Source organism: Bacillus suaedaesalsae (assembly GCF_016890225.1).
GTDB lineage: Bacteria > Bacillota > Bacilli > Bacillales > SA4 > Bacillus_BS > Bacillus_BS suaedaesalsae.
Map to the genome: position 1 here is coordinate 1 of NZ_JAFELM010000019.1, position 115,343 is coordinate 115,343.

Sequence of the window (115,343 nt, forward strand, 5' to 3'; positions counted from 1 at the left end):
AGCCTCCTGATATGAACGAAACTGTCAAGGCTCCCACTCTTCACCAGGTTTGGATTGTCTTTTGACCAACTCTAAGAAGAGAAGCTATTTACGGCTTCTTTTCTTGATTTTGTTAGTTAGCAAGCCATTCTGGCTAGAATAGCTCCTTCTTTAGCTTACTGACCACTTCTCACTTCTTTGTATGTCTGTCAAGTGGTCTCCTTGACTGTCATACAAAGAAGTGAGAGACTCCATTAAGCTATAGAAGGAATCTGTTCCTTTCTCCTTTTTTTGACTTGAATAGAAGTTAAGAACACGGCACGAAGGCAAAAATCTCTACTGCGGTTTACGCTCTGATATCCGTGGGTTTTCACATTTTATCTTTCCGTATAAAGGACTAATCCACTAACTCGGCACGTGCGTTAATCTATTTAGATATAGCACAGAGGAGGCCACGTGGGTTTTCCTTTCCGGTTTTTTTCTTTGCCTTCGAGCCCTGTTCTCAATCATCTATCTTTCTTCGTAAATTATTCGTGTGAAATTAAAGCCATACATAAAAAATGGATCAATAATACCTATATCACCGTAACATGACAACTTGTAAGATCAAAAACTAGCGTTTTTTACTTCTTCTACCTCTTGTGTAATAGCCCAAATAAAACCAGCTAATTCTCTGGCAACTGCAGTAATTGCTTTTCCACTTTCTTTTCCTCTTGATAATAATCGGTAATACTTTTTATGAAGTCGGTTTTGTGCTTTCCAGGATATCGCTTGAATAGTGGGGGACTGTCCATTTTGTCGTCTCATCAATTCTCCTTTAACTGACGGTTGATAACGATAACTCCATGCAGCTTCTACTAATAAGCGTCGTACATGACGATTCCCTGTTTTTGTGATGCTCCCTTGTATTCTTCTTTCACCACTTGAGTATTCACTTGGTATTAAACCAATATAGGCCATTAATTGTGTTGGTGATGAGAAACGTTTGAAAGAACCTATCTCCGCTACAAGACTAGTCGCAGTAATAAGAGCTACACCTCTTAGTGATTGTAAGGCTTGAATGGTTGGGGCGTGTACGCCCTCCGTTGCCTGAACTCTAATTTCTTCCTCTAGTCTTAAAATTCGTTGTTCTAGCTCTTTCAATTGATGATAATATTCTTGAAAGACCACACGTAGTTTGGAGCTTTCAAATTTTAATGCATCCAGCCATCTACGATATTTGACCGTCCATTTGTTCACACCTGACGGTGGCTTAATGTTATTACGAAGCAAAAATTTACTCAAACGGTGCCTTGCCCTAAGTTCATCTTCTTTTGCATCTTCACGACATCTTACAAGATCACGGAGAGCTTCATCCTCTTCGTTTGGAACATAGATGTTAGTTAATTCTCCTGCTCGATATAACTGAGCCAGTCGAATAGAGTCTCTACGATCTGTCTTAATACGTTCACCTGGTCTTTTAGGTATGAGAGATGGGGCTATCACATCACAATGAACACCTAGGGAAAGTAATAATCTATATAGTGGGTATCCAGTTGGACCGGCTTCATAACAGACTCGAAGAGTCTCGGTGTTTCCAAGTTTATTTATTAATTTCCTAACTGCTTCTGGTGTGTGAGGAATTACTCCCCAGTATCTCGGCTCTTCTCGCCCCTCATCCGCGATCGCAACTGCAATTTTTTCTTTTGATACGTCTAAACCTACATATTTTATGGTATCCTTCATAATAACTAGCTCCTTCCGTAATGTAGCTCTGATTTGGTTTGTTTTTACCAGTAAACATTCTAACCAAATTAACCTACGATGTTACGAGTAAGGAGCTAGTTTCGTTCATGATAACTCAGCTACGCCTGCGGGGTCTCAGCCTTTCCTCTACTTCCCGCAGGAGTCGATTGTCTTCCGCTCCATTCCACTAGTGCTTATAAATAGTATGCCAAACAAATCTAAAGCAACAAATAGACCCGAACTATTAGGTTTAAGATTCATTAAAAAATCGCCTAATAGTTCGGGTTTATCATTGGCTGAAATTCTTATGTCACAGCCTCTTTAATCTTACTGAAATTGTTGGAGTGATACATGAACTTGATTCACAACACTATCGTCATTCGCACTTCTTTCATAAATCTGTGCTGTGATGGTGCCATTTTTAGGTAGTTTATTTTTTGGTATGGATATTTTCAATTCAAAGTGAGACCAGCTCGGTGCTCCTTCATTTGCGTGTACAACTGTTTCTGGTATTATAACTTCGTGTCCATCTTCTACTGAATAAAAGAAAGTAGCTTCAAATACACGTGCTTCACCTGTTATTGTGTATTCACCATTTTCACCAGTTACGTTTATATTTCGAAATGCTGTATTTTCTTTCTCCTCTGCTTGCGAGGTATTTGCTCCTTCTACCTTTTCAACCGTAAATGTTGTTTCAGCTTGGAAGGTATTTGCATCCACGGTCTTTTCGTTTATTTCTTTAGGGATCATTGTTACAGTTGCCTTATACTCTCCAGGTGGAACTTTCTCACCATTCACCATATAATCCCATTCATCGGTGAGTTCGAGCTTTTCACCGGGAGCAAGCCTAATAGTTTCGAGAGCCATTGTAAACATCTTGCCAATTGAATATCGATACACTTCTTCTTTGTTTTCATTTTCTACAACAAGTTCAAATTTCTGACCAGAAGAGAACATAACATCGGCATCCTCTTCTCCCTCGTTAGAGAAACTAATAGAAAAAGTTGCTTTCTCATCTGTTTGCTCTACATTTAGTGTTGTTTCAAAATCCGCTAAATCTATTGAAGGTGTAGTAGCTTCTTTAGAATTTTCGTCTGAATCACCGTTAGCGTTTTGATCAACTGTCCCACACCCAGCCATTACGAGTATAATACCCAATGATAAAATGAACTGTTTCATCTTATTCCTCCTATTATCTTTCGTTTCTAATTTATTTGTCGTGTTGTTCAACTAAAAGGTTACGTTTCTCTACGGAAAAATCCGAAGACACCTGTTGATTGTACAATGTTAGTAAATGCATTAGGGTCAACTTCTTTTATAATTTTTTCAAGTTCGTACATTTCATATCTTGTGATGACAATCATAAACATATCTTTTGTTTCATTTGTAAATGCTCCTTTTGCTGGAACAATTGTAATACCACGAACAAGTCTTGCGTGTATTGCCTCCTTTAATTCATCACCTTTTCTTGTGATAATCATGGCAGTTAGTTTTTCATGACGAGTATGAATAGCGTCAATGACACGTGTCGAGGCGTATAAAGCAACTAAAGTATATAAAGCCTTTTCCCATCCGTATAACATCCCTGCAGCTGTAATAATAATTCCATTTAAGATAAAGATATAAGGACCAACAGGCTTGTCTTTCATTCTAGACAAGACCATCGCAATGATATCTATACCACCTGTTGATGCCCCATATTTCAGCGTAAACCCAATACCTATTGCTGAGATGACACCGCCAAAAACTGCATTTAATAAAATGTCTGGAGAAACTGAATGAATAGGTATAAGCTCAAGGAATAATGTTGTTAGTGCTACACTCAAAAAACTATAGAAGGTAAATGATTTTCCTACCTTTAACCACCCTAAAATAGTGACAGGTATGTTTAAAAGGAAAAGTAAAATTCCCAATGAAATTGAAAAAGGTGTGTAATCTTGTAAGAGACTAGAAATTAACTGTGCAATTCCTGTAAACCCACTTGCATACACATTCGCTGGAATGAGAAACAAATTAAGGCCAATCGCATTCAGAAGAGCACCCAATATGACAACAATCACCTTTTTACTCTCTGTCAAAACCATGAAAATCCCCCTTATTATGCCTATACATTTAATATTGCCTTTAAAATTCAATTGTACCCGTAAAAATGTTGAGTTTTCCTTATAAAATCTATAAACTTAAAATTATACATAGTAAATTATAGACAAGCGTAATGTGTCTTTTTGTTTTATGGATAATATTTAAAAATTAGAGGGTGATATTCATGTCAATTCAATTATTGACTGACAGTGCATGTGATTTACCAAGAGAAATTCTTCAAGAGCAAAATATTATAATGTTTCCATTAGTTGTTCATTTAGACGATACAGATTATTACGATACTGAAACGATTGATTCTTCAAAAGTGTATGAGGCAATGAGAATGGAAAAGGTGCCAAAAACATCTCAAGTACCACCTACTCGCTTCCAAGACACATTTACTCGCTTAGCAGAGGAAAAGAAAGAAGCTATCTATATATCGTTTTCTTCTGAGTTATCTGGTACTTATCAAACAGCAATGTTAATGGCAGAACAAGTAAGAGAACAATATCCTGATTTCAAGTTAACCATTATTAACACAAAATGTGCTTCTCTTGGAATGGGCTTGGTTGTTTTAAAGGCTGCGGAATATGCAAAAAGAGGTTACTCTTATGACGAGCTTGTAACTAGAACCCAAGTTCATGCTAATCATATGGAACATATTTTTACTGTTGATAATTTAGATTATCTCGCTCGTGGGGGACGTGTTTCAAAAGCTTCTGCCTTTGTAGGGGGTCTTCTAAACATAAAACCATTGCTTCATGTTGAAGACGGAAAACTAATTCCACTTGAAAAAATTCGTGGACGTAAGAAAGTACTTCAAAGAATGCTTGAGGTTATGAAGGAACGTGGTACAAACTTTGCTGGACAAACAATTGGTATCAGTCATGGTGAAGATGAGGAAACAGCACTTTATTTACAAGAAAAAATAAAAGAACAGCTTGGTTGTGAAACATTTTTCATCTCTAAAATCGGTTCTGCAGTGGGAGCACATGCAGGTCCAGGAACAATTGCACTTTTCTTCTTAAATAAAGAATTAGACTAGATTTTTAAAGACTAAACAATGTAGTATTCATTCGTTTAGTCTTTTTTCTATCTGCATTCGAAATCATTTATAAAAATACTGAGCGTCTTCAATAGATCTAGACTTGATTTTACGTAAGTCTGTTTTCGCATACTTTGTTGCTATTTTTACAAAAAAAGAATTTATTTTAGGTCCGTTGATTTCCGCTTCAGGCACACTCTTTCCGCGGGGAGGAAGCTGATGGTTATTTTCACTATCGTGAAAAAACCTACCTCCTCGGCTTCGCCTGCGGGGTCTCACGATTCCCTCTATCTCCCGCAGGAGTCGAGTGCCTTCCGCTCCAATCAACTCAATGTTTTAACAGAGCTATCCAAATAACAACAATCTTTACGAAAAGAGCCATACGAAAACAGCCCTTTTCTGTTACATAATAATGTGAACTTTGAGATAGCCTATAGGAGAATCTAATATTTGAAAGGAGCGATCCTTATGTCTAGAACTAGTGACAACGATAAAAAAGCTCGTGATAATAACGCGAAACGAGCAGAAAAGAATTTAGAACGGGAACAAAACCGTGAAAAAGGAAAAAACCAATATTCTAAGAAAACAGATCATTTGTAAGCTTGGCTATGCAGCCAAGTTTTTTTGCATTTTATGGAATAAAGCTCATGAATTAATACTAGTAGCAAAAAAGAAGCTAGTCTAAATACTATGCTTCTTTAAGCTGGAAGGTCAGCCGTACATTGTGGACACTTTTTTGCCTTCGCGGCAATCTTTGTAATACAGAAAGGACATTCCTTTGTATCAGGTGTAGTCGGTTTAACCTCTTCTTTTCTCTTTAATCGATTTATTTGACGTATTATCAAGAAAATAACAAACGCCATGATTACAAATTGAATGACATTATTAATAAATTGTCCATAATTTATCGTAGCAGCACCTACTTCTTGTGCATCTGCTAAGGTTTTATACTCTTCTGGACCTAATGTAATAAATAAATTTGCAAAATCAACTTTTCCAATCAGCATCCCAATCGGTGGCATAATCATATCATCAACTAAAGAAGATACAATCTTATTAAATGCACCACCAATAATTACCCCGACAGCAAGGTCAATCACATTACCCTTTACTGCAAATTCTTTAAACTCTTTTATTAAACCCAAACTATCCCTCCTCCTTACTACTTTATGCAAAATAAGACAACTTATAAGTTTTCTATGTATTTTTCATGCTCCCTATACTGTAACAAATTATTACATGACAAACAAAGGTCAGCTTATAGAAGCTGACCTTTACTTAGTTAGTTCATCTTAAATTGTGATAGCACTTCATTTAGTTCATCCGTAAGCTTTCTCATGTTTGTTACTTTTGTAGAGAGCTTTTCAAACGCATGTAATTGCTCTGTAGTCGAAGCAGATATTTCTTCGCTTCCAGCAGCAGATTCCTCTATTACTGCGCTTATGTTTCCAACTGATTCTAATACTTGTTCTCCAAGTGTTTTAGAGTTGATTATGCCCTTTACAAGCTCTTCGATGTCTGAAGTAATGCCTTGTACTTTTTGACCAATGTTTTCAAACGCCTCAGTCGTGACAACCATTGATTTTTCTTGTTTCGATGCAATTTGTACACCTTTACCAACAGATTGTAACACTTCAGTTAGTCCATTTTGAATATGATCGACCATTTCAAAAATTTGCTTTGTAGCTCTAGTCGAGTCTTCTGCAAGCTTTCTTACTTCATCTGCAACAACAGCAAATCCTTTACCTGCTTCTCCTGCACGTGCTGCTTCTATAGCTGCATTAAGAGCTAAAAGGTTCGTTTGATCAGCAATCGATGAAACGGACTTTGCCATCTCCTCTATCTTACTAGCATAACCAGAGAAGTCCTTTGTCGCAGTTTCAATCATTCTTGTTGATTCAATATTTTCTGTTAACAATTGTTTTTGTTCTTGTATTGCCTGTCTACCTGAAGAAATAGATAGTTCTGCCTCTACACTATATTCTGCAGTTTGCGCAGAACGGCTGACATTCTTTTCGAATTCTTGATACATCTGTTCAACTAGATATACAGAGTTCTGTAAGTCCTCAGATATTACCTGAGAACCTGAAGATAACTCATCTGTTGAAACAGCAACTTGATTACTGATTTCAATTAAGCCGCGGTTTTCGTTTTCAATTTCACGTGAAAACTGTTCTACATTCTTGCTTACCGATTCAATTGAACCGATTAAGCTACGTAATTGTTGTACCATGACCGTGAATGATTGATTCAGTTCACCAATTTCATCGTTTTTATTATAGATTACTTCTTCCACAACAAGATCTCCACTTGCAATTTTTCTCGCATTATTGCTTAAGTGCTGTAGTGGCTTTGTAATAGATAATGTTAAACGATAACTTAACAGAATAGATGCGACGATCAATATAGCAGATCCAATTAAAGCTACTACAATAGTTGTAGTGATTTTCTTCTTTAATGTTTCTTGAATATATTCATAGTGTTTACTTGCATATAAGTCTAATAAATATAGGTCATTAAGTATTCCGTTTGTACGAATTGATTGCTTTTTAACTTCTGATGCATCAGAAGCCTGAAGAGACTTCTGCGCTTCAAACAGTAATGTTTCATACTTTTCAAATGACTTAGCAATTAATTTTTTAGACTCTGGAAGTGTATTTTGCTTCTTTACTTTTTCAAAACTTTCACGTGTTGTAATTAATTGCTCCATTGCTTCAGCTTTGTTACCTTCTGTCATATTAAATGAAAAGTTGTTTAAGCTCTGCTTTGTAATCTTCATTTGAGAATTCAATTCATGTACAGCTAATAAATAGGGAACATAATTTGTATTTGATTTTTCGATTTCTATCATTTTAACAACGATATATCCAATCATCACAATCGCTAACACTAGTGCAACCATGGATTGAAGCATAAGTTTCTTTTTAAGATTCATTTCTACAGCACCTCCTTAATTTGAAATCGTAATTTTACCGCTGATGATATCTTGCTTATGATCGGTAATCGTTTTTAACTGTTGTTGAGTAAATGGAATTACTCTAATCGGTGCTAAATCAACACCGTCTTCCTTTAATCCAAGCTGGACGTTACCTTTTGGTAACTCTTTATTTTTTACATAGTCTGAAATAACTTGATATAATGCAACATCAACTTTCTTTAACATAGAGGTCATTACGGCTTTTTCCGCATAGAAGAACTGATCACTATCAACTCCTATTGCATATACACCTTTAACTTGTGCCTCTTGCAAGACCCCAACTCCTGTGAATCCAGCAGCTGCATAAAGTACATCTGCTCCTTGGTCAATCATCTTTATAGCTATGTCTTTTCCAAGCTTGTCATTTCCGAAGTCACCTGCATATTCTACAAATACTTCTATACTTGGATTAATCGTTTTTGCTCCTTGTTCAAAGCCTCTAGCAAATTTATTAATAAGAGGAACGTCTGCTCCGCCAACAAAGCCTAGTTTATTAGATTTTGTAGCTAATGCAGCAGCCACCCCAGCTAAAAAGCTTCCCTCATCTTCTTTAAACGTAATCGATGTGATGTTTGGTAGCTCAGAAACAGAATCAATTAGAATGAACTTTTGCTTCGGATATTTTTTTGCAACCTTTTCAATATCCTCCTGAACCATAAATCCAAGACCAACAACCACGTCGTTTCCATCTTCGACTAGTTCTGTCAGTCCCTTTTCATACGTTTCTGAATCTTTTAACTCACGGTAATCAAATAATATGCCAATCTCTTCTCTCGCCTTAATTAAGCCATCAAATGCAGAATCAGAAAATGACTGATCTCCTAAACCTACGTCTGACAACATAATTCCAACTTTAATTTTATCTGTTGTTTCAGAACTGTTTGTTGCAGTAGAAGAACAACCAACAAGAAGAGCAATGATGATGAATAGTAAAGATATCTTTTGTATCATTGAGTTCGCTCCTTTTTTTTAGTATCACACTTGTTATCGACAGAATTCGACTAATGTTAACTCATTTAAAGATGTTATAATTTTTACCAAATTCAAAAAAAAGCATTATAAAAACAAAGATTATCTTTTGAAAACAAAATAAAAAGACTGCTCAAAACTTTAGCAGTCTTCATCCCACTTATTATTTTCGAGAAGAGAAGTATGTCCAACCTTCTTCCTGATATACTTTTCCTTCTTTCATTAACTTACCTAAAGCACGTTTGAATCCAGCTTTGCTCATTTCAAATTGTTCTTGAATATCTTCTGGAGCACTCTTATCCCAAAAAGGCATTGCTCCTCCTCTGCTTTCCATATACTCATAAATGACTTTTGAGTCTATATCCATTCCTTCATGTCCTCTTGGTAACAAGGATGCATTGACGGTTCCATCTTCTTTAACATCGATTACTCTCGCTTCTATTTCTTCACCTAAGCGTGGTTCTTGTCTACGTTGTGATTCGTGAATAAAACCAATAAAGCCTTCTTCTGTAAAAATATAAGATCCTACTTTTACTGTTCGGTAAATTCTACCTTTTACATTTATATTATAGGCTGACCTTGTAGCTGGTGTTGCCATTTCCTTCATCACTGGATCTGGAGCAAGCTTTCCTAAAAGACGACCATTTTTATCACATTTTAATGAACAGTATAGCTTGTCTCCTACCTGTGGCCATACTTCTTCAAATAATGGTAAGTCGTCACTAGAAATTAATATATCTTTTGATATCCCAATATTAATAAACACTCCAAGACCAGGATTGACTCCAACTACGTCTACCCAATCATATGTATCCACTGTAATGGTAGGAGTTTTCATCGTTGAAATCCATCTACCTTCATGATCGTGATAGATAAATACCTCAACTTCTTGATCAAGTTGAATCTCACCGATTATCTCTTTTTTAGGTAATAAGACTTCTTCAACCTCATCACTCACATAGTAACCGAAATCTACTTGTCTATATACTTGCAATGTTTGCACTTTACCTGCTTCAATCATTATGTATGACTACCCTCTTTCAATGATACTACTATCATTCTTTCCATTTCGAATCATTATATCACTTATTTTCTCAAGATGTGCCAAAAATCACACAACATTTGTACATGTATCGGATAATTTTGTACAATAAGTAAAACTAGAGTTATTAATGGAGGTAGATTACATGTCAAAGGAAAGCTCATTTGATATTGTTTCAAAGGTAGAATTACCAGAAGTAACAAACGCAATTAGTATAGCATTAAAGGAAGTTCAAACACGATACGATTTTAAAGGTAGCAAAAGTGATATTTCTCTAGAAAAAGAAGAAATTGTATTAGTTTCAGATGATGATTACAAAATGGAACAACTAAAGGATGTACTCATTTCAAAGCTAATCAAACGTGGAGTACCCATTAAAAACCTAGATTATGGAAAGCTTGAGAATGCTTCCGGGGGAACGGTCCGCCAACGTGCCAAACTTGTTCAGGGTATTGATAAAGAAAATGCCAAAAAAATTAACACAATTATTAAAAACTCCGGCCTGAAAGTAAAAAGTCAAATTCAAGATGACCAAATTCGTGTTACTGGGAAAAATAGAGATGATTTACAAGGTATCATTGCTGCTATTCGTAGTGCAGACTTACCAATTGAGGTTCAGTTTATCAACTATCGCTAAACAAAGAGGCTGGGACATAACTAAATAAATCATCCTCAAAGGCTATTAATAGCTAAATTATTCTACCTATTAAATATATTACTTTTTTCGTATGCTTTGTTATTTATTAATCAGTTAAGTTGGAAGAACGAGTTCGTTCCATTGCGCTGCAGACACTAGTTTTTAAAAATAGTATGTAAAATCAAACAAATCAATTGAACACAACAAAGAAAGACCCGAACTATTAGGTGAAAGATTTCGCCTAATAGTTCGGGTTTATCATTTGCTGAAATACTTATGTCCGAGCCTCCTTTCTTACGTACAGTAAAGTGGTATATATTATCTGTTGCCATTCTTTCATACTTTCCTCTTATTTTCACATACTAGCTTTTAGTAAGAGGAAAGGAGTCGATCATGAACAATCAAGTAAATCAAACGTTACCTCCCCAGCATCAAGACAAACAGCCAGGTGTTGAGTCTCAAATGAATCCCAGACCAATATCGATTGACAAAAACTATACAGGTAGTGGGAAGTTAAAGAATAAAGTAGCCATCATTACAGGTGGGGATAGTGGTATCGGGAAATCTGTTGCCATTTATTTTGCTAAAGAAGGAGCTCATGTTGTCATCGTCTATTTGAATGAACATGAAGATGCTAAGGAAACCGAGAAACTCGTTAACGCTGAAGGAGTGACATGCTTGCTTCTATCTGGAGACGTTGGAGAAGAGAAATTTTGCAAAGAAGTTATTTCAAAAACAATTGAAACATTTAGTCGAGTTGATGTTGTTGTGAATAATGCAGCCGAACAACATCCTCAAACTTCAATTTTGGATATCAGTGCTGAACAATTACATAAAACGTTCAAAACAAATGTGTACTCCTACTTTTACTTAACAAAAGCAGCCTTACCCCATTTGAAAAGTGGAAGTTCAATTATTAATACTGCTTCTATTACAGCATACCAAGGAAACGAGAAACTTTTAGATTATTCTTCAACTAAAGGAGCGATTGTTTCCTTCACCCGCTCCCTATCGAAACAATTAGTTGGCAAAGGCATAAGAGTTAACGGGGTAGCCCCAGGGCCAATCTGGACCCCTCTCATTCCTTCCACGTTTACAAGTGATGATGTCTCTACGTTCGGTTCGAATAGCCCGATGAAGCGACCAGGACAACCATATGAACTAGCTCCTAGCTATGTATATTTAGCAAGTGATAATTCTTCCTATATGACAGGTCAAATGCTGCATATTAATGGTGGTACGATCATAAACGGATAAAAAAAGAGGAGGCTTTTAAGCCTCCTCTAATTGTAATGTCTTTTGGTGACATGATTGTCTTTTCATAATTTGATGTGGAACGATAATACGTTTCACATGTTCTGTAGGGTTTTCTATCTTTTCTATTAAACATTTGCAAGCCATGCAACCTAATTCGAAGATATTAATGTCAACAGATGTGAGTGGAGGTTTTGATACTTCAGATAGCATTAAGTTATTGAAGCTTATAACGGACATATCTGTTGGAACATTTACTCCCATTTCATCTAACGTGTTTAATACTCCCCATGCCATAAGATCATCGGCTACAACTAACGCGCTTGGAGGTTCCTTCAGGGCAAGTAACTCTTTAACAGCCTCTTGTCCACCTTCTTGCAAGAATTCTTCGTGGATAATGTACTCGTCTCGATAAACTATACCCGAATTTGATAATGCTTTTTCGTAACCTAGTAATCTATCAAGAGTTACGACTAAATGTGAATTACCACCGACAAATCCAATACGATCATGACCTAGACCTATTAAGTATTCAGTCACTTCTTTTGCTGCTTTATAATTATCATTATCGACATGAGTAATAGATTCTGCTTCTTTAAATGGTTTTCCAATTAACGTGAAGGGAAATTCTCTATCTTGAAGATAATCGATAATTTCATCGTCTACTTTAGATGATAAAAGAACGATTCCATCAACTCTCTTACCTTGAACCATCTTCATCACATCTTGGAATATCTCATCCTCTGTTTCACCTGTAGACATATAAAGTGCATAGTCTTTTTCATGGGCAAATGTACTGATCCCTCTTAAAACTTCAGGAAAGAATGGATTTTGAAACACTTTATTTGCTGAACTTGGCATAATTAACCCTATTGCTTGTGTGGTCTGATTAGCTAAGCTACGTGCGTTAAAATTAGGATGATAACCTAATTCCTCCATTGCTTCACGTACACGTTCCTTTGTTAATTTACTAATTCTTGGACTATCTGCAATTACTCTTGAAACAGTGGACGGTGCAACGTTTGCTAGCTTTGCAACATCTTTTATTGTAACCGCCATTGTAAGTCTCCCTCTCCCAAGTGTTTACATACTATTTTATATCTTTTTCAAGTATTTGTATGTGCCCGTTTGTTACCAATTTTATCTTGCTTTATTTTTGTCTTTTTGCACGTCTCTTAACGAATACAATAAACAATCCAAATACAATCCAAACACCTATTATGGCAGCGATAAACTTCCAGTTTAATCCGGTTTTTTCATGTACTTCAAAGATGTTTGATGTTTCTCGGTCCATTGAAATATTGTATGATTCTTGAGTGGTTCTTATAAGCTCATCATTCAATAGGGCTCTTAACTCTTTCCCTTCCCCAATTTTATCCGATTGTATATTCGCTGTCATCGTTGATGAGGAGTTATTAATGGCTAAGATGGTTGTCTCATCTTTGTAAGTTCTCTTGAATACAGCCATACCTTTTTCTTCAAATAAAATCTCAAAATCACCTTTTTGAAGGGAAGGGTATTGTTTGCGAATCTCTGCTAATTTCGAGATATAATCAATGATCACTTTATCTGCACGGAAGCTCATCATTCTACGGTTATCAGGATCATTTCCACCGTCAAGGGCAATTTCAGTACCGTAGTAGACAATCGGTATACCAGGAGCACCGTATAAATAGGTTAGTGCTAATTTTAATCGTGTCTCAGGGTTTTGTCTTTCTTGAATGATTTCTCTCGTAAATCGAATATTATCATGATTATCTAGGAACGTACCTAATAGGTAAGGGTTTTCATAAAATGCCTGATTTCTTAGCCAGATTTTGTGTAACCAGTCTAAACGTTTATCAGGCTCTTTGAATGTGTCTACCAGCTTTTCATAAAGTGGATAATCAACAAACGCATCAATTCCAGTTTCTCCATATGCCGCAACATACCTCGGATCGTTGTGCCAAACCTCTCCAATTAAAAAGAAGTCTTCCTTTACACTTTTCACTTCTTTCGAAAACTTTTCCCAGAATGACTTCGGAACATGTTTCACCGTATCTAAACGATATCCATCAATATCTGTCTCTGTAATCCACCATTTCGCCATATCAAGTAGATATTTTTCGACGTCTGGATTTTCATGTGCCAAGTCCGGTAGTCCTAATAGTTGACCATTTTCAACATCTTCTTGGTTTTCCCAGTTTGTAATATCTTTTCGTTCATGAAACCAATCTTGCTTATCCGTTTCTACTAACCACGGATGGTTATATCCCGTATGATTCACTACTAAGTCTAGAATAACTTTAATGTCACGCTTATGAGCTTCATCTACTAGTGTTTTAAATTCTTCAATCGTTCCAAAGTGCTCTTCAACATCGTAGAAGTCTTCAGTCCAGTATCCGTGATAGCCTTTTTCTTCATTTTTCACAATTGGTGTTAACCAAATTGCTGTGAACCCCATATCATCAATGTACTCCAATTGATCGATAATTCCCTTAAAGTCTCCACCATGATACGCATAAGGATCATTAGGGTTCACCTCATAGTCATTGGACGTATCTCCATTGTTAAAACGGTCTACCATAATAAAGTAAATCATTTCATCTTGCCAACTCTGTTCTTCTTTTTCATCAGCTTGAACTTGAAAGCTGTAAAAAAGAAGAAACGGGATAAGCAATAGAAAAATCTTTCTGCTCAATCTCCGTTCCTCCTTTAACCATTTTCTATTAACCTTTTGTACCACCTGCAGTTAGTCCTGATACAAAGTACTTTTGGAACGATAAAAATAACATCGCAATCGGAATCGCAATTAATACTGAACCGGCAGCAAACTTCGTAAATTCATTACCAAACTGATTACTGATAAGATCATATAATCCTACTGCAAGAGTAAAGTTTTCTTCACTTCTTAAGATGATACGAGCTAGAATAAAGTCGGTGAATGGAGCGATAAATGTGAATAAGGCAACAACCGATATAATCGGCTTCGCTAATGGCATAACAATTTGCCAGAAAATACGGAAATGACCTGCTCCATCCATACGAGCTGATTCATCAAGCTCTTTTGGAATTGTATCTAAATACCCCTTCATTAACCATGTGTTCATCGGAATCGCACCACCGACGTAAATTAAGATTAATGCTAAATGAGTATCTAATAATTTTGTAACTAATGCAAGTACAAAAATTGCAATTAACGCTGCAAAGTTAGGAATCATCTGTAGAATTAAGAACGTTAGTAGCCCATTTTTTCTCCCAATAAAACGGTATCTCGAAAATGCATAAGCAGTTAAGCTGATTAACATTACAGAGAACAACATCGTTAAAAACGAAATCTTAACGGAATTCCAATACCAAATTAAATAATCACTCTGTTCTTTATCGAATAAATATTTGTAATGGTCTAGCGTCGCATTCTTCGGGATAATACTTGAACCCGATAAACTGTTACCTGGATTAAAGGATGAACCGATAATCCATATAATTGGGTAAAGAATGACTGCTGTCATAAATAAAACAACTAAATACGAAAGGGTTAATCGAACAAACTTTGCTTGTTTACTGGTCATATTACATCATATCCTCTTCTTGGAATGATTTTGTACGCTTAAACTGCCAGATCGCAACTGTAATGACAATTACCGATAGCAACAATGTAATTGCGGCAGCTTTACTATATTGTAGTGATGTCATCGTTAAGTTATAGATCCATGAGATTAGTATATCTGTTCCGCCTGCATTTTGTCCTGAAACAGCAGGTCCACCACCGTTAAATAGGAAGATAACGTTAAAGTTATTAAAGTTAAACGTGTATTGCGTAATAATAATTGGTGCTGTAGCGAACAGAACTAAAGGTAATGTAATGTTCTTAAATTGCTGCCACTTTGAAGCTCCATCTACTGTTGCAGCTTCATATAATTCATTAGGAATAGATTGAAGAACACCTGTTACCATTGCAAATACGAATGGAAATCCTAACCAAGACTGAATTAGAATTAAGGCAAAGCGTGTCCACCAAACTTCTGTCATCCAAGGAATCGGTCCGATACCTAATGGTTCAAGTATATCACGATTAATTGCACCAAATGATTCATTAAACATTCCGGAGAATACGAGAATTGATACGAATGCAGGTACAGCCCAAGGTAGGATGAATATTGTACGAATAATCGCTTTTCCTTTTAAATCCTTTTGGTTTACTAAAATTGCAAGGAAAATACCAAGACCAACTTGTAGTGTTGTTGCCCCGAAAGTCCAAATTAACGTCCAAGATAAAACGCTAACAAATGTCTTTCTCCAAAGTTCTAATCTAAAAATATCAATAAAGTTCTGTATTCCAACCCAATCCACTAACTTAGCTGGTGGGGAATGATAAAGATCATAGTTCGTAAAGGCTAGAAGGACTAAAAATAAAATGGGGAAAATGACGACGAATATTAACAATAATAATCCTGGAGAAATAATTAAATAAGGGAAACCTACATCAACAAGATTTCGATATTGCTCACGTAACGTAGGCAGTTTAAAGCCTAAATCACGCTTTTGCCCGTTCTTATAAGCATCTCTCAGGTTAAAAATATAAAAACCAATACCTAAGATTAAAATGATTAATGCAAGGATACCGTAAATAAGCAAAAAGATTGAGTTATCGCGTGGAAGTTTCTCTCCAAGTGTAACTAAACCCCATAATCCCAAATTTAAGATGTCCTTAAAAACAACTATAAAAGCAATCGTTAAGATTAGGAATGAGATTCCTTTAAGTGTTTGACGATTATATAATTGGCCAAGTCCTGGAATGATGGATAAGGCTGTTGCAGTCTTTCTATGGTTTGATTGATATGATTCAAGAGTCGGTTCCATAATGAAAATGGTATCCCCTTTCTATTACACACTCACTAAAATTAATGTAAGCAAGGACATTTAAGCACAATTTTCTAAATTTAGTAACGATAAAAAGCGAGTAGCAGTACCTCCCTTAAAGGAAAGTACCGCTATCGTTTTTTATTGTATGCTTATTTATTGCTATGGTTTGCTTCAATGTTTGTGTTAATTGTCTTAACAGCTTCATCTAAAGCAGCTTTAGGCTCAGCCTTTTGGTTTGCAACTGTTTGCAGGGCAGTAGCCATTGGTCCCCAAACTTCTCCCATTTCTGGAATGTTTGGCATTGGAACAGCACGCTCTGATTGAACAGCAACAGCTTTTGCACCTTCGTTTTCAGCAATTACTGGATCTTCAATTAATTTCTTAACTGGTGGAATCTCAGCAGTTTGTTCAAAACGAATCTTTGCATTGTCATAGTTTGTAATCCATTCAACTAGCTTAGTTGACCACTCTGGATGCTGAGAATAAGAAGTTACATGCCATCCTTTAACACCCATGAATGTTTGTGGATATTCACCATTTGGTAATTTCGGAAGTGGAGCAGCACCATATTCAATTCCAGCATCTCTCATAGCTTGGAATGCCCATGGACCATTCATAACAGAAGCAGCTTTTCCTTCATTGAAAAGTCCGTCCATTGTTGAACCGCCGTTCTCACCAATGATTCCTTTAGGGAATACATCTGTATACCACTTCTTAATGTATGAAGCACCTTCAACTGCACCTTCGTTACTTAAACCAAGGTCTTGTGCATCAAGAGCACCATTGTTGTTCTTGAATACATAACCACCCATTCCACCCATGATACCGTAAGCGAAATAGAAATTATCCCATAATGCTAAGAAACCGTATTGATCTTTTCCAAGACCTTTTGAATAATCATAAAGCTCGTCAAATGTTTCTGGAGCTTTTTCCATTAATGCTTTGTTATAAATGAAAATTGGTGTTTCAGTTGCTTTTGGAAGACCGTAAAGCTTTCCGTCAAACATTTGAGCTGATACTGAAGCTTCTGTAAATGTATCCAGAACTTCTTGATCAACTTTTATTTCAGTAATTTGTCCCGAAACAACATTTTGACCAATTTGATCATGTGGAAGAGTTACTACGTCTGGACCAGTACCAGCAGGACCATCAAGTGGTAATTGCTCACGAATTTCATCAGCCATACCTAATTCTTTGAATTCTACTTCAATACCATACTCTTCTGTGAAGCTATCTAAAGCTGGTTGAAGTGCAATACCTTTATCAGTGTCTTCCCAAACTACAAGTTTCTCTGGCTTTTCTGGCATCTCACCAGTTGCTGCTTGATTATCATCTCCGCCTTTTGCTGGTTCTTCAGCATCCTCTTGAGGACCGCACGCTGCAAGAACGCCAAAAGCAAGGATCATAATCATAAAAATTGAAAATAACTTTTTCATTTTGACCCCTCCATTTTAATTAATTGATAACGTCTACTATTTGACAAACGTTTGCACAATATGTAAAAAAATATTTTATGAAAACGATTGCACCAAGTAGTTACATCTTCATTATACAGTCTAATTTCTGTTTGACAACATTTTTTTATCAAACTCGTTTTTATAGTATCCTGCTTAAAAAAAAACATTCATTATCTGTTATTTATTGACTTTCTATCTTTGTTCTACTAACCTAAAAAAATAAAAGCAAACGCTTGCATAATATGAAAATTGAGGTGATTCATTTTGCTAAAAGAGGCTATTTATCATAGACCTAAAAATAATTACGCTTATGCGTACGATGAAGAAACTTTACATATCCGTTTACGAACAAAAAAAAATGACGTGGAACATGTAAATCTAATTTGTGGCGATCCGTATGATTGGAAAAATGGACAATTCCAAACACACCAATTACCAATGCTAATTAGCGGTTCAGACGAATTATTTGATTATTGGTTTGTTGAAATTAAGCCACCATATCGTAGATTGCGCTATGGATTTGAGTTAACAAATGACTCAGAAAAACTGATTTATACAGAAAAAGGGTTTTATACCGAAAAGCCACTCGATGACACTGCTTATTACTTTTGTTTTCCTTTTATTAACGAAATTGATGTCTTTCATGCACCAAAATGGGTAAAGGATACAGTATGGTATCAAATCTTCCCAGAACGATTTGCAAATGGGGACAAATCAATCAATCCTCCTGGTACCCTTCCATGGGGAAGTGCTGAACCGGAGTATAATAATTTCTTTGGTGGTGACTTTCAAGGAATCATTGATCATATTGACCATTTAGTAGAACTAGGAATTACCGGTTTATACCTCACACCGATATTTAAGGCAAAGTCTAATCATAAGTATGACACGATTGACTATATGGAAATTGACCCACAATTTGGGGATAAGGATACTTTTAAACACCTCGTACAAACGTGCCATAATAATGGAATAAAAGTAATGTTAGATGCTGTATTTAACCATAGTGGGTATTACTTCCCTCAGTTCCAGGACGTTTTAGAGAATGGAGAAAACTCTATCTATAAAAATTGGTTCCACCTCCGTGAATTTCCAATTATTACAGAGCCAATGCCAAACTATGATACGTTCGCTTTTGTAAAAGATATGCCAAAGCTGAATACTGAAAACCCAGAAGTAAAGGAATACTTATTAGAAGTTGGGCGTTACTGGGTGAGAGAATTCAACATTGATGGTTGGCGACTAGATGTTGCGAACGAAGTGGATCATCAATTTTGGAGAGAATTCAGACAAGCTGTTAAATCAATTAAACCTGACGTATATATATTAGGTGAAATTTGGCATGACTCGATGCCATGGTTACAAGGTGACCAATTTGATGCCGTGATGAATTATCCATTCACAAATGGTGCATTGCAGTATTTTGCCAAAGATGCAGTAAAAGCTACTCACTTTGCTAACATTATTTCAGGAGTACTTCACTCATATCCAAATAATGTGAATGAAGTTCAATTTAATTTATTGGATAGTCACGATACACCTAGAATCTTGACTATTTGCGACAATAATAAAGATAAGATGAAACTGCTATATTTATTCCAGTTATCATTTACAGGTACTCCATGTATTTATTACGGTGATGAAGTCGGTATGACTGGAGGTCAAGATCCTGGTTGTAGAAGATGCATGATTTGGGATAAAGATAAGCAAGATTTAGAGCTATTTAACTTTGTTAAAAAATTGATAAGCTTGCGTCAAACTGAACCGGCATTTGGTAACCAAGGTTCTTTCCAGTTTATCGAGGCAAACGATGAATCAAATCATATCATTTATAAAAAGACTTTCGAAAACGAATCACTCTTATTTGTTATGAACAATTCAAATACTAACATTGAAGTAAAAGCACCAATAACTTCTGATGCCATTGACATATTATCAGGTGAACAAGTTAAACCAGGAACGATTCGACTTGATTCCTATGGATTTAAAGTTTTTAAATTGATTCGTTAGCACGATTTATCCTATAAGAAGCAAAACCGTATAGAGCCATTTCTATGCGGTTTTTTCACTCGATGTCCTCTTCAGTACGATGCACAATTCTTCTGTATTCCCCTGGTGACATTCCTTCCATCTTCCGAAACAGTTTAGAAAAGTAACCTTGATCTTCAATTCCTACATCTTTACAGACAGAAGAAATTTTGTCATTCGTTGTCGCTAACCGACTTTTCGCCTTTACTATTCGATATTGATTTAAATATTGGGATGGACTTGTTCCTATCGTTTTTTGAACACATCTTGTAATGTAATCTGGATTAAAATGCAAATTTGCTGAGATATCAGCCATTTTTATCGGCTTTTGATAATTTCCTCTAATATATTTCAATACTTCTTCACTAACCTTTTCTGTTGCGGATGGAATTTGAAGTGCCTGCTTCTGCAGTAATAATAAGATATCTTGAAAAATAATTTGTTGGCGTAGCTTATGATCTGGTGATTGCTCACTCTCAAGAACTGTTAATTGTTTTAATAGTTGCTCTAATAATTCTCGCTGAGTAATGGAATTATATTGTGGAATATAAAAATTAAATCGTGCAGCTTCCTCGAAATCCCCCTCTCTTATCGATAACTTCGTCCAGTCTAATGGTTGCTTTGGAACGACATCATATTGATGTTCAATGTTAAAGTGGAGCCAAACATAACGAGTTTCCCCCTCACACCCTTTATGTCCGTAATGTTCTAATCCAGGCACTAATATGACATATTGCCCCTCTTGTACTGTAAATCGGGATTCATGTTCTGTAATATGTATTTCCCCTTCTAAAACGTACAATAAATCAAAAACGGTATATGTTCTGCGTATATGTTTATTCCCTTTTGTGAAAACCGCTTCTCCCCCTTTAATAAATGTTGGAAATGGGGGTAAATAAAATGAAATATAGGACAAATCCTTCACCTCTTTAGGTCGAAATTTTACCAATGTTATCGTTATATTCTCTATCTATTGTATGTTAATCAGATTAAACTATAGAGTATTGTTCAACTGATGTAAATAAAATAGTTACTCTAATTTATACAATCATTCGACTATTCAAACATCGTTATTTTACCTAATGCTTGGTTTATAGATTAAATTTTGTTAGGTTCATTAGAGTTTCTTTTACTTCCAAGGATAAGCCAACTTTTAGAGAGGTGATAAAATGGCTAGAAAAATCAATAAAAAAGATATTGGTAAAATGTCTTTATTTGCGTTAACTTGGCCACTCTTTATTGAAATCCTGTTACATATGTTAATGGGAAATGCAGATACATTAATGTTAAGTCAATATTCCGATAATTCAGTTGCGGCAGTTGGAGTTTCTAATCAAATATTATCGATTGTCATTGTTATGTTTGGTTTTATTGCAACAGGTACTGCTATATTAATAGCCCAGCACTTAGGGGCAAAAGAACAGAGAGAGGCAAAAGAAGTTGCGGTTGTTTCTATATTAGGAAATTTATTATTTGGTTTAGTACTTAGTTTAGTTCTTTATTTTTACGGAAGAATGTTTCTACAATTGATGGGTATTCCCGCTGAATTGATGGAGGATGCTTATATTTATCTAGTAATTGTTGGCGGATTTTCTTTTGTGCAGGCTATCGTTATGACAGTAGGAGCTATCATCAGGAGCTATGGGTTCACGAAGGATTCAATGTATGTCACGATAGGAATGAACCTTTTAAATGTATTAGGTAACTATCTATTTATTTTTGGAGCATTTGGATTCCCTGAACTTGGAGTGAAAGGTGTTGCCATCTCTACAATTGTCAGTAGAGTGATTGGATTAGGTTTTCTTATTTGGTTAATGCTTCGAAGAGTTGAAGGAACATTTCCTTTCAAACGAGTATTTACTTTACCGTTTCAACATACGAAAAACCTGTTAACAATTGGTATACCTTCAGCAGGTGAGCATTTGGCATATAATACGTCACAGTTTTTCATTACGTATTTTATTACTAAAATAGGTACCGAAGCCTTAACAGCTAAAGTGTATACTCAGAATATCATGATGTTCGTTATGCTGTTTAGTATTGCGATCAGTCAAGGTACGCAAATACTAATTGGCCATATGATTGGCGCTAGAAAATATGAAGATGCTTATCGCAGGTGTCTAAATAGCTTAAAGCCAGCCATTATTATTTCATTAGGAGCTGCCATTGTGGTGAGTATTTTTTCCAAACAACTTCTTGGTATTTTTACTGATAATCAAGCTATTCTATCAGTAAGTACGACACTTATTTTTCTTACTATTTTACTTGAGCCAGGACGATCCATTAACTTAGTCGTCATCAACTCGTTACGTGCGGCTGGTGATGTAAGGTTCCCAGTTTATATGGGAATTCTCTCAATGTGGGGAGTTAGTGTAACAATATCTTATGTACTTGGAATTCACTATGGACTCGGGTTAATTGGGGTATGGATTTCCTTCATTGCAGATGAATGGTTGCGAGGTATTATAATGCTATTCCGCTGGAAATCAAGAGTATGGATGAATAAGACATTTATGAAACAGGAAGAGCAACCTGCATAATGGAATGTTAGACTGTAGACTAACTATGAGAACTTGGTTGGTCTTCAGTCTTTTTTTATGAATTCTGTAAAACTTAAGTGAGTTCCCCTCCATGCTACTTGTTACCTTTAATATAAGTCGTTTTTGAAAAATATAATGAATTCATTTCATACACTATTTGTTTCAATTTAAGACCTATACTAACATATTGGTCCTTTTTTCTGTTATCGTAATTGTTTTTCAAGTTTGTGGCAAATTAAATTCAAACTAGAACGAATAAAAGGAGAACAACATGAACCAGAAAACAAAAGCTATTTCAGATAAAAAAATAATCGGCATTGCAGGGCTTGCTTGGATGTTTGACGCAATGGATGTTGGTCTTTTATCGTTTTTACTCGTAGCCTTACAAAAGGATTGGAATTTAACGACAGAAGAAATGAGTTGGATCGGTAGCATTAATTCTATTGGTATGGTTGTAGGTGCATTCATTTTTGGAGTAATGGCAGATAAGATTGGTCGAAAAAGTGTCTTTATAATTACTCTTTTATTGTTTTCAATTGGAAGCGGAATATCTGCATTTGTCTCCTCTTTAGCTATTTTTCTATTGCTCCGTTTTCTTATCGGTATGGGACTTGGTGGAGAGCTTCCTGTTGCTTCGACGTTAGTGTCAGAGATGGTTTCTTCTGAGAAACGTGGAAGAGTTGTTGTTTTACTGGAAAGCTTTTGGGCTGCTGGTTGGATTCTTTCTGCACTCATTGCATACTTTATTATTCCTGAATGGGGTTGGAGAACAGCGTTGTTATTAAGTGCACTACCGGCATTTTATACACTTTACCTCCGCTTTCACCTACCAGACTCACCAAAATATCATCAAGCGAAACAAGTTCAAAAGCCATCTATCCTAGATAACATGAAAGGAGTTTGGTCTGCAGAACATAAAAGACAAACCTTTGTATTATGGATTTTGTGGTTTAGTGTTGTCTTTTCGTATTATGGCATGTTTTTATGGCTACCGAGTGTAATGGTGATGAAAGGCTTTAGTTTAATTCGAAGCTTTGAATATGTTTTAATTATGACACTTGCTCAATTACCAGGTTATTTTACTGCCGCTTACTTTATCGAGAAAATCGGTAGAAAGTTTGTGTTAGTCGTTTATTTGATTGGTACTGCTGCTAGCGCTTATGTCTTTGGTAATTCAGATTCAACTACCCTTTTATTAACTAGTGGAATCTTCCTCTCCTTCTTTAACTTAGGGGCTTGGGGGGCATTATATGCTTACACTCCTGAACAATATCCAACCTCAATACGAGGGACAGGTTCTGGTATGGCTTCCGCTTTCGGCAGAATCGGTGGGGTGTTAGGACCACTAGTAGTTGGTTACCTAGTTGCAGATGATATTCCTATTAGTGTGATATTCACCATCTTTACGGTTTCCATATTAATTGGGGTAGTTGTCGTTCAAATATGGGGAAAAGAAACGAAACAAACGGTATTACAAGATTAGACATCAAAAAGAATGGTGCCTTTTACAAGATGGCACCATTCTTTTTTAATTATTCTTTTATGTCAATTCCGTATTTTTCAAACCACACGTGAATTTGAGCTAAATGAGCAAGTAGTTGTGGCCCTGTCATAAGCTGACCAAACCACGGAATTTTAAATGCTTCTCCTTCTGATTTGACAATTTCCTTGAGTTTTTCGGCCTCAAAGAAATGATATAACGCAGAAGATTTATTTGCTAAAATCTCTTCTAACCAACCTTTTACCGCTTTTGTATACTGAGGGTTATGAGTTTTCGGATAAGGGCTCTTCTTACGATATAATACATCCTCTGGTAAAATTCCTTCTAATGCTTTTCGTAAAATTCCCTTTTCCCGATTTCCATGCATTTTCATTTCCCACGGGATGTTCCAAACATATTCTACTAATCTATGATCAGCAAATGGAACACGTACCTCGAGACTAGCTCCCATACTCATACGGTCTTTTCGATCTAGTAGAGTTGTCATAAACCAGATGATATTTAAATAGAATAACTCTCGACGTCTTGCTTCTTCTGGTGATTCCCCTTCGAGAATTGGTGTTTCTCTGACTGTTTCGTTGTATTTATCTTGAACATATTGAGTGAGGTTTAATTTCTTTTGCCAGTGTGGTTGTAACAAGTCTACTCGCAGCTCTGTTGATCTCATCCACGGAAAGGCTTTTGCAGCAAGGTCATCAGGGCGATGAAACCATGGATACCCACCAAATATTTCATCCGCACATTCTCCAGAAAGTCCTACTACAAAGTCCTTCTTTATTTCCCTGCAAAACCAAAGTAGAGAAGAATCTATATCAGCCATACCAGGAAGATCTCTCATTAACACTGCATCACTTAAATCCTCTACTAGCTGGTCAGTTTTAATAATAGAGCTATGGTGTTTTGTATTGAATGTTTTCGACATTAATTGGATCCAATATTGGTCAGAGTTTGGTTGAAATTCATTTGCTTCAAAGTATTTATCATTATCTTCATAATCAATAGAATACGTATGAAGAGGTCCTTTTCCTTCCTTTTCGAAGGCATTAGATGCTATTGCAGTAATGGCGCTGGAATCAACTCCACCAGATAAAAATGTACATACCGGAACATCTGAAACTAGCTGTCTCGTAACGGCATCTGTAAATAATTCTCTTACTCTCTCAGCTGTTTCTTCTACGTTTTCAGTATGCTTTTTACTTTCTACATTCCAATAACGCCATATTTTCAATCCTTGTCGTGAAAAGGTTAAGGCATGTGCAGGTCTTAACTCCTTAACACCTCTAAATACACCGTGACCTGGTGAGCGTGAAGGGCCAAGTCCGAATACTTCTGCCAAACCATCTAATCCAATTTCCGGCTTAATCTCTGGGTGAGCTAACAATGCCTTTAGCTCCGAACCAAACATAAGGTTCCCCTCTTGTTCCACGTAGAATAAAGGCTTTACTCCTAAACGATCTCGACCGATAAAGAGAGACTCATTTGTTTCATCCCATACTGCAAAAGCAAAAATTCCATTTAAGTATTCAACACACTTTTCCTTCCACTCTATATAAGCTGTTAATAATACTTCTGTATCAGAATGTGATTGAAAACGATAGCCTTTTGCTAAAAGTTCCTTACGTATATCTTCTGTATTGTACAATTCACCGTTATAGCAAATCGTGAAATTATGTTCCCCACGCTGTCTTGTCATTGGCTGCTTTCCACCCTGTGGATCAACCACGACTAATCTCTTGTGACCAAACGCGGCATGTTTTTTTACCCAAATATTTGTATCATCTGGCCCACGAAACGAAAGTGTTTCTGCCATTTTTTCAATTGTTTTAGACTCAGTTTCTAATGCTCTTTTATAAGACACCCATCCTGTAATACCACACATGTTGTCATCATCCTTTCTCCGCTAAAGATAGGCGGATACAAAACACTGCTTCATTGTATGCAAAGGTTAGAAAAACGATTCATTTGAAAGCGTATCCAATTTTTTGGCTGTGATTTTTTTTGTATTTAGATAGGTTTTGTTGGTTTTTGGGACAGTTCTAATCAAAGTAATCCAAAGTGAAGTAGTTCATTTTGAACCTTTTTTCGGCGATGTGAGATGAATATCAGCGAAATTATGGTATATCATCGAGATTTCTAGTTTTATCGGCGATTCTCTATCTTTTATCTGCGAATTTTCACTTCGTATCGGCGATTTCATCTCCTTGTCAGCGAGTAGATGATTATATCGGCGAACTCATAGCCTTTTTCAGATATCTATACAAAGATGGAGCCTCATTAATCAATTACCCCGTACCTCCCCACCATCGTATAATTTCCTCCTTTTCTGTCAAGAAAGAAAATAAAACAACTTCTCACAGGAGGAACAGTATGAACATAAGTGAGCGTCTTAATCAGCTTCCACCTCAGGATCGAGCCCATATAATCGGTACGATTGAATATATTCAGGAACAATGGGTCCTCTTTGATGAGCATGACGAACCAAATGATTTCATGGAGTTTAGTGGACAGCCTTTTGACATTTGGATTCACTCCAATTGGGTGCCCTTTCACGAATTTGACGAGGGAATGGCCTATGGGAAAACGACATATACGATAAAAAACGGTGATAAAGTAAGAATTTCAAAGCCGTTACCGTTCGTATATCAAGAATGGCTAAACGAATTGACTGATGATACGCTAGAAAAATTTGCGAGAACTCTTAATGATACAGGCTACTCTATTTACGATTGTATATACTGCCATAATTTTTTATTTTTCCAAATAGCAAAAAAAGGCGCTAAAGGTGTGAATTTTTTAATGTTTGATAACGATGATCAAGTTTGTAATATTCAGCATTTTTTTGAGCGTATAGGAAAACAATCAGACAGATTTGAGATTACTTTAAATAACGGTAATAGAAAACTACTCACTACATTATGAACTTCTTTTCTAATCTAAAAAGACAACGACTATTCCCCAAACGTAACAAAAAAAGACTGAGTGAGAATTTCCCACTCAGTCTTTTCACGATTACCCTAATACAACATATCCGAAATAGAATACAAGTACTAGTGCAATAATTAATTGAATCCAGAATATTTTTGTTGGCTTTCCTTTGCCTGCTCTCGTTAAAATAAACTCAAAGCAGAAGATAACCCATAAACCAATGATCCCTTTAATTAGTGCAGCACCCTGGAATTGATAATATGCAGCTAATAAATGCAATCCTGTTCCGAGTACGATTAAATAAAATAAACGTAAAACCATTTGAAGTATTTTAACTGGCTTTTGTTTGTTTGCTTTTTGTAAATAGATTGCAACAAAGAACAATACTAATGTGACAAACCAAGCTGTTACGTGAAAATGAATCATGCTTCTCTCTCCCTTCTATGTAAAAGTTATCCTATCTATAATAGCACGGATCACATTGAAAAAAGAAGAAAACAGAGGGAATGTTAGACAAATTTGTGACGAATACTGTTATAATGGTTAGGACTAATATAAGCGCTTGCAAATAATTGAAACGGAGGATTACTTATGTCAAAAACAAATGAAATCATCTCAGTTACTGAAAAATACGGTGCGAAAAACTATCATCCACTACCAATCGTTGTATCCAAAGCTGAAGGAGTATGGGTAGAAGATCCTGAAGGCAACAAATACATGGACATGTTAAGTGCATATTCTGCTGTTAACCAAGGACATCGTCATCCTAAAATTATAGAAGCTTTAAAGAATCAGGCTGATAAAATTACGTTAACTTCAAGAGCATTTCATAATGACCAGCTTGGACCTTGGTATGAGAAAGTAGCAAAGCTAACTGGTATGGAAATGGTTCTTCCTATGAACACTGGAGCTGAAGCAGTTGAAACAGCCGTAAAGGCTGCTCGTCGCTGGGCATATGATGTGAAGGGTGTAGAAGCTGACCGTGCTGAAATTATTGTGGCAGAAGATAATTTCCATGGTCGTACGATGACAGCAGTTTCGATGTCTTCAAATGAAGAATATAAGCGTGGATTTGGTCCAATGCTTCCTGGAATTAAAGTAATTCCTTACGGAGACACTGAAGCATTAAAAGCTGCGATTACTCCTAATACTGCTGCTTTTATCTTTGAACCAATTCAAGGAGAAGCTGGTATTATTATTCCTAGAGACGGTTTCTTAAAAGAAGCATACGATATTTGTAAAGAAAACAACGTATTATACATAGCTGATGAAATTCAAGCTGGTCTTGGACGTTCTGGTAAGTTATTTGCAGTTGATTGGGAAAATGTAAAGCCTGATATGTTTATATTAGGAAAGGCACTTGGTGGCGGTGTATTCCCTATCTCTTGCGTTGCAGCAAATCGTGATGTCCTAGGTGTTTTTGAGCCAGGTTCACATGGTTCAACGTTTGGTGGTAATCCGCTTGCTTGTGCTGTATCAATCGCTGCTCTTGACGTTCTTGTTGATGAGGATTTAGCTGGACGATCTGAAAGACTAGGATCATATTTAATTGAGAAATTAAAAGAAGTTAAAAATCCTGTTATTAAAGAAGTGCGTGGTAGAGGCTTGTTTGTCGGTGTTGAATTACATGAACCTGCTCGTTCATACTGTGAGCGTTTGAAGGAAAAAGGACTATTATGTAAAGAAACGCATGAAAACGTGATTCGTTTTGCTCCACCTTTAGTGATTTCACAAGAAGACTTAGATTGGGCAATTGATCGTATTAAGGAAGTTTTATCATAATTACAAAAAGCATGAGGATTTGAGCCTCATGCTTTTTCATTTTATATTGTGATTATATTTTCTTCTCTAGTATCAGCAAAATGACCATTCAACCATCCCTCAATTAACTCAACTAACTCTGTATGAAGAGGTAACGACGCTTCTGCGATGATATCTTTCTTTGCGGATAACATGTTTGACGTTTTTGCTTGATATTTTAAGGAATGCCCCATATTTTCTACGATATGATATTCTGAGTCACCTTTTACGTAATTTGGCAACTGCTTGAGAACTTCTGGATTAGCTTGAATGTCTCTTGCACCCGTTATAGCTAAAACTGGGCATGTTACTTTTGTAAGGTCTTCACGAATATTGTGCGTGAAATGCTCTCGCATCCACTTCGCATTGATAGGTTGGAATTGTACCTTGATTACATCTTCTGTCGATTCCATTACTTTTTTTGTATATTTTTGAGCTTGTTTCTCGATTTTGTTAGGGACACCTAGTAAACGTAAATACCAACCTAAAAACCCTTTGAATTCAAGGATATCTTGCGCAGCAAGTTCACGCTGACGTTTCGTGGCTTCATCTAGTGTTTCTACAGCACCCGCTAGTAGTATAAGACCCGCAATTGGTTCTCTTACTGCTGCAGCCGTACCGAGCATGCTACCTTCACTATGTCCCAAAATTATTACTTTCTCGGAATCTACCTCTGGTCTATTCTTTAAGAAACGAACAGCTTCTTGGACGTCACTAACTAAGTCCCACATACCAGTACGATTAAAGTCTCCTTCACTTTCACCAATTCCTCGTTTGTCATAGCGAAGTGTGACATATCCCATTTCTGTTAATTTTTCTGCAAGCTGCCTGTATAATTGTAAATCAAGTTTTTTATTTACTCTTCCGTTCCGATCAAGCTTTCCTGTACCAGGAACTATTACTATTGCTGGATTCTTCTCTTTATCTGTTGTTGGGATTGACAGTGAACCCTTTAATTGAACACCACTTTGAATTGTTACTTGAACTTCCTTCATCACTTTCACTCCTTCTCTCCCGCTTCTGGAATTATCATATTAGCAACTATTCTCTTTCTCCTTTCAGCGGATGGTTTGTTTTGTAATACTTTTGCATACACTGCTCTTAATTCATTAATAAACTCACTAAATTCTGCATCCGATAGGTACATTGTAGCTTGCCTTAAAGATACACCATCTTTCTCAAAGTCTACTGAATCCTGTGAAACGTACCGTTCATATTCTCCGAGCAGATTGGCCATATACTTCATAAATAGCTCCATATATTGTTCCTTCGAATAGCTCCGTATTTCATCGTTTGTAATATCTGCTTCTTTTGGGGTGATCGAGTATAACTTCTCAACAGTTCCTCTCACTTGCTGTTCTTGAACAACAAAGATTACTCCTGCTTCAAATAATTTGTTCAAATGCCGATATAATGTCGCTTGGGGAATATCAGGTAATCGTTCTTTCATTTGCTGAACGGTTAAATTTTCTGATACTAATGATTGAAGGATTCTCATTCGAACGGGATGTAATAGAATGTCTACTTTAGATTCAGTCATATTATATATTCAGCCTCTCATTATTATCATTATTGATAATGATAATGTAACTGTATAAAAAAGTAAATAGCCATGTTAAATATTTCATAAGAATTTAACATGGCTCTAGTTACTTATTCATAAACTCTTGTTTATTGATGGCATAAACAAGATGATCCGTCCACATATCGTTTTCAAATATGAACCCTTTTCTTACACATTCAAACACTAAGCCAACCCTTTCGGCTAGTTTTATAGATGCCTCGTTATCAAGATTAATATGAGCTTCAATACGGTTATAGTGCAATGATGTAAAAGCAAGGTGTATTGCTGCTTTTACAGCTTCACTTCCATACCCTTTTCTCCAAAATTGATTATGAATCGTGTAGCCAAATCGTGCCCATTGGTACTCGTCTCTCATAATTGTTGAAAAATCAATGGAGCCTAGATTACTTCCATCTGACCTTCGAAAAATACCGAATACATAGATGTGATCCTCTAGCGCCATTTGCTGATGTTTTTGTATTAACTGATCAAACCATTCTCGTGTGCATATACTCATATCGATTTTTCCATCGTCATATTGATGCTGTGAAGGAAGTCTATTGTTAAACATCGTTAACCAATTATTATAATCATTCTTTTCATATGGTCTTACTATTAATCTAGCAGTTTCTATATTATCATCAAAATTTTTCAACTAGACACCTCGTTTCCTTCATTAATCATGAATTGGCTCTGTTAAACTTTTCTCACCTAATCAGCTGATCATCGACCGACTGGCATATGTCGCTAACCTAAGCATGGGATCATTCACACCTTCCACTACTATTAACTAATTAGACAACCCAGTCTTCATTTTAAACAAGTTTCCAATAATACGAAACCCATACTGTTAAAAATAGGATAAACATAAAGTTTGCGAAATAACTAGTAAAAAAGTTAGAATACCTAGTAGATGAAAAAGGAAGGATGAATGAACATGAACATCACAAACGAAGCTCGTGATTTCTTAAAAGAAATGTTTAAAGAGCACAATTCTACTAGTGTTAGACTTTTCTTCGCAGGCTATGGCTGAGGAAGTCCTAAAATAGGAATGGCTCTGGATGAGTCAGAAGAAAGCGATGAGATTGTTATCATTAACGAAATTAAAGTTGCGATTGACCCAATGATAAAAGAAAATGTTGAAGGTTTAACGCTAGATATTAGCGGAGATGGACAAGGTTTATCTTTACTTGGTGATACAGGTAATTGTTGTTAAAAAATACATAGAAGGGGCCTCCAAAGAGGCTCCTTCTATTATTTTTCTAACTTATTTACGAGCGTACCTATTCCTTCCACTGTAACTTCCATAACATCTCCTGGCCTTAGAAACTTCGGTGGCTTAAAGCCTTTTCCTACCCCCGCTGGCGTTCCAGTTGCGATAATGTCACCTGGCTCTAACGTAATCCCTTGTGACAAGATAGATATAATTTTTTCGATAGAGAAGATACAGTTTTTTGTATTGGAGTCTTGTCTTACCTCTCCATTAATCTTCGTTGTGATATTTAAGTTGTTCGCATCTTGAATTCCAGAATGATGAACAATCCAAGGTCCCATTGGACATGTTGTATCTAAGCTTTTTCCAATGAAGAATTGTTTATGCTTTGCTTGAAGATCTCTTGCTGTAATATCGTTAATAATGGTGTAACCAAAAATGTAGGAACTTGCCTCATCTTCTGAAATCCCTCTTCCCTTTTTTCCAATCACAACGGCAAGCTCGCCTTCATAATCAAGTTGCTCCGTTAAAGGACGATGATTCAATACTGTCCCTTCATGGCCAAGTACAGTCGTTGGTGCCTTTGTGAACACAATAATGTCCTCTGGAATATCCGCTTCACTTCCCATTTCAATTGCATGATCAACGTAATTTTTCCCTACACAAAAAATGTTTTTACGCGGTGTTGGAATAGGTGCTTCTAGTGTTACATCATCTAGTTGATAACTGCACTTCGTAATTTTACTCCCTATGTTTTCTAGTAATTTATTTAACAATTCTATAGAGGAAGGTTGGTCAATTACTTGTTGCATACAATTAGGGAAAGAAGACTCACCATTGTACAGCTCTTCAGCTTTCTTTATGTGAATAATTTTATCACCAAGTATGACACCAACAAACTGTTCACCATTTAATAATTTTGCAGTAGCTAATTTCATTGTTCTCCTCCTTCTATGTATTCAAAGTAAACATTCCACTTACAAGAAAAAATCCCTTCTTTCTCCATTAATATCTCAAATGTCGAAATGTAGATTCTTGTATATTTTTGTAATTTTTTAACTAGTTTTATCGAAAGTATTACTTTTCTGCTTACAATAGGTATAATAATTTTTGTACTACAGAGGAAGTATTTATACATAGTACCTCTGACATATTTAATAGCAAGGGAAGAGCAAAATGTTAGAATTAATGATTGAAGAAACAAGAGAAAAAATGATTGAATTAGCTATGGAACTTGGACTTACTGCAAAAGAAACCGTAAATTGCAGCCAACAACTAGATGTTCTTATTAATTTAAAATTAGCTTCAACTTGTCAATATGAACAAACATCTAATTATATGATGCAAGAAGCGCATATGTTCATTTAGACCTGCATATTAATGCAGGTTATTTTTATTGAGTTGAACTTATTTCGTGTACAAAGAAAAAGACGCCAAGCATTGGCGCCCCTATCAACCTACTTTTTCTCATCAACTTCAACGATACGATCAATTTTCATTTGCCCCCATGGTGCAATCTTCACATACACTTCTACATTACCACTACTGTTTTCTATTTCCTTCCCAGTGTTTTCAGGAATGTAGTATTGTTCGATACCATATTCAACAAATAACGCGGAAGTGTCTACTTCATACAAATACCTCCCAGATAGTAACACTTCCCCTTCTCCTACTTCTAGTTTCTCCAGACTAGCAGCAACAACTTTGTGATACGTTTCGCCCTTGTCTACTAGTACGTAAACGCGGTCTCCATAATCAGGTAACTCTTCGCTTAACCAAAGCTTTTTAGGAACATTTGATATTTCATACTGAAGTGTTACATAGTCACCGTAAAATAGATCTCTCGGATCGATGGGGATCGTTTTCAAGCGAATTTCTTGGCCTACTTTATCAATTGCAAAGTAGCTTCCTGCCATACCGAGTAAAAAGAGAACTTGTAAAAGGATTACACCGTAAAATAATAAACGTTTATTCATTTATTTTTCTCCTTTCACAAGCTTTCTTCTATTTTTTTCAAGAAACCAGCTTAGAATGAATAGTATAATTCCACCTAGTAAGAAAAATAAAGATTTCGGCATAAAATCCCAGGCAATTTGAATATAACCGACAAAAGCACTTAACAGAAACAGCACTGTTCCAAAGGTTGCTTTTTCTGTATGATGATTTTGATACCCGATTATAAGTAAACAAATCGAATAAATAAAGAGTATTAGTAAATACAACACTCCCGCTATCTCTTCTATATAAAAGAGCGGTAAAAATAGTAATCCATCTACCAGGTCAAGCGATTTTCGTCTTATTACATAGAATAGAACGAATAATAATGCAATGACAATGGCATACAGGATAGAGCCCCTTTCCTCTACTATTTCTGAATCAATCCAAAATACGTTAAAAATCGTAACAGCAATAGCAGCAATTAACGCTGTATTTTTCACTGTTGTTTTGATTGCATGCTCTTTTATAAGATTACTAATTAAATACAGTACTAGAGCAAAAGCAAATAAGTATTGGTAATTCAGTTCAAAATGAATGATGAATAGTATAGCATGGATCAAATAAGAAATTGAAAAACTGACACTCGTTGCCATAGTAGAACGATGATAAGCAAAGTGGCTAACTCCAAATAGTAATAACAACGCTAATACATAACTAAAGGAGGAATAGCTAAGGAAACTATACAATTGACCAACTGTAATAATAACGATTGAAAGTAAGAGTAAATACTTACTTTCCCATAACTGAACAACTAATAGGGATGCTACAGCCCATATGATAAAGGCTCTTGCATCATACGATTGAAAATGGAACATTTGACCAAGAAGAATAATACCCGCACCAAATGTAATAACCCCTATACCAATTAATGCATCTCCAACTGTTGAATTTCCTTTCTTATGAAAAATCCCCCCTGAAACGTAAAAGGAAGTCATCCCGATAACAATAATAAAGACCCGAACTATATGATGGATACCATCCCAGTTAGAAGCGATAAACGTTAAAATACTTAAGCCTATTAAAATACTAGCAAGAATCGGAAGTAAATTTGATTTCTTCTCAATATCATAGCGATTAATAATTGTATGATATTGCTCTTCAGTTATAATCCCTTCCTTCATCCATTGCTTCCCTTCTCGGGATATGAGATTTCTCATGAATGTAACTCCCTTCTTAGTGGCTGAAATTTACCATATGTTAAACTTCTCCATCCCCATTCCATCGGACCGTAGTTAAAGTATTTTAACCAGAAGTAGCTCATGATTATTTGTAAAATATAGATACCAAATGTTAATAATAAGCCTTCAACATGTGAAAATTGCCCATAATATCCCAGGCCATAGCTATAAAAAATCAGTGTACATACAATAGATTGTAATAAATAGTTTGTTAAGGAAAGTCTACCTACATAGGAAAAGGGTTGAAGAATCCTCCTCCAAAGTTTCTTTTCTACTAATAGAACGATAGATGTTCCATAAAACAGCGCCATAGCTGGTCCGCCAATAGAATCTTGTAAAAACTCTGACCCTAAGTTTTCAGTTATGAAAAAAGGAAGAAGCTTTACAGGAACTGCAACGACTAATGAAATTGCCCACATGATGAGGATCGACTTTTTATGAAGACTAACATGACTAAACCATTTTTCCTTCGCTACATACGCGCCTAGTAAAAACAACGGCAATATGGATGTAATAAGGAAGAATGCATTTTCTAAATTATTGACACTGTACCAATCTTCAATTCTTTGTTTTGTTATGTCGAGATATGTTCCGGAGCTATAAATTTCAATGGATTGATTATACATTTCAGTGTCTCTTGGTATCACTGTATCTGGACTAACTAGAGTAGCAATAAACAGTAATGCACTTAAAAGAATCGCTGGAATAAATAAAATAAATAGTCCTGAAGTTAGTAGTGTTTTAGATTTAGCTTTATAAAACAACAAAACAATAAATCCTATAATTCCATAGGTGATTAAAATGTCACCATGCCAAATTAAAAATGCGTGCAACATACCGATGACGAGCAGGACAATTAGTCGTCTAATGAATAACGTATTATACTTTAATTCTTTTTCCTTTGCACGATCTAAAAAAATGACCATACCATAGCCGAATAAAAATGAAAAAAGAGTGTAGAAGCTCGCTTGGGCAAAGAAATCAATGGAATTAATGATTACTTGATCAATTCCCCCTACCTTCTCAAATAGTCCTTTGTATAACTCAGGTGAATGAAAGGATGACATATTTACTAAAAAAATCCCTAATAATGCAAAACCACGAATAACATCAAGAGAGTGAATTCGTTCTTTTTCAGAAATGGGTGTATGGTTTGTATTCATCATATTCTCCCAAAAAGTATTTACTACTATTATATCGCTTCATTCTATAATTTGGTAATTACATTTAAAATGAACGTTTTTAGGCTTTTATCATACTATACTGAATGAATACGATAACAAAGGGTGTTTTTTATGCCTGCCATAGTCGGCGCAGTGAAAGTAAATAGTATCGGTTCTTCAAGCGTTTTTAACATAGGAGATGTCTTTATGATTACTCCAAATTCCACGGCGAAAACCTTTTCAGGAGCAGGTTCCTTTAATACAGGTGATGGATTGCGCATTGTTAACAACGCGAGTAGTACAAATACTCAAGATAATGATGTAGTCGATCAACCGATTGTAGATTTAGCATAGGAGGAGTTATGATGAATTTTTACATTTGCCAAACGATAAATATTCAGCAACTTAAGGTTGGGAGTATTTCTAACTCCTCTGTTTTTCAAATTGGAAGCGCTGGAATGATTAAACCGCTCTCTAACTTATATAATACAGGTGGATTTAAAGGACCAGCACCACAGGCAGGTAGTGGCGCTGTTGGTAGTGGTGGAATTGAAGGTCCTGCAGTTCCATTTTCTTCAGGAATAAGGGATTAGAGCTTATAGGCATTCACCCATTTTACGATTTTCACATACACTACAGTATCGACGAGACGAATAGGTGTATACTATAAATTTATTTTAAAAAGGGTGATACCATGTACTATCAGAATTTTGACCTCACAAACTATATTTATCAACTACAACAGCAAATTCAATCTCAACAAATTGAAATTCAAAAAATGCAAACCTCACTTGCCTCTGTTCAATCAGAAATTAAGGAACTAAAAAAGAAGCCAAGTACGACTATTGAAAAAATTGAATATAAATTTGATCAGCTAAAGGTTGAAACATTAGAGGGTACGTTAAATATTGGACTTAATCCTTATAATGAGGAACAAATTGAAGATTTTGACGTTACACAAGGAAAACTCAAAGTACCTGGTGCTACGGCTTTTTCTCCTGATATCCAATCTACAATACGAAATTCCATTTTGAACTATTTAGATCATGAAGGGTTTGCTGCTATACAGTCCTTGGAAAAACGATCAGGTGCAAAATTGAATGAAGCACACTATGAGTTTATGATTCAAGATGTTAAAAGACAGCTTGATACGAGAATCATGTATTATCTAGAGCAAACAACTCCTCAGCAGTGGGAGAATGAGAATCGCACCCTGGAAACAACTAATCAAATACTAGAGAAAATGAAGGAAGATATAAATGGAGCATTTTTAGCCTTCATTCAACATCTACCTCAAAATTGGGAAGGATGAATTACAATGAATTTTACAGTTGTAAATAAAGGAATTCAAGTTGGGGATGTAAAGGTTGTCGGGGTTGCGTCTTCTTCAATTTTTTTAATTGGGGATTCGGAAACAATTTGTCTTTCGTCTACATTTGACACTCCTCCTGAATCATTAATAATTGGACCTTTTGTCCCGCTAGTATAGGAGGTTAGACAATGCATCATAGAGTCTCAATCGTACCATTTGTAAATGCAAATTCATTCTCTTTTAGCTCAATCTTCGAGATAGGAGATAGTCATGGTATTAATCTTACTTCGAGGGCGATTGCTGTTCAGAGAGAATATCCTCTTTTTGTAGAAGATGAAGCAAACTTTAGCTCTTACCGTATTTTTTCTGAGGTCATTCCTACACCAATTATCGAGGAAAAAGTTCGAACAACGTTTATTCATGAAAACCCTATTATTAAGGTAGCCTCTGTTACTCTAACTGGTGCTTCAAACTCTGCTGTATTGCAGATTGGTTCAACTAACACAATTAGAGCCGAAGCACGGGTTAAACACATTCGACAACTATTGTCAGATTGAAGGAATAGCATAAATGAATAATACTCTGAACAATTCCATAAATCAGGCATACGTTAAAGTATACTGATTTATAGAAAAGGGTGTTCACCATGCCATCCATAGTTGGACCGATTTGGATTAATAGTGTTGGCGGAGGCGTTGTTAACTTCGGTGACTCCTTAAATGTTTCGCCAACTAGCTCTTCAAAAACTTCTTCAGGCTCGGGCTCCTTTAACACAGGAGATTTTATATGCACAAATAACTGGGTGAGTGCAACAAACTCCATTGACCCAGATGTAAGTGATCAAAAAACTACGACTACGAATGTCACTTAGATCAGAATGCCAAGAATTTGATCGAAAAATAAAGACTTAACCTAATGTTATCGTGTAATGCCTGATTTAACATTAGTTAAGTCTTTTTTGTTTATCGACCTTTTCGTGTCCGTTCTTTTGATTTTCTAATTTTCATTAACTTCCCTGGAGGCTGTTTTCGAATCCACTTAATAAAGCTAGATAGCTTTTCATCTCGGTTCAAATCCTCAATCGTCGCTAACCGGGCAGCAATTTCATCATTTGTGTACAACGCGTGGATTTGCTTATGACAAGGAATACATAACAAAGCCGTCGCCCCAAACGTTCCCCCCTTCTCCTTTGGAACCAAATGATGCACCGTGGTCTCCAAATCGTTTCGATTACACAACTCACAAGTACCCATCTCATCCCCTCCATAATACAATAATTCCCGATTAGATATTATTGCACTCTAACTTAAACAAAAAAACTAATCGTACTCCTTCCTAGACAGGAGTATGATTAGTTTTTTTGTTATTACTATTTAACTTTAAAATTCATTACTTCTTCATTTAGAGTTCTAGACATTTCTTCTAATTCAAAAGCTAAATGGTTCAATTGCTCCATCGAAGCTGTTGTTTCCTCTATTGAAGCTGAAACTTCTTCTGTTCCAGCAGCGGAATCTTGACTTATAGATGTTAATTCCCTTGCGTTTTCTAGTATCATATTTTTAGCATCAACCATTTCCATTATTAAAGATGTGATATCTTGAATAAGTGCTCGACTATTATGAATAGAATTTGAAATGGATGTAAATGAATCTTCGGTTTCATCTACAGCTTGTCCTTGTTTTAACATAGATTCATTTGTTTGTGTAATAAAGCTAACTGTCTTTTTTGTATCTTCTTGCATCGTTCCTATAATCATTGAAATATCTTTAAGAGAGTGTTCCGTTTGCTCAGCTAATTTTCGTACTTCATCAGCAACAACAGCAAATCCTTTCCCAGCCTCTCCAGCACGCGCTGCTTCAATAGCCGCGTTCAATGCCAGTAAGTTTGTTTGGGAAGCAATTTGGGATATCGTTTTTACAATTTCACTAATAGAAGTAGAGTTTTTATCTAATGAATTTACTGATTGTACCATTTCATTTGCTAAGTTACTAGTCTCATTAAATTGCTCTTTTAAAAGTTGTACACGATGCATTCCATCCTTTGATGAGGACGTCATTGACTCTGAATTTAAATACAAATTGTGAGATTGTTCTTCAATCACCTTAATTTTCTCTGCCAAAGATTCAATCGTATCATTGTTCTTTTCCAATAACTCAACTTGCGTTGATGCACCTGATGCAATTTGTTCCATTGTTGTTGACACTTCATTTGAGGCTGCTGTATTTTCCTCAGAAGTTGCAACTAGAGTTTGTGCACTATCTGCAACATTATTTGAGATATGAAACACTTTATTAATCGTTGAGTTTAACTGATTGACCATTAAATTAAAGCTATTAGATAGTTTGCCAATTTCATTCTCACTATTTATAGTGATTTGTACAGTTAAATCTCCTTCTTCCATTCTTTTTAAACTACTTTGTAGTATTTGTATCGGCTTCGTAATTCGACGTGAGGAAACAACTGAAATCAAGACGGAAACTGCGATAATCAAAATTAGTGTAATAACTAATGGCAGAATAATTCCTTTCCCCTTGGATGACAGTTCTGATTTATAAATGGTTCCAGCCATTTTCCACCCAGTAGTTGGACTCTCATAAAAGGCTAGTAATTTCTCTACACCTTCTGATTTATAATGTACGATGCCCTCTTCTTTTAGTTCTTGCATTTCTGCAAAGAAGCTTTCCTTTGACACATCCTTTCCAATCAATTCTTGCTCTGGATGTGCTAAATACTTTCCTGTATTATCAATAAGCATTGCATGACCTGTTTCACCAATTTTCACTTGATCAACTAGCCCTACAAGCGTATCAATCGAAATATCTACTGCCATTACACCAATTACAGTTTGACCGTCATAGACAACCTTGGCAGCACTAACTATAGACTTTTTAGATGCAGTATCAATATAAGGCTCAGTCCATATTACTTTATTCGGATTTTTCAATGCATCTGTGTACCATGGCCTTGTTCTTGGATCATAATCTCCTGGCAATTCCTGAGATGGGTATAGAAGCATATCACCCTTTGCAGAGCCAAAATAAATATTCGTTAGTGATGAATCTACAGTTGCAGTTTCCTGGAACGATTGCAACAAGCTTTCCTTATCGTTCAAATGATTTACCACTTCTTCACTAGTGGAAAATCTCTCGATTATCTTCTCATTATTCCTAAAGAAAAGCTCAAAGGAATCATTTAAGCTTGACATCTTATCTTGTACAGTAATTTCTAGTTCTTCTGTTACAATTTTAACATTTTGAAAAAAAGCAATAGAAGATAGCGCTACGATCGAAATAATAATTAGTGATAAAAATGGTATTAAAATCTGTCGCTGTAGTGAACTGTTGAAGAAGTTACCGTTTGCTTTCTTCATTTTGACTTTCTTCATAGTATCCCCCTTCTCCTCTTTCATTTATATTCTACAAAATAATACAATTTTCGACAATGTCTTTTTTTGTGAATTCTGAATATTGTTATTCTTATATAGAATTTTTTCATATTAGAATCAAAAAAATACTGACTTATAAGGGATTAACCCTAACGCAAGTCAGTACTTTGTTATTTTAAAATTATTAAATTATTACAAGATGGCTACCATCAAAGAAGTATAAGTACTTTTCATTTAAAGTTTTTTTGTATATATGCTCGACAGCTTTACTGTATAGCTCTAGTTGAACGGCATAACGATTTTTTAATGCTTTGTTTATCGTTTGCTCGCTTCCTTGAACTTTACCTGTTACTTTATCTGTTTTAAAGTCAACTAAAACAATTCCCTGTTCGTCTTCGAAAAGTAAATCAATAACACCTTGGAGAAGAATTGTTTCGTTTTCCCCTACCCAATTTGGATATACTTCGTCTGCTTGTAAACCAACACTGAAAGGGAGCTCTCTCATCACGTTTGGAGAGTTCAATATTCTCTTTCCCAGCTCTGTTTCAAAAAATTGAACTATGCCAGCAATATTAATATAGCTTTCTTGCTCTTTTGTTAACAGTTCATTTAGTACCATTCTCGCAATTTTTTCTTTTACTATTTCTTTGGTGACCGGTTGATCAAGTGAAATATGCTGCATGACCATATGCATTGCTGTTCCAATTTCAGCCGCTGTTAATTGTTGTTCTTGCATAAATCTTGGTCTATCTGCAATTGACTTACGAGTCACATTTACTAAAGTAGTATCACTATAAACGTGCTCCTCCCTCATTCTCTTGATCTCAGAAACCGATTGTTTGGATCGGTGTTCTGTTGCCGTCTTATAGCCATATTCCCAGAGTAAACGGTCTTGGACTGCCAACTTGAACGTGCTTTCTAATGGAACTTGTTCACCCTTCTTAATCTTTTCAAGAATCTCTACTTCCATCTCTAGCTTAGCTGCATCAACCTGCTCTAACTGACTTGGATCCACGATTGATACTGACCACTTTGAAGGATGAGCTAATATAGCTCGAGGTACTTCGGTCGCATCCTCTCCATCTCGTAACACAGCAGCATCATCATGCCTTATAACTGAAGGGGCAACCCAATCCATATAGCATTTTGCTTTTGAACGTTCAAAATTTGGCAATAGCCATTCTTTATTCCACAGCTGCTCTCTCCAACTATTTAACTTCTTTTCTAGCTTCTTAACCGTACCTACTAAGTACAGTTTCTCCTTAGCACGAGTAAGCGCAACGTATAATACACGCATCTCTTCCGCTAAAAGCTCATTTTTCATCTGTTGCTTAATTGCAAGCAGGGGCAATGTCGGATAACTAATCCGTAATACTGGATCAATATATTTCGATCCAAAGCCTAAATCTTTATGCAATAAAAATGTGTTACTTAAATCACGTACGTTGAACGGCTTTGATAACCCAGCTACAAACACAACCGGAAACTCCAGTCCTTTACTTTTATGAATGGTCATCATCCGAACTACGTCTTCCTGCTCACCCAGTGCTCTCGCTGTTCCTAAGTCATCTCCACGATCCTGCATTCTTTCAATAAAACGAAGGAAACGGAACAGTCCCCTAAAGGATGTAGATTCATATTGTCTAGCTCGATCATACAGTGCGCGAAGATTCGCTTGTCGTTGTTTTCCTCCAGGCATTCCACCGACAAAATCGTAATAGCCTGTCTTTTGATAAATACGCCAAATTAACTCAGATAGCGAACCTTGACGAGCATATGCTCTCCATTTTTGTAGCATCAAGTGGAAATCCATCAGTTTCTCAAAAGTTTTCGCATAACGTCCTTCTTCAATACCTTGCTCTAACACAGCTTTCACTGCTTCATAATAATTACCTTTTTTCTGCTTCATCCGAATAAACGCTAGTTCTTCTGCCTTTAACCCAACAATCGGTGAACGCAAAACAGCAGCTAAAGGTATGTCTTGATATGGGTTATCAATTACTTTTAATAGCGACATCATTATTGATACTTCAGTCGCCTCAAAATAACCTGAAGAAAGCTCTGCATATACAGGTATTCCTTGTTCCTTGAATTCCTCCATAATTTGTGGTGCCCAAGGCATTGAACGAAGCAAAATCACGATATCACGATACGTAATATTACGATTCGCATCTAGTTTACGATCATAAATTTGAAATGGCTTTTGAATCAGTTCTTTAATTTTCTGTGCCATTAGACGTGCTTCAAGCTGTACCGTCTCAAGTTCAGCCGCATCAAACTGTGGTGAATCATTCTCACTGTCTTCAACATCTGATTCAGTGTCTTCACCATCAGAATTTATAATTAGTAATTCAGCTTTTGTCTCCATACTTTCAGGATAAAAAGCACCAATTTTCAACTCAGCTTGTTCATCATAATTTATCTCTCCGACTTGCTCATCCATTACTTGTTTAAAAATATAGTTTGTGCCATTTAACACTTCACTTCTACTTCGAAAGTTTTGAGAAAGGTCGATTCTAAGCCCAAATTCATTCCCCTCTGGAGAAAAGCGCTTATACTTACTTAGGAACAGGCCAGCCTCAGCTAAGCGAAAACGGTAGATGGATTGCTTAACGTCTCCAACCATGAATAAGTTACCGCCATCTTCACCACTTTTACATACAGCCTGAACGATGGATTCTTGTACAAAGTTTGTATCTTGGTACTCATCTAATAACACTTCATGAAAATGACGCTTATAATAAAGTGCAGCCTCTGATAGCACTTGTACTCCATCTTCATTCGTTGTTCTTAAAATTTGTAAGGTATAATGTTCAAGGTCCCCAAAGTCAACAAGTCCTTTTTCTCTTTTAACCTGCTGATAGCGTACCTTAAACTCTTTTACTAACGTAATCAAAGTCGAAACAGAACCTTCCATCTTCACCAGGTCCTGTAAATACGAGTCAGGTCTTCTTTGAAAATACGTTTCTTGCAAAAGCTTAATTTGCTTTTTCGCCTTCTCTCTTAAGTCCTTAACAGAATCAACAAGTTCTTGATCGTAGACATCACCCTTACACGTTTTAAGCGTGCTAAAATGAAGGTTTTGCATTCTTTCATACATCGAAGACCAGCCTTTATGGAGAAGCATCTCTAACTCAGTAATTTGCTGCAAATCCTCTTGAATATTCGCAGCACGAGGAGCTGGCCCTAGCGGACGATTTGTGATTTCCAATGCTTGAGTCAAAATAGAGCGCATACCATCCAGCTGAAGTGCAATTTCCTTGAAAAGCGAAGAAATAAACGGTAATTCATCAATTGAAGTGTCAGGGTTTAATCGGTAACCCTCCACTAATTTGTCTAACCACACATCAGGATTCGGATGTGCTTGTGATTCATCATAAAGCTTCTTTACCATGAGCTGAAGATCACTGTCATTACGGTCTCCCGTGTAACGGTCCACTAACTCAAAAAATGCTTCATTTCCTTCTTTTCCGTATTCCTCCTCAAACAACTCCTCCATTACTTCTTCTCTTAAAAGCTCAGATTCTGTTGTTTCTGCAATACGAAAAGACGGATCAATATCAATTAAAAAGTAATACTTTCGTATCACTTCCAAACAGAATGAGTGAAGTGTTGAAATGGATGCTCTATTTAGTAAACTTAACTGCTTACGTAAATGTAACGAGGTTGGATTTTCAGAAATAGCTTTTTCTAATGCCTCACCAATTCTATGTCTCATTTCAGCAGCTGCAGCATTCGTAAACGTAACAATAAGAAGTCTATCTACATCAATCGGAGTATCCTTATCCATTACTTTACGAATAATACGTTCTACTAATACAGCTGTCTTCCCTGAACCAGCTGCGGCTGCAACTAGTATATCAGAACCCTTTGCCGAAATTGCCTTCCACTGATCATCCGTCCATTGCACACCTTCAGGCTTTGGTTGTATAGATAGTTTCATTCTTTTCCACCTCCTCTTTTAATCGAGTTAGAATTGTTTTATCATCAGAATGCTCTAATGTTACAAATGTATTCTCTTCAAGTGATTCATCAAATTGACAAACTGGTTTAAAGCTACAAAATTTACACGGTTTTCTATCCTTTAGTTGATATGGAGCGATATCCACTTTCCCGCTTACCATTTCATCACCGATATTTTTAAATGTACGTCTAACGTGCTTTCGCAGTACATCGAACTCATCTTCACTAGCAATCTGCGAGTATGGATAAAAACCACCAGACTTCTTTAAACCAGCAGATACAATTTTCGAGTGACCACTATCAATTGTCGTATCCATTAGCCTCACTGCTTCTTCATCCCCTAGCAGTAAACCTTTCATTTTAAAGCTTTTTAATAATTCATCTTCAATATCTTCTATTGCTAACTCTTGCTTTGCTTTGATCATTGGATTGTGAACATGGAAATACAACACACCAGCTGGTAGTGCTTCTTGCCCTAGCCATGCTTTCGAATTAGATAAAACAATATCCAGGTAGGTTAGCATTTGTAAGGACAGTCCGTAATACACCTCTGCTAAATTCAATGACTTTTGACTTGATTTATAGTCAACAATTCGCAAATAGGAACCTTTCGAACTAGAAGCGACGTCAACACGGTCTATTCTTCCGACCAGCTCCATCTTTGTACCATTTTTCAACGTAAACTCAATTGCAGGTAATTGACCATTTCTGCCAAAGCCTAGTTCCAGTCCTACTGGTGCAAATCCACTAGCCTTTGCATGTTCACTTAAAATGAGTGATGCTCGTCCAATTACATCAGTGAGCTTTCGTTTTAAATAGTGATATCTGTTGGAGCTTAGTAAAATCTCCTTTTGAATACGAGGTGCAAGTTCATTTACAACTTCATGTGCTAAATCCATACACTGTTTCTTTGATAACTGCGTCCAACTTAAGTTTTGCTTATGAAGCTCGTCTGCCATCATTTTTAAGGCAGCATGGAAAAACTGTCCGATGTCAGGTGCCTCTAAGCGGTATATTTGTCTTTCTTGCAATCCTAAACCATAGGAAGAAAAGTGTGAAAATGGACAGCCTTGGAATAGCTCCATTCTTGATACACTAGCAGTTAAACTATCTCCATATAAGCTGTCGCTCACGTCAGTTGGAAGTGTTTGCTCGCGATTTTGATAAAATAAACTACCTAACACACGGTCACGCAAAGTCTTCCATTCTCGTTTTTGGTCAAACGTATTGTATACATCCCACCAAACAGTAGAGATTGGATAATGTCGTTTCCATTGCTGAAGCTGCGAAGCTAAGTAAGATACCGTTTTGATTGGCGTTGTAATATATTCAAGTTGCTCTTCTTCAGTCAAATCAGTTGGGTCTTGTACAAGTAATTCTTCACGAAGTGTCGGATACAAGTCTTTTATACGTTTTATAAATATAGACGGCACTAACGACTTTCCTTCTTCATTCGCTAATGAATAAGACAACCATAATTGATTGGACGCTGAACTAACCGCAAGATACAATAAAAACTGCTCATCTAATAGCTGTTGCTTCCCTCCAGGAGCTAGCTGCAAGCCGTGATGTGATAATTGCTCTCTTTCATCTTCATTTAATACGCCATGTTCACTTGGTATCGCTGGAATAACTCCATCATTTATACCAAGAATGAACGTTGCCTTGAGATGTGAAAAACGAGAGTGTTCAAAATCCCCCACTACAACTTGGTCAATCGCAGGTGGAACTAGTGCAAAACGTAGCGCCTCAAGCCCAGCTTCCATTGTTTGTTGAAATATCGAAAAAGGTATTTCTTCTTTCCCCATTAGCTCAACAAATTGATCTAACAAATCGACAACGGCACTCCAAACTTGCCCGTGCTCTTTTGCTTTGCTAACTTCACCCGATTGTTCTGTTTGCAATCGCCATTTTTCAAGCTTTCCAGGTACGTTAATCTCTTCTAACAAAAGATATAACGCTTCAGCAAATTGAACACCCGTTTTAGCCTTTTTTAATCGTTCTTCGAATTGAAGTAATGGATTGGAGATGAGTATCCGAAGGTCATGAATCTTTTGCTCCATTTCTTCTTCAGCAGATGTTTTCGCTAATCCTTGATCGTCAATACCTATAATTCTACGATATTGCCATTTCTTTGTTGTATCTTTCCACCTATAGCCTTGAATTCCATAAGCTAAAACGTAATTCTCTAATAAGTCGAAGTCTTCGCGTAAGCTCATTTCATCTTCATCGACTGGGAATAAAAGGTCCGTTTTTACTGCTCTGAAAACTGATTCATACCTAAAACCACTACTGACAATTTCAAGTGCAGAACGAATAAACTCGATTAACGGGTGATGAAGCATCGAGCGCTTTTGATCGATAAATACAGGAATTTCGTATTCAGTAAACACGGTTTCTAGTAAGTCATGATACAGACTTGTATTTCGAAGAATGATTGCCATATCTCTATAGCGATAATTTTGCTCACGAACTAATCGTAAAATTTCCTTCGCTACACCTTCTACTTCTGCACGTCTGTTTACAGCACCACGTAATAAAACTCCTTCACTACTTTTCGATTGTACAGTTGGTCTTGACTCATAATGCTGTTCAATGTGAGCCAAAGATGAAGTTGTTGATCTTTTGTTATGCTGTAAGACTTGTACTTCCACCTTCTGTCCAACTCTATCTGCTATTTCATTCAACTGGAAATAGGTTTTACCAGTCATATGAAATAAATGAAGCTCATGTGGTTGATGCGTAAGTGGCTTGTCCAATGTTAATGCAATTTTCACAGATTGACATGTATCAATGAGCTTTTCTAAAACAACAAGCTCTTGTGGTGTAAAGCTGTGAAATCCATCAATTAAAATAGTCGCTTCTTTTAAATAAGTGGATGATGGGATCTTTTCCGCTAGTAAACGTAAGTAATCCTCTGAATCTACATATTTATCAAAAAGCTGCTTTTCAAATTCATTATAAATAATTGAAAAGTCATGTAGTTTATGAAGCAAGGTAATATCACGTTGTTCCGATTTCTCAAGTTCTTCTACTTGATGACGCATTCCCTCAGATGTAATGCAATAACGTTTACACTCGTGAATCATATTTTCGATTTGATCAATAAAGCCAGCTTTCTCGGCTGCCTTTCCGTATAAAAGAAAATCATGTTTTCTGTTTTCAATGATTTTTCTAATTAACATATTTGTTCCGACATTATCTAAATGTAGTCTACTCATTCCACCTGTTTCTTGAAGAACACGCCAAGCAAGTCTAGTAAAGCTAAATACTTGTGCTCGCAATATCCCGCCAAGTCCTGGTGTTTGGACTAAATCGTACTCAATTTGAAAGGTCATTTGATCAGGTACTAAATACACCATTGGCGATCCAATTGGTGCTTTTAAAAGGTCTTGACGTACTTCTTCTAAAAGCTGATACGTTTTTCCACTTCCTGATCTTCCGACTACTATTTGAAGGGTCATCTTTTAACATCTCCCCTATTTTAAGTGGCTGCGTTAAACATCATTGCTTAACATAGCTATAAGTAATAAAATCTCTAGCTTTATTCTACTGTAACTCCAGCCTATATATCAATGAACTACCACTTGGAAAGACTTTGAAACCGATTTGCGGCTAATTGCATATTGTGTAACATAGTTGACTGTCACGGGTGGTGATTTCATGTTCATATCTAAAGCAAAAGCAAAAAGTATAGCTTGGTTACTTATTATTGCCGGAATGTTTGTTGCTTGTAACATTTATACACTTATTCCAATTTACACAGTGATTTCTAGCGAGTGGGAAGTCACAACTTCCTCACTAACTTGGGCTAGTACGTCGTTCACCCTTTTATATGCAGTTGGGTTATTAATCTTTGGACCACTTTCTGATAAACTTGGCCGCAAGGAAATTATCGTACCCGGCATGTTCTTATTCTCCATTTCAAGTCTACTCGTTTCCTTTTCACAATCACCTAGCGAACTCATTTTATTTCGGGGATTTCAGGGGTTTGCAGGCGGAAGCTTTGCGCCTGTTGCATTTGCATATACGTTTGATTTGTTTCAAGGGAAGTTCCGTATATTTGTTCTTTCCTTAATCAATACAGGCTTTTTAGTTGCTGGTATACTTGGTCAAATCATTAGTGCAGGGCTAACCGAGCTGATCGAATGGCGTACCGTGTACCAATTCTTTAGCATAAGCTACTTTGTTTTTTTTATTTTTTTCATCATTCTTTTACCGAGAATGAAAGCTTTAACAACCACTGAAAAAATGATTCCTGTTAAACTGTTATGCTCGTTATTTATTTCAAAAAAGTTATTTTATTGCTACGCCATTACTTTTAGTTTATTACTTACGACAGTGTCTTTTTACGATGCTGTTAGTCAGTATCTTTCCAGTTCGTTTACCGTTTCTGAAATGTTTATTGTTCGTGGAATTGGTTTATTTGGAGCAATTCTTTCCTTGTGGGGTGGGGCCATTCAAGTAAGATATGGTGATAAAGGTAGCTTGGTGATCGGGTTCGCTTTATTGCTAGTAGGTTTATCTTTTATGATGATTTTTCCTTCATACTTAGTTATTATGTTTTCTTCCATTTTATTAATTGCAGCAATTAGTATACTCATCCCGACGATTATTTCAGTAATTGGAACAATTGGAATAGAAAACAGAGGTAGTACAATTGCTTTATATTCGTTTACGTTGCTTGTTGGAGCTAGCTTCGGCTCGTTACTAACAGCAGTTTTTGATTTCCGAGGAGTGTTATTTTTTTTATTTGTGTACGGAATTATAAATTTAATTCTCACTTTTCAAATTTCTTATCCTAATTCTTCCGATTAACTAGTAAAATAGTAGTGTGTATAATTTAGTCAAAGCGGGATATCATGCTAAAAGTACTAGTACTTATTCATGTTTTATCTGCAATTATTGGAGTCGGACCAACTTTTTTCGGGCATGTATTGTATCGAAAAAAACAAAACGCCGAGGATTTACGTCATTCTATGAAATTATCTAATTTTCTTAATTTCTTTCCCAAAATCGGTGGAACTCTTGCTGTAGTAACTGGTATTATCCTTGTTGTTGTAGGAAATTACGGCTCATTTTTCACGACGTTATGGCTTATTGGCTCATTAGTCATTTATATTCTCATTCAAATTGTTGTCATTGCCATTATTGATCCAAAAGCGAAAAAGCTGGCTGCTGGGTTTTTGCTGAAGGAAACAAAACAGCTACAGACTTACCTACAGAACAAACGAACCAACTCCTTTCTATTAATAAGCTATTCTACGTTGCAACTACATTAGGAACTTTATTGTTTATTTTTATGATTTGGAAACCTTATTAATTTAGAAAAGAGACTGGGACATAACTAAATAAATCATCCTCAAAGGAGAATAATATCTAAATTATTCTACCTATTAAATCGTATTCTTTTTTCGTAGACTTTGTTATTTATTCATCGGTTAAGCAGGAAGAATAAGTTCGTTCCATTGCGCTGCAGACACTCGCTTTCCCCGGGGAGGAAGCTGAGCCTCCTCGGCTACGCCTGCGGGGTCTCAGCCTTTCCTCTACTTCCCGCAGGAGTCGAGTGTCTTCCGCTCCATTCCACTTGTAGTAAAAAATAGTATGCACAATTAAACAAATCTATTGAACACAACAAATAAAGACCCGAACGATTAGGTGGAAGATTCATTAAAATCTCTCCTAATCGTTCGGGATTATCATTGGCTGAAATACTTATGTCCCAGCCTCTTTTACGTTATAAAGCTAGATATTCATCACGAAGAACTCCGTAAAGAAGCATGTCATATCGTAGATTATCTCTTTCTAAAAATGATCGATATGTACCTTCCTTTTGAAAGCCTAGAGATTCGTATAAGGCAATCGCCCGTGTATTGTATTCAAACACAGTTAACTGTAGGCGGTAAAGATTAAATTCATGAAAAGCAAGGTCCATGGCTAAACGTAATGCCTCCTTGCCAATCCCCTTCTTACGGTTGTTATTACCGATACCGATTGAAACCCAAGCTGTACGATGGTTCCACAATATTCCGTCCAAACCTACAACTCCAACAATTTCATTTGTTCCATTTAAACGAACTGCAAATAAATAATCCTTCTCTGAATCCAGCTCTACCATTTTTTGAATATCTCTTTCTCGTTTCGGTATCGCAAGGAGTGCATCCATATTACGAGTGAACTCCTCTTCTTGATACCAACTCGTGATGGCAGGAACGTCCTCTTCCTTTAAACGATCTAAATAAACATTATCTCCCTTTAATAACGAAAATCGAATCATCTGGTATCCCCCTCTATATATCTTCTTTTATTGTATAAGAGGGAACGTTCTTTTGGAATAATTAACTAATTAAACACTCATATTTTGTTTGTAAATGTTTTTTATCGATTTTTCCAACGTGTGTTTTCGGTAGTTCTACCATAATCCAAAAGTATTTTGGAACTTTATAGCTACCTAGTTCTTTTAAACAAAAATCCTTCAACTCCTGTTCTGTTACAGAATGTCCTGGGAATAAGGATACAAATGCTGATACAACTTCTCCCCATTTCGAATGAGGCAATCCAACTACCGCTACTTCAGATACAGACGGATGATTTTGCAAGCATTGCTCAACTTCAAGTGGGTATACATTCTCTCCACCCGTAATAATCATTTCTTTTTTACGTCCCACAATATAATAGTAGCCTTCCTCATCATATTTTGCTAAATCGCCTGTATGTAGCCAACCATTTTTAAGTGCTTCATTTGTTGCAACTGGATTGTTCCAATAATGATCAAAGACATGATTACCATACAGTAGAAGCTCTCCAACCTCATTCATCTTCGCTTCGGTTCCATCTTGTTTTAAGATTTTTGCTTTATTGAACATCATCGGCATTCCGATGGAACCTTTCTTTTTCATAGCGAGTTTTGGGTCAATGTAAAAATTATTAGGTCCAGCTTCCGTGAGTCCATAACCTTCTTTAAATGCAACACCTTTTTTCATAAACGCTTCATATATCGTTAAAGGACAAGGTGCCCCTCCTGACAAAAACGTTCTCATGCTTTCAAATTTCGCACGCTTAAAGGATTCTGTTAGAGTAATCAAATGATACATTGTAGGAACCATTAGTAAAATCGTACACTTTTCTTTTTCAATTAATTGTATTGTATGTTCCGGATCAAAGTCTCTAGCTATCAGAACACTTCCACCCATTATCAAAATTGGGAGAGTGAGTGCGTTTAAGCCACCTGTATGAAATAATGGCAAGTACGTCAACGTAACATCTGATTCTGTTAAGTTCCAGCTAACAATTGTATTAATAGCATTCCATTTAATATTCGAATGAGTAAGTACAACACCTTTTGATTTTCCCGTTGTTCCTCCAGTATAAATAATCGTAAGTGGATCACTCTCTGTTAACGACGAGTCCGTTTCTACAGGTGTATTGATTGAAAAAATCAAATCATATTGTTCGCTGTCAACTTTGATTGTGTCATTTATGGACGGAAGTAAATGCTTGAAGCGAGAATGGTAGCCAATAAAGTTTGGTTTACAGTCCTCTTGAATGGCTTGAATTTCTGCTTTGGATAATCTCCAATTGATCGGAACAAAAATTGCCCCTATTTTCATACAAGCAAATAAAAAGTCAAAATAACATATATCATTAGGACAAAGGAGTGCAACACGATCACCCTTTTTAATCCCCTTGTTTAATAAAAAATTTGCAAAAGAATGAGCGCGATTGCCCAAATCTTTGTACGTATACCGGCTATTATTTTCTCCATCGATGATGGCAACCTTATCTGGCGTCAGCTGTGAACGCTTCTCAACCCAGTCCAAATCCCATCTCACAGCACTCTCTCCTTTTTCACACGTTTTCATATGACTTACTATAAGGAAGAGTAGTTGCAAATGAGTTACATGACGAGTGACCGTGGTTTATGCTTCGATTTCCCTCTAAAATTCTTCAAATTTGGAATATATGCTTCAAAAATTTCTCATATATGCATCACTTTTACTATTTATGCGCCTAAATGCTATTCAAAAAAAAATATAAAGTTCAACTATATAGTTGAACTTTATAATTGAGGTATGTATAATAATATTAAGTTCAACTGTATAGTCGAACTGTATAAGGAGGTTAACGAGTATGAAACACAAGCTTTTACCGCTATCTGAAACGATGCATTATATTTTACTTGCACTTAGAGAACCTCTACATGGTTATGCAATTATGCAGAAAGTAGAGGAAATGAGTGAAGGAAAAGTAATATTAGCAGCAGGAACACTATATGGAGCTATCGATAATTTAAGCAAACATAATTGGATCTCACCCGTAGAAGGGGAAACCGGAAGAAGAAAAGTATATGTAATTACTCAACAAGGTGAAGATGTGCTTGCCTTTGAAAAATCAAGATTAGCACATATTTTATCTCTGTACGAAATGGGGGGAAGGTAAATGAAAAAGTTTAAATGGTTTGCAAATGTACTCAAGGAGAAGCAATGGATAAATCATATTTTGGATAAAGGATACATGTGTACTGAAATCAATTTCCTTGGAGTGTACTCCTTTGTTCCCACAAGCAATTCTTATGTAATTCAGCTTGATTTTCAAGATTATATGAGCAAAGATAAATTTGAAGAATACAAAGCCATGTATGAGGACTTTGGGTGGGAGCTTATTAAGGGGTCTCGTTTCGGTGGTATCCAATATTGGCAAAAAGCAGCAGATGGTAAAGATGAAATATTCTCGGATATTCCTTCTCAAATTACTTATTATAAGCGATTGAAGAATTACTCTTCTACGTTTGCTATTTTGTCTTTCTTATATGTGGTCACCATTTATGATGGAGAATGGCTTTCTGGATTATTTAATATAAAAGCGAGTTACTTGACACAAGGGTTATGGGAGATGGAAGGTTCATTATTTTGGAAGGCATTTATATTTGAAACACCTTTTGCTATGTTACGTTTTCTTTTACCATGGTTTTTTGTTATTTCGGCTGTAATGTTCATTTATTCGTATTTACAATACGAAAAGAAGAGAAAAGAATTTCAATCTTAAACTTTAGTTATTAAAAAGCAGGAGTCAGATGATTCTCCTGCTTTTACTATTATCCTATTTCTTTACACTCTTTCTAAAAACACAGCTGCTCCCATTCCACCACCAACACATAAGGAAGCAATACCTTTATTCAATTCCCTGCGATGAAGTTCATGCACAAGACTTGTTACAATTCTGGCTCCTGTACAACCAATTGGATGCCCTAAGCTGATACCGCTACCGTTAACATTTACAATTTCACGGTTCAATCCAAGTTCTTTTTCAACAGCTAAGTATTGTGCAGCAAACGCTTCATTAACTTCGATTAGGTCAGCATCTTCTAACGACCAGCCTACTCTCTCTAGTCCTCGCTGAATACTTGGAACTGGCCCTCTTCCCATTACCTTCGGATCGACTCCTGAGACTTGGAAGCCTACAATTCTAGCTAAAGGCTGGATTCCTTTTTGCTTTGCTGTTTCTTCATCCATTAATACTAAAGCAGCTGCTCCATCATTTAATCCTGAAGCATTACCAGCAGTTACCGTACCGTCTTTACGGAAAACTGTTTTAAGTTTGACTAAGTCTTCTTTCGTAAGTGTTGGACGTGGATGCTCATCCTTCGTTATCACTGTTTCCCCTTTACGAGACATCAACGTAATCGGTACAATTTGTGAATCAAAGTAGCCATGGGAGATTGCATTGACTGCTCGTTGATGACTAAGTAAAGCTATTTCGTCTTGCTCTTCACGTGTAATATTGTGTATGTCAGCTAAATTTTCAGCTGTCTCTCCCATCATAATATGATGAATAGGGTCCTCTAATATCTCCCATACTGTATCCGTTACTTGGCTATGCTGCATTCTCGCTCCCCATCGATGCTGTTTTAACAAATATGGACTTGAGCTCATCGCCTCAACTCCACCCGCCACAACTACATCTGATAAGCCTGATTGAATTTGCAAAGCAGCAGATATAACAGCCTGCATTCCTGAAGCACATTGACGCTGGATTGTATAACCTGTCGTTTCATCAGAAAGGCCGGCAAGTAATGCAGCCGTTCTAGCTGTATTGGGCTGGTCCGTTCTTTGAATACAGTGACCTAAAATAACCTCATTTACCTCATCATTTCCAAGTTTACTTCTCGATACTGCCTCCTTTAATACTGGCACAATTAAATCTGTTGGTAGTAAGTCTTTAAACACACCACCGAAATCTCCAATTGGTGAACGTACTGCTGAAGTAATGACTACATTTCTCATCTAATAATCCTCCTTGATAAATAGACAGCTTTTCTTACATCATAATTCCGCCGTCTACGTGTAATACAGTTCCTGTTACATAATTTGAATCGTCTGAAGCTAAGTATAAATACGCTTTTGCAATATCCTCTGGTTTTCCTAAGCGCTGAAGTGGAATTGTAGCAACCAGTTGCTGGATTACCTTTTCTGGCACAGTTTGAACCATCGCTGTATCTGTAAATCCTGGAGCAACGGCATTAACATTAATTCCTTTACGTCCTAATTCCTTCGCCCATGATTTTACCATTCCGATTACACCTGCTTTTGCGGCAGCGTAGTTTGTTTGACCAACATTTCCATAAACACCTGAAACGGAAGAAGTTACAACAATCTTTCCTTTTCTGTTTTCAACCATATATGGAACAACAGCTTGTGTGCAATGGAAAACTCCTGTTAAGTTAACATCAATCACTTGTTTAAAATTTTCTTGTGTCATTTTCGTAAGCATTGCATCACGTGTAATTCCGGCGTTATTAATTAATATGTCAATTTTTCCGTACATATTAACTGTCTTCGCTACCATGTTATCAACACTTTCACGATCTGCTACGTTTACTTGAACAAATAAAGCGTCTGCTCCATTCGCTCGAAGATCGTCAGCTTGTTTAGCACCTTGCTCTTCATCATAGTCAGCTAATACGACCTTTGCTCCTTCTTTAGCAAAAAGTTTCGCAGCCTCTAGTCCGATTCCGTTTGCTCCTCCAGTAATAATCGCAACTTTATTTTCTAGTCTCAATTCGTTTCCCCTACTTTCTTTCCTAAAAATGATGTCACAACATCTACTAGTTGGCTAAGGTCATCTACTAATGCTGAATGACCACAACCTTTGAGCTCAACAGCCGTTACGATTGATTCATTTAAGTCTACAGCAATTTCATCTGTCATTGACTTTAGAACAACCTTATCATTTTCTCCGTTTAACACTAACGTTGGAATCGTGATTTTATCTACTAGATTTGTTCCTTCGGTGACACCATTATGATGTTTACTAAGATTAAACGTATTTAACGCATGATACACTTCGGCTAAGTTACGCTGAGTTAGCATATCATCAATATATTCCTCATACTTCTCTGCTGTCGGTTGGTTTTGATCATAAATAGATGCATTCCATATCATACGCAATAATTCACGATTACCTGAGTTATAAGCTTCTTGAATAGGGATTGTTCGAATTGGGTCCTGCTTAATTTCGTCTAATGTACGATAGCGCTTAGTAAAATCAATTTGCCCTTGTTCATTTACACCATAAAACGGATAACCTCTTGTTGAAACTGAAGCTAGCAAAATGAGTTCAGTGGCATATCCTGGATAGTCAGCTTGGAATTGCATGACCACTCCACCACCTGTTGACCAGCCCATCATTGCAAAATCTTTTAATCCAAATGCATCTACAAAGAGCTTTACATCATCTGTGAAATCTTTAATACTAGTAATCGGCTTTTTGTAAGTTGATTCACCAAATCCGCGAAGATCAACAGCTATAATATGATATTCCTTTGGTAATGCTTCAATTAATAAATCCCAATGTTTAGAGGACGTCATATTTCCATGAACTAAAAGTAACGTTTTTTCTCCACCTTCACGTTCGCGGTAACACAATGTTTCACCATTGGTTAATCCTACTTTGTTTATTTGGATACTCATCAACTACATTCCTCCTTTTTAAGTAAGCGCATTCAAAATATTTACTTACTTACCCCATCGAATAGTTGTTGCCCCCCAAGCATAGCCGATTCCTGCACTGACAAGCACAACAATATCACCGCTTTTCAACTTGCCCTCCTGCTGTGCTAATTGAAGAGATAAAATCTGATCGATTTGACCGATATGTCCATAGTTTTCTAGATATATAGATTGATCCTCACGCAATCCAAGTTCATCTAATACATAATCGTGTGCTGACTTCTTCATATGTAGAATGCCAATGAAGTCAATATCCCGCTCTGTTAGCCTGCTTTTTTCTAAAGATTTCCGGATGACCTTAAGGAAGTTTACCATTGATTTCTCTTCTAAACGCTGTTTCATACTTTCAGGATCTGTAACATCTAGCATATTCCGTTTATGTTGAATGGCTTCTGGTGTAATCGGCTCCTTCGTTCCACCTGCTACTACGACTACATCCAAAGAGAAGGAACCGTCTGTCATAATATGACTATCTAGCAATTCATTCTCTTCATACCCCTTTTGCAGGATAATCGCTCCACCACCTGCCGATAAGTTATACATAAACCTTGTTCTAGGATTCTCATAATCTATAAAATCAACATTTCGATATCCACCAGCTAGTAACACTGTATTGATAGAGTCATCGGCTTTCATCATGTCCTTTGCCACTTTAAGAGCCATCACTGTCGTTCCACATCTAAGTGCTACGTCATACGCCCAAGCATTGAGTGCTCCTACTTCTTGTTGCAGCTTAATACCCGCAGTCCAAAGGGGATACTCTTTATGTTCTTCGCCAATATAGATGACTAAATCAATATCAAGTGGATCAATTCCCGCTTTATCTATCGCTTCCTTTGCAGCGAGTATACCCATTTGACAAGTATGATCGTCTGGTCCTGGTATTGGCTTTTGCTTAATACCAAGTTTACTTTCTACTATTTCTTTAGGAATACCCGATTTTCCTGCTAATTCTTCGCTAGTCATAACTGTTTTTGGTAAATAGATGCCCGTACTCCTAATCCCAACTAAAACCACATCATTCACTCCCCAAGTACTCTTTTCATATAAACCATCATATCGTCAAGGCTTTGAACGGCGATTTCTTCCTCTCCTTGAACATGCTTTACTTTAATTCTCCACACTTTTTCTCCTGTAATTTCTTGCACATCAACACATGTACAACGTATAACAAACGAAGTGATCGGTTGAAAGGTATCTTCCATGCCCATATTCTCCTTCCTACCCAGCAACATCCGCTTTTTGCTCTGTTCCTTGCTTTTCTTTTACTCGAGCATATTTTCGTTTTTCGAACCAATGCATGGTTGTTCCAACGATTCCTTTTGGGAAGAACATAACTGAGAGGATATAAACGATCCCAAATAAAATAATCCATCTCTCGAATATCCAATGTACTTTTGCAAGGCCAGTTAACCAGTGGTGAGCAAATTCAATAATACCAGCACCTAAAATTGCTCCCGTTAATGTTCCAACTCCACCAATAATCGTCATTAATAATGCATCCAATGTGATATCCATCGTGAAAACAGACGTATTGACGAAACGAAGTGTAAGTACATAAAAGGATCCGGCAAAACTTGCTATCACACCAGCTATTACACTAGCAATTACTTTGTAATGAAGAATATGAAATCCAAGAGATTCTGTTCTAGATTCATTTTCCCTTATCGCTTGCAACACCTTTCCAACTGGTGAGGATGTAAAACGTCTTAATCCAAAGAATACTAGGATCATAAGTAGTAGAGATGTGAAATAAAGTACTTCCCTGTCTTTAAATGCATCTGGAATACTGAACGTAAATCCGTCATTTCCGTGTGTAACGGAACGCCATTTTTGTGCTAATACTAAAAACAACCCAGCAAAGGCCATTGTTAGCATTGCGTAAAAGTGGCTTTTCAATCGTAAAGAGAGAACGCCTACGATAAAGCTCACGATTGCTGAAAGTACAGCTCCAATAAGTAAACCTGTTACTAAGGCAAGAATCGACCCATCCATTCGGTCTAGAAATATTCCTGTCGAGTATGCCCCGATTCCAAAGAACATCGCATGACCAAATGATACAATTCCGGTATATCCAAGTAATAAATCATAGCTCATGGCTAGAACCGCAAATATAAAAATTTGAGTAAATAATATGAGCATTGCCCGTTCATCATTTATAAAAGGGAAAAGGACTAACAGTAACCCAATTATGATGTAATAAAACAATGGTTTTTGAAAATTTATTCGTAATTTATTCAATCCTCTCACCCCTTTTTCAATTGAAATAACCCTTGAGGTCTAAATATCAATACGATCATCATTAACATCATGTTGACGGCAAGAGATAATTCAGGTACGAAATATGCCATTAAAGAACCAGTGACTCCAACTAAAATCGCTGCCATAACTGAACCCGTTATACTTCCCATTCCTCCGATTACTACAACGATGAAGGCAAGGATCGCAAATTCCATCCCCATTTCTGCATAAATCACACCAGAATACGGTCCCAGTAATACTCCACCAAGTGCTGCCATCGCGGAACCAATCATAAACACATACATAAAAACTCGTTTAATGTTTATTCCTAACGCTTGAACCATCTCTTTGTCCATAACACCTGCTCTTACCACTAAACCGAGCTTAGTTTTGGTTAGTAAAAGATGAATTGCCACAAACACTAAAAACCCAACAATTATGATAAATAAACGATATTTAATAAGGATAATTTCTCCCCATTCCCAGCTTCCTGTTAACCACTCAGGTGTTTTTGCGCTTAACTGGTTTGGTCCCCAAACTACCTTTAACATCTCCCCTAACACGAGCATAACTCCAAGAGTGATTAAAATTTGTTGCACATGATTCCCGTAAACTGGCCCAATAATAAACTTCTCCATTAACAAGCCTAAAATAAGTCCTACAGCGAGTGCACATATAATACCGACTACGAAACTATCCGTAACGCCATACGACCATACCCCGGCATACGCTCCCCATGCAAACAAGCCACCGTGTGCAAAATTTAAGACATCCATTAATCCGAAAATAAGCGTTAACCCTGCTGCAAGTAAGAAAATTAACATCCCAGTCGCTAAACCATTTATGAGCAAATTAATTAATACTTCCACTAAACTTCCTCCCTTCTTACGCAATCCCTAAATATTTTTTACGTAGTATTTCATCCTGCTTCAATAAGTCCATTTCTCCATCTAGTACTGTTCTTCCATCATCGACAATGTAAAAGTAATCGCCAATGTTACTTGCCATCATGAAATTTTGTTCAACTAAAATAATCGTTGCTTCCTTTTTTAATTCTTGAATAGCATTCATTACACTCTCTACGACGATCGGCGCGAGGCCCTTACTCGGCTCATCAATTAACATCAACTCATTATTTCCGATAAACGCTCTTGAGATGGAGAGCATTTGCTTTTGACCTCCGCTCAGTGTTCCACCTGCCTTTTTCCAAAACTTCTTTAAATCTGGAAACAATTCTAAGATCCAATCAAGTCGTTTCATTGTTTCGCCATCTTGTTTTCGAATGGCTACCTTCATATTTTCTTCTACAGTTAAATCGGCAAATATCCCTTGGTTTTCTGGTACATAGCCAATTCCTAGTTTTGCAATTTCGTAGGTTGGAAGGTTTTGAATCTCTTTTTCTTTAAAGATAATCTTTCCTTTTGCTGCAGAATTAAGCCCCATTATTGAACGAAGTGTTGTCGTTTTCCCAGCTCCGTTTCTACCCAGTAGAACTGTAACTTCCCCCTTTTTGGCAACGATAGAAACTCCCTGTAAAATATGATATTGCTCGATGTACGTTTCAATATGTTCCACCTTAAGAAGCATCGTATAAGCCCCCTAAATATGCTTTTTGTACTGTTTCGTTATCCATAATTTCTTTTGGTGTTCCATCTGCTAACAAGCCGCCATTAAATAGAACTGTAACTGAGTCAGATAAGTCTAGAATCATATCCATCTTGTGTTCAATTAGAATGATTGTTCTTGAACCTTCATCTTTTATTTGTTTAATTACTTCAAGAATGGTCGGAACTTCTTCAATCGACATTCCAGCTGTTGGTTCATCAAGAAGAATCACTTCTGTTTCTAACGCTAACAACATCGCAATTTCCAGCTTTCTTTTTTCACCGTGAGCTAAATTTTTTGCGAGTGAATGTGCTTTAGAATCAAGTAGTACTTTCCGAAGTAACTCATAGGATTCTTCTTCATGTCCCCGAAAGCTTTGAAAATGAGATAGAAAATTATAACGAACTCCATGCTTTGACTGTACCGCGAGTCTAACATTTTCAAGTACCGTTAAATTTGGAAACACATTTGTAATCTGAAAGGAACGACCAATTCCCCTGCGTGTGCGTTCTGTTGGAGATAGCTTCGTAATGTTTTCTCCTTTAAAAAGAACTTCACCTTTTGTCGGTGACAATTGCCCACTTAATAGGTTGAAAAATGTTGTTTTCCCTGCACCGTTTGGACCAATGATTGATTTAAAATGCTTCGATGGCACAGAAAAATTCACATGATCAACAGCTGTATGTGCACCGAATGCAATTGTTAAATCTTTCGTTTCAATAATGTTGCTCATTCTCTATCACCTTCTTATTTAGAATGAAAAGGAACTTAGGGCTATACCATAAGTTCCTCTTAGTTTTACAAATTACTTATTTCGAATTGGCGGAGCTGTTTCTTCTGGTGTTAGCTCACGGATTAACACAGGAACTGGATAGTCAACTCCGTCTTTCTTTTCTAGGCGAATTGCATATAGTGATTGCAGTGCTTGGTGATCTTCTGCTCTAAATGTCATTTTTCCTTTAGGTGTTTCGAAGCTCATTCCTTCCATTGCTTCAATTAATGTTTCCGCGTCTGTATTACCTTCTGTTTTCTTTATTGCTTCTACAATTGCAATTGCTGCACTCATTCCACCTGGAGTGAACAGGTCAGGTACTGTACCGTCAAAACGCTTCTTATGCTCTTCAACTAACCACTTATTAATATCATTCTGTGGTAGATCATGATAATAAACGGTGAAGCCTTCCATTCCAACTAATGCATTCATAGTTGAAAGAGCTGCAATATCAGGAGCACCTGTCGAAATCTTAATTCCTTTTTCTTGTACCTTCATATCAGAAATTTGGTTCCAAGGAGAGTTCGCTCCTGCCCAAACAACAAATAAGTAATCAGGTTTTGCTTCAATAATCTTTTGAATGTTTGATGTAAAGTCAGTTGCAGCTGGATCTGCATATTCTTCATGTACGATTTCAGCACCAAGATCTAACGCAGCTTCTTTGAAGGCTGCTATTCCATCTTGACCGAAAGAGGAATCTGGAGCGAATGTTGCTATTTTCACACCTTTATCTGCGATTGCAGCAGCTCCTGCTACAGCATCCTGTGAAGAGTTACGAGCTGTTCTGAATATATACTTATTAAACTCAGAACCTGTGATACTATCAGCAACCGCTGGTTCAACAACCATAATTTTTTCATATTCTTCCGCAAGTGGTAATACCGCTAGTGTGTCTCCAGAGCTTGATGAACCAACTAAGAAATCGACTTCATCTTCCTCTAATAATTTTGTTGCTTTTTGAATCGCAACCTCAGGTTTTGTTTCCGTATCTTCCACGATAAATTCAATTTTTTGACCGTTGACTTCTCTCGTTCCATCCGTTGCATAATCTAAGCCTAGCTCAAAGCCTTGAATAGATTGCTTACCGTACGCTTCGAGAGGACCAGTCATGGATGCTAGAACACCAACTTTAATTGGTTTCCTGCTTTCCTTAGAATTTTCATTTCCCTCAGATCCCTCATCTGTAGTAGTTGTGCCGGAACATGCTGATAAAAGAAGAACAAATGCAAGCATTAATAAAGATAAACTACGATGCCATTTTTTCTTACTCATGTAATTTCCCCCTTTTTCGTTACATCTCCTAACGTGGAAACGTTGATTGTATCGTAATCGGTAGTAGTTACAAATGAGTTACAAATTATGAGAACTGAGAATGAGCTTCCACTAGCATGGGTCACTATTCCTCAACCTAAGAAAAAAACGCAAGTGCTCTAGTCTCTTGTGGACTGCACCTGCGTTATTGGTTTCTCTGGATGAATTTTCTGTTAGCTTAGAAGTAGTATCCATGTTTTGGGTGTTGTCGTCGCATATTCAATTTCTTAATAGACGGATTTAATAATATATCAGCCAGTTGATGCCTATTCCTGCGAAATCAGCTTACTTACGGGCGAGTTTTGAAAACCTATCGGCGAACACCTTGCTTTTCAGCTATGAAAGCGATGTATCACGTATCCTCACACTATTCGGCAAAACTTTATAGATTCATTGATACTCCTGTCTACCCCATCTTCGTAATCATTTCATACATTTGTTTAGTCGGTTCCATAGGCTCTACGCCTAATTCTTTTTCCAAGCTATTACAGCATTTTTTGTACCATCTGATTGCTAAGGGACGGTTATTTTTTTGATAGAAGCAATACATTAATAGTCGGTATGCTTCTTCCCACGTGTTATCTTTTTCTAAAATGTTTTCACACCAGTGAATGGCTTCATCGTATTGTGATTTTTGGACTGACAGTTGAGCGAGTTTTTCTGCTCCTCTGAGATAGTAGACGAGTAACCGTTCTCTCTCTGAAATGCACCATTCTTCATAGCGACGCTCAGGTAAATAGTCGCCGTCATATAGTTCAAGTCCTTTTGATAGAAAGTTAAAAGCCTTTTCATTATCTTTTTCTTTTAACCCCGCTCGGATCCAACGCTCGAATTCCTCTGCATCTAAATAGATGCTTGCTTTCGGGTTCACGCCGTACGATTGACCTTCACGCTTAAAGAAGAACGGATTGGTCCTTGCTTTTCGATGGGGCTCAACCGCATTATGAAGCGCATTAAAAGCTACTTTAAAATCTCTAGATGCTGCTTTTTCATCTACGTCCGACCATAATAATTGGGACAATGTATCCTTTTGGATATAGTTATGTCGTCTCGTGATGAAAAGCTCGAACAATTCCTTCGCTTTTCCTCTTTGCCAATCCTTTTCACGTACTTCTTTATCACCAATCCATACTTTAAATCTCCCTAACGTTTGGACTCTTAGCGTATAACCAGGGTGACTTTCCACATCATGAAGTCCAAGCTCATTTAATAAATATGTTACATATTGTCTTTGTATCCCTTGAGCTTGTGCTTCAATAAGTAATGGTGTAATTGATTGTAAATCTCTAGGTCCAAAGATTGTTGGCTGCGTAAGAACAAATTCATAGTTTCCGATTTGAACATAATTTAAGAAACTAGTAAACACTTCCTGAAATTGTGTCCATTTTTCAAGTTGATAATAAAGAATCGATTTCCAAAGCATTGAAACACAAATTCCATATTGGTCCCCGCAAAAGTGGAATTGGTCATTTGCTTTATTTAACCAATCCTCCGCTTCTTCTACTTTCCCAGCATATGAGAATGTAATGGCGATACATAATTTAATGCACGCGGAAAGCCATGAGTCATTCACTCTTTCTGTTTCAGCAAGAGCGAGTTTTCCGATTTCCATCGCCTTTTCATAAGCTCCATCTGATCCATAAACAATAGAAAGTCCCATTAAAGGCTCAGCCTTCCCGCGCGGCACATCTAAATCATCCATCATATGAAGGGCTGTATCGTAACATTTTTTCGCTAAGCTAGAGTCATAGCGTCCTATTAGCTGCACAGCATGCCCCATACGGATCCAACCGCACGCTTCTACAAAAGGAGCCTTATAACGGATGCCCTCTTGAATCCCTATCTCAGCCAACTCCTTTGCTGATTCAGGCTTCCCTACAAAGCATTCAATTAACGACAATAACAAATTCGTTTCTCGATGTGATTGTTGGAGGTGTGAATGCGTTTCTTGAAGCTCATAGTTTTTCTTATTTAATAGGATTCGTTTTGCTTCACCTAGCTGCCCTGTCCGTAGCTTTAACCTCGCTTCTAAATTTCCGATGTCCTGGAGCAAATCATGTTCAATTGCTTTTTCAAACCACTTTTCTGCTTTTTTAGCTTGCCCTGCATTTACTAAATTTTCGGCCATTAAGCAATAGAGTCGAGCTTTTTCTATATTTGAAGCGTTTTCATTTTTCTCCATAATTTCAATCGCTCGTTGTAGCAAACGATCAGCTTTTCCTGGAGAAATCGTGTCTAAATATATGTATGCCTGCCCTTGAAGTGCTTTTAATTCTCCATCATAATCTCCTCTGCTATTTGCAAGCATCGATGCTTTTTGATAATTTTCTTCTGCTTCCTTGTACAAACATTGATAGCGAAGCACTTCTCCTTGCAAATAATATAGACGATAGAAGGCTTGTTTTTGATCATCTGACACTTTCCTCAGCCGTTCTAGTAAACTCTCAAGCTTCCCATTTTGAATTAATGTTTCTCCAAATTCATTTAATAAATAGGCTACTTCATCATGTTTTTCTAGTTTCTCTAAATGATAAATCGCTGGCTCTAACTGATTTCTTTTTCGATAATAATCAGAGGCACGTCGGTGTAACTGATTATATTTATCTTGCTGGAGAATGAGCTGTCTTTCTAAAAATTCTTTAAAAAGCGCATGATATCGATATTGACTTTGACCAATTGATTGTAGGAATAAGTTTTTTTGCTGCAATAATCCCAGCATATCCTTGGATCCGGAGATTCCTAATACTTCATCGCAAAGCTCGGGTGTTATTTCGTCAAAAATGCACGTTTGTTCTAGAAACTGCTGAACCATTGGAGCTTGCTTTACGAGTACTTCCATTGCTAGAAAATGAAACAGATCTTCCATGGAAGTATATTTATTTTTTAACAACTTTGAGATATCTCGATGATGACCTAACTGTTGGATGACCATTTGCAGGGCAATAATCCAACCTTCTGTTAGCTGATAAATTTGCTGTATTTCCCGTTCGTCAAGCTCAATGCTATATACGTCAGTAAACCAGGCTTCGATGTCTTCTTTGGAAAATGCCAAATCCTTCTCTCGTATTTCTAACAAAAGTCCTTTGAGCTTTAACGAACTCATAATCCCCCATTGTGGCCGATTTCTACTTATAAATACTAATCGTAAATTATGAGGAATGTTTTCAATGAACCATAGCAACCAATCGTCAATTTGATTCGAGTGTTGTACAAGATGCAAATCATCAATAATCATAATAAATTCAGATTCAAGACCAAGAATTTCATTCACTAACAACGCACTAAAACTACGAATCTCTTCATCTCTTGCATATCGATTCATTTTGTTTAAATAGTTGATCAGTTCATCACCGAAACCAGAAAATTGTCCTTTTATTGCATAAATAAAGTAGGTTAAAAATGGGATTAGTTCATCGTCATAGCTTGATATACTGTACCAGCAGTAAGTTTTTTTCAAATCAGATAAAAAGGTCGAGACAGCCGTACTTTTCCCATAACCTGGTCCAGAGTGTACAATCGTTAGTGGAACTGTTGTAATAGAATGCAGTTTTTTCGTCAAAGTTGGTCTACGTAAAATATCATCTTTAATACTTGGTGGAGTTAATTTTGTATGAAGAATAGAAGAGGAGGACATACAATCACATCCAATTAATAGTTTTTTGAATTTTTTCATTATTTTAACATATATGAGCTATGTATGGGAAAATGTTTAGTCATTTATGGAATAGAATCGTTAGGAATTTACATAAAGCAGAACAAAAGGAGCAAGCGCCCCATTTAGCCTCAGGCACAGCAAATGTTGCGGAGAGAAAATAAGGGTGCTACTATCCCTTTTCTTCTCTCCGGGTTATTTGACCTCAGGCGGGCTGGGCGCTTGAGCTTTAGCTTTAGCTGGATTCAAATGACCCACACAAGTTATACACAAGTGATTTATTTTATAATTTCCTAAACAACAAAAAACCCTCGTTTCGCCCGAGGGTTAAAACTTTATACCTAATTGTTGAAAAGGATAATATCTTAGATTTACCTTACCAACTACTTGTTCCACCTCGATAAAGCCAAAGTGTCTGCTATCATAGCTTCCGAGGCGGTTATCGCCGATTACAAACAATTTCCCTTCAGGTACAACTTTTTCACCTGTTTTCTCTTCTAACGTGAAATCTTCTGTAAACTGCTCGCCTACAAATGCTTCTTTGTATGTACTTAAATAAGGTTCATCTACTTGCACATCGTTAACATAAAGGTTTCCATCCTGATACGAAATTTTGTCACCAGGTAAACCAATAATCCGCTTAACGTAATCTTCTTCCTTATTAGCATGAAACACGATTACATCGAACCGCTCCAAATTACCATATTCATAGCCCATCTTATTAATAACGAGAAGATTCCCATCTTGAAGTGTAGGAGTCATCGAACTTCCTTCTACAACATAGCTTGAAAAGAAAAACGTTCGAATAATAAACGCTATGACTAGGCCAGTTAAAATCGGTTTTCCAAAGTTTAGCCATTTCGAGTTGGCTTGGTTATTCATGCTGCTCCCCTACCTCCCCAAGTTTACTATTTTTCTCTTTTGTACTTAAATATAGTTCAATTCTCTTCCCAACATACCATAAAATGAAAATAAATAGAGCAACAATACCTGTCCTAATCGGCCTTGTGACAAGCGAACGGATGTCGTAGCCGACAAAACTAATCATAAAAATCATGACCATTTTACCTGTTAGAACAGCAAGAATAAACTGCCATAAGCTAACTCGTGATAATCCAGCTACTACATTTATTATGGCTGATGGTGAAAATGGAAAACAAAGAAGCAAAAATAAGGGACCGAATCCATGTCGTTCTAGCCAACCAGTTAGCTTCTGCACCTGCTTGCTTTTCCTTATCCATTTAAAAAATCGTCTCTCTCCTAACCTTCTTACGACTAAGAAAACGAGAATTGATCCTAAGCATGCTCCAATCCATGAAACAAGAAAACCTAACCAAAGTCCGAATGCTGCTGCGTTCGCAACAACAAAGACAACTAACGGTAAAAAAGGAAAAATCGCTTCTAGCATCGGTAGAACAATGCCAGGAATAATACCTAAATCACGATATTCATCCATCAGTTTCTGGATATTTTCGAGCGTAAACCATGACTGCAAATTTGACCATAAATGTTGAGATGATTCAATATCCATGAACTCTATTCTCCTAAAGGTATATTAATATGTCTATTGTACACAATTCATCCATAAAACAAAAAGAAAAGAAGACGTATTGTTCAGATAATAAGGAGTAACTACTAACATTTACTACTTATTTATCCAACACGCTTCTTTTCTATTGGTTGTTTTCACATTGTTTGTTTATTTATTTTACTTATGGCTCTGTTAAAGTAGAGTGTTGAATTTTAACTATATGTTGATTGTAGTGGAAGGTGCGAGACTCCTGCGGGAGCAGCTCAGGCAGGTGAGACCCCACAGGAGCATAGCGACGAGGAGGCTCACCGCCCGCCCCGCGGAAAGCGAGTGCCGCACGCGGAAATCAACATTATTGTTTAACAGAGCCTTACTTATAGATATTTATCAAACCAATTGGCAATATGATCTAAGCGGTGAATACGAAGATTTGGATGACCACTTCTCGATAATTCATGATTCGCTTCAGGAAAACGAACAAACATCGTTTCTTTTTTATTATGTTTTAATGTTACATACAGTTGTTCAGCTTGCTCAATTGGGCAGCGATAATCTTTTTCTCCATGTAAAATGAGTAGAGGTGTTTCAATATTGTTCACATACTTTAGTGGAGAGTGATTCCATAGCTTTTCCGGATCAAAGCTTTCTCCTCTAAGCACTTCCCAGTCTGTGAAAAAATAGCCAATATCACTTACTCCGTAGAAACTGATCCAGTTCGTAATGCTTCGTTGAGTAACAGCAGCTTTAAATCGGTTCGTATGCCCAACAATCCAATTCGTCATAAAACCACCATAACTTCCACCTGTTACACCTAGTCTACTTTCATCAATGAAATCGTAATTTTCAAGAACGTAGTCCACTGCTGACATTATGTCTAAATAATCCTTACCACCATAATCGCCTCTTACTTTATCAACGAAATCTTGACCGTATCCATGACTGCCACGAGGATTAGTAAAAAGAACAGCATAACCTTTCGCAGCTAATGTTTGAAACTCATGAAAGTACGAATTTGCGTACATCATATGAGGTCCACCATGAATTTCAACAATTAATGGGACCTTTTGTCCTTCCTTAAACCCAACTGGCTTCATTAGCCATCCATGTATTTCTAAACCATCTTCTGCGTTAAAGGAAATAGACTCTGCGGGAGACAGTTCAATTTCATTAAGAAATGCCTGATTTACATTTGTAAGTTGTTTTTTCAACCCTGTTTGTAAATCAATGAAAAATAACTCACCTGGTTGAGTAGGCGTGCTAATTCCGGCAATTAATTTATGAGTTTTCACATCTACTGTAAAAGAGTAGACATGGTGGTCATCTAATGTTACAGGATATACGAGACCCTCGATGTCTCCGTAATATACATTTGTACTACCCTGGTCACTAGCTAAAAAATAAAAACCTTTGCTGTCCTCAGTCCAAACTAATCCTTGAGTTAAATTACCTAGTTGGAAATCTCCAATAGCCACATCTCCAACTTGCACATCCCAACTGTAGGTTAAGCATTGAATTTGTTCTGTGTCCAATTCATACAACCAAATTCTTGATAAAGTAGCAGATCTATATTCCTTTTCATGACCAATAAAAGTAAGATACTGTCCACATGGTGACCAGCTTACGTGATGGAAACTACCATTTGACGTAATTTGTTTTAATGAGCGACTTTCAATATCTAGCAAGTAGACATCACTATTCAGTTCATAGTCAGCCTCATCAGACGGATTAGTTAGGAGTGCCATCATCCTTCCATCAGGTGAGGGACTTCCTAACGAATAGTCGTAATTTCCATCCGTTAAAACAGTCATCTCCCCTGTTTTCACTTCCACTAATACAATTTGGTTGTATTTATGATTAAAGAAGCCACTTGCATCTGATTTATAGAAAAGCTTTTCTACGACCATCGGCTCTACTTTATTCTCTTTTGTTTCCACGTGATCCTGGTCTACGTCTTCTTCTTTTCCAAGCGTGGTATTGATAAAAATATGTTTACTGTCAGGTGACCACATATATTGATTTACACCATTCGTCGTTTTTGTTAATTGGCGTGGTTCACCTCCAGCCGGGTCTAGTATGTATAGCTGTGACTTACCAGTACGATTTGATAAAAAAGCAATGAGACTTCCGTCTGGAGACCATCGTACTTGTTGATCTCGGACTTTACCGTGTGTATACTGTCTGACTTTCTCTCCATCTAAGTCGGATACATATAAATGAGACATATACTCCTGACTCTTTTCATCAATTTCTGTTTGGACAAATAAATACTGACTACCGTCTGGTGAAAACTGTGGTTGATTTACTGATTTTAGCTTGTATAAGTCTCTAGATTGGATTCCTCTTTTTTGGCTCATAATGACAGATACACATCCTTTTTTGTTTTGGCTCTGTTAACGTTAAGTCATAGCTGCGTGCTTTCCGTAGGAAGTAGCAGACCTTAGCAGAGGTCTTACTCGCACCTTCCACTACAATCAGCTATTCATCCAAAATCAACATAGATTTATAACATCGACTTGTCTATATCAATTATTTCGCCATCTGAAATATTTTTCCTTCTTAAGCTTACATTTTTTTACTTGCTTTTTTTTAAAAGACTTATTATTATTTAAATACGAACAAACGTTCTAAAAAAGAGGAGGGTGATTTACATGACGCGTATACCAGATGAAGATCGTACGTTATTCGAACAGTCTCTCTTTTTGCCAATGGCGTTAACCATTTTCGAACGAGATCTAACTATTATTGAACGAGCGCCATTTAAATTAAAACAGCCTTATATTCGATGCATCGAACAGTCAATGAATCATATACAACGTGATTTATCTATTATTAAACAAGAGATGAAAAAAAAGAAAATGAAGGCACAAGAAGTGCAAAGAGATGAAACGTTTACATCCTTTTTATTCATCTATAAAGGATATGAGGAACATCACAATTACTTTAATCCTAGAATTAAGCATTATGTACAGGAAGTGATGGAGAAATATTTGTTACATACACGAACGTAGCCTAATACTAAACTAAGGATCTTTTCGTAAACATTGCTGCTATTTCTCTTTAATTGATCATTACATAGCTTTGACGAATAGTTCCCCCACAATCTTGATACCTGCGTGTTTATAGATTTGTTCGAAAACAACAATCTAAAAACAAAAGGATCCAAACATAAATTTGGATCTCATTTTCTTGAAAAAGTGTGTTCTTCTTCAAACAGAATGACGCCTAACTTTTGGAGATTCGCGCCACATGAAAGTTCGCCTCATAGTGAGCAAACTCTCACAGTATTATGTTTAATAGTATTCACACTTCATAAAATTATTCTTTAGCTCATTTCTTTTGTGTTAAAATGCTGTGTCATTAAAAAGGAAGTCTTTCTATTTTCTGAAGATATACGACTAGAAAGTGTTGTACGAAGTTGTGCTGTTCGGTATAGTTGGTTTTCTAATGAGCCTCTTGAGATTGGAAGCGACACTTCTTTGTTATTTGAAAAGATAATTGTTGTTTTGTCATATCCACTAGAAACTAATTGTTTAACAAATGAATGTGAAATCCATGAACATTGTTGTCTACTAGGTGATGTTGTAGGGAAAAAATAGATGGAATTGGTAGGATCAATAACAATCGGGGCTTTGTGGGTGACACCCATAATTTCACGTGTACCTTCTTTTCTACCTTGGAGGCTACTTCCGAAGAAACGACAGCTCTTTTCAATAATTTGGATTGGCTTCGCCTTTACAATATATTCATACTCAAGTTCCATAACCCGAGAATATAATCCCTCCTCAGTTACTTCAGGAAGAATAGCCATAGTGTAAGGGCTAATCTCATATTCTTCTAAATATGTACTTCTCATTTTTACAACTCCTTTCAATTTTTACAATCCTATAATAAGACATATCCTGACAAAAGAAAATAGTTTTTTAACTATTTCGATATTATTTTTCATGATTTATACAACTGATTATAGTGGCCAGCATATCCTAGGTAAGTGTGGAAAGGGATTACCCGGACATTCATTAATGGAAAACAACCAAAATAAAAACAGCTCTCTCTTAGAGAAAACCGTTTTAATGGGTTGGATGAGATTCCTATGAATTGTTAAACACTTGGGAGATTTCTTTCTCAGCAATATACTCATTACCTTCTTCCACTGATATGTGTTCATCAACAGAATCACCTAAATTTGATCCACTAAAGTGGTTGAATCCTGATGTCACGGTCATTTGTGGGTTTAAAGGTGTGCTAAAAGGAATTTCATTCTTTTTCGGCTCATTTACATTTTGTTCAGACATCTATTTACACCTCCCTTATTAGAGTGCTCCTAATACAGGAATCTTATCCCAATAAAAAAGAACTTCATACATTATTATAACCATTAAAAGATTAAATATTCAGAATATTATTGAAAAAGAGACCTTTATTTATTATAATAGGGAGACCACTATAAAAACAAAACCGTTAAACGAGAACTTCTATACTATGAACAGGAGTGATCAACCATTAAAAAACGGCCATCATATTCTGAATTAATGAAGCAAGAAGCAATGAAAGTACAAAAAGAAGCTGAAACTGTAAATGTTTATGTACAGATGATTTTAGATGAAATTATATTTACTGCAAGAGCAAAAAAATTAGGTATTGAAATTGATGATGCATTAGATAAACGGGACGACCAATTATTTTACAGATTAACTAATGAATATAACCAATTAATGAAACATGCTTAATTTAGTAACGTTAAGGTAGATGCTTACCTTAACGTTTTTCTTTTGTACACATCCCTTATTTCGTACATGATTTTCCGCTTACTACAAATAATACCAGTATGATATTTAGAACTGGAGGCATGTGTATGAGATTGTCACACTTTATCGTCATTATATTTCTATTAGTATTGTTTTTGCCATCAATAGGTTTGGCATCACCACCAAAGGAAGAGTTAACTGATTACTTACAGAAGTTAGAATGGACAATGGATGATTTGACAAGCTACTTAACCACAAAAAATTTGACGATTGAAGAATTCGATACGATAGAGGATCTTATTGAAGCTTTAGGAACTCCAATTAACGAGTCCAATATTCAACCTTTATTGCAGAAGTTCAATCTTACACATGACGACTTAGATGACTTATTAGAGCAGTTTGGTGAATCACCTGACGATTATACATTTATTGAAGATTTGGAGTCTGCAGTAGGCTTTTTTACACGCCATACCGAAGAGTTAACAAGTATAACCGATTTTCTTTCCTATATCGGAATGAGTGATGAAGAAATATCTGAACTGATAATTCACATTGTTTCACTTGACCAAGCTGAGTTTCTAACGAAACTTAAAGCAATCGATAAAAGAATCGAAATGGCAGGAACTATTGATGAGAGTGGTAGCTTACAAGAAAATAAACAGAAGGAGTTGCTATCCATTTTAGAGGATGTATTCATGGCTTATAAGTTGACACCCTCACTCTTTGTCATAGGTGAAGTGGATGGGTTTCCACAATCGTTCCCATTAACTAAATTAATGGATATAACTCCTACAAACGGAAAAGTAATAGAAGTCTCTTTGCAATCCGACTCTGGTAGTTCGGTCGCGGATCTTACATTTTCTTCAGAAATGCTTCACTCGGATTTTGTATTACAAGCAAGTGAACAACTGATAAATGTTGGACAACTCGCTTCAACAAAAGGAACACTCATGAATGGAGATCCATTACCTGTTACAGCTTCTTCCTATCCATTAAAGATTTCTGTTGGCTTATTCTTACTTCTTATAAGCACTATACTCATGTTATTTGCTTCGCGAGAACAGATGAAGAGGCAATGAAGAAACTATCCATCATATTAGGAATTGTTGGCTTAATGCTTACAATTCCTAATGGTTATTCCTATTGGATTGGACTATCTGCTACGGAGGAGAATCTTACTCCAATAATTGACGAACAAAGAACATTAACTCGGGCAAGGCCAAATGTAGGAGAAGAAATAGGAAGACTAACCATTCCATCACTAAATTTTAATGTCCCTATTTATTACGGCTCTTCTGAAAATGAACTAAAGAAGGGTGTCGGTCATTATATTAGAAGTGGTCTACCTGGTGAAAATCGACACATCGTTCTGACTGGACATAGGGACACGATATTTAGAAAGTTAGAAAACATAAAAAATAATGAGTATATATGGGTAGAAATGAAAAACGGTAAGTACCAATATAAAATCAATAAAATTAAAATTGTAAGTCAGCATGATCGAACCATTCTCGTTGAAAAACCGGTAGAAACTTTAACACTCATTACGTGTTACCCGTTTCAATATATCGGTAATGCACCGGAGCGTTTTATCATTTCGGCCAAGTTAATGAAGAAACCTACACATAACGAAAAGAGGCTGGGACATAACTAAATAAATCATCCTCAAAGGAGAGTAATATCTAAATTATTCTACCTATTAAATATTTTACTTTTTTCGTATCCTTTGTTATTTATTCATGAGTTAACGAAATAAGAGGCTGGACATAAGTCTTTCAGCCAAGGATAAACCCGAACTATTAGGCGATTTTTTAATGAATCTTTCACCTAATAGTTCGGGTCTATTTGTTGCTTTAGATTTGTTTGTATTTGCATACTATTTATAAAAATTAGTGGAATGGAGCGGAAGACACTCGACTCCTGCGGGAAGTAGAGGAAAGGCTGAGACCCCGCAGGCGTAGCCGAGGAGGCTCAGCTTCCTCCCCGCGGAAAGCGAGTGGCTGCAGCGCAATGGAACGAACTTGTTCTTCCAGCTTAGATTATTTATTTTCAGCAAGCTCCATTAACTTTGTTGTAGCATCATCAGTATGTTTAATGAGTTCAACTAAGTCACTATTTTGTTGGTTATGATTTTCGATAGAAGCTGCAATTTCTTCAAGTGAAGCGGTTGTTTCTTCAATAATGGCAGCGAACTCATTCACGGAAGTTTCTATTGAATTAGAGGAAACATTGATTGTTGAAGAAATTTGTTCAAATTTATTAATTGTGTTGTTTAATTCATCAACCGTTTGCTTAATATTTGTGAATTCATTCATCGTTGCTTTTGTCATTTCCACACTTTCAGTCATACGAATTGCATTCTCTTTCATTTGTGACTGAGATGTTTTTGTATTATCATTTACTTCTACTAGGTTTTCAGAAATGCGGTTTGCTGTATTTGAAGTAATATCAGATAACTTACGTATCTCTTCAGCAACGACCGCAAACCCTTTCCCACTTTCACCTGCACGTGCAGCCTCAATAGATGCATTTAATGCAAGTAAATTTGTTTGAGAAGCAATATCACGAATCGTATCTGAGAATCCACTTGTTTCTACAATTTTCTCAGCTAAATTGTTCATTGTATCTGTAAGGTTTTCTACCGAGTCTTGGAATTCAGTCATTTTAGATAGTAACTGTTCAATCTTTTCGCTACCTGCTTCTGAAGCTTCATTTGTAGATGTAGATTGCTTGCTTAAATACTCAGCGTTCGCAACAAGCTGGTCTACCATTTGATTTAAGTTTTCAATTGATTCCGTAATTGTACTTGCTGTTTCTGTTTGTGTTTGCATACCAGATGAAATTTCTCCAACAGCAATTCCCATTTCATTAAAGGAATGCAATTGCTCTTCGCTTTGCATACGAACTTTGGCAAGATTATCACTAATGGTCTTCGATCCAACACTTAATTGCTCTGCTTGATCTTTTTGTTGTTGTAATAGAAGTTCTGTTTGATGTTGCAATTCAACCATGTCTTCGGACATCTTACCAGAAACTCGCAATTGAAAGATTAATGTTAAACATACTAAACTGAAGATTAAGTAGTAAGCAAATACTCTAGAAGCATCAATTCCTAAGCTAGAGAAGGCATCGACAAAAAATAGAGCACTAGTAATAATAGCAGCAACAATACCTAGTATCATTGTTGATTTCTTATTATATATAGCAACAGTAGTAAGTAAGTATAATGGCATCAGCATCATTGTGACAGTATGTGAGCTCGTCATAATGAAATAGAGTACTGTCGATATCCCGATAATTGCTACATAAGGTATCTTCGTTATAAATAACTTCTTGTAAATAAACACGTAAAGTAAAGCTACAAGACCAAATCCACCGATCGCAATCGTCAAAATTAAGGCAAGTGGCTGTTTGAGCCCTACCTCAACAACAATGGCTAATAATACGGACAATAAGGTAACCATCGTTACAAGCTTATTTTTCCTCTCAATATCCTTGATCTGTAATTCGTTTAAAAAATTCGTTCCTGCCATCTTAATCACACCTTGCTGAATAGTAATATGGTACTAAGTACCAACTATTATTCTACTATATTTTATCAGAAAATTTCTACATATTTTTTCTAAATTCTTCATTTTTCGACAAATACTTTTGACTACTCTTCTTTCTCGTTACTATCAACTAATCCTAGTTTTGTTGCATCTTCTACACAGTAACTAATAAGAATATATTGATATGTTCCTTTTTCAGCGTCTCTTTCATCGGGTGGAATTTCTGGCCATTCCCTTTGCTCTCCGTCCATTGCATTCATAATCGGGCCGAGTGATTCTCTCCATTGTCTTGCAGTCTTTTGATTTGACGTACTATCAATAGAGACGTGAAATGGTAGCCTTGTAAAACTTTCCCCTTGCTCTTTACGTTCTCTAATTAGTTCTAATGATTTTTGATAAAGCATTAAGCCTGGATTTAATTTTTGATGAATTAGAGAGAGCGCTAACTCTATATGTTCACTTTGTTCTTCGATATCTCCCTTATATATCGTATTACTCATGTCTACAGACTTATAGTATTTTTCAATAAGATTTCCTTGTTGTTTTGTTTCCACTATATCCAGTAACTCGGCCTTCACTAACTTCTTCACATGATAATATAACCGTAAAGGCTCCTCTCCTATTTTTTCAGCTAAATCTTTCACTGTCACTGGTTCGCCTGATGCTAAAGCTAAAATTTGGGTTCTTCTAGGGTCGGATAATATTTTCATTAACTCCATTGATTGTCTTTGATATTTCAAGGTGTTAGCCTCCATCAACTATTCTTTTTATAAGGCTGTTTCGCATACTTTGTTGCTGTTTTTACAAAAATAGAATTTATATTAGGTCCGTTGATTTCCGCTTCAGGCACACGCTTTCCGCGGGGAGGGACGTGAGCCTCCTCGGCTTAGCCTGCGGGGTCTCACGATTCCCTCTATCTCCCGCAGGAGTCGAGTGCCTTCCGCTCCAATCAACTCAACGTTTTAACAGAGTTATCCAAATAGCAACAATCTTTACGAAAAGAGCCTTTTATAAAAAGGATATCACATATTTTGTGTTCCCTACCATTTAATGTCTAGTCAATTGTCCAGACAATCTTTACTCTCCATAAGACAAAGAAGACAAACAGTGTCATGAGTAAGCTTGAGATAAGCATAATGACTTGGATCGTAACGCCAAACGATAATAATGCAGATACAAATGCAAATGATAATGGTGTGAAGCCCATTGCAGCAGTTGCCATTAAGCTTTGTACCCTTCCCATCATCGCTGGTTCAACTAATTCTTGTGTTAAAGAAGGACTAATAATATTACTAATCGCTAAACATATACCTGCAATAACCATAATCGCAATACCATACCATAAAAACGTCATTTGGCTTAGTAGCCCATTTAGTACTCCCAAAATCGCAATTAAACTTAAACTCATAATCGCTCTCTTTTTCTTAAAATTTACTACTCCTGTTATGATCGCCCCTGCAAACATACCAATCGCTAGTGAACTCTCAAGATAGCTTAAATCTAATATATCTCCCTTTAACGTATGTTCCACAAGAAGTGGAAGTCCGATGTTTATTGGACCAACTAAGAGGAAGTTTACGATGATAGATGTACTCATTACAGTTAAGAGAAACGGCATACCTTTTACATAACGAATACCTTCCTTCAAATCCGCCTTTAGATTACTACTATTCAATAAGTCACCTTTTTCAATACTCTCCTCTTTCATCGATTTCATGATTAGCGAACTTACAATTAATAATATAGCCGCTGTACCGAAAGCTCCTGCGAAAGAGTAAAACTTGATGATAAAACCTGCTAGTGCAGGGCCAATCATAAGTGTTAACTGACTCGTAGTTTGTATGATTGAGTTTGCTCTAGTAATTTGGGATTTTTGAACGATCATCGGGATAAATGAATTACTGGCCGGCCAGAAAAATGCATCCAATACACCGAAAAAAAACGCAAACACTAGGAGCAACCATACATTTAACACATCTGTCAGTAGCAAAACCACAAGCCCCGCAACTAATAATCCTCTTGTAAAATTCGATAAAAACATAGTCTGTGAACGAGATAATTTATCAGCAACTACGCCACCAACTGCCATTAACAATATACGAGGAATCGTCGTGATCATCATAACAATACCAAGCCATGAATCTTGTTTTAATCTATTTACAACAAACCAAGTTTCGGAAATTAAATACATTGACAGTGACAGTCCTGTAAAAGCTGTAGCAATCCATAAAAATAAAAACTTTTTATTTCTCAAAATCGATTCAGCTGGCATAACACCCTGAACAGTCTTCACCTTTGAAAGTTCCATACGGTTCTCTCCCTTTATTGTAATTTATTTTACCGTTGTAATTTATTACAATGATTAATCTTATTGTAGAACCATTTCCTTAAAATGTAAAGAGCTTTCAAATAAAGAAAAAACGACAAGTGACTGCTAGTCGTTTTTTCTTTATTTGAAATTAGTTTGTAAACTGCTCTTCTTCAGTTGATCCAGTTAAGGCAGTTGTGGATGAGTTTCCACCGGACACGACTTGTGCTACTTCGTCAAAGTATCCAGTTCCTACTTCACGTTGGTGTCTTGTTGCTGTGTAGCCATATTTTTCGCTATCAAATTCTGCTTGTTGTAGTTCTGAGTAAGCAGCCATTCCTCTATCTCTATAGCCTCTTGCTAGTTCAAACATCGAATGATTTAGTGCATGGAAGCCAGCGAGTGTAACGAATTGAAACTTATAACCCATTTTTCCTAGTTCTCTTTGGAATTTTTCGATTGTATTGTCATCTAGCTTTTTCTTCCAGTTAAAGGATGGGGAACAATTGTATGCTAATAGTTTTCCTGGGAACTTTTCATGAATAGCTTCTGCAAACCTTCTTGCTTCTTCCAAATTCGGTTCAGAAGTTTCGCACCAAATCAAGTCTGCATATGGTGCATACGCTAATCCCCTTGCGATTGCTTGTTCTAAACCAGCATTCGTTCTAAAGAATCCTTCAGAAGTACGTTCACCTGTAATAAATGGATGATCTGCATCATCAATATCACTTGTAATTAAATCTGCTGCATTCGCGTCTGTTCTCGCTACTAGTATAGTTGGAACACCCATTACATCTGCAGCTAAACGCGCAGAGATCAAGTTTCTAACAGCTGTTTGTGTTGGCAATAATACCTTTCCACCAAGGTGACCGCACTTTTTCTCAGAAGATAGCTGATCCTCAAAGTGAACACCTGCAGCTCCTGCTTCAATCATACCCTTCATCAATTCAAACACATTTAACTGCCCACCGAAACCTGCCTCAGCATCTGCTACAATTGGTGCGAACCAATCAATCTCGCCCACGCCTTCTAAATGTTGAATTTGATCTGCACGCTGTAACGCTTGGTTAATTCTTTTTACAACAGAAGGTACACTATTTGCTGGATATAAGCTTTGATCGGGATACATATTACCAGAAAGGTTCGCATCAGCCGCAACTTGCCAACCGCTTAAATAAATGGCTTTTAAACCTGCTTTTACTTGTTGAACTGCTTGGTTTCCTGTTAATGCACCTAAGGCATGAACATAATCTTCCGTGTTCAGCAACCCCCAAAGCTTCTCTGCCCCTCTTCTAGCAAGTGTGTATTCAATATCAATTGATCCTCTTAGTTTTAAAACATCTTCTGGTGTATACGGTCTTGTAACTCCATTCCAACGTGAATCAAGCTCCCAGTTTTCTTGTAATACTTTTACTCTTTCGTTTGTCATGATCCAAACCCCTTTTCCTTTTATAGTTTTTCGTAGCCTTTTAATGTTAAAAATTCAGCAAAATCTTCTTGCAAAACGAGCTCATTTAAAATTTGTGCGGCCTCAAGGTAACGCCCTTCCTTATATCTGTCATCTTCAACCTTCTCTTTTATTACTTGAAGCTCCTCGGAAGACCAATTATGATACATTTCCTCTGTAAACTTTCTTCCGTCCTCTAATACACCTTTAGGATGACGTAACCACTGCCACAACTGGGCTCTTGATATTTCTGCTGTTGCCGCATCCTCCATTAAGTTATGGATTGGAACAGCTCCGCTTCCTGATAACCATGCCTCAATATATTGAATCGCTACATTTATATTTGTACGAATACCCGCTTCTGTAATCACACCTTTAGGAACTTCTAATAGCATAGACTCATCTATTTTTACATCTTCTCGTTTACTATGAATCTGATTTTTTCCAGGCATTTTTTCATCAAAAACATCTAACGCAACCGCTACAAGTGCCGGATGAGCAACCCATGTTCCGTCATGGCCATCTGTAGCTTCACGTTCTTTATCAAGGCGAACTTTATTAAACGCCTCTTCATTTAGTTTCTCGTTACCCTTGACTGGAATTTGCGCTGCCATACCACCAATCGCATGCGCCCCGCGGCGATGACATGTCTGAATAGCTAATAAAGAATACGCTCTCATAAATGGCACCGTCATTGTCACAAGTGAACGGTCTGGAACAATCACTTGCGGAAGCTCTCGAAACTTTTTAATATAACTAAAAATGTAATCCCATCTACCACAGTTTAATCCTGCTGAATGTTCCTTTAATTCATATAAAATTTCATCCATTTCAAAAGCAGCCAAGATTGTTTCAATTAGTACAGTCGCCTTGATTGTACCTGTTGGAATGGATAAGTATTCTTGCGCATACAAAAAGACATCATTCCAAAGTTTTGCTTCTAAATGACTTTCTAACTTTGGTAAGTAAAAGTACGGTCCACTTCCACGATCCATAAGCTCCTTCGCGTTATGAAAAAAGTACAGACCAAAATCAAGTAAACTAGCTGAAATTCTCTCTCCGCCTAGTAAAATATGTTTCTCCTCTAAGTGCCAGCCTCTTGGTCTAACTACTAAAGTCGCAATCTCATCTCTCAGCTTATATTCTTTTCCATTATCATTTCTAAAGGAAATCGTTCTCTTAATAGCATCTTTTAAGTTAACTTGACCATCTATAATGTTTTCCCATGTTGGTGACGTTGCATCTTCGAAATCAGCCATAAACACCTTTGCACCCGAGTTTAACGCATTAATTATCATCTTACGGTCAACAGGACCTGTTATTTCTACTCTTCGGTCTTGTAGATCCTCTGGGATAGGTGCCACTAACCAATCTCCGTTTCTGACACTCTCTGTTTCTTTTAGAAAGGTTGGCATAACACCTGTATTAATTTCTAGTTGTCTCTCAAGTCTAGCTTTTAAGAGCTCTTTTCTACGTTGTCCAAACTTCTTCTCAAGCTGTACGATAAAAGTTAATGCGTCTTGCGTTAAAATTTCTTCATACCTTGACTTTACAGCTCCGTTTACCTTCAAGCCTGCCTGTTGAATAGACAATGTTCATCCTCCTTTGTTATAAAACAGTTGTATTCTGTTTTGTCTTATTATATAACAGTACAAACCTAGTTGTAACTATTTTTTTCAGAAAATTTACCAATTAAGAAAAAAAGGCTAGAACCCTGTGTGTAAAATAGGGCTCTAGCCTTATAAAGTGTAACTTGCGGGGATTACCATCCCCACTGATTGTTAGTTGAACCAATCATCCTACTGGCGTTTATTCAATACTTACACTTCCCCGAATCTCTTTAGTTTAAAAGTGTATTAGCGCCAGTTGGAACGGGAGAGATTTTATGCAAATTGCGCAATTAATGTATTACGTTCGTATTCTAATTCTTGAAGCTGTTTCATAATTTGTGTTTTTTCTTTTTCAATCTGTTTTACAAGTGAAGTAATTTGGTATTTATACGCATTAACCTGTTCTAATGAGTCATTAATTTGATTCTGAATGACCCAATCGGTGATTAATCCGTCAAAGAAGAAGTCAGCAAATCTAGTTAAGTTGGACAACTCCATTGATTCGGTAAATTCTGTCCCAATATCTTCAAGTTCTCTTTTAAGCTTCTTAGCCAAGTGCTGTGCATCATGCATATACCCGCTAGCATCATCAATGTGATTGTGCTTTATCGCTGTAGAAATAACACCACCACCAAACATATCAAGAGTCCCCCAGCCGGAAGCACTTTCAAGTGAGGCAGATGCTTGCTTTAATGATTGCTTAACAGCATTTCCAGCAAAAATTGCTTCCTCCATTTCTAACTGCATAGTGGCCATTTGATTTGCTTGATCATTTAACGTATCTAGATGTGAATTAATTTCTGAACTGATTAGTCTCATATATCCTTCTTTTTCTTTCAGTAGCTGCTCAAGTTCTTGCTCTGCGTTCATCACGTTTTGGAGGTTTGTATGTACTGCTTCGATTTCTTGTTCTAGGTCTTTAATCTCAGCTTTTGCTTCGTCATATTGTAGCTTAGCTAATACAGCCTCTTGTTTTTCTTGCTTTAGACGTTCCTCTTTAGTACCTAATACTGTTAGTAGGATTGATGTAATGCTTAAACCTTCAAGCTTGTCGACATCTTGATTTTCTTTTTCTAATTTCTCTTTTAAATCAAGTAATCTAGCTTTTGAAGACGTTAGTTCTTGGTGATAAGAACGAAGTTGCTTTTCCCATTTTTGTTTAAGTCGTACACGTTCCTGCACTTGTTTAATTTTAGAATTTAATTGTAGAACCACAAAAAATTCCCCCTTTACCTATATATAACGAGGGAAGTATGAAAAAGGTTTCATTGTTTTCGAAATATTTTTTTAAATTTTTACAGTGATAATAAAAGCAGTTACTTGCTTTAAGTACTTGCACAGTACAGGAGATTACTATACTAAGAAAAGTTACTTAAATAAAAAGCTATTTCCTGCTTACTTTTCAACGTAATAATCGTTTTATCTTTTCCAAACTTCTCAAACCGTTTGGCCATTTTTTGCTTTCTTGGGTAGTACGTTGTGTAAATAAATTTAATAAATGGCCAATCTAGCTTTTCTGGACATCCTTCTGGCATATCAGGTCTTGTACTACCTATATTCGAGAACCACCTACTTACAACTCGATACAAACAAACATACAAAGGTAATTCTAAATAAATAATTGTATCAGCATGTTCCGCGCGAATGTGAAAGGTGGAGTTATAATTTCCTTCTATAATCCACTGGTCTTTCTGTACAACTTCTCTTTGTTTTTGTTCGAACTCACCTTTTTCAGATTCTATCCATCCCGTTTTCCAATACAAGGAATCAAGATGAGTAACAGGATACCCAAGCTTTTCTCCCAATTTTCTTGCAAATGTCGTTTTACCTACCCCAGAAGAAATTCCAATTACCATAACACGATTCATTCTCCCACCCCAATTACAGCTTTTTACGTCTATTTAATTTATCACACTATTAAAAAATGGCACTACTCTAAGTTTAGAATAATGCCAAATTTTTTTAACTATTTTTCACTCTCTCTTAATTCATAGCTATCTAAATAATGAATTCTCTCGACCATCGGTGGGTGGGTATATCTAAATAATTTCACAATGAAAGGTGGATTCACTTCACTTAAGTTTGATTTTGTCAATTGTTGGAATGATCCTACTGCTGCTTCCGGATTTTTCGTCAATTCTACTGCATAAGTGTCAGCCTGGAGCTCATGTGCTCTTGATACAGTATTGCTAATTGGTGCAAATAGGAAGGAGAGCACAGACAATAATAAGAAAAATAGTGGTATCGTTGCCACTTCTTTCGGATCATGAATGTTAAATCGATGACCATGACGTCTTATAATGATATTCATAAGTTTATGAATCAAGTAAAAACCTACTAGAGATACGAGAGTATAACTAACAACACCAAAAAAGACGTGTTTCTTCACATAGTGTCCCATCTCATGTGCCATGATAAACAACACTTCGTCATCTTCTAATTTATTCAGGGTTGTATCCCATAATACGATTCGCGAATTGTCTCCTATTCCTGTTACATAGGCATTCATTGCTTTCGTTTTTTCAGACATATTTACTTCGTATACATGCTCTGCAGGGATTCCTGCTTTATCAGCAACTGAGAGAATTTTTTCCTCTAACTCCTTGTCCTTCAATGGATAAAAGTCATTGTAAAGCGGATCGATAAAAACAGGCTGAATGAATGTTAAAAACAACGTAAAGGGAATCGACAATAGCCATCCATATAGCCACCATCTCTTTGGACTTTTTCTCATTAGACCATATAACACTAACACAATAAGTCCCGTTAAAAAGTAATTAATCCAAAAATCGAGCATGTAGTCTTTCATCCAACCATTAAAAGGTTGAACACTTATTCCATAATCCTTTGAGACGTTATATCCAAATAGTTTGAAAGGAAAGCTTAAAACAGTTGTAAACAAAGTTATCCAAAATAAATAAATAAACACTTGAAGGGGTCTAAAACGTACAGTTCCCTTCGCCCAATCTTGAAACTTCTTCGATAAGCCTACCGATAACAAAATAAAAAGTAATAACCATTCATACGGTGTTGATAAAAAATATAAGGCATTTTTTATTTTGGAAAATTCCTCACTTATTAGTAACTCCTTTTCGTTCATAAACGTAGCTGGATCTGATGCTGATCCTTCATATCCACTTGGTATTGTCGTATCTGCCCAATTGAAAATATACAAACAGAACACAACACTAAAAACAATGTATACGACAATAGAACTCAGTACTGTCTTTTTCAACGTCTGTCCCCCCTATACTCGTTCTCTTACTATTTTTAGTATCTCGTCCTAAAATTTAGAACTGTTTGTCTACATCTGTACAAGAGAAAAAGCCTGGAACAATGTCCAGACTTATAAGAAGTATGCAAATATAGCAAGTACAGCAATAGAGCCCAAAACCACTACAATTACATTTGCCCCTAAAAAGGCTATGATAAAGGCAGCGACTGCACCGACAATTCCAAACCATATATTCTCATGAAAAAGAAAGATCCCAGGAATAATTAATGCACCGAGAGTTGCATATGGTACGTTTTTTAACACTCCTTGAATAAACGGATGAAGCTCCTTCCCACTTAATGAGACGAGAGGAATCATACGTGGAAGATACGTAACGATTGCCATTCCTACAATAATTAATACTATATTATCCACGCTGCTCCCCCTTTTTCATTACAATTAGTTCTACGACAACTGAGGAAATTAATGTCGCTGCCACAATCGCCCAACCTTTTGCCATGAATATAACGAATATAAAATTTAAAACACCTGCAAGCGCTGCTAAATATAACACTTTTTGATGTTTTTTTATAGAAGGTACGAGTAGTCCAACAAACATTGCGTATAAGGCGATTCCCATACTTTCTTGTAACGTTGCAGGTAGACTAGACCCGATAACGTGACCAACTCCTGAAAACACAACCCAACTTCCATAAGAGACAGTAACTAAACCAAATAAAAATCCGGTTGTCAGCTTGCCTTCCTTTATAGCAGCTACTGAAAAGGTTTCATCTGTTATTCCAAAGGCATATATTGCTTTCAAAAACTTGGGAGCCGTTTCTACTTTTTCATTCAAGGAAGCACTCATAAGAAAATGACGTATGTTCACGATGAATGTTGTTAACACAATTTCAAAAGCACCAGTACCTGCTGCAATAAGACTTAGTGCTATGTATTGGGAAGCCCCCGCAAACACAAGTAAACTCATCAAAAACGTTTCTCCAACTGTGAGGACTGTTGTTTTCGCCAGTAATCCAAAAGTTAAGGCAATCGGCATATAACCTATTGCAATGCTAACTCCAGCTTGGACACCCATTACTAGTTGTGGTGACTTTCTCTCAATTGCAGATGTTGCCACTTTCTGTACCTCCTCCATTATTTAAAATTTTATTTTTCTATTATACTATTATACTTTGACTCAAATTTGTAATTTTTTACTCAAGTTACAGAAAAAAAGTAATGTGAGAGTCATTAAGTTATTCACATCACTTATGCATTCATTTTTCTCATTAACTAAGTTAATTAAGTAATAAGTCATTAAAAATCACTGGTCGTATACGATTAAAAACAAACAATTACTAAAGCTAATTACATTAGCTCCATTTATTTCACAACATATAACCGATCTTTATGCTGGTCGACATTCACCGTGTATTCCTCACCATTTTCCAAATGAATCGTAACCATTTCTCCTTGAAAGCGTTCATCAATATAGATAATTACATATCCCTCTTCTTCAATAGCAACGAATCCTTCATGCTCTCCTTTTCGTAACTCCAATAAACCATAACCACCACTTGAGTAATTAAATAACGCAATTGCAGGCATATCATCAATGGTTAATGCAAATGCTGTTAGCTCACCATCTATCCATACATCTTGTTTAATTATTTCTGCGAATTCTTTATCTAACGAATAGGGATCTCCATAAATAAATTCGATTTCTCGCCAAAGTTCTTGCTGTGCTGGATCTTCCCTATTTGACCAAGTTCCTATTTGCGTCACTTGTCTTTCCTCATCAATACGAAATGTCACACCGATCGTTGGTGTTTCAATATCATTAACATCGAACTGACCTACCCTATGTCCTTCTTCATAATGTTTCGGTAAAATAGTAAACTCCTTATCTGGATACTTTTCTGTCAAATAGTCAATGAGTTGTTCATATCGTTTCGTATGAGTGTTTACTTTTATAGTTGGATAGCATACATAGTATCCAACATACCCTATGACAAGCACAATCGTTAACACAATCCCCCATTTTTTCCGATTTCTAAATATAAGCCAGATAAACATAATCACAATCAATACTGTAACTCCAATTAGAAAAAAGTATATATTTTCACCGGGACTCATGTAACTCCCCTCCTGATAACTCATCGGAAACTCATATTTTATTATTCAACTAATAAGTTCATTAGTACAATAAAGATTTTTTTGGGGAAGAAGGCTATAAAATTACGCCGCTTTACTCTTTCTCCAATCAGACAACAATATAAATTTATTTCGTTTACTTCAATCGTATCTAGAATCATTAGATATATCCGTGGAAACTTGCTGAATATCCTTCGTCTCAACTCCTCCAACTAATCATATCTCCTAGATTCCACAAAAAAGAGCATTAATCCTTCATGGATCAATACTCTCAACAAAACCTTCTTTCACTATTCTGCCCCTTAGTTGCATATTTTCATTAGTATGTCATAGAAACTCTTTTGGATTAAGTTTCTTAATCTAATAAAATCCTTAAATTTCAATCGTATTAGTAATTGAAAAATTAATATTTAAAGATTTATATACATCTTTCCAACGGTCTCCCATATCCGGAGAATATAAAAATGGTTTATACCCCAACTTAATATAGGTTCTCAAAGCAGGTAAGCGATGGTCATTTGTAACAGTAGCTAAAGCTGTAGCACAAAACCCTAATCCTTTATTTCTATGATTTGGAGGTGTAAATACGAATCCTATTTCTCCACCAAATGGAAAATGATAATAGCCTGACTTTGGATTATGTAAGGCAACTGCTGAACTTACTATTTCTTCAGTAGCGTGGTCAATTAAGAAATATAGCCCATTAGGTAAAACTCTTGTAAAAAAGTCATCTAATTGTTCATCATTTATATTCCATCCTTCATTTTCTAACAGTTTTACATATGCAAATCTATCTTCTTCTCTATAATTTCTTTCGTAATAGCCATTGGGTACTAGGGGTTTTGGAGGTGTATGTAAAAGATCTGGAGGACATAACATTATAAGTGCTTTTTCGTGTGTCACTTATAAACTCCCTATTTTTCTCTTTATCATAAAATATATACAATTCTCAAATTAAACTGCCGGTTAGCCAAAAAGAAAAGCCAGTACTTAAAGCATTTCCCGTTGCTACTTAAATATAAATTATAAAATTTTAACTCAAAATTACTCCTTTTTCTCTAACCATTGTTTTACTTTTTTATCCATCTCTTTTTGTAAATCCTCTATATTTCCACTATCTTGTTGAGCCAATTTCAAGTATTTTTCTGGAAACATTCTTTTTAGAGAGGACTGATACAAACTACCGTCTTGCGGTTCTGTGTATTCAATAACAGAATAATTGCCTTCTTTTTTACTTAACCGAATTACGACAGGTAATGAATGTCCTGCTTGGTTTTCTATTCCAGTGGATTTATTAAAACCGCCATAATAAGACCACATATATACACTTATTATCCCATCTACTTCATTCGTGCCATATACCTTGTGGACTTCAAATTGCTTTTCTGTACCATGATAAGAGGGTGAATATTTTTCGATAATGTAATCAGAAATGACCTCATCCATAACTTCTGTTACATTCTTATCCCCAGCTTCTAAGTTAACCTCATGCTCACTACAACCTGCTAATAATAATGCTACAAATAATAAAAATAAAATATTAGGTTTGAATTTGTTCCTCAAATGTTACATTCCTCCCAATATAAACGTTTTTATAATAAGTAATGTATTAAAGTTTTCTCGTGCTAACTTGCGCTTTCCTTCAATAAGAAAGGCATTTAACAATCAAGCAATTTGCTTATTTATTCAGCTTTTCTGCTTAATTTTGCTTCAATCGTAAGGACTATCGGATAGGCTGCAATCAAAATTATAGAAATGAAAATAGACTGTTCAAATATAGTTTTAAACATTTCTTGAGACCAACCATCTTCACCAATTATCCAGTATGCCATTTTATTTGAAATACCAATTCCATCATTTGCCTCTGGAATTAGACTTTGAGTGTAGTTTTGTGCGAGGCTGACAGTTGCTAAAATAGATAACGAAATACCAATAGATATTCCCTTTGAGAAAGGTTTTTCAACTCCAATTCTTTGCAATGCAATTACAGAAATAGCTAACAAGACTAAACTTCCAAACATAAATTCCATAGTGTTCCTCCTATTTATTAGTTATTCCTCCACAATTGATATCCTTAGGAATTAGATTCTCTTTTCTTATTTACAAACCCTAACCTAATAAAAAAAATAGCACCCACTTTATATTCAAGTAGTTGCTTCGAAATTCCTTCAAATTCAACTATTCTCCTCCCTTAGTGTGATTGTAGTACATCACTGTCCTTTAAAATCAGGTTTTCTCTTCTCGCTAAATGCTTGGAGTGCTTCGATTCGGTCTTCTGTTGGAATGGTTACTTCATAAGCCTTTCGTTCAATCGTTAGCCCTGTTTGCAGGTCTGCATTCATTCCTTGTTTTATAGCGTATTTTGCTTGTTGCAGAGCGATGGGGCCATTTTGCAGCATCGTTTCTGCTAGTTTCGTAGCTTCTTCAAGTAATTGGTCAGTAACTTTATACAACAATCCGATTGAATGCGCTTCATCAGCAGTTATTCGTTTTGCCGTTAATATGAGCTCAAGGGCTTTGGACTCGCCTATAATTCTAGGTAGACGTTGAGTACCACCTGCCCCTGGAATAATTGCCAAGCTTGTCTCAGTTAATCCCATTACGGCTGCACTAGCTGCCATTCGAAAATCACAAGCAAGTGCCAGTTCCATTCCTCCACCAAAAGCAAAACCGTTAATAGCTGCAATTGTTGGTTGTGGTAGTTGGTCAATAGCAGTAAAGACACGGTTAATTTTGTTCAAGTTTCGCTTCACTTGTTCAATTGTTAACGTTTTTCTTTCTTTTAAGTCTGCTCCTACACTAAATGCCTTTTCACCAGCACCAGTAAAGATTACAACTCGAACATCACGGTTTATACTAATTGACTCTATCACCTTATCTAACTCACACAATGTATCGTAATTAAAACTATTTAGTGCCTCAGCACGATTAAGCGTCACATAAGCGATATGATTCTCTATACGTAATAAAATTGATTCCATGATAGCCCTCCTAAAAATATTCATTCCCTATACACTTCTACATTTCTAGGCTTTTTCCTTTTTCATAGAAAGTCTTAGCTAGCAACAGTCCATAACGAAAATGAATAATTACTGATAAGCTAAAAATTCGGAAAGTGCATGCACCTTCCGAATTTTTAGCTTATGCTTTTACTTGATCCTTTAGTGCTCTTCTTAAAATTTTCCCTGTTGTATTTTTCGGTAGTTCTTCCAGGAATTCGATTGAGCTAGGGATTTTATATTTTGCTAGATGCTCTTCGCAATAGCTTAATAGCATTTCTTCTGTAACATTTTCACCCTCTTTAACGACAACAAAGCATTTTACTGCTTCACCAAAGTTCATGTCTGGCACTCCAATTACAGCTACTTCAACTACTGAAGAGTGTGAATATAATACTTCTTCTACTTCACGTGGATATACATTATAACCACCAACAATAATCATATCCTTTTTACGGTCAACGATATAGAAATACCCTTCTTCATCCATTCTTGCTAAGTCACCCGTAAACAACCAGCCATCACGAATCGTATGAGCCGTCTCTTCAGGAAGATTATAGTAGCCTTTCATTACGTTTGGCCCTCGTACGATCAGTTCACCGACTTCACCTACAGGTACTTCGTCACCTAATTCATTTACCACCTTATTTTCTACATTCACTATGCTCATTCCTATAGAACCTGGTTTCCTTGGACGGTCAAGTGGATTAAAGCAAGTAACAGGTGCTGCTTCTGATAAACCGTATCCTTCTGAAATGGCTACTTGGAATTTCTTCTCAAATGATTTAAGAAGAGCAACAGGCATGGAAGCGCCTCCAGAAATACAAAGACGTAAAGACTTTAAATCTTCAACAGACCCTTCTGGGTATTGTAGTAAAAAGTTGTACATAGTCGGAACACCAGCGAATACTGTTGCTTCGTATTTTTTTACAATTGAGAAGATATCTCCAGGACTGAATCTTGGAACGATAATAACTGTACCACCGTTTAATAAAGGTGCATTTAAAGCAACAGTTAAACAGAATACGTGGAACATTGGTAATGTAGCAATGACACGATCTGTTTCATTGATTTTCAAATAATTTGCTACGTCCTTAGCATTGCTGTAAACATTTTTATGTGTAAGCATTGCTCCCTTTGGCTTACCTGTTGTACCTGAAGTATAAAGGATAACAGCTGTATCATCTTCATGTACTTCTGGACCTTGGAACATTGGGTCGCCAGGTGCAATAAAACTTGTAAACGATTTCATTTTTTGGAAAATAGAAAGCTGTGTTACGTCTAACGTTGACTCGTTCCCTTTAGGAGTTTCACAAATAATTAGATGTTCAATCTTAGGTAATAGCGGATTCATTTTTTCAAATAAAGGAACTAGTAAATCTAACGCCACTACAACCTTGACATCTGAATCATTAAGTATGTAACCAATTTCATCTGGAGTATAAATTGGATTGATTGGAATAACAGTTGCACCTGCTCTTAGAGCACCATACAGTCCGATTACAAAGTGAGGGCTATTGCCTAATAGAAGAGCAATATGATCTCCCTTTTGTATACCCATTTCAGATAAAGCATGTGCAAACTTAGAGACAGCTCCATTAAATTCTAGATATGAAGTCTCAGTATCTTGAAAAACATATGCTGGCTTAGTTCCATAAAGACGAGCATTTTCTAGCAACTTCGCACTAATATTCACCTGATTACCTCCCGTGAATGATTATTCATTCATTCTATTTATTAATAATTTTCTAAATATATTATATTCTATGAAAATCAGACTATCAAGAATTATCGTACTATACTTCTATTGCTACACAAAAAAGTCCATCACTTGGTGTAATGGACTCTTTTAATAAAAATTTGTATATTACTATAAGATTTTCATGATTTCCTTACTTCACTTTTGGGATTAAACGCAGTGCATATATTGCAGCTAATCCAACTAAAATGTATACAATTTTAGCAAGGACGCTATCCATCCCACCAAATAATCCACCCACTAGATCCCATTCAAATAATCCAACTAATAACCAATTTAATCCACCAACAATTAATAAAACTAAAGAAAGTAAATCTAAAGCCTTCATACTAGCACTCCCTTTGTATAACATTTGTATAATCTTTGTAAAGTAATCATACAAATGTTATACAAAATGCACAAGTACTTTTTTACATAACTAGAAACTTTTTCTCTAGCTAACAAAAAAGCACCTAGTTCAGGTGCTTCAAAATATAGACAAAATCGAATGATTTCGAATTTGTCTATATTCTATTCGCTTTTGTACAATGTATCTCTATATAGCTATGGAATTGCTGCTCTACGGCACTAGCATTCCATGTGGGGTGGCATTCTTCACTTAAATTCAAAGGATAATCCTGAGCTGGCAAGACTTACATTTCCCTTAAATATTGTTTTTGCTTGTTCAACTAAGTCACCATGTTCTCCGAAATGCGGAAGATGTGTTAATAGTAAATTTGTTATATTAGCTTCCTGTGCTAATCTTCCTGCATCCTCACTTGTCATATGTCCAGCTTTTGTTCCATCCATTCCTGCATACAGATTACATTCACAAATAAGGAGATCCGCGTTTTTACAAAATGGGATAAAGTCTTCCTTAAATGAACTGTCTGCTGTATAAACAATTGTTGTTGTTGATATTTCAATCCTCATCGCATAACAAGTGACAGGATGCTTCGTTTTTAAGAAAGTGATCGAAAAGGGACCAATTTCTAGCTTGATGTTGGGATTGTAGGTAATACCCTTTGTAATTTGATTGTATGTTAACTTTTTAAAGCCTTCTTGATCTTCTTTATGCCCATATATAGGAAGTGTTGGCATAGATATACCTATATACCCTTTTATTAGTCTTGCATATTGCAATGCACCGATATCACTTACATGGTCGTTATGATAGTGAGAAAGTATAACAGCGTCTAATTCTTCTGGCTGTATATAATTTTGCAGCTGTGATATAACACCACTTCCACAATCGATCAGTAATCTAAAGTTATCTTCCTCTAATAAATATCCTGAGGTTGCTTCATTTTTGCCAGGAAAACCACCCCAATAACCGATAACAGTAAGCTTCATTTCTATTACTCCTTTAGTAAGTTTTAACTATCTTATCAAACTTATAGGCAATAACACAATTTTGCACTGTTACAAAACAGTTGTTGACAATATACAAGTTGTTATAATACAATGATTGTAACAACTTCGAGGGGGTATGTAACAATGTTAGTGAATAGCACTGAATTTTTTAAGAACTTACCACCAAAGCAATGCAGAGAATGCGGAAAAGAAATTGATGAACAACATGAATGTTATATGAATCATTGTGAAGATTGCATAAAGATAGGTGACTAACTATACATTTTAGACATTGGTACTATACCAATGTCCTTATTTTTTCCCATAAAAAAAGCAGCTCGTTTTGAGCTGCTTTTCTATCTATAGCGAAGATAAAATTTCGTCTACAACTTTTTTACCTTGGTTGATGCAATCGGGTAAACCGAGACCTTCGAATGAACTACCTGTTACATAAAGATTAGGAAGCTTTTCTCTTACTCCGGCCTTCATTTTTTCTACACGTTCTTTATGCCCCACCATGTACTGTGGCATTGATTCTTTCCAACGTGTAATTTCAATGAAGTCTGGATCTTCGGTAATGCCAAGTATCGTAAATAAGTCTGATTTCACTGCTTGGATAATTTCATCATCTGATTTAAATACGATTTCCTCATCCATTGCTTTTCCTACGTAGCAACGAAGAAGTGCTTTACCCTCAGGTGTTGTGTGTGGCCACTTTTTATGTGTCCATGTACAAGCTGTTATCGTATAAGGCGAATTTCTTGAAACGACAAATCCTGTACCTTCTAGCTTTTGATTAATTGCATCTAGTGGATACGCCATCGCAACTGTTGCAACAGAAGTTGACGGTATATCTTTAAACTCATTAAGAATACCAAAAGAACTTAGTAGGTTACTGGAAACTTGATGTGAAGTAGCTAGAACAACAAAATCGAATGTTGCATCTCCTCTTTTTTCAGTTGAGATTTTATATTCATTCTCTCTTTTTTCAATGGTTGTTACCTTTTCGCCTAACCATACTCGTTCCTCAGGTAATAATTGACGTATCGCCTCAACAAACGAAGACAATCCGGTATTTAATGTTTGAAATTGTCCTTTTTTATCAGACTTTAGTGTCTTCGTTTTTGGTGCCGTTGCTTTCGTTCCAAGAATTAAGCTTCTATATTTCTTCTCCACATCCTCAAATTGAGGAAATGTCGATTGAAGACTCAATTTATCAATGTCACCAGCATATATTCCAGATAGTAGTGGTTCAATTAAGTTTTCAACTACTTCCCCACCTAATCTTCTTCGGAAAAACTGCCCTAATGACTGATCTCCTTCCTGAGAACCTCTCGGTAATATGAAGTCGGCCGCAGCACGTAGCTTCCCAAGTGGAGTAAACAAGCCTGTCGTAATAAATGGTGAAATCTTCGTTGGAATTCCCATGACAGCTCCCACAGGAATTGGATGTAACTCTCTCCCCACTAGTACATATGCTTGGCCAGTAGCATTATTAACAAGGTGATCAGCAATTCCTAGATCTTCTGCCAGTTGACCTGCACTAACCTTTCTTTGTAAAAAAGAATCTGGTCCTTTTTCAATCACGAATCCATCTTTTCGAAGTGTTGAAATTTTGCCGCCTAATTTCTCACTTGCTTCTATTAAAGTAAAATCTACATCTATCCCTTTTTCCTTGGATAGCTTTTGTAAATAAAAGGCAGTAGTTAAACCAGTGATGCCTCCACCGATAATAGCTACTTGTTTCTTGGCTTTCTCCATAATTATCGCCTTCTTTAATTTTTTACGGTTGAAAGGTTCTTTATAACAACAGTTGCTAGTGCATTAATGAATTCTGGCTTAGCATTTGGCATTTCAGGGCGGTAGTAGCTTGCACCGATTTCATCTGTTACAATTTTACATTCTGTATCATTGTCATAAAGCACTTCAAGGTGGTCAGCTACAAAACCAACTGGAATGTAGACAAATGCTTTATAGCTATGCTCTTTAAATAATTCTCTTGTTAAGTCCTGAACGTCTGGACCAATCCATGGCTCAGGTGTATTTCCAGCACTTTGCCAACCTATTACGTAGTTATGAATACCTGAAGCTTCTGCAATCAATTTTGCTGTTTCCTTTAATTGCTCTGGATAAGGGTCACCTGCAGCTATAATTTTCTCTGGTAAACTATGTGCTGATGCAATAACAACTGAACTGTTACGCTCTTCCTCCGTCATGGTTGCATATGTTTTCTTTAATTGATCTGCCCAATATTGAATAAACTTTGGCTCATCATACCAGCTTTCTACACTATGAATAACTGGGCCACCAATGCGCTCTGACTCTTCTTTTGCACGACCGTTATAAGATTTAACACTGAACGTAGAGAAATGAGGTGCTAATACGATACTAACTGCCTCTTCAATGCCATCTTCTTTCATTTGTTGTACAGCATCTTCAACAAAAGGCTCTATATGTTTTAATCCAAGATACATGCTGAATTCAATTTCATCTTGTATAGTATTTAAATGATTTTTCAGTGCTTCAGCTTGTTCAATTGTAATTTTAGCCAGTGGAGAAATTCCACCGATTGCCTCATAACGGTTTCTTAAGTCTTCAAGTGCTTCAGGTGAGGGTTTTCTACCATGTCTAATATGTGTATAATACCGTTCAATATCTTCTTCTTTGTATGGCGTACCATACGCCATTACAAGTAAACCCATTTTCTTTTTCAATTTCGATTCAACTCCTAGCCTACTTTTTCATAGATGAATATTCATGAACAAATGCAGTTAATCGAGCCAATGTCTCAGGACTAACTTCTGGGAATACACCATGTCCTAAGTTGAAAATGTATCCTGGATGTTGCATACCTTGATCTAAAATTTCTTTTGCACGCGCTTCAATTACTTCCCATGGTGCTAGTAATACAGATGGGTCTAAGTTCCCCATAACCGGCTTTGTAATTCCTTTATTACGTGCCTCCTGAATTGGCAATCTCCAGTCTAACCCAACCACATCCAAAGGAAGGTCATGCCAATCGTTAACTAAGTGACTTGCTCCTACTCCGAACATAATTAAAGGAACATTTTCCTCACGAAGGCTGCTAAAGATTTTTTCCATTGTTGGTTTAATAAACATACGATAATCAGCTACATTTAATTGACCAACCCATGAGTCAAAAATTTGGAACGCTTTTGCTCCTGCTTTAATTTGAGCCTTGGCATACCTAATGGTCATGTCAGCTAACTTGTCCATTAGTAGGAACCACGCTTTTGGTTCTGCATACATAAAGGCTTTTGTTCTGTGATAACCCTTAGAAGGGCCACCTTCGATCATATAACTGGCAAGTGTAAAAGGAGCACCTGCAAACCCGATTAATGGAACATTCAATTGCTCTGTTGTTAATAGTTTAATTGTATCTAAAACGTAAGGCACATCTTCTTCCGGGTTAATTTCTCCAAGTTTTTCAACATCAGCAAGAGAGCCAATTCGATTTGAAATAACTGGACCAATACCTGCTTTAATGTCGACGTCTACCCCAATTGAAGGCAGTGGTGACATAATATCTTTGTACAGGATTGCAGCATCTACGTTGTATTGATCAACAGGAAGCTTTGTTACATACGCACATAATTCTGGTTGATGCGTAATTTCAAATAGTGAATACTTTTCTTTAATTTTTCTATACTCAGGCTGAGAACGTCCGGCTTGTCTCATATACCAAACTGGAACATGATCTGTCTTTTCTCCTCTAGCAGCTTTCAAGTATGTATCATTAAATGTCTTTTCCATTATTTCCACACCTTCCAAGTCCATTCATATCCATTATTTTTCTAATATCCATACTTACTATACAATATTTCAATCCTTAATGTAGTAATTAAAATCACAGTTCATAAAAAAGTCATGAATCCCTTTGTTACCATACCAAACTGTAATTTTGTTATCAACTTTAAATATATAAAGTTATTATTTTTATTGTGTCATGTTTCTTACCTTTGGCGCATTTCATTACTTTATTCATATACTTTGTTATTTTATTAACCAGTTAAGTTGGTAGAACAAGTTCCTTCCGCTCCATTCCACTAGTTTTTAAAAATAGTATGCAAAAACAAACAAGTCTATTGAAAGCAACAAATAAAGACCCGCACTATTAGGTGAAAGATTCATTAAATATCTCCTAATAGTTCGGGTATATCAATGGCTGAAATACTTAGGTTCCAGCCTTTAATTGCGAATTGATGGAGTTACTACGTTTGATTTTTCTCCGTCTTCTTCTGTTTGTGGGTTGTAAGGAATTATAAAGTAACTAGGCATTTTAAAGATATTCACATTTTCAACTTCATAGAAACCTTCTCCATTCTTTACCTTACTTACATACGCCCACGAATCATCTTTCTTTTCATATACTTTATACTCTATTCGTTCATCACTTGTGTCCCAACTTAACTGAATTGTAAATAAACTAAATGGTTTAAAGCTTAATTGTGACTTTAACTCTGGTTTGCCAACCATTTCAATTGGTTGTTCAAGCTCATCTACTCCTTTTGGGGCAACAAACCGTGCAGTTTGGTCTAGTGGGGATGAGGCTAGTATTTTTTTAAATAATCTTGTTGGATACGCACTGCCATGTTTTAAGTAATGCTCCTTATTTGTTGTATCATATCCCATCCATAGCGCTCCAACAACGTTTGGAGTATAGCCGACGAACCAAGCATCACGTGTTGCCCCTTTCACACCAGTAAAAGAGGTTGTCCCTGTTTTTCCAGCTAATCTACCATTATATTGACCCGAACGAGCAGTTCCTTCATCTACAACTCCTTCTAGCATACGCGTAACATACCATGCTGTTTGAGGTGAAAATACTTCGCGTTCTTCTACATTGACCGAAGCGATCACTTCACCTTCACGATTAACCATTTTTTTAATAAAATAAGGCTCCACTACTTTTCCATCCTTTGCAAATGCACGATACGCTTTTGCCATTTCAATCGGAGATATACCTTCCTTCAGTCCACCAAGTGCAATTGCAAGTCCTTGATCTGGTATTGATAACCCAGCTTTATCAATGTATTTTTTTCCAACGTCGATACCGATTTTATCTAACAACCAAACAGCAGGTGCATTAGCTGATTGAATTAACGCCTCATACATTGTCATCTTACCTTGATACGTTCCAGTATGATTTTTCGGAGTATAATCTCCATACGAAATTGGTTTGTCAACGAGCATTGAATAAGGATGATATTCTTTTTCCTCTAAAGCAGGTCCATAGACTGCAAGTGGCTTAAACGTTGAACCAGGTTGCCTCTTTACAACAACACGATTCATCCCTTTACTAACATAGTTTCGTCCACCGATAACCGATAAAACTCCGCCGTTATTCGCATCCATTAATACAAAAGCACCTTCAGCTTGTTCATCAGTTCCTGGAAAATACTCTTCCTTCTTAAATAACTCATATGCCATTTGCTGTACTTCAGCATTGATTGGTACAGTTATTGTATATCCACCAGTCATTAATTCCTCATTTGTTAAATTAAAGCGTTTTTTCGCTTCATTCATTACCATATCAATATAGGTTGCATATGCTGGATTTCGTTTATCCTCACTAATAGTAAGTGCAACTACTTTTCCCTTTGCTCTTACAGCTTCTTCAGCAGATATAAAACCACGTTTTTGCATGACATCAAGGACGAGATTTCTTCTTTCTTTACTCTTTTCCATATTCGTAATAGGCGAGTAATACGTTGGACTCTTTGGAATCCCAGCTAACAACGCTCCCTCTTCAAGCGTTAACTCTGAAACACTTTTATTAAAATATAGCTGTGCTGCTGTTTCAATTCCATAAGCACCATGACCAAAGTAAATTTGGTTAACATAGAGCTCAAGTAATTTGTTCTTGCTATATTCCTTTTCTAGGTTGATTGATATGATTGCTTCTTTTGTCTTCCGAAGGAGTGTTTTCTCGTTTGATAAGAAAACATTCTTCGCTAATTGCTGAGTAATGGTGCTTCCACCTTCTACTTTTCCACCAGCTAATATATCTTTATATAATGCTCTGAATATCGCTTTTAAATCAATCCCGTGATGGTCATAAAATCTCGCATCTTCTATTGCAACAAATGCGTTTTGTACGTGAGTGGGAATTTGTTCTATATCACTTAATACACGATCTTCTATATATAGTTTAGAAATTAAGTGACCTTTCTCATCTACCATTGTTGTAGTGGAATCCATTACTAGCTTCTGTTCATCAACGACATAGTTTCCGGCTAATAAGATTAAGATATAACCTGTAATTCCTAAGATGATTGTTGCGACTACTGCAGCTGTACCTATCAGTAGCTTTCTTTTCATAGCTGCCACCTCATTCTAATTTCATACTAGAATACACCTATCATCTTCCGTTTCTTTCCTGTTAGTATCGGAAAAATTGATATTTGTTATGTATGATTTTCCAATACAGTTTAAATTTTCTTTTCATATATTGCTTGGCTATACTTGAAAGAGGAGGTGTAAAAATGAACATTTACAGAACATTCGGCACAATTGAGTATTTATCTAATCTGAAATCAAATCATCTAAACGAAACGATGCTCCTAATGTTAGGAGATGACGACCAAGCACTGTTACTTCATGAAACAGAGTCTTCAAGTATATTCAATGAAGGGACTGGATATGAAGTCATTGACGGAACCGGTAATTTAAGTGGATCAGGGTTTGCTGTCTTCAACAATATTCCTGTTAGTGAAGAAGGGCGTTCTATCTTTGAATATCGTTTCAAAAACCGCGCAAGGCTTATAGAAAATGAACCTGGTTTTTGTGCGATCCGAGTACTCAGACCAATTAAGCATGATACTTATGTCATTTTAACATTATGGGATAATGAAAGTGACTTTCTGAACTGGCAAAGTTCAAATGCTTATAACGAAGCGCATAAAAACCGAGGTACATCTGAAGGCATAGACAAAAAATCTATCTTCTTACGACCTTCATATGTAACAAAATATAATATTTTCAATGAAAATGCATAAATTTCTTGTCGAGGCATGCTAACAATTTACATGCCTTGACTATTTAATATGTAATCTTCACGAATGCTGCAAAATTGACTCGAATATTTCCGAGGAAATATGTAAAAACAAGTATTTTTTTACATCTCACACTATATTCCTTCAATAAAATCATTTATTAACTGTCATTTTGTCATTTCCCCACAATTCACAGCACATTTTCCTCTCAAATTCTTTCACACGAATTCAACTCCATCATATTCTGTATTACATCTCTTATAGACGATTTACCTATGAAGCAGATGAATATATAGATGGAGGGAAAAATATGATCGTAGAATTAACCGCACTCCATTGGATCTATGTTGTGTTCATCGCTCTAATTATTGGTTTTATGGTAATGAGAAGGGATACAACGTTGGTCTGTATCATCGGAATTTTTATATTAGCTTTTACTGCAACAGGATCACTTACTGAATCTGTTAGTGGTATTTTTAATAGTTTTATTTTTGCCATTACAGAGTTGTTAGCAACCATCTTAGTCATCTCAATAATCGTGGCAATGAGTAAAGCTTTGACAAAAACAGGTATCAACGATGTCATGATCTCCCCTTTCACAAAGCTTATTCGTAATCCGACTTTAGCTTACTGGACGATAGGTATACTCATGATGGTAATTTCTTTTTTCTTCTGGCCATCACCAGCAGTTGCCCTTCTTGGAGCTGTTTTATTGCCAGTAGCAGTTCGAGTTGGATTGCCAGCGCTTGCTGTCGCTATGGCCATGAACTTATTCGGACATGGAATTGCACTATCCGGTGACTTTGTCATCCAAGCTGCGCCAAAACTAACAGCAGATGCTGCTGGACTTAGAGTAAGCGAGGTTGTGAGCGCAAGTATTCCATTAGTAATTGTCATGGGTGTTGTTACAACCGTTACAGCCTTTTATTTAATTAAACGCGATATGAAAAACGGAAAGCTTACAGCAAATACTGGGGTTACTGTGGCCAACAATGAATTTATTCAGGAAGAGGAAATCGATAGAAGTTTACTTTCATTAGGGGCCAAAAGATTTATTTCACTTTTAATCCCCATATTATTTATATTAGATTTAGTTGCAATGGTCGTATTTAAGCTTCAAGGTGGCGATGCAACAGCTCTAATTGGAGGAACTTCGATTTTCATTTTAATTGTTATTGCTCTCTTAGCCCATAAAAATAAAGGTCTCGAAAAAACAACAAATTATTTAATTGAAGGATTCCAATTTGGTTTCAAAGTTTTTGGTGCCGTTATTCCGATTGCAGCCTTCTTCTATTTAGGTGATGGAGCATTTATTAAAATTATAGGCGAACACCTCCCTGCTACTTCACAAGGAATAGTAAACGATCTTGGTGTTGGGTTGGCATCTGTCGTTCCGCTAAATGCACAAGTTGGTGCTATTACATTAACAGGTGTTGGTGCTATCACTGGTTTAGATGGATCCGGTTTTTCTGGTATTTCATTAGCTGGATCTATCGCTCAACTTTTCTCTACAGCTATCGGTGCCGGAGCAGCAACTCTAACAGCGCTTGGCCAAATTGCAGGTATTTGGGTTGGTGGCGGAACATTAGTACCGTGGGCTCTTATCCCTGCTGCAGCTATCTGTGGAGTTGATCCGTTTGAGCTTGCTAGACGAAATTTACTACCAGTTACGATTGGATTAGTTGTGACAACGATTGTGGCGATGTTTTTGATATAACAATAATACAGCGAATGGACCGTTTTAGGTTCATTCGTTTTTTGTAGAACACGTTCTTTTTTCAACTAAGGCACCTATTAATTCAAGCAGAACAACAATAACTTCTAACAGTATCCAGTGGAATGGAATATAAAATGAAGATGAACAGAGATCTGCAACTTAACGCAGTCCTGGCGATATTAATCTAGTGACATTATTCCTCAATCATAAATCTTTGTCTGTAGCATAGTTTCACACTAATGTTTTTCAAGAAGCTCAAGTTCACTAACCATACAAGCTCTTTTCGCTGTTTTGATTTCAGACTAATGTCCAGTTTGAACCTTTTCAATCCATTCTTGTTCAATGATTTCCGTATGATAAATCGAAGTTAGCGTAAGTCCCTTATCCTATTCCACTTGCTTCCTCTTCCATTGTTAAATTCAACTCCACTTAGTTTATTTAAACCCATCGAATCATTCTTCTTCATAATTTAGTTATTAATACAAGGAGAGAAGTAAATACAATCATAATCTGTAAAAGACCAATAGAAAGGAAGGTTATTCTATGGGAATTTGACCATGTAAATGTTGTAAAAAAAGTAAATGTATTTGTTCTCCTGGACCTAGGGGACCAAAAGGAGAAACTGGCGATCAAGGGCCTATCGGACCTCAGGGACCTGTTGGACCTCAAGGAGAAACTGGTCCACAAGGGCCAGCGGGAGGAGTATCAGCCTTTGCAGATTTTTATGCATTAATGCCACCTAATAATTCTGCAACAGTTGCTCCCGGTACAGATGTAGATTTTCCGCAGGATGGACCTATTAGTGACAATGGTTTGATATCCCGTACTGGTCCCGATGCTTTCGAATTAGCAGAAATTGGAGTGTACCAGGTATTGTTTCAAGTGAGTGTCACCGAAGCAGGACAACTTGTTTTAACTCTCAATGGCATTGAACAACCTTATACGGTTGTCGGACGTGCAACCGGTACATCTCAAATCGTAGGAATGGCTCTTGTTCAAACTACCGAAATCAATACCATACTCACTGTCCGAAATCCTGCTGATAATGCTACAGCACTTACAATTACTCCTCTCGCTGGAGGAAATGAGCCAGTTTCAGCACACCTTGTTATTACGAGACTACAATAATCATCGACTCTAAACAAAATGCTTTTCAATTACACATGCCTCATGTTACAAGTGTTCGACAAAAAGGCAATTCGAATGGAATCATTCGAATTGCCTTTTTGGTTTTTTGTGCAGTTTCAAACTTCTACAGGAACAGTGGGACAGGTGACAATTTGAATTTCTAAGTATTAGTTGAGACTCATGCCAGGCGGTAAACGGCGAAGAGGCACAGCGCCCCCCCGGATAGCGAATGCCATCGAGCGGAAATCACCTAGTTTAACAGAAAGATTAATAAATAGGAAAAAACACATTTAAAGTGACTGTCTTATTTCTTAACTCTCATATCATCTTCTTAATTAATTCACGGTTTCTTTGTTTAAACACTTCATTATGAGAAGACACCATCGCAACTTCATTAGCTCCTGGTTCAATGAACTGTTTCGCCTTATTAACTGCATTTGCTGCATCTTGGAATGTGCCGGCAATTAAGTTTAATTTCCCATCATACTTAATGATATCTCCAGCCGCATACAGTCCTTTTACAGATGACTCACTAAATGAATTACCCTCGATATAAAATCCGTCCATAAGGTTGATGTCTATCATACTATTGTTTAAAAGCGTGGAGTCTTGTTCAAAGCCATGGTTAATTACTACATCATCTACATTTATATATTGTATTTCACCTGTTTGTTGATTCGTGATTTCTACTTGGTCGATCGTCTCATGATTACTACCTGCAATCAGCTTTGTAATTGTTGTGTTAAGCATACACCGTGCGGAGCTATTTAGTAATTGAGTTATTTGTGCTTCGTGACCTGAAAAAGTCGGTTTACGATGTGTAACATAAACTTCTTTAGCGATTGGAACTAATTCATTCGCCCAGTCAATTGCCGTATTTCCACCACCAGAAATAATAACTGTTCGGTCTTTAAAGTACTTTAGTGACTTAACTGTGTAGTGAAGATTCGATACTTCAAATCGCTCCGCCCCTTCAATATGTAATTTTTGAGGCTTCAATATTCCACTGCCTACCGCAACTATAATTGTTTTTGAGAAGTGCTCCTGCCCCGCTGCTGTTCGTAACCAAAATAAGCCTTCATCATCCTTTGAAATACTTGTCACTCTTTCATTTAGAACAACTGTTGGATTAAACGTTAGTCCTTGTTGAGTAAGCTGTTTAATAAGATCTGCACCCGAAATCGGTGTTTGTCCTCCAACATCCCATATCATCTTTTCAGGATATATGTGAATCTTTCCACCTAATTGAGGCTGAAATTCAATAATTTTTGTTTTCAATTCTCTTAGTCCACTATAAAAAGCAGAATAAAGTCCCGCTGGACCCCCACCAATTATTGTTACATCGAAGATTTCTTTATCCGTCATCGCCTTCACCTCAAAAAGTAATAGTATTAAACATATTTACACAGACTAACAATACTAAATAAACCATTGACAATGATTATCAATTACAATTATAGTTACATTGTACAGTAACTGATAATGATTTTCAATATCGGTTATATTTTCCATTTGGAGGCTATAAAAAAATATGGTGCGCCTTATTACAGAAGATTTAAACATCAGCTATGGAGATCGTCTAATTGTAAAGAATTTAACGATTGAAATACCAGAAAAAAAAATTACAACGATTATTGGCTCTAATGGTTGTGGAAAATCAACTCTATTAAAAGCCATGACTCGAATTATTTCACAGCAATCTGGCTCTATAATCTTAGATGGAGTAAATATCTCAAAGCACAGTACAAAAGAACTTGCTAAAAAAATGGCCATCCTCCCACAAAGCCAAGAAAGTGCAAATGGCTTAACGGTTGGTGAACTAGTATCCTATGGACGTTTTCCTTATCAAAAGGGGTTTGGTAGGTTAACAAGTAAAGACCTTGATGCGATTAATTGGGCTTTAGATGTTACTGGAACAGCCTTCTTTAAACATCATCCAATTGATGCACTTTCTGGTGGTCAAAGGCAACGTGTTTGGATTGCTATGGCACTAGCGCAAGAAACACCTATGATATTTCTTGATGAACCAACCACATACCTGGACATGGCACATCAATTAGAGATATTAGAGTTATTAAAAAAATTAAATGCAGAGCAAGAGAGAACAATCATCATGGTACTTCATGACCTAAATCAAGCTGCTCGTTTTGCAGATTACATTATTGCAATGAAATACGGACAAATTGTAAAAGCAGGTTGTCCGGAGGAAGTCATTACAAATGATGTACTTAAGGAAGTCTTTCAAATTGATGCTATCATTGGCAAGGACCCAACAACAAACAAGCCAATGTGTGTAACATATAATCTACTAAAAGGAGATCAAGAAAATGAAAAAATTAATAATGCCCCTACTACTACTTTTGTTACTACTTAGTCTTACAGCTTGTGGTAATAATAAAGAAGAAGCAACAGATACAAAAGTCGAAAACGAAACAGTAGAAACTACTGGCACGATTACATATCAATCAGAAAATGGTCCAGTTGAAGTTCCTGCTAACCCTAAGCGTGTAGTTGTTCTTTCAACATATGCTGGTAATGTACTGTCATTAGATGTTCCACTTGTGGGTGTTGATGCATGGTCAAAAATGAATCCTCGTTACGAGCTTGAAGGCGTTGAGGAAGTAACTGATGAAAACTTAGAGAAAATCATTGAACTTGAGCCAGATTTAATTATTGGTCTTTCAACATTGAAAAATGTAGATAAACTTGAGGAACTTGCTCCAGTTGTCACATTTACTTATGGAAAACTAGATTATTTAACTCAGCATTTAGAAATTGCGAAGCTTTTAAACAAGGAAAAAGAAGCTCAAAGCTGGATCGATGATTTTAAGAAACGTGCTCAAGAATCTGGTGAAGAAATAAAAGCTAAGATCGGTGAAGATGCTACAGTGTCTGTTATCGAAAACTTTAACAAAGAGCTTTATGTATTCGGTGATAACTGGGCTCGTGGGACTGAAATTTTATATCAAGAAATGAAGCTAAACATGCCTGAAAAGGTAAAAGAAACAGCTTTAGAGCCTGGATATTACACATTATCCTTAGAAGTACTTCCTGAATTCGCAGGTGACTACTTGATCGTAAGTAAAGCTGAAGAAACAGAAACATCATTCATGGAATCTGAAACTTATAAAAACATTCCAGCTGTAAAAAAAAACCAAGTGTTCGTTGCAAATTCAAAAGAATTCTACTTTAACGATCCGATTACACTAGAATATCAACTTGAGTTCTTCAGAGATTCATTTCTTGGGAACTAATTTTATAAAGAGGAGTTCTTATTTACTAAGAATTCCTCTTATTATTTAGGTTCTTTTCGTTATGTTTGTTGCTATTATTAATTTGTATCCTTAATAGGTCAATACATTGGAAATATTCATTTCCTTGTGAAAAGATTCCCCAAAACCTTAATCTATACGTGTTTCTTGACTTATTCGAATAACAACAATCTTTACGATAAACAGCCATCATTTTAAAAGGGAAAGATAAAATTATGCCATTTAACCACGTATCATTTAGTTTAAAGTTAATTCTTAGTTTAGTTATGTTGTTTATTGTTTTCTTTGTATCATTAGTATTTGGTGCAGCGGATACTGATGTAAAAGAAGTATGGCTTGCACTTACGACTACAGTAAAAACAGATACGATTGTTATGTTAAGAGAGATAAGACTTCCTAGAATAGTCGCAGCTGTACTTGTCGGTGCCGGTTTATCAGTAGCTGGAGCGATCATGCAAGGGATTACGAGAAATCCTTTGGCAGATCCTAGTATTTTAGGTTTAACAGCAGGAGCAAATGCTGCACTCGCTCTTACGATAGCTCTAATACCTTCAGCCAATTATTTTGCCATTATGATTGCTTGTTTTATAGGTGCGGGAATTGGTACTATTATTGTCATCGGTATTGGCTCAGCAAAAAAAGGAGGCTTTTCTCCTTTACGAATTGTCTTAGCTGGAGCTGCTGTTTCAGCATTTTTGTATGCCATTGCAGATGGGATTGGTCTTTACTTTAAAATCTCGAAGGATGTTTCCATGTGGAGTGCTGGAGGTATTATTGGAACAACGTGGAGTCAATTACAAGTCATTGCTCCTTTTGTCATTACTGGGATTATCATCTCCTTTGTTCTTTCAAGGCAACTGACGATTTTGAGCTTAGATGAAGAAGTTGCAATTAGTTTAGGTCAAAACATTACTAAAATCAAATTTGCCTTATTCGTTATTGTCATCATGTTGGCTGGAGCTTCTGTTGCTCTAGTTGGAAACTTGGCCTTCATTGGGCTAATGATACCACATATTGTACGTGCCATCGTTGGAACGGATTATAGATTTGTTCTTCCTATGTCTGCGGTTATAGGGGCTATATTTATGGTTTTTGCAGATACATTAGGTCGTAACTTGAATGCACCTTTCGAAACCCCTGTACCTGCTATTGTTGCAATTATCGGATTGCCCTTCTTCCTATTCATTGTTCATAAAGGAGGGAAAGTGCTATCATGATCCATCCAAATATAGTTAAGAAACAGCGATTATTATTATTCAGTCTCTTTGTATTAATACTATTGACTACTGTCATCAGTATGGGGCTAGGATATTCGTCAGTATCTTATGACAGAATCATACCTACTTTACTCGGAGAAGGTACTTTTAAGGAAGAGTTCGTTATATTTACTGTGCGTTTACCAAGAATTATCATCACTCTTTTAGCTGGAATGGCCCTTGCCATATCCGGTGCCATATTACAAGGAATCACTAGAAATGATTTGGCAGACCCAGGTATCATTGGAATCAACGCAGGTACAGGAGTAGCCATTGCAGCTTTCTTCTTGTACTTCCCGATCGATGTAGGGTCCTTTGTTTATGCATTGCCCGCTGTAGGCTTTGTTGGAGCACTTCTCACTGCATGTTTTATATTTTTGTTTTCTAATAAGAAAGGCTTCGGCCTTCAACCAATTCGTTTAATCTTAATTGGTGTTGGATTTTCAATGGCACTTTCAGGAGCAATGGTCGTACTCATTTCATCTTCAGAACGTGAAAAAGTGGACTTTATTTCGAAGTGGTTAGCCGGAAATATATGGGGAACAGATTGGCCGTTTATCCTTGCACTATTGCCTTGGCTACTTTTATTAATCCCATTTACACTATATAATGCAAATAAATTGAACATCTTAAACTTAAGTGAACCAACTGCTATTGGGGTTGGGATATCCATTAATAAAGACAGATTTATATTATTATTAACAGCTGTTGCTTTAGCTGCTGCTGCTGTATCCGTAACTGGTGGAATTGCATTTGTTGGACTGATGGCACCTCATATTGCGAAGACATTAGTTGGACCTAGAAACCAGCTATTCCTACCGATTGCTACCCTCATAGGTGGATGGTTGTTATTATTCGCGGATACAATTGGAAGAAATTTGGTCGAGCCGGAAGGAATTGCAGCTGGAATTATGACTGCGTTAATAGGTGCACCTTACTTTATTTTCCTTTTATTGAAAAAGGGATAATTTAAACATAAAAGCGAATGTCCATATAAGGTACATTCGCTTTTATGTAAATTTTTGTCCTCTCCAGCCTTTTCCCACTTTTCCACTTCTTCACGGACAATTGGAGCTACTTCTTTTCCTAACAATTCTATTGTTTTCATTACATCTTCATGAGGCATGGAACCTACTGGTACGTGTAGCATGAATCGTGTGACGCCAACATTTTTACGAAGGTGAATAATTTTTTCTGCGACAACACGTGAATCACCTACATATAAGGCACCTTCAAAGCTTCGTGCTGCATCAAAACTAGCTCGATCGTAATGACCCCAGCCTCTTTCCTTCCCTAACTTATTCATTACTTGCTGAGTAGATGGGAAAAATTTATCTGCTGCAAGTGTGGTTGTTTCAGCAATAAATCCGTGTGAATGTGACGCTACAGGCAGCTTTTCTGAATCATGTCCAGCGTGTGCGGCTGCATTTTTATATAGCTGAACGAGTGGTGCAAATTGAGTTGGACGTCCACCTATTATTGCTAACACTAATGGAAGCCCAAGTAATCCAGCACGTACTACAGATTCAGAGTTTCCACCACTCCCGATCCAAACGGGTAACGGCTCTTGAACTGGTCTTGGATAAATTCCTCTCTCTTTGATTTCTGGACGGAATTTTCCTTTCCATGATACTTTTTCTGACTGTGTAATTTTTAATAATAAATCTAACTTTTCTTCAAACAATTCATCATAATCTTTTAAATCATAGCCAAACAACGGAAATGATTCAATGAAAGAGCCTCTTCCTGCCATTATTTCAGCACGTCCATTGGAAATTCCATCTAAAGTTGCAAAATCTTGATAGACCCTAACCGGATCTGCAGATGATAATACCGTTACTGCACTTGTTAAGCGAATATGCTTTGTTTGAGGTGCTGCCGCTGCTAAAATAACCGCTGGTGAAGAAGCAGCAAAATCCACGCGATGATGCTCACCGACACCGAATACATTTAACCCAACTTGATCGGCTAATATAATTTCCTCTACCACTTCGCGAATACGCTGGGCATGGCTAACAACCTTTCCAGTATGTACATCTGGTGTTGTTTCAACAAAGGTACTAATCCCTATTTCCAAACCTTCTCCTCCTTAGATGAACTAATTTTCTTTATCTTACTAAATTGATGTACGGAAAATCCAATTATGTGATTCTACTAAAAAAAGCACCCAAAAATTATCGGTGCCATTACATCGGTATATTCTTTTGACTTCTTATTGATGAGATAATGTTTGTTACAACCGTATATAGAAAGATCCATATTGTTACATATGTAAACGCGATTGCAAAACCCGCTATTACATCTGAAATATAATGTGCTCGTAACAATACTCTACTCATTCCCATAATGAATATATACATTCCTAAAACATATAAAGCAACCGTTTTAGAGGTTGATTGTTTCATATACTTCCAGACAAAATAAATGATAATTCCATAGAAAGCCATTGAAACTGTAGCATGTCCGCTTGGAAAGCTATAACCAATCGCATCAATAGAAGGTTCGAGAATTGGTCGTTCTCTTTCGTACACATCCTTTAACACCTTATATAGCTGATCGCTTCCAATTAATACACCCACTACTGTCAAAAGACCTATGTAATCTCTTGTTTTCCACCACATGAGGATAAGTGTAAAAATAGCAATCCCAATAACAACTGGCTTAGAACCTAAATTAGTAAAAAAAGAGATAAATTCATACATTCCTCCAGTAATATAGTGTTCAGCTAAGCTACTGACCTTTACATCAAATGCGAGGCTCTTCTCAGTTTGCATTAAATAGGCTAATACTAAAAAGAGTATCAACGTACCTAACGCAATGAATGGCATGACAAATAACTTATTTCTAGTAGCAGTTGTTGTTTTAGGTTGTATCTGCATATAGGTCCTCCTTTATTTCTACTTATTTAATAGTATCTAACTAAAATAGATTTGCCTATTGTTTTATATGATATTACTAAACTCCTTAAGCTAACTTCCCATATATTTTTCGATGATGACCTCATTTTTACTTAAACGTGCTATAATCAACATAGATTTCTAAAAATTCAGATTGTATAAGGAGGCTACTTATGCTGGATCAAATTTATACGGCACTTGAAGAGAGATACCCTAAGATGGTGGAGATTAGACGTCACCTGCATATGCATCCTGAATTATCGTTTCAAGAAGTACAAACAGCAAGATATATTGCAAATTTTTATAAGAATTTAGGAGTTGAAGTTAGAACTGAAGTTGGAGGTAATGGAGTCGTAGCTACGATTAAAGGAAGCAAACCGGGTCCAACTGTTGCACTCCGAGCCGACTTTGATGCCTTACCGATTGATGATGAAAAAGATGTACCTTATAAATCCAAGGTGCCTGGTGTCATGCATGCTTGTGGACATGACGGCCATACTGCAACACTTCTCGTGTTAGGTGAAGTGCTTCATGAACTAAAAAATGAATTAAACGGAAATTTTGTACTTATTCATCAGCATGCGGAAGAATATGCGCCTGGTGGAGCAGCCTCGATGATTAAGGACGGCTGTTTAGATGGGGTTGATGTGATATTTGGTACACATTTATGGGCTACTGAGCCTACTGGTTCAATTCAATATCGAACAGGTCCAGTTATGGCAGCTGCAGACCGCTTCGAAGTGACAATCAAAGGATCAGGTGGACACGGGGCACAGCCACATAAAACAAAAGATTCTGTCGTCATTGCTTCCCAGTTTATTATGAATCTCCAACAAATCGTGAGTCGCCGAGTAAATCCAATTGATTCAGCTGTTATTTCTGTCGGAAACTTTGAAGCGAAGAATGCATTCAACGTTATTGCAGACTCTGCAAAACTAATCGGTACTGTACGTACGTTCAATGAGAATGTTCGAGATCAAATTGAAAACGAAATTGAAAAAGTATTAAAGGGAACTTGTATAACGGCAGACGCAGAATATGAATATCTTTATGACCGTGGGTATCCAGCTGTCGTAAATCATAAAGACGAAACAGAGCTGCTTGTTAAAATCGCAAAGGAAATTCCAGGAGTTACATCTATTGAAGAAACTGAGCCACAGATGGGCGGGGAAGATTTTGCCTATTACCTTCAACATGTAAAGGGAACATTCTTCTTCACTGGGGCCAAAGCAGATCATGTAACTAAGCCATACCCTCATCATCATCCTAGATTCGACTTCGATGAAAACGCAATGCTAGTCGCAGCAAAAGCTTTAACACGTGTTGCATTTGCTTACCAGCAAGAACATGCTGCTTTAGAAAGTGTGAAATAATAAATGAACTCTATGCACCGTAATAGCGGTGCTTTTTTTGTTTGAGGCATCACGTTCATTGATTAAAGTAGTCAACATCATTCTTTAAAAAATTGTAAATAGTTTATTTATTTACCATTATTTTCATATAAGCATAGGATATGGTGTATTTTGAAATAAAAGGAGATGAATTTTGTTGAATCACTATGTGTATCAAAGATCGATGAATCCTTATCAATATGGTCAAATGCCAAGCACTTATCAGTCTCAGCAACAATATCCTATGAATCAAAACCACCAGTTAAAGCAGTTTACCTTGTCAGCAGTAGAACCTGTTGTACAATATGGTCTAAATGAAGCCCAAACGACTTCACTACCACATGCTATGAGAGAAGTGGCAGCAATTAGTTACTTAATGGGGCAAGGGTACAATGCTCAAGTTGCAAGACAGGTTGTAGAATCTTGGGAAGTAAATGAAATGTTTTATCGTTAATTCATTTGCCAACTTTTTTTGGGCTTCAATCTTAATATCGTACACCTTGTAATTACCATTCCCTAATTTAAATACCTATCAAAGTAGCCCCTACATTGATAGGTATTTGGATTTTATTGATTTAATAATCGTAACCGAAAGCATTGAATGGCTGTCTCTCCTAATAGATCTAGGAGGTGATAATTGGCATAAGCCCCTACAACTGCACCGATTCCGGGAACAAGCTGAAGCATTTTGACTAAATCAATATGATCCCGATAATCCTGCTGCCACTTTTGCCAGTCAATGCTCACGTTTTCACGCTCCTGCCAGCCTTCAATTCTTCCTAGGATATTCTCACGTTCGGCTTCACTTGAAAAAGCTAATTGAAAAATCGTTAGTAAAAATACCCGTTCTTCCTTAGATTTTGTATCTAAGCCATGGATAGCACCGATTTCAAATAAGAACTTCATTTTTATTGCGAGCAACAGTGGGAAATCTGCTATTCCAAGGATTAAACCTCCAGCCCCAGTTCCAGCTCCTTCTAGGGCAGCCATCTTTTTATATGATTTTAGCTTTTCTTGAATGAGTAATTCCTTTTCTTGAAATGATCGTTCATCATGATAATTCGATTTCGGTAAATACTCAGAGCTTGTCATTGTAAGTTCTACCATTTGCTTGATGCTCTGCGTGATTACCTCATGAGCCTTTTGCGGAATAAGCTTTTGCACCTTCGTTTGTGTGCTTTTTGACATTCGAGCAAACATACTCGGCTTTCTTATTAACTTTCTCTTCCACGCTAACGCTTCTTGCCACTTTTCCATCTCATAATTCATCTTTATTGTTCCCTTTTTATAAGCCTTTTCTTTAAATATGATTCAACGAAAACAAAACTAAATAGAATTGATATAACAAGTCCATATAGTCCCATCAAAATACCGTCATTCAAAATGAGTAAAGCGGATAAAATCATGCCTTTCACTATCATTAATTTCAATAACAAACTTAAAAATGCCTTCAAACGCTGGTCGTCAGAAACAGGATACAAGTTGATCCAAAGCTTCTGATCATGCTCTTTATAAAGAGCCATAAGCTGCAAGCCAGATAAATAAATGAAAAACGGAATAATGACTAGACCTGCATAGGGAAATTCCACTCCAATAACTAAAAACCCAGCAATAAAGATGAGTCGAACATATAAACCAAGATATTCTCCAGATCTTATAAAAGTTTTAGTATATAGAAATATAAATACCTTCTCTTTTTGGAATGGAATAGAACTTGTCAGGAAGTTTAGCCATCTTCTCGGTTTTACTTCATTTCTCAAATGTGGAACATCTATAAATAAGTTTGCAATTCGATAAAAACGATTGCTTAACTTTACTTCTTCCTTTATTAATACTTCCCACTTCAACATATGCTTATTTTTTGTGATGTAATAAAAAGCACCAAGCCAAAGTATTGAAATAATTATTAATATAAGAAGGTATGAAAATGGAGCATCTCCAAACAGTAGAACTAAAAATGATACATTAAACACCAATCGAATAACCTTGTCCACTATTCTTGCTGAGTCCTCGATAAAATAAAACATTTTTTGAGAAAGCAACAAATTCCATCCCTTAACTAGCAATAGAATGAGAACCAAAACTAAATAATCAGTTCCTTCCCTTGCTGTAAAACGCTCATACATTGGGATGAATGGTAAAAAGGCGATGAATATCATGATTCCATGTACAATAAAACTATAATTAAACCCTCTTTGAAAAAACGCACCCATCTTGTGTTCCACTGGAAGTAAAAAAACTAAATCAGGTTCTTTAAGAAACGTTCGGACAGATGACATTGTTAGAATTAATCCTAAGAAAATCCCCATAATCCATTCAAATGGGAATCCATCTGGAAGCTGAGAGAGCCACTGTTTGTAATATAAAGCACCTGCACTCAGTGCAATTAGTAGAACAATCATTAAATGATCGTTGAACATATAACGAATATAGCGACTCATTTCCTTTATAAATTCTGAAAATCGTTTATTCCATATGTCCTTTATTTTCATGCCTTTACTTCCTTCGTTAACGCAATATAAATGTCATCTAACGTACTACCAGGCATTTGGAACTGTGACTGAAGATCTGACAATGTCCCTTTTGCACGCACTTTCCCTTCATGCAGGATAACGAACGAATCACAATATCTTTCTGCAGTTGACAAGATATGAGTAGACATTAAGATGCCTGCTCCCTCTTGCTTTTTAGTTTGTAATAGCTGTAATAACGATTGGATTCCAAGTGGATCTAACCCAACAAACGGTTCATCAATGATATACAAATTCGGCTGAACTAAAAATGCGCACATGATCATGACCTTTTGCTTCATACCTTTTGAAAAGTGTGCAGGATACCATTTTAGCCGCTTTTCCATATGAAATTCGTTAAGTAAAAAGTTAATTCTTTCTTCATACTCCTTATCCGTTAAGGAATATGCCATAGCAGTCAAACGCAAATGCTCTTCTAACGTCAATTCCTCATATAGGATTGGTGTTTCTGGTATAAATGAAAATTGTGATTTATATTGTTCTTTATTTTCACGTAATGTTGTTCCATTAATTGAAATCGAACCTTCTTTTTGATCCATGATTCCGATAATATGCTTAATTGTTGTACTTTTCCCCGCTCCATTTAATCCAATTAAACCGACAAGTTCGCCAGCATTAACGGAAAAAGATAAATCATGTAAAACGGATTGCTTCGTATATCCACCTGTTAAATTTTGTATATCTAATAACGGTCTCATAATCCCCATCCTTCACATTCGTTGTTTATATATATTCAGGTAACAGCAGAACTTGTACACTTTCATCTTAACAAAATTTTCCCATAAAGGTAAAAATACTCTTTAAAAAAATTTTCATAACCGATAAATATTTCACCCTCAGATGGACATCATAATATTTGAAGAGGAGATAAGAAAGAGTCAATCGTTCCTGTTAAGACCTTGTGAAGATTTGAAAAAATTGCAAATGAGGTGTTTGTCGCAGGATTTGATCGATTTAACTCATAGCCTTCATGATATACATTGAGGGGATGGTAAGCTTGGGAACAGATCTAGTATCTCGTGAATAGGTATTACCATTAAATAAATGAGGTGTTTATCAAAGATAACTTCGGTATAGCTTTATAATTGGTTAAACAATTCATGTTAAATGAGGTGTTTACGGTAGACCATGATAGCATTTTTATAAATGTTTGGTTTACATTAAAAAGCGAATGAGGTGTCTACGAAAAATAACCACCATTAATTTCAGTTTCTTACTCCTCTTCAACCGAGCAGGATGCAGCTTTACGCTGTATCCTGTTTTTGTTTTTTGTCTCAGCAATAAACATCTTGCCTATACATATGCAAGAGTATA

Annotated in this window: 106 protein-coding genes and 2 pseudogenes; 35 read left to right on the top strand and 73 right to left on the bottom strand. The window is 36.4% G+C overall.

Annotated elements, in window-relative coordinates; translation table 11 throughout:
• Positions 1–585 precede the first annotated feature (585 nt).
• The 3 genes from JR050_RS05350 to JR050_RS05360 all read right to left on the bottom strand — a co-directional run bounded on the left by JR050_RS05350 (position 586) and on the right by JR050_RS05360 (position 3,788).
• On the bottom strand, positions 586–1,704 hold the full coding sequence (locus JR050_RS05350) for an IS110 family RNA-guided transposase (protein WP_204201818.1): 1,119 nt from the start codon (positions 1,702–1,704) through the stop codon (positions 586–588).
• 327 nt (positions 1,705–2,031) lie between these two features.
• Complete coding sequence (locus JR050_RS05355; protein WP_204202486.1) at positions 2,032–2,883, bottom strand: BsuPI-related putative proteinase inhibitor; 852 nt, start codon at positions 2,881–2,883, stop codon at positions 2,032–2,034.
• Between the two features lie 59 nt (positions 2,884–2,942).
• Positions 2,943–3,788, bottom strand: a complete 846-nt coding sequence (locus JR050_RS05360; RefSeq protein ID WP_204202487.1) for a YitT family protein — start codon at positions 3,786–3,788, stop codon at positions 2,943–2,945.
• 182 nt (positions 3,789–3,970) lie between these two features.
• Between JR050_RS05360 and JR050_RS05365 the strand changes: the two genes are divergently transcribed.
• Complete coding sequence (locus tag JR050_RS05365) at positions 3,971–4,831, top strand: DegV family protein (RefSeq protein WP_204202488.1); 861 nt, start codon at positions 3,971–3,973, stop codon at positions 4,829–4,831.
• 468 nt (positions 4,832–5,299) lie between these two features.
• Positions 5,300–5,431, top strand: a complete 132-nt coding sequence (locus JR050_RS05370) for a DUF3941 domain-containing protein (protein WP_204202489.1) — start codon at positions 5,300–5,302, stop codon at positions 5,429–5,431.
• Between the two features lie 98 nt (positions 5,432–5,529).
• On the opposite strand, the gene mscL is transcribed toward JR050_RS05370, so the two are convergent.
• From mscL to JR050_RS05390, 4 genes are all read right to left on the bottom strand, one after another.
• Positions 5,530–5,976 carry a large conductance mechanosensitive channel protein MscL gene (gene mscL / locus JR050_RS05375; RefSeq protein WP_204202490.1) on the bottom strand — a complete coding sequence of 149 codons (447 nt, stop codon included), beginning with the start codon at positions 5,974–5,976 and terminating at the stop codon, positions 5,530–5,532.
• Between the two features lie 137 nt (positions 5,977–6,113).
• Entirely contained in the window at positions 6,114–7,766 is a 1,653-nt protein-coding gene (locus JR050_RS05380; RefSeq protein WP_204202491.1) for a methyl-accepting chemotaxis protein, read from the bottom strand.
• A gap of 15 nt (positions 7,767–7,781) precedes the next feature.
• Complete coding sequence (locus tag JR050_RS05385) at positions 7,782–8,756, bottom strand: BMP family lipoprotein (protein ID WP_430392861.1); 975 nt, start codon at positions 8,754–8,756, stop codon at positions 7,782–7,784.
• A 184-nt stretch (positions 8,757–8,940) separates the two neighbouring features.
• A complete protein-coding gene (locus tag JR050_RS05390; RefSeq protein ID WP_204202493.1) occupies positions 8,941–9,798 on the bottom strand; it encodes a CvfB family protein in 858 nt (285 codons plus the stop codon).
• A 166-nt stretch (positions 9,799–9,964) separates the two neighbouring features.
• Here JR050_RS05390 and JR050_RS05395 point away from each other — a divergent pair, with 166 nt between their 5' ends.
• Both JR050_RS05395 and JR050_RS05400 read left to right on the top strand, forming a co-directional pair.
• Complete coding sequence (locus JR050_RS05395; RefSeq protein ID WP_204202494.1) at positions 9,965–10,456, top strand: YajQ family cyclic di-GMP-binding protein; 492 nt, start codon at positions 9,965–9,967, stop codon at positions 10,454–10,456.
• 393 nt (positions 10,457–10,849) lie between these two features.
• Positions 10,850–11,713, top strand: a complete 864-nt coding sequence (locus tag JR050_RS05400; protein ID WP_204202495.1) for an SDR family oxidoreductase — start codon at positions 10,850–10,852, stop codon at positions 11,711–11,713.
• A gap of 15 nt (positions 11,714–11,728) precedes the next feature.
• Here JR050_RS05400 and JR050_RS05405 read toward each other — a convergent pair whose 3' ends face one another.
• The 5 genes from JR050_RS05405 to JR050_RS05425 all read right to left on the bottom strand — a co-directional run bounded on the left by JR050_RS05405 (position 11,729) and on the right by JR050_RS05425 (position 17,991).
• Entirely contained in the window at positions 11,729–12,769 is a 1,041-nt protein-coding gene (locus JR050_RS05405) for a LacI family DNA-binding transcriptional regulator (protein ID WP_204202496.1), read from the bottom strand.
• Positions 12,770–12,860: 91 nt separating this feature from the next.
• A complete protein-coding gene (locus tag JR050_RS05410; RefSeq protein WP_204202497.1) occupies positions 12,861–14,390 on the bottom strand; it encodes an alpha-amylase family glycosyl hydrolase in 1,530 nt (509 codons plus the stop codon).
• A 28-nt stretch (positions 14,391–14,418) separates the two neighbouring features.
• Positions 14,419–15,261: a sugar ABC transporter permease gene (locus tag JR050_RS05415; RefSeq protein WP_204202498.1), complete on the bottom strand. Its 843-nt coding sequence runs from the start codon at positions 15,259–15,261 to the stop codon at positions 14,419–14,421.
• A gap of 1 nt (position 15,262) precedes the next feature.
• Positions 15,263–16,552 (bottom strand): carbohydrate ABC transporter permease, encoded by a 1,290-nt coding sequence (locus JR050_RS05420; RefSeq protein ID WP_204202499.1) that lies wholly within the window; start codon positions 16,550–16,552, stop codon positions 15,263–15,265.
• Between the two features lie 152 nt (positions 16,553–16,704).
• On the bottom strand, positions 16,705–17,991 hold the full coding sequence (locus tag JR050_RS05425) for an extracellular solute-binding protein (protein WP_204202500.1): 1,287 nt from the start codon (positions 17,989–17,991) through the stop codon (positions 16,705–16,707).
• 285 nt (positions 17,992–18,276) lie between these two features.
• On the opposite strand from JR050_RS05425, the gene JR050_RS05430 reads away from it, so the two are divergent.
• Positions 18,277–20,022, top strand: a complete 1,746-nt coding sequence (locus tag JR050_RS05430) for an alpha-glycosidase (protein ID WP_204202501.1) — start codon at positions 18,277–18,279, stop codon at positions 20,020–20,022.
• A gap of 55 nt (positions 20,023–20,077) precedes the next feature.
• On the opposite strand, the gene JR050_RS05435 is transcribed toward JR050_RS05430, so the two are convergent.
• Positions 20,078–20,956 (bottom strand): helix-turn-helix transcriptional regulator, encoded by an 879-nt coding sequence (locus JR050_RS05435; RefSeq protein ID WP_204202502.1) that lies wholly within the window; start codon positions 20,954–20,956, stop codon positions 20,078–20,080.
• Positions 20,957–21,209: 253 nt separating this feature from the next.
• On the opposite strand from JR050_RS05435, the gene JR050_RS05440 reads away from it, so the two are divergent.
• Both JR050_RS05440 and JR050_RS05445 read left to right on the top strand, forming a co-directional pair.
• Complete coding sequence (locus tag JR050_RS05440) at positions 21,210–22,580, top strand: MATE family efflux transporter (RefSeq protein WP_204202503.1); 1,371 nt, start codon at positions 21,210–21,212, stop codon at positions 22,578–22,580.
• 271 nt (positions 22,581–22,851) lie between these two features.
• Positions 22,852–24,063, top strand: a complete 1,212-nt coding sequence (locus tag JR050_RS05445) for an MFS transporter (RefSeq protein WP_204202504.1) — start codon at positions 22,852–22,854, stop codon at positions 24,061–24,063.
• A gap of 49 nt (positions 24,064–24,112) precedes the next feature.
• Here the strand turns inward: JR050_RS05445 and asnB are convergent, their stop codons facing one another.
• A complete protein-coding gene (asnB, locus tag JR050_RS05450; RefSeq protein WP_204202505.1) occupies positions 24,113–25,960 on the bottom strand; it encodes an asparagine synthase (glutamine-hydrolyzing) in 1,848 nt (615 codons plus the stop codon).
• 488 nt (positions 25,961–26,448) lie between these two features.
• On the opposite strand from asnB, the gene JR050_RS05455 reads away from it, so the two are divergent.
• Positions 26,449–27,000 carry a DUF2777 family protein gene (locus tag JR050_RS05455; RefSeq protein ID WP_204202506.1) on the top strand — a complete coding sequence of 184 codons (552 nt, stop codon included), beginning with the start codon at positions 26,449–26,451 and terminating at the stop codon, positions 26,998–27,000.
• A 90-nt stretch (positions 27,001–27,090) separates the two neighbouring features.
• Here the strand turns inward: JR050_RS05455 and JR050_RS05460 are convergent, their stop codons facing one another.
• On the bottom strand, positions 27,091–27,432 hold the full coding sequence (locus JR050_RS05460; RefSeq protein ID WP_204202507.1) for a YisL family protein: 342 nt from the start codon (positions 27,430–27,432) through the stop codon (positions 27,091–27,093).
• A 165-nt stretch (positions 27,433–27,597) separates the two neighbouring features.
• Between JR050_RS05460 and JR050_RS05465 the strand changes: the two genes are divergently transcribed.
• Positions 27,598–28,788, top strand: a complete 1,191-nt coding sequence (locus JR050_RS05465; RefSeq protein ID WP_204202508.1) for an ornithine--oxo-acid transaminase — start codon at positions 27,598–27,600, stop codon at positions 28,786–28,788.
• 41 nt (positions 28,789–28,829) lie between these two features.
• Here JR050_RS05465 and JR050_RS05470 read toward each other — a convergent pair whose 3' ends face one another.
• The 3 genes from JR050_RS05470 to JR050_RS05480 all read right to left on the bottom strand — a co-directional run bounded on the left by JR050_RS05470 (position 28,830) and on the right by JR050_RS05480 (position 31,025).
• Positions 28,830–29,801, bottom strand: coding sequence for an alpha/beta hydrolase (locus JR050_RS05470; RefSeq protein ID WP_204202509.1), 972 nt, complete (start codon positions 29,799–29,801; stop codon positions 28,830–28,832).
• Between the two features lie 5 nt (positions 29,802–29,806).
• The gene (locus tag JR050_RS05475) at positions 29,807–30,346 is read right to left on the bottom strand and encodes a helix-turn-helix domain-containing protein (protein WP_204202510.1); all 540 of its coding nucleotides are present in this window, start codon (positions 30,344–30,346) and stop codon (positions 29,807–29,809) included.
• A gap of 109 nt (positions 30,347–30,455) precedes the next feature.
• Positions 30,456–31,025: a GNAT family N-acetyltransferase gene (locus JR050_RS05480; protein ID WP_204202511.1), complete on the bottom strand. Its 570-nt coding sequence runs from the start codon at positions 31,023–31,025 to the stop codon at positions 30,456–30,458.
• A 396-nt stretch (positions 31,026–31,421) separates the two neighbouring features.
• Here JR050_RS05480 and JR050_RS05485 point away from each other — a divergent pair, with 396 nt between their 5' ends.
• Positions 31,422–31,586 (top strand): hypothetical protein, encoded by a 165-nt coding sequence (locus tag JR050_RS05485; protein WP_204202512.1) that lies wholly within the window; start codon positions 31,422–31,424, stop codon positions 31,584–31,586.
• Between the two features lie 38 nt (positions 31,587–31,624).
• Here the strand turns inward: JR050_RS05485 and JR050_RS05490 are convergent, their stop codons facing one another.
• Positions 31,625–32,521 (bottom strand): fumarylacetoacetate hydrolase family protein, encoded by an 897-nt coding sequence (locus JR050_RS05490; protein ID WP_204202513.1) that lies wholly within the window; start codon positions 32,519–32,521, stop codon positions 31,625–31,627.
• Positions 32,522–32,759: 238 nt separating this feature from the next.
• Here JR050_RS05490 and JR050_RS05495 point away from each other — a divergent pair, with 238 nt between their 5' ends.
• On the top strand, positions 32,760–32,951 hold the full coding sequence (locus JR050_RS05495; protein WP_204202514.1) for an aspartyl-phosphate phosphatase Spo0E family protein: 192 nt from the start codon (positions 32,760–32,762) through the stop codon (positions 32,949–32,951).
• An 89-nt stretch (positions 32,952–33,040) separates the two neighbouring features.
• On the opposite strand, the gene JR050_RS05500 is transcribed toward JR050_RS05495, so the two are convergent.
• Genes JR050_RS05500 through JR050_RS05510 form a run of 3 tightly spaced genes read right to left on the bottom strand, consistent with a single transcriptional unit; the run spans position 33,041 to position 35,925 of the window.
• Positions 33,041–33,559: a GDYXXLXY domain-containing protein gene (locus tag JR050_RS05500; protein WP_204202515.1), complete on the bottom strand. Its 519-nt coding sequence runs from the start codon at positions 33,557–33,559 to the stop codon at positions 33,041–33,043.
• A complete protein-coding gene (locus tag JR050_RS05505; RefSeq protein WP_204202516.1) occupies positions 33,560–34,738 on the bottom strand; it encodes a DUF2157 domain-containing protein in 1,179 nt (392 codons plus the stop codon).
• Positions 34,735–35,925, bottom strand: a complete 1,191-nt coding sequence (locus JR050_RS05510; protein WP_204202517.1) for a DUF418 domain-containing protein — start codon at positions 35,923–35,925, stop codon at positions 34,735–34,737. Before JR050_RS05510 ends, JR050_RS05505 begins: the two co-directional genes overlap by 4 nt.
• Before the next feature lie 129 nt (positions 35,926–36,054).
• Here JR050_RS05510 and JR050_RS05515 point away from each other — a divergent pair, with 129 nt between their 5' ends.
• The 6 genes from JR050_RS05515 to JR050_RS05540 all read left to right on the top strand — a co-directional run bounded on the left by JR050_RS05515 (position 36,055) and on the right by JR050_RS05540 (position 38,105).
• Entirely contained in the window at positions 36,055–36,276 is a 222-nt protein-coding gene (locus tag JR050_RS05515; protein WP_204202518.1) for a spore germination protein, read from the top strand.
• Between the two features lie 11 nt (positions 36,277–36,287).
• Positions 36,288–36,515, top strand: a complete 228-nt coding sequence (locus tag JR050_RS05520) for a spore germination protein GerPB (protein WP_204202593.1) — start codon at positions 36,288–36,290, stop codon at positions 36,513–36,515.
• 101 nt (positions 36,516–36,616) lie between these two features.
• Positions 36,617–37,234 carry a spore germination protein GerPC gene (gene gerPC, locus JR050_RS05525; protein ID WP_204202519.1) on the top strand — a complete coding sequence of 206 codons (618 nt, stop codon included), beginning with the start codon at positions 36,617–36,619 and terminating at the stop codon, positions 37,232–37,234.
• A 6-nt stretch (positions 37,235–37,240) separates the two neighbouring features.
• Positions 37,241–37,411, top strand: coding sequence for a spore gernimation protein GerPD (locus tag JR050_RS05530; RefSeq protein ID WP_204202520.1), 171 nt, complete (start codon positions 37,241–37,243; stop codon positions 37,409–37,411).
• 11 nt (positions 37,412–37,422) lie between these two features.
• Positions 37,423–37,791: a spore germination protein GerPE gene (locus JR050_RS05535; protein WP_204202521.1), complete on the top strand. Its 369-nt coding sequence runs from the start codon at positions 37,423–37,425 to the stop codon at positions 37,789–37,791.
• 89 nt (positions 37,792–37,880) lie between these two features.
• Entirely contained in the window at positions 37,881–38,105 is a 225-nt protein-coding gene (locus tag JR050_RS05540) for a spore germination protein (protein WP_204202522.1), read from the top strand.
• A gap of 91 nt (positions 38,106–38,196) precedes the next feature.
• Here JR050_RS05540 and JR050_RS05545 read toward each other — a convergent pair whose 3' ends face one another.
• From JR050_RS05545 to addB, 5 genes and pseudogenes are all read right to left on the bottom strand, one after another.
• Positions 38,197–38,487 (bottom strand): HNH endonuclease, encoded by a 291-nt coding sequence (locus JR050_RS05545; protein WP_204202523.1) that lies wholly within the window; start codon positions 38,485–38,487, stop codon positions 38,197–38,199.
• 116 nt (positions 38,488–38,603) lie between these two features.
• The gene (locus tag JR050_RS20780; protein ID WP_430392862.1) at positions 38,604–39,554 is read right to left on the bottom strand and encodes a methyl-accepting chemotaxis protein; all 951 of its coding nucleotides are present in this window, start codon (positions 39,552–39,554) and stop codon (positions 38,604–38,606) included.
• Positions 39,549–40,643 (bottom strand): annotated as a pseudogene (locus JR050_RS20785) (HAMP domain-containing protein); the annotation flags it as partial. The gene JR050_RS20780 and the pseudogene JR050_RS20785, both read right to left, overlap by 6 nt.
• A gap of 160 nt (positions 40,644–40,803) precedes the next feature.
• Positions 40,804–44,562 (bottom strand): helicase-exonuclease AddAB subunit AddA, encoded by a 3,759-nt coding sequence (gene addA / locus JR050_RS05555; RefSeq protein ID WP_204202525.1) that lies wholly within the window; start codon positions 44,560–44,562, stop codon positions 40,804–40,806.
• Positions 44,534–48,046, bottom strand: a complete 3,513-nt coding sequence (addB, locus tag JR050_RS05560; RefSeq protein ID WP_204202526.1) for a helicase-exonuclease AddAB subunit AddB — start codon at positions 48,044–48,046, stop codon at positions 44,534–44,536. The genes addA and addB overlap by 29 nt, the downstream gene beginning before the upstream one ends.
• Positions 48,047–48,245: 199 nt before the next feature.
• Between addB and JR050_RS05565 the strand changes: the two genes are divergently transcribed.
• Entirely contained in the window at positions 48,246–49,400 is a 1,155-nt protein-coding gene (locus JR050_RS05565; RefSeq protein ID WP_204202527.1) for an MFS transporter, read from the top strand.
• A 44-nt stretch (positions 49,401–49,444) separates the two neighbouring features.
• Complete coding sequence (locus JR050_RS05570; RefSeq protein ID WP_239454115.1) at positions 49,445–49,864, top strand: DUF2269 family protein; 420 nt, start codon at positions 49,445–49,447, stop codon at positions 49,862–49,864.
• A gap of 455 nt (positions 49,865–50,319) precedes the next feature.
• Here JR050_RS05570 and JR050_RS05575 read toward each other — a convergent pair whose 3' ends face one another.
• Both JR050_RS05575 and JR050_RS05580 read right to left on the bottom strand, forming a co-directional pair.
• Positions 50,320–50,859 (bottom strand): GNAT family N-acetyltransferase, encoded by a 540-nt coding sequence (locus JR050_RS05575; protein ID WP_204202528.1) that lies wholly within the window; start codon positions 50,857–50,859, stop codon positions 50,320–50,322.
• Positions 50,860–50,920: 61 nt separating this feature from the next.
• Positions 50,921–52,414, bottom strand: coding sequence for an AMP-binding protein (locus JR050_RS05580; RefSeq protein WP_204202529.1), 1,494 nt, complete (start codon positions 52,412–52,414; stop codon positions 50,921–50,923).
• A gap of 298 nt (positions 52,415–52,712) precedes the next feature.
• On the opposite strand from JR050_RS05580, the gene JR050_RS05585 reads away from it, so the two are divergent.
• Both JR050_RS05585 and JR050_RS05590 read left to right on the top strand, forming a co-directional pair.
• On the top strand, positions 52,713–53,021 hold the full coding sequence (locus tag JR050_RS05585; protein ID WP_204202530.1) for a PadR family transcriptional regulator: 309 nt from the start codon (positions 52,713–52,715) through the stop codon (positions 53,019–53,021).
• Positions 53,022–53,627 (top strand): DUF2812 domain-containing protein, encoded by a 606-nt coding sequence (locus JR050_RS05590; RefSeq protein WP_204202531.1) that lies wholly within the window; start codon positions 53,022–53,024, stop codon positions 53,625–53,627.
• Positions 53,628–53,689: 62 nt separating this feature from the next.
• On the opposite strand, the gene JR050_RS05595 is transcribed toward JR050_RS05590, so the two are convergent.
• The 14 genes from JR050_RS05595 to JR050_RS05660 form a co-directional block, all read right to left on the bottom strand.
• Positions 53,690–54,865, bottom strand: coding sequence for a thiolase family protein (locus JR050_RS05595; protein ID WP_204202532.1), 1,176 nt, complete (start codon positions 54,863–54,865; stop codon positions 53,690–53,692).
• 34 nt (positions 54,866–54,899) lie between these two features.
• Complete coding sequence (fabG, locus tag JR050_RS05600; protein ID WP_204202533.1) at positions 54,900–55,640, bottom strand: 3-oxoacyl-ACP reductase FabG; 741 nt, start codon at positions 55,638–55,640, stop codon at positions 54,900–54,902.
• Positions 55,637–56,551, bottom strand: coding sequence for an intracellular short-chain-length polyhydroxyalkanoate depolymerase (phaZ, locus tag JR050_RS05605; RefSeq protein ID WP_204202594.1), 915 nt, complete (start codon positions 56,549–56,551; stop codon positions 55,637–55,639). The genes fabG and phaZ overlap by 4 nt, the downstream gene beginning before the upstream one ends.
• A gap of 45 nt (positions 56,552–56,596) precedes the next feature.
• On the bottom strand, positions 56,597–57,607 hold the full coding sequence (locus JR050_RS05610) for a 3-oxoacyl-ACP synthase (protein WP_204202595.1): 1,011 nt from the start codon (positions 57,605–57,607) through the stop codon (positions 56,597–56,599).
• 5 nt (positions 57,608–57,612) lie between these two features.
• Complete coding sequence (locus tag JR050_RS05615; protein WP_204202534.1) at positions 57,613–57,795, bottom strand: hypothetical protein; 183 nt, start codon at positions 57,793–57,795, stop codon at positions 57,613–57,615.
• Positions 57,796–57,811: 16 nt separating this feature from the next.
• A complete protein-coding gene (locus JR050_RS05620; RefSeq protein ID WP_239454117.1) occupies positions 57,812–58,831 on the bottom strand; it encodes a branched-chain amino acid ABC transporter permease in 1,020 nt (339 codons plus the stop codon).
• 5 nt (positions 58,832–58,836) lie between these two features.
• Positions 58,837–59,700, bottom strand: a complete 864-nt coding sequence (locus JR050_RS05625; RefSeq protein WP_204202535.1) for a branched-chain amino acid ABC transporter permease — start codon at positions 59,698–59,700, stop codon at positions 58,837–58,839.
• A 16-nt stretch (positions 59,701–59,716) separates the two neighbouring features.
• On the bottom strand, positions 59,717–60,418 hold the full coding sequence (locus tag JR050_RS05630; RefSeq protein ID WP_204202536.1) for an ABC transporter ATP-binding protein: 702 nt from the start codon (positions 60,416–60,418) through the stop codon (positions 59,717–59,719).
• Positions 60,408–61,169, bottom strand: coding sequence for an ABC transporter ATP-binding protein (locus tag JR050_RS05635; RefSeq protein WP_204202537.1), 762 nt, complete (start codon positions 61,167–61,169; stop codon positions 60,408–60,410). Before JR050_RS05635 ends, JR050_RS05630 begins: the two co-directional genes overlap by 11 nt.
• A 72-nt stretch (positions 61,170–61,241) precedes the next feature.
• On the bottom strand, positions 61,242–62,480 hold the full coding sequence (locus JR050_RS05640) for a substrate-binding domain-containing protein (protein WP_204202538.1): 1,239 nt from the start codon (positions 62,478–62,480) through the stop codon (positions 61,242–61,244).
• A 445-nt stretch (positions 62,481–62,925) separates the two neighbouring features.
• A complete protein-coding gene (locus JR050_RS05645) occupies positions 62,926–66,153 on the bottom strand; it encodes a winged helix-turn-helix domain-containing protein (RefSeq protein WP_204202539.1) in 3,228 nt (1,075 codons plus the stop codon).
• 345 nt (positions 66,154–66,498) lie between these two features.
• Entirely contained in the window at positions 66,499–67,053 is a 555-nt protein-coding gene (gene lepB / locus JR050_RS05650; protein ID WP_204202540.1) for a signal peptidase I, read from the bottom strand.
• Positions 67,046–67,702 carry a TVP38/TMEM64 family protein gene (locus JR050_RS05655; protein WP_204202541.1) on the bottom strand — a complete coding sequence of 219 codons (657 nt, stop codon included), beginning with the start codon at positions 67,700–67,702 and terminating at the stop codon, positions 67,046–67,048. The genes lepB and JR050_RS05655 overlap by 8 nt, the downstream gene beginning before the upstream one ends.
• A 374-nt stretch (positions 67,703–68,076) precedes the next feature.
• The gene (locus JR050_RS05660) at positions 68,077–70,056 is read right to left on the bottom strand and encodes a S9 family peptidase (RefSeq protein WP_204202542.1); all 1,980 of its coding nucleotides are present in this window, start codon (positions 70,054–70,056) and stop codon (positions 68,077–68,079) included.
• Between the two features lie 294 nt (positions 70,057–70,350).
• Here JR050_RS05660 and JR050_RS05665 point away from each other — a divergent pair, with 294 nt between their 5' ends.
• Positions 70,351–70,710 (top strand): YhjD family protein, encoded by a 360-nt coding sequence (locus JR050_RS05665; protein WP_204202543.1) that lies wholly within the window; start codon positions 70,351–70,353, stop codon positions 70,708–70,710.
• 314 nt (positions 70,711–71,024) lie between these two features.
• On the opposite strand, the gene JR050_RS05670 is transcribed toward JR050_RS05665, so the two are convergent.
• Positions 71,025–71,555 (bottom strand): competence protein ComK, encoded by a 531-nt coding sequence (locus JR050_RS05670; protein ID WP_204202544.1) that lies wholly within the window; start codon positions 71,553–71,555, stop codon positions 71,025–71,027.
• A 235-nt stretch (positions 71,556–71,790) separates the two neighbouring features.
• A complete protein-coding gene (locus tag JR050_RS05675) occupies positions 71,791–71,994 on the bottom strand; it encodes a hypothetical protein (protein WP_204202545.1) in 204 nt (67 codons plus the stop codon).
• A 252-nt stretch (positions 71,995–72,246) separates the two neighbouring features.
• On the opposite strand from JR050_RS05675, the gene JR050_RS05680 reads away from it, so the two are divergent.
• The 3 genes from JR050_RS05680 to JR050_RS05690 all read left to right on the top strand — a co-directional run bounded on the left by JR050_RS05680 (position 72,247) and on the right by JR050_RS05690 (position 74,101).
• On the top strand, positions 72,247–72,429 hold the full coding sequence (locus tag JR050_RS05680) for an IDEAL domain-containing protein (protein ID WP_204202546.1): 183 nt from the start codon (positions 72,247–72,249) through the stop codon (positions 72,427–72,429).
• 125 nt (positions 72,430–72,554) lie between these two features.
• The gene (locus JR050_RS05685) at positions 72,555–73,526 is read left to right on the top strand and encodes a processed acidic surface protein (protein ID WP_204202547.1); all 972 of its coding nucleotides are present in this window, start codon (positions 72,555–72,557) and stop codon (positions 73,524–73,526) included.
• Positions 73,523–74,101, top strand: a complete 579-nt coding sequence (locus tag JR050_RS05690) for a class D sortase (protein WP_204202548.1) — start codon at positions 73,523–73,525, stop codon at positions 74,099–74,101. The genes JR050_RS05685 and JR050_RS05690 overlap by 4 nt, the downstream gene beginning before the upstream one ends.
• Before the next feature lie 385 nt (positions 74,102–74,486).
• Here the strand turns inward: JR050_RS05690 and JR050_RS05695 are convergent, their stop codons facing one another.
• The 18 genes from JR050_RS05695 to JR050_RS05780 all read right to left on the bottom strand — a co-directional run bounded on the left by JR050_RS05695 (position 74,487) and on the right by JR050_RS05780 (position 92,821).
• A complete protein-coding gene (locus JR050_RS05695) occupies positions 74,487–75,980 on the bottom strand; it encodes a methyl-accepting chemotaxis protein (RefSeq protein WP_204202549.1) in 1,494 nt (497 codons plus the stop codon).
• Positions 75,981–76,102: 122 nt separating this feature from the next.
• Positions 76,103–76,738, bottom strand: coding sequence for a winged helix-turn-helix domain-containing protein (locus JR050_RS05700; protein ID WP_239454118.1), 636 nt, complete (start codon positions 76,736–76,738; stop codon positions 76,103–76,105).
• Between the two features lie 314 nt (positions 76,739–77,052).
• A complete protein-coding gene (locus JR050_RS05705) occupies positions 77,053–78,306 on the bottom strand; it encodes an MFS transporter (protein WP_204202550.1) in 1,254 nt (417 codons plus the stop codon).
• A 151-nt stretch (positions 78,307–78,457) separates the two neighbouring features.
• A complete protein-coding gene (gene aceA, locus JR050_RS05710; protein ID WP_204202551.1) occupies positions 78,458–79,735 on the bottom strand; it encodes an isocitrate lyase in 1,278 nt (425 codons plus the stop codon).
• Positions 79,736–79,755: 20 nt separating this feature from the next.
• Positions 79,756–81,345, bottom strand: a complete 1,590-nt coding sequence (gene aceB, locus JR050_RS05715) for a malate synthase A (RefSeq protein WP_204202552.1) — start codon at positions 81,343–81,345, stop codon at positions 79,756–79,758.
• Between the two features lie 291 nt (positions 81,346–81,636).
• Entirely contained in the window at positions 81,637–82,578 is a 942-nt protein-coding gene (locus JR050_RS05720; protein WP_204202553.1) for a coiled-coil domain-containing protein, read from the bottom strand.
• 143 nt (positions 82,579–82,721) lie between these two features.
• The gene (locus tag JR050_RS05725) at positions 82,722–83,231 is read right to left on the bottom strand and encodes a P-loop NTPase family protein (RefSeq protein ID WP_204202554.1); all 510 of its coding nucleotides are present in this window, start codon (positions 83,229–83,231) and stop codon (positions 82,722–82,724) included.
• A gap of 98 nt (positions 83,232–83,329) precedes the next feature.
• Entirely contained in the window at positions 83,330–84,598 is a 1,269-nt protein-coding gene (locus JR050_RS05730) for a M48 family metallopeptidase (protein ID WP_204202555.1), read from the bottom strand.
• Positions 84,599–84,709: 111 nt separating this feature from the next.
• A complete protein-coding gene (locus JR050_RS05735) occupies positions 84,710–85,012 on the bottom strand; it encodes an AzlD domain-containing protein (RefSeq protein WP_204202556.1) in 303 nt (100 codons plus the stop codon).
• Positions 85,005–85,715, bottom strand: coding sequence for an AzlC family ABC transporter permease (locus JR050_RS05740; RefSeq protein ID WP_430392860.1), 711 nt, complete (start codon positions 85,713–85,715; stop codon positions 85,005–85,007). Before JR050_RS05740 ends, JR050_RS05735 begins: the two co-directional genes overlap by 8 nt.
• A 245-nt stretch (positions 85,716–85,960) precedes the next feature.
• Positions 85,961–86,713, bottom strand: coding sequence for a hypothetical protein (locus tag JR050_RS05745; protein WP_204202557.1), 753 nt, complete (start codon positions 86,711–86,713; stop codon positions 85,961–85,963).
• A 390-nt stretch (positions 86,714–87,103) separates the two neighbouring features.
• A complete protein-coding gene (locus JR050_RS05750; protein WP_204202558.1) occupies positions 87,104–87,634 on the bottom strand; it encodes a GNAT family N-acetyltransferase in 531 nt (176 codons plus the stop codon).
• Between the two features lie 141 nt (positions 87,635–87,775).
• Positions 87,776–88,294 (bottom strand): hypothetical protein, encoded by a 519-nt coding sequence (locus tag JR050_RS05755; protein WP_204202559.1) that lies wholly within the window; start codon positions 88,292–88,294, stop codon positions 87,776–87,778.
• Between the two features lie 119 nt (positions 88,295–88,413).
• A complete protein-coding gene (locus JR050_RS05760; protein ID WP_239454119.1) occupies positions 88,414–88,761 on the bottom strand; it encodes a hypothetical protein in 348 nt (115 codons plus the stop codon).
• 180 nt (positions 88,762–88,941) lie between these two features.
• Entirely contained in the window at positions 88,942–89,712 is a 771-nt protein-coding gene (locus JR050_RS05765) for an enoyl-CoA hydratase-related protein (RefSeq protein ID WP_204202560.1), read from the bottom strand.
• Between the two features lie 160 nt (positions 89,713–89,872).
• Complete coding sequence (locus JR050_RS05770; RefSeq protein WP_204202561.1) at positions 89,873–91,426, bottom strand: long-chain-fatty-acid--CoA ligase; 1,554 nt, start codon at positions 91,424–91,426, stop codon at positions 89,873–89,875.
• 196 nt (positions 91,427–91,622) lie between these two features.
• Positions 91,623–91,817 (bottom strand): DUF378 domain-containing protein, encoded by a 195-nt coding sequence (locus JR050_RS05775; protein ID WP_204202562.1) that lies wholly within the window; start codon positions 91,815–91,817, stop codon positions 91,623–91,625.
• A gap of 266 nt (positions 91,818–92,083) precedes the next feature.
• A complete protein-coding gene (locus tag JR050_RS05780) occupies positions 92,084–92,821 on the bottom strand; it encodes an MBL fold metallo-hydrolase (RefSeq protein ID WP_204202563.1) in 738 nt (245 codons plus the stop codon).
• 144 nt (positions 92,822–92,965) lie between these two features.
• On the opposite strand from JR050_RS05780, the gene yhfH reads away from it, so the two are divergent.
• Entirely contained in the window at positions 92,966–93,097 is a 132-nt protein-coding gene (yhfH, locus tag JR050_RS05785; RefSeq protein ID WP_204202564.1) for a protein YhfH, read from the top strand.
• 84 nt (positions 93,098–93,181) lie between these two features.
• On the opposite strand, the gene hemY is transcribed toward yhfH, so the two are convergent.
• The 4 genes from hemY to JR050_RS05805 form a co-directional block, all read right to left on the bottom strand.
• Complete coding sequence (gene hemY, locus JR050_RS05790; RefSeq protein WP_204202565.1) at positions 93,182–94,582, bottom strand: protoporphyrinogen oxidase; 1,401 nt, start codon at positions 94,580–94,582, stop codon at positions 93,182–93,184.
• A gap of 14 nt (positions 94,583–94,596) precedes the next feature.
• Entirely contained in the window at positions 94,597–95,523 is a 927-nt protein-coding gene (gene hemH / locus JR050_RS05795) for a ferrochelatase (protein ID WP_204202600.1), read from the bottom strand.
• Positions 95,524–95,554: 31 nt separating this feature from the next.
• On the bottom strand, positions 95,555–96,595 hold the full coding sequence (gene hemE / locus JR050_RS05800; RefSeq protein ID WP_204202566.1) for a uroporphyrinogen decarboxylase: 1,041 nt from the start codon (positions 96,593–96,595) through the stop codon (positions 95,555–95,557).
• A 435-nt stretch (positions 96,596–97,030) separates the two neighbouring features.
• Positions 97,031–99,163 (bottom strand): transglycosylase domain-containing protein, encoded by a 2,133-nt coding sequence (locus JR050_RS05805; RefSeq protein ID WP_204202567.1) that lies wholly within the window; start codon positions 99,161–99,163, stop codon positions 97,031–97,033.
• A 164-nt stretch (positions 99,164–99,327) separates the two neighbouring features.
• Here JR050_RS05805 and JR050_RS05810 point away from each other — a divergent pair, with 164 nt between their 5' ends.
• The 3 genes from JR050_RS05810 (at position 99,328) to JR050_RS05820 (ending at position 102,682) form a co-directional block, all read left to right on the top strand.
• Entirely contained in the window at positions 99,328–99,840 is a 513-nt protein-coding gene (locus JR050_RS05810) for an antibiotic biosynthesis monooxygenase family protein (RefSeq protein WP_204202568.1), read from the top strand.
• A 307-nt stretch (positions 99,841–100,147) separates the two neighbouring features.
• Positions 100,148–101,554, top strand: a complete 1,407-nt coding sequence (locus tag JR050_RS05815; protein ID WP_204202569.1) for a hypothetical protein — start codon at positions 100,148–100,150, stop codon at positions 101,552–101,554.
• A gap of 732 nt (positions 101,555–102,286) precedes the next feature.
• Positions 102,287–102,682 (top strand): hypothetical protein, encoded by a 396-nt coding sequence (locus tag JR050_RS05820; RefSeq protein WP_204202570.1) that lies wholly within the window; start codon positions 102,287–102,289, stop codon positions 102,680–102,682.
• Between the two features lie 318 nt (positions 102,683–103,000).
• On the opposite strand, the gene JR050_RS05825 is transcribed toward JR050_RS05820, so the two are convergent.
• Positions 103,001–104,047 carry an NAD(P)/FAD-dependent oxidoreductase gene (locus tag JR050_RS05825; protein ID WP_204202571.1) on the bottom strand — a complete coding sequence of 349 codons (1,047 nt, stop codon included), beginning with the start codon at positions 104,045–104,047 and terminating at the stop codon, positions 103,001–103,003.
• Positions 104,048–104,213: 166 nt separating this feature from the next.
• Here JR050_RS05825 and JR050_RS05830 point away from each other — a divergent pair, with 166 nt between their 5' ends.
• The 4 genes from JR050_RS05830 to JR050_RS05845 all read left to right on the top strand — a co-directional run bounded on the left by JR050_RS05830 (position 104,214) and on the right by JR050_RS05845 (position 108,178).
• Positions 104,214–105,056 (top strand): ABC transporter ATP-binding protein, encoded by an 843-nt coding sequence (locus tag JR050_RS05830; protein WP_204202572.1) that lies wholly within the window; start codon positions 104,214–104,216, stop codon positions 105,054–105,056.
• The gene (locus tag JR050_RS05835) at positions 105,010–105,936 is read left to right on the top strand and encodes an iron-hydroxamate ABC transporter substrate-binding protein (RefSeq protein WP_204202573.1); all 927 of its coding nucleotides are present in this window, start codon (positions 105,010–105,012) and stop codon (positions 105,934–105,936) included. The genes JR050_RS05830 and JR050_RS05835 overlap by 47 nt, the downstream gene beginning before the upstream one ends.
• Positions 105,937–106,169: 233 nt before the next feature.
• A complete protein-coding gene (locus JR050_RS05840; RefSeq protein ID WP_204202574.1) occupies positions 106,170–107,171 on the top strand; it encodes a FecCD family ABC transporter permease in 1,002 nt (333 codons plus the stop codon).
• Positions 107,168–108,178: a FecCD family ABC transporter permease gene (locus JR050_RS05845; RefSeq protein ID WP_204202575.1), complete on the top strand. Its 1,011-nt coding sequence runs from the start codon at positions 107,168–107,170 to the stop codon at positions 108,176–108,178. Before JR050_RS05840 ends, JR050_RS05845 begins: the two co-directional genes overlap by 4 nt.
• 71 nt (positions 108,179–108,249) lie before the next feature.
• Here JR050_RS05845 and JR050_RS05850 read toward each other — a convergent pair.
• Positions 108,250–109,287, bottom strand: a pseudogene (locus JR050_RS05850) (LLM class flavin-dependent oxidoreductase); the annotation flags it as partial.
• A 109-nt stretch (positions 109,288–109,396) separates the two neighbouring features.
• On the bottom strand, positions 109,397–110,089 hold the full coding sequence (locus tag JR050_RS05855; RefSeq protein ID WP_204202577.1) for a phosphatase PAP2 family protein: 693 nt from the start codon (positions 110,087–110,089) through the stop codon (positions 109,397–109,399).
• A 191-nt stretch (positions 110,090–110,280) separates the two neighbouring features.
• Between JR050_RS05855 and JR050_RS05860 the strand changes: the two genes are divergently transcribed.
• A complete protein-coding gene (locus tag JR050_RS05860; RefSeq protein WP_204202578.1) occupies positions 110,281–111,480 on the top strand; it encodes a M20 family metallopeptidase in 1,200 nt (399 codons plus the stop codon).
• 172 nt (positions 111,481–111,652) lie between these two features.
• The gene (locus JR050_RS05865) at positions 111,653–111,952 is read left to right on the top strand and encodes a hypothetical protein (protein WP_239454120.1); all 300 of its coding nucleotides are present in this window, start codon (positions 111,653–111,655) and stop codon (positions 111,950–111,952) included.
• Between the two features lie 113 nt (positions 111,953–112,065).
• Here JR050_RS05865 and JR050_RS05870 read toward each other — a convergent pair whose 3' ends face one another.
• The 3 genes from JR050_RS05870 to JR050_RS05880 are packed head-to-tail and all read right to left on the bottom strand — an operon-like array spanning position 112,066 to position 114,727.
• Positions 112,066–112,767: an EcsC family protein gene (locus JR050_RS05870; protein WP_204202579.1), complete on the bottom strand. Its 702-nt coding sequence runs from the start codon at positions 112,765–112,767 to the stop codon at positions 112,066–112,068.
• A 2-nt stretch (positions 112,768–112,769) separates the two neighbouring features.
• Positions 112,770–113,990, bottom strand: a complete 1,221-nt coding sequence (locus JR050_RS05875; RefSeq protein WP_204202580.1) for an ABC transporter permease — start codon at positions 113,988–113,990, stop codon at positions 112,770–112,772.
• Positions 113,987–114,727: an ABC transporter ATP-binding protein gene (locus tag JR050_RS05880; protein ID WP_204202581.1), complete on the bottom strand. Its 741-nt coding sequence runs from the start codon at positions 114,725–114,727 to the stop codon at positions 113,987–113,989. Before JR050_RS05880 ends, JR050_RS05875 begins: the two co-directional genes overlap by 4 nt.
• Between the last annotated feature and the right edge of the window lie 616 nt (positions 114,728–115,343).

Excerpts from the sequence above, each read along its gene's own strand:
- JR050_RS05350 (WP_204201818.1), bottom strand. The coding sequence starts at position 1,704 with ATGAAGGATACCATAAAATATGTAGGTTTAGACGTATCAAAAGAAAAA.
- JR050_RS05355 (WP_204202486.1), bottom strand. The coding sequence starts at position 2,883 with ATGAAACAGTTCATTTTATCATTGGGTATTATACTCGTAATGGCTGGG.
- JR050_RS05360 (WP_204202487.1), bottom strand. The coding sequence starts at position 3,788 with ATGGTTTTGACAGAGAGTAAAAAGGTGATTGTTGTCATATTGGGTGCT.
- JR050_RS05365 (WP_204202488.1), top strand. The coding sequence starts at position 3,971 with ATGTCAATTCAATTATTGACTGACAGTGCATGTGATTTACCAAGAGAA.
- JR050_RS05370 (WP_204202489.1), top strand. The coding sequence starts at position 5,300 with ATGTCTAGAACTAGTGACAACGATAAAAAAGCTCGTGATAATAACGCG.
- JR050_RS05380 (WP_204202491.1), bottom strand. The coding sequence starts at position 7,766 with ATGAATCTTAAAAAGAAACTTATGCTTCAATCCATGGTTGCACTAGTG.
- JR050_RS05390 (WP_204202493.1), bottom strand. The coding sequence starts at position 9,798 with ATGATTGAAGCAGGTAAAGTGCAAACATTGCAAGTATATAGACAAGTA.
- JR050_RS05395 (WP_204202494.1), top strand. The coding sequence starts at position 9,965 with ATGTCAAAGGAAAGCTCATTTGATATTGTTTCAAAGGTAGAATTACCA.
- JR050_RS05400 (WP_204202495.1), top strand. The coding sequence starts at position 10,850 with ATGAACAATCAAGTAAATCAAACGTTACCTCCCCAGCATCAAGACAAA.
- JR050_RS05405 (WP_204202496.1), bottom strand. The coding sequence starts at position 12,769 with ATGGCGGTTACAATAAAAGATGTTGCAAAGCTAGCAAACGTTGCACCG.
- JR050_RS05415 (WP_204202498.1), bottom strand. The coding sequence starts at position 15,261 with ATGACCAGTAAACAAGCAAAGTTTGTTCGATTAACCCTTTCGTATTTA.
- JR050_RS05420 (WP_204202499.1), bottom strand. The coding sequence starts at position 16,552 with ATGGAACCGACTCTTGAATCATATCAATCAAACCATAGAAAGACTGCA.
- JR050_RS05425 (WP_204202500.1), bottom strand. The coding sequence starts at position 17,991 with ATGAAAAAGTTATTTTCAATTTTTATGATTATGATCCTTGCTTTTGGC.
- JR050_RS05440 (WP_204202503.1), top strand. The coding sequence starts at position 21,210 with ATGGCTAGAAAAATCAATAAAAAAGATATTGGTAAAATGTCTTTATTT.
- JR050_RS05445 (WP_204202504.1), top strand. The coding sequence starts at position 22,852 with ATGAACCAGAAAACAAAAGCTATTTCAGATAAAAAAATAATCGGCATT.
- asnB (WP_204202505.1), bottom strand. The coding sequence starts at position 25,960 with ATGTGTGGTATTACAGGATGGGTGTCTTATAAAAGAGCATTAGAAACT.
- JR050_RS05455 (WP_204202506.1), top strand. The coding sequence starts at position 26,449 with ATGAACATAAGTGAGCGTCTTAATCAGCTTCCACCTCAGGATCGAGCC.
- JR050_RS05460 (WP_204202507.1), bottom strand. The coding sequence starts at position 27,432 with ATGATTCATTTTCACGTAACAGCTTGGTTTGTCACATTAGTATTGTTC.
- JR050_RS05465 (WP_204202508.1), top strand. The coding sequence starts at position 27,598 with ATGTCAAAAACAAATGAAATCATCTCAGTTACTGAAAAATACGGTGCG.
- JR050_RS05470 (WP_204202509.1), bottom strand. The coding sequence starts at position 29,801 with ATGAAGGAAGTTCAAGTAACAATTCAAAGTGGTGTTCAATTAAAGGGT.
- JR050_RS05475 (WP_204202510.1), bottom strand. The coding sequence starts at position 30,346 with ATGACTGAATCTAAAGTAGACATTCTATTACATCCCGTTCGAATGAGA.
- JR050_RS05485 (WP_204202512.1), top strand. The coding sequence starts at position 31,422 with ATGGCTCTGGATGAGTCAGAAGAAAGCGATGAGATTGTTATCATTAAC.
- JR050_RS05490 (WP_204202513.1), bottom strand. The coding sequence starts at position 32,521 with ATGAAATTAGCTACTGCAAAATTATTAAATGGTGAACAGTTTGTTGGT.
- JR050_RS05495 (WP_204202514.1), top strand. The coding sequence starts at position 32,760 with ATGTTAGAATTAATGATTGAAGAAACAAGAGAAAAAATGATTGAATTA.
- JR050_RS05500 (WP_204202515.1), bottom strand. The coding sequence starts at position 33,559 with ATGAATAAACGTTTATTATTTTACGGTGTAATCCTTTTACAAGTTCTC.
- JR050_RS05505 (WP_204202516.1), bottom strand. The coding sequence starts at position 34,738 with ATGAGAAATCTCATATCCCGAGAAGGGAAGCAATGGATGAAGGAAGGG.
- JR050_RS05510 (WP_204202517.1), bottom strand. The coding sequence starts at position 35,925 with ATGATGAATACAAACCATACACCCATTTCTGAAAAAGAACGAATTCAC.
- JR050_RS05515 (WP_204202518.1), top strand. The coding sequence starts at position 36,055 with ATGCCTGCCATAGTCGGCGCAGTGAAAGTAAATAGTATCGGTTCTTCA.
- JR050_RS05520 (WP_204202593.1), top strand. The coding sequence starts at position 36,288 with ATGAATTTTTACATTTGCCAAACGATAAATATTCAGCAACTTAAGGTT.
- gerPC (WP_204202519.1), top strand. The coding sequence starts at position 36,617 with ATGTACTATCAGAATTTTGACCTCACAAACTATATTTATCAACTACAA.
- JR050_RS05530 (WP_204202520.1), top strand. The coding sequence starts at position 37,241 with ATGAATTTTACAGTTGTAAATAAAGGAATTCAAGTTGGGGATGTAAAG.
- JR050_RS05535 (WP_204202521.1), top strand. The coding sequence starts at position 37,423 with ATGCATCATAGAGTCTCAATCGTACCATTTGTAAATGCAAATTCATTC.
- JR050_RS05540 (WP_204202522.1), top strand. The coding sequence starts at position 37,881 with ATGCCATCCATAGTTGGACCGATTTGGATTAATAGTGTTGGCGGAGGC.
- JR050_RS05545 (WP_204202523.1), bottom strand. The coding sequence starts at position 38,487 with ATGGGTACTTGTGAGTTGTGTAATCGAAACGATTTGGAGACCACGGTG.
- JR050_RS20780 (WP_430392862.1), bottom strand. The coding sequence starts at position 39,554 with ATGGTCAATCAGTTAAACTCAACGATTAATAAAGTGTTTCATATCTCA.
- addA (WP_204202525.1), bottom strand. The coding sequence starts at position 44,562 with ATGAAACTATCTATACAACCAAAGCCTGAAGGTGTGCAATGGACGGAT.
- addB (WP_204202526.1), bottom strand. The coding sequence starts at position 48,046 with ATGACCCTTCAAATAGTAGTCGGAAGATCAGGAAGTGGAAAAACGTAT.
- JR050_RS05565 (WP_204202527.1), top strand. The coding sequence starts at position 48,246 with ATGTTCATATCTAAAGCAAAAGCAAAAAGTATAGCTTGGTTACTTATT.
- JR050_RS05570 (WP_239454115.1), top strand. The coding sequence starts at position 49,445 with ATGCTAAAAGTACTAGTACTTATTCATGTTTTATCTGCAATTATTGGA.
- JR050_RS05575 (WP_204202528.1), bottom strand. The coding sequence starts at position 50,859 with ATGATTCGATTTTCGTTATTAAAGGGAGATAATGTTTATTTAGATCGT.
- JR050_RS05585 (WP_204202530.1), top strand. The coding sequence starts at position 52,713 with ATGAAACACAAGCTTTTACCGCTATCTGAAACGATGCATTATATTTTA.
- JR050_RS05590 (WP_204202531.1), top strand. The coding sequence starts at position 53,022 with ATGAAAAAGTTTAAATGGTTTGCAAATGTACTCAAGGAGAAGCAATGG.
- JR050_RS05595 (WP_204202532.1), bottom strand. The coding sequence starts at position 54,865 with ATGAGAAATGTAGTCATTACTTCAGCAGTACGTTCACCAATTGGAGAT.
- phaZ (WP_204202594.1), bottom strand. The coding sequence starts at position 56,551 with ATGAGTATCCAAATAAACAAAGTAGGATTAACCAATGGTGAAACATTG.
- JR050_RS05615 (WP_204202534.1), bottom strand. The coding sequence starts at position 57,795 with ATGGAAGATACCTTTCAACCGATCACTTCGTTTGTTATACGTTGTACA.
- JR050_RS05630 (WP_204202536.1), bottom strand. The coding sequence starts at position 60,418 with ATGCTTCTTAAGGTGGAACATATTGAAACGTACATCGAGCAATATCAT.
- JR050_RS05635 (WP_204202537.1), bottom strand. The coding sequence starts at position 61,169 with ATGAGCAACATTATTGAAACGAAAGATTTAACAATTGCATTCGGTGCA.
- JR050_RS05640 (WP_204202538.1), bottom strand. The coding sequence starts at position 62,480 with ATGAGTAAGAAAAAATGGCATCGTAGTTTATCTTTATTAATGCTTGCA.
- JR050_RS05645 (WP_204202539.1), bottom strand. The coding sequence starts at position 66,153 with ATGTCCTCCTCTTCTATTCTTCATACAAAATTAACTCCACCAAGTATT.
- lepB (WP_204202540.1), bottom strand. The coding sequence starts at position 67,053 with ATGAATAACCAAGCCAACTCGAAATGGCTAAACTTTGGAAAACCGATT.
- JR050_RS05655 (WP_204202541.1), bottom strand. The coding sequence starts at position 67,702 with ATGGATATTGAATCATCTCAACATTTATGGTCAAATTTGCAGTCATGG.
- JR050_RS05660 (WP_204202542.1), bottom strand. The coding sequence starts at position 70,056 with ATGAGCCAAAAAAGAGGAATCCAATCTAGAGACTTATACAAGCTAAAA.
- JR050_RS05665 (WP_204202543.1), top strand. The coding sequence starts at position 70,351 with ATGACGCGTATACCAGATGAAGATCGTACGTTATTCGAACAGTCTCTC.
- JR050_RS05670 (WP_204202544.1), bottom strand. The coding sequence starts at position 71,555 with ATGAGAAGTACATATTTAGAAGAATATGAGATTAGCCCTTACACTATG.
- JR050_RS05675 (WP_204202545.1), bottom strand. The coding sequence starts at position 71,994 with ATGTCTGAACAAAATGTAAATGAGCCGAAAAAGAATGAAATTCCTTTT.
- JR050_RS05680 (WP_204202546.1), top strand. The coding sequence starts at position 72,247 with ATGAAAGTACAAAAAGAAGCTGAAACTGTAAATGTTTATGTACAGATG.
- JR050_RS05685 (WP_204202547.1), top strand. The coding sequence starts at position 72,555 with ATGAGATTGTCACACTTTATCGTCATTATATTTCTATTAGTATTGTTT.
- JR050_RS05690 (WP_204202548.1), top strand. The coding sequence starts at position 73,523 with ATGAAGAAACTATCCATCATATTAGGAATTGTTGGCTTAATGCTTACA.
- JR050_RS05695 (WP_204202549.1), bottom strand. The coding sequence starts at position 75,980 with ATGGCAGGAACGAATTTTTTAAACGAATTACAGATCAAGGATATTGAG.
- JR050_RS05705 (WP_204202550.1), bottom strand. The coding sequence starts at position 78,306 with ATGGAACTTTCAAAGGTGAAGACTGTTCAGGGTGTTATGCCAGCTGAA.
- aceA (WP_204202551.1), bottom strand. The coding sequence starts at position 79,735 with ATGACAAACGAAAGAGTAAAAGTATTACAAGAAAACTGGGAGCTTGAT.
- JR050_RS05725 (WP_204202554.1), bottom strand. The coding sequence starts at position 83,231 with ATGAATCGTGTTATGGTAATTGGAATTTCTTCTGGGGTAGGTAAAACG.
- JR050_RS05745 (WP_204202557.1), bottom strand. The coding sequence starts at position 86,713 with ATGAGTCCCGGTGAAAATATATACTTTTTTCTAATTGGAGTTACAGTA.
- JR050_RS05760 (WP_239454119.1), bottom strand. The coding sequence starts at position 88,761 with ATGGAATTTATGTTTGGAAGTTTAGTCTTGTTAGCTATTTCTGTAATT.
- JR050_RS05765 (WP_204202560.1), bottom strand. The coding sequence starts at position 89,712 with ATGGAATCAATTTTATTACGTATAGAGAATCATATCGCTTATGTGACG.
- JR050_RS05775 (WP_204202562.1), bottom strand. The coding sequence starts at position 91,817 with ATGAAGGCTTTAGATTTACTTTCTTTAGTTTTATTAATTGTTGGTGGA.
- JR050_RS05780 (WP_204202563.1), bottom strand. The coding sequence starts at position 92,821 with ATGAAGCTTACTGTTATCGGTTATTGGGGTGGTTTTCCTGGCAAAAAT.
- yhfH (WP_204202564.1), top strand. The coding sequence starts at position 92,966 with ATGTTAGTGAATAGCACTGAATTTTTTAAGAACTTACCACCAAAGCAA.
- hemY (WP_204202565.1), bottom strand. The coding sequence starts at position 94,582 with ATGGAGAAAGCCAAGAAACAAGTAGCTATTATCGGTGGAGGCATCACT.
- hemH (WP_204202600.1), bottom strand. The coding sequence starts at position 95,523 with ATGGGTTTACTTGTAATGGCGTATGGTACGCCATACAAAGAAGAAGAT.
- hemE (WP_204202566.1), bottom strand. The coding sequence starts at position 96,595 with ATGGAAAAGACATTTAATGATACATACTTGAAAGCTGCTAGAGGAGAA.
- JR050_RS05805 (WP_204202567.1), bottom strand. The coding sequence starts at position 99,163 with ATGAAAAGAAAGCTACTGATAGGTACAGCTGCAGTAGTCGCAACAATC.
- JR050_RS05810 (WP_204202568.1), top strand. The coding sequence starts at position 99,328 with ATGAACATTTACAGAACATTCGGCACAATTGAGTATTTATCTAATCTG.
- JR050_RS05815 (WP_204202569.1), top strand. The coding sequence starts at position 100,148 with ATGATCGTAGAATTAACCGCACTCCATTGGATCTATGTTGTGTTCATC.
- JR050_RS05820 (WP_204202570.1), top strand. The coding sequence starts at position 102,287 with ATGCCACCTAATAATTCTGCAACAGTTGCTCCCGGTACAGATGTAGAT.
- JR050_RS05825 (WP_204202571.1), bottom strand. The coding sequence starts at position 104,047 with ATGACGGATAAAGAAATCTTCGATGTAACAATAATTGGTGGGGGTCCA.
- JR050_RS05830 (WP_204202572.1), top strand. The coding sequence starts at position 104,214 with ATGGTGCGCCTTATTACAGAAGATTTAAACATCAGCTATGGAGATCGT.
- JR050_RS05835 (WP_204202573.1), top strand. The coding sequence starts at position 105,010 with ATGAAAAAATTAATAATGCCCCTACTACTACTTTTGTTACTACTTAGT.
- JR050_RS05840 (WP_204202574.1), top strand. The coding sequence starts at position 106,170 with ATGCCATTTAACCACGTATCATTTAGTTTAAAGTTAATTCTTAGTTTA.
- JR050_RS05845 (WP_204202575.1), top strand. The coding sequence starts at position 107,168 with ATGATCCATCCAAATATAGTTAAGAAACAGCGATTATTATTATTCAGT.
- JR050_RS05855 (WP_204202577.1), bottom strand. The coding sequence starts at position 110,089 with ATGCAGATACAACCTAAAACAACAACTGCTACTAGAAATAAGTTATTT.
- JR050_RS05860 (WP_204202578.1), top strand. The coding sequence starts at position 110,281 with ATGCTGGATCAAATTTATACGGCACTTGAAGAGAGATACCCTAAGATG.
- JR050_RS05870 (WP_204202579.1), bottom strand. The coding sequence starts at position 112,767 with ATGAATTATGAGATGGAAAAGTGGCAAGAAGCGTTAGCGTGGAAGAGA.
- JR050_RS05875 (WP_204202580.1), bottom strand. The coding sequence starts at position 113,990 with ATGAAAATAAAGGACATATGGAATAAACGATTTTCAGAATTTATAAAG.
- JR050_RS05880 (WP_204202581.1), bottom strand. The coding sequence starts at position 114,727 with ATGAGACCGTTATTAGATATACAAAATTTAACAGGTGGATATACGAAG.